Genomic DNA, 115,343 nt, shown 5'->3' with positions numbered 1-115,343 from the left:
TGGGTGCTCGGCGGTGGCCTCGAAATGATGCTCGGCGCCGACGTTCGCGTCGCGGGGCAGAGCGCAAAGTTCGGCGCGCCCGAGGTGGTGCGCGGCTGGGTGGGCGGCGGCGGTGCTTCGCAGATGCTGCCGCGCCTCGTCGGTTATGGACAGGCGATGCGCCTCCTGCTGACGGGCGACACGATCGATGCGAACGAGGCGCACAGCATCGGTCTGGTCGAGATGGTGGTCGCGGATGCGGCCGTCGTCGAAACCGCGATGGCCCTGTGCCGAAGGATGGCCGAGTTCAGCCCGATCGCGACGCAGTCGGTCAAGGCTGCCGTGCGCGCGTCGCTCTCGATGAGCGTCGAACAGGGCATTCGCTACGAGAACGAGCTGACGTCGCTCTGCTTCGCCTCGGGCAATTACGAGGAGGGCGCCGACGCGTTCGGCAGCCGCACGAGCCGATCCTGATTCAGCCAGTCAGCCGAGCCGCTCGCGACGAGCGGATTCCGTCAACGGACACCGTAGCAACGCGGTGTCGCGCAAAATCAAAAGAGAAGCAGGAGACAGCGCCATGCAAGCAGCGCACGCGCAGAAGGCAGACCGCAGGAACATCCGACGCGCCGTGTTCGCGTCAACGCTCGGCACCATCATCGAATGGTATGACTATGGGCTGTATGCGGCGGCGTCGGGCCTCATCATCAACAAGCTGTTCTTTCCGCACTTGTCGTCGCTGGCCGGCACGCTAGCCGCTTTCGCGACATTCGCGGTGGGCTTCATCATCCGGCCGCTCGGTGGCATCGTCATTTCCCACATCGGCGATAAATACGGCCGCAAGCCGGCTCTCGTATTTTGCGTGACGATCATGGGCGCGGCCACAGTAGGGCTGGGGATATTGCCGACCTGGCAGCAGGTAGGCGTGCTCGCGCCGATCCTGCTGGTGCTGCTGCGCATGATGCAGGGCTTCGGCGCGGGCGCCGAATTGGCCGGCGCGATCACGCTGATCGCCGAGTACACGCCGCCGAGCCGGCGCGCGTTCTTCACATCGATTCCGAATGCCGCCACCAATTTCGGCGTGATGATCGCGATCGCGACGTTCTTGATGATCTCGTACGTGCCGGAAGACATCCTGTTCACCTGGGCGTGGCGCGTGCCGTTCATCCTGTCGCTCGCGTTGTTCGGCGTCGCGATCTACATCCGTTCGAAACTCGACGAAACGCCCGAATACGTCGCCGCGATGGAGAAGGCAAGTGAGAAGGCCAAAGCGGAGAAGGTGCCCGTCGCGGACCTGTTTCGCAACAGCCGGCGCGAACTGCTGTGCGGTTTCTTCGCGATGGGAGGCCATCAGGCGCTCAGCTACGTGCTCAACACCTTTGCGCTGAGCTACATGACCAACACGGTGGGCATGGCCAAGTCGGACAGTCTCCTCGTACTGATCATCGCGCTGGGCTTCTCGCTCTTTTGCGCGCCCGTCGGCGGCATGCTCGCCGACAAGTACGGCAGCGGCAACATTTTCGCGGCCGGCGCGCTGATCGCGCTCGCGCTCGTGTGGCCGCTGTTCCATGCGATCGATTCGAAGGACGTCGTGCTCGCCACGATCGCGATGAGCGCGGTCTACGGAATCAGTTGGGGTTGCACGTGCGGCGCGCAGGGCGCGTTCCTGTCGAATCTGTTTCCGACGCAGTATCGCTTCTCCGGCATCGCGATGTGCCGCGAGTTTTCCGGCGCGCTGATAGGCGGGCCGACGCCGTTCATCGCGACGGCGCTCGTCGCCTATGCGAACGGCAAGCCTACCTACGTGATGATGTTCCTGGCCGTCTTCTGCCTGCTCACCCTGATCGCGGCGCTGATCGGCAAGCAGCTCTCGCGCCATCGGGACGATCATCCCGTGTTCCAGGAGCCGCGCTCGGCGGTGTGAGACCTCGAAAGATCGCGATGGCCTGACAAAGCGCATCGCGCACGCATAAACAGACAGAACCGGAGAAGAGAACATGCAAATTTTGACCGCCGACCAGGCTGCATCCCTGCTGAAAGATGGCGACACCTTGATGATCGGCGGATCGGGAAGCGGACACGCAGTGCCGGAGGCGCTGATCGAGGCGCTGGAGCGGCGCTTTCTCGCGCAAGGCGAGCCGCGTCAGTTGACCTCGGTGCATCCGGTCGGTCTCGGCGATCGCGGCGAGCGCGGCGCGTCCCGTCTCGCGCATGCGGGTCTTCTCAAGCGCGTCGTGTGCGGCACGCTGGTCGATTCGCCGCCGCTCGCGCAAATGGCGCTGAACAAGGAGATCGAAGCGTGGACATTGCCGCAGGGCGCGCTCTCGCAGCTTACGCGTGAGATGGCCGCGGGCCGGCCGGGGCTCATCAGTCACGTCGGACTGCATACCTTCGTCGATCCACGCAACGACGGTGGCCTTCAGGGTGCGCCGAGCGACGACAGGCTCGTCAGCCTGATCGAGCTCGAAGGCCGCGAGTGGCTGTTCTACAAGCCGTTCGAAGTGGACGTCGCGTTCCTGCGCGGAACGACTTCGGACGAGGACGGCAACGTATCGATGGAGCACGAGGCCGTGTTCGGCGACATGCTCTCGATGGCGCAGGCGACCAAGCGCAACGGCGGCCTCGTGATCGTGCAGGTCAAGCGGCTCGCGAAGCGTGGCACCTTGCCCGCCAAGTCGGTGAAGATTCCCGGCATGCTCGTCGACGCGGTGGTTGTCCAGGCCGATCAGCCGGTGACGTATCAAACGGCCTATGACCCGGCGTTTACAGGCGAGATGCGTATTCCGCTCGGCGGCTTTCCGCGCCTGCCGCTCGACGAACGCAAGATCATCGCGCGGCGTCTCGCGATGGAACTGCGCGTCGGCGCGGTCTGCAACGTGGGCTCGGGTGTCTGCACGGGCATCGGGCTGGTCGCCGCCGAAGAGGACGTGCTGCATCACATCGTCCTCACCAACGAGCAGGGGCTGATCGGCGGCGCGCCCGCCGCCGGACTCGATGCCGGCGCCGCGCGCAATTACAGCGCGATCGTCGACATGCCGTACCAGTTCGATTTCTACGATGGCGGGGGCATCGACATCGCGTTTCTCTCTGCCGTGGAGATCGACGCGCAGGGCAGCGTCAATATCAGCCGCTTCGCGAACAAGCTCATCGGCGTGGGCGGCTTCGTCAACATCAGCCAGAACGCTCGCAAGATGGTCTTCGGGGGCACGTTCACGGCAGGCAGCCTGCAGGTGGCGTGTGAAGGCGACAGACTTCAGATCCTTAAGGAGGGCGCGCACCGCAAGTTCGTATCGAAACTGCAGCAGGTGTCGTATAGCGGGCCTTACGCCCGGGAGCGCAATCAGACCACGCTCTTTGTCACGGAACGGGCGGTGTTCCGCGCCATCGACGGCGCGCTGGAACTGATCGAAATCGCGCCCGGCATCGATCTCGAACGCGACGTGCTCGAACACATGGCGTTCCGGCCGGTCATCTCGTCGGATCTCAAGCTGATGGACGCGCGTCTGTTCCGTCCCGAGCCGATGGGCCTCGACGCCGACATGGCGTCGCAGGGCTGGCCGCGGCATCCGCGTCTGGCTGCGCTCGTGGAGCGTCAGCCGTGAGGCGCGAACCACACGCCGATCGCATCGACGGATTCACGCGGCTCTTTGGCATCGTCGGCAATCCGGTGACCCAGGTGAAGACGCCGCAACTGATGAATGCGCTGTTCGACGCCGGCGGCGTCAACGCGGTCTGCCTGCCGTTCGATGTGCCGGTGAACGTGTTCGAGCCGACCGTCGCCGGGCTACAGGCGCTGGACAACCTCGACGGCCTTGTCGTCACCGTGCCGCACAAGGTCCGGGCGATGTCGATGGTCGACGCGATGTCGGACACGGCTCGCCGCGTCGGGGCGATCAACGTGATGAGGCAACAGCCGGATGGAACGTGGTTCGGCGACATGTTCGACGGCACCGGCCTCGTGCACGGACTGACGCGGCTCGGCTTCGCCGTGCGCGGCAAGCACGTGAAGCAGCTCGGCGCGGGCGGCGCCGGCGCGGCCGTGGCACATGCGCTGGCGGAGGCGGGCGCGGCAAGCATTGCGCTGAGCGATCCACAACGCGAGTTGCCCGAGCAGCTGTCGGCGCGCCTGAATCACTTCTACCCCCGCCGTGCGGCGAAGGTCGATGTCGATCCGGCCAACGTCGCGGGCGCGGACCTGCTCGTCAACTGCTCGCCCGTCGGAATGAAGCCGGGCGACGGCATGCCGGCTTCCTTCGGAGCGTTTCCGGCCGCGTTGCAGGTCGTCGACATCATCATGACGCCCGCCGAAACTCCGCTCCTGAAACACGCGCGGCAGTGCGGCTGCCGCGCGACCAACGGACGGCCGATGATCGAAGGACAACTCGCGGCGTTCGCGGATTTCTTCGGCCTCGACATGCCCGCATCGTTTTCCTGCTTTTCCGACGCGCGCGTCTGAGCGACGCCGCGCGACCGACACCTTTCGCCTTCACTACCATGCATATCGTTCTTCCGACCGCTTCCGGCGCGTTCGAAAACTACACGCTCAAAGGCGACCCGATCAGCGGCGCGCCGGCGGGTGCGCCCTTCAACCGCATCGCGTATTCGGCGGCGCACGTCGTGGCCGATCCGTTTCAGAGCGGCGAGCTGAACCAGCCGGCCGCGCTCGACTGGGCGCGCACCATCGAATACCGGCGTTATCTGATCGGCCAGGGGCTCGGCATCGCCGAAGCGATGGATACCGCGCAGCGCGGCATGGGCCTCACGTGGGAGACCGCGCGCGAACTCGTCGAGCGCACGATGCACGAAACGCGCGATCTGCCCGGTGCGCGAATCGCGTCGGGCTGCGGCACCGATCATCTGCCCGCGCATCAGGCCTCTTCGTGCGACGACGTCATCCGCGCCTATGCCATGCAACTCGAAGCGATTCAGCGAACCGGCAGTCAGGTGATCCTGATGGCAAGCCGCGCGCTGGCCCGCGTGGCCCGGCATCACGACGACTATCTGCGCGTGTACCGCGAGGTGCTCGCGATGTGCGAAAAGCCCGTGATACTGCACTGGCTCGGCGACATGTTCGATCCGGAACTTAAAGGCTACTGGGGCAGCGACAATCTCGACGAAGCAGCCGACGCGTGCTTCGCCGTCATCGAGGAGAACGCGCGCAAGATCGACGGCATCAAGATATCGTTGCTCGACGATGCCAGGGAGATTGCCTTCCGACGCCGCCTGCCAGAAGGCGTCAGGATGTACACCGGCGACGATTTCAACTACCCGTCGCTCATCAAGGGCGATGAGCAAGGCTATTCGCACGCGCTGCTTGGCATATTCGATGCGATCGCACCGGCCGCTTCTCAGGCGCTTGCCGCACTTGCCGCCGGCGATCTCGCACGCTACGAGCGCGTATTGCAGCCCACCGTGGCGCTCTCGCGTCACATCTTTCGCGCGCCGACACAGTACTACAAGACGGGCGTGGTTTTTCTCGCGTACCTGAACGGATTTCAGCCGCATTTCTTCATGCCCGGCGGTCATCACGGTGCGCGTCCTCCGCTTTATCTGGCGGAGGTCTTCCGCCTTGCCGATAGGGCGAATCTGCTGCGCGATCCCGATCTCGCGGTGCAGCGCATGCGGCTCGTCATGCAAACGTTCGGGCGATGACCAGCAACGAGGAGACCTGAATGGAATCTCTCGAGAACAGGCTGCATCGGTGCGCGATCAACACCGCGACGCTCGGGCATCGCGAGCCGCTCGATGTCACGCTGGACCGCATAGCGCGTGCGGGGTTCGGCGGTGTGGCGCCGTGGCGGCATGAGGTCGAGGCGATCGGGGCGTCCGCCGTGGCGCGTCAGCTTCGGGCGCTGCAACTCACGGTAAGCGGTTACTGCCGCTCGACTTATCTGACCGGCGCGACGAACGCGGAGCGGCGCGCGAGCATCGACAACAACATCAAGGCGCTGCACGACGCGGCGGAAGTCGATGCGCGCTGTTTCGTGATGGTCGTGGGCGGCGTGAGTGCGGGCTCGCGCGATCTCGCTGGCGCGCGAACGCAGGTCGAGGAGGGCATTGCTCAGTTGCTCGCAGAGGCCCGGAAGCTGCGGATTGCGCTCGCGATCGAACCTTTGCATCCGATGTATGCGGCGGACCGTTCGGTCGTCAACACGATTGGCCAGGCGCTCGCGCTGTGCGAGGCGATCGCGCCGGACGATCCGTCGATTCTGGGTATCGCCATCGATATCTATCACTGTTGGTGGGACCCGCTGCTGTCCGAGTCCATCGTCGATGCTGGCCGAGCGCGTCGGATACTGGCTTATCACGTCTCAGACTGGCTCGCTGACACGAAAGACATGTTGATGGACCGCGGCATGATGGGCGATGGCGTCGTGGATCTGAAGCACTTTCGTCACCGGATGGAGGAAGCCGGATATGACGGCATGGTGGAAGTCGAGTTGTTTTCACGTGACCGTTGGTGGAAGGTGCAGCCGGACGAACTGCTGTCGGTGTGCGCGCAGAGGTTGCAATTGGTTTGTTGAAGGCGGTTGAATCGAGACAGGCACAAGGAGAGAGGAACATGACGCAATTACAGAACGATGGTCACTCCGTACGGCGGGGCCGTTTGCTTGCGCCGGGCATGTATGACCTGAATGACATCGAGATAGGAGATCATTTCGCCACGTCCGGCATGACGGTGACGGAAGCGCACATCGTCAATTTCGCCGGCGTCTCGGGCGACATGTACGACATCCATCTCGACGACGTCGCCGCGCAGCAGGCGGGATTTCCCGGCCGGATCGCGCACGGACTGCTTGGCCTGGCACTCACCGACGGCCTGAAGACGCGCTCTCCGGTCCGCATGAGCGCACTTGCGACATTGAGCTGGAACTGGTCGTTCCGGGCGCCGCTTCTGATTGGCGACCGGATTCAGGTCGACATCGAAGTCGTCGGCAAGCGCGTGACGAAACGCATCGACCGGGGAATCGCAACGCTCAAGCTGAGCGTGCTGAATCAACGTGGGGATGTCGTGCAGGATGGCGAAACGCTACTGCTGATGGCAAATCGAGCTTAGTGTCTTATTTTAACCGTTCGGTACGTTCGTCGATTTTTCGGAGGCTCCTTACCCTCAGAAGCAGCCATTCTGGTCACTGTGGTTTGGAGAACCGCCCCCGGGTCGGATGCTTCATGGATATGCGGAGGTATTGAGCAAGCCCACCCGTCGCGGCGACTAACGCCCTAAAACGAAGTTGCGGTCTCCAACATTCTTGCCCGGCCTTCGCAATGTTGTTGCGAGTGCGAACTCGGCCAGTTTTCCGAAGGGAGCGTGAAGCAACCTTGCCAGGCTCCAGTGACCTTGGACAAACACGCCTTTGGCGTGGCTCATTGCCCGAAATCCCTCAATACCGTGATAGGCGCCCATTCCGCTTGGACCGATGCCACCGAAAGGGAGGTCGTCCTGGGCCACGTGCATGATCGTATTGTTCACGCCGACGTTGCCAGAAGTAGTTCGCATCAGCACAGCGTCGCGCTCAACGATGTCTGATCCGAAGTAGTAAAGGGCGAGCGGCCGAGGTCGGGCGTTCACGTAGTCGATGACTTCATCAATGGTGCGATAAGTGCGGACAGGCAGAATCGGCCCAAAGATTTCTTCCTGCATGACCTTCATCTCGTCGTTTGCCTCGGTGATAAGGATCGGGGGGATGGTCCGGGTGCGCGTTGCGGCCCTTTCAGGCGTCACCCCGCCCTCGATTACCTTCGCCCCCTTCCGCCTGGCATCGCCAATGAGGTTGAGAAGCCGGGCATAGTGCCCGTCGGTCACGATGGACGTGTAATCGTCGCTTGTCGGCCCGTCCGGATAGAAGCGGGCAACGGTGTTCGTGTATGCCTGGACAAACCGATCGAGATCGTCCTCGTGAACTAGCGCGTAATCTGGTGCCACGCATGTTTGACCGCCATTGGATAGCTTCCCGAATACGATGCTATTCAAGGTCCGTTGGTTGATGTGACCGCGGGATACGATGACGGGACTCTTTCCGCCTAATTCCAGCGTCACAGGTACGAGATGCTTGCTTGCCGCCTCCATGACCTTCTTTCCGACCTGCGTGCTGCCGGTGAAAAGCAAATGATCGAACGCAAGGTGGCTGAAGTCGGCACCGACCTCCGGACCACCAAGCACTACCGCGACCTCTTCCGGCGCGAAGATCTCCGACAGCATCCGGTGGATCACCTCGCTCGTGCGTCGAGTCAGTTCTGACGGCTTCAGCATCACCCGGTTTCCAGCCGCGATGGCCGTTGCCAGTGGAATCATGGTCAGTGCGATGGGATAGTTCCATGGCGCCATGATGCCGATGACGCCCTTCGGCTGATATTCCACGTACGCTCGGCCAGCTTGGTAGATGAAGCTTACGTGGCGCCGCTCACGTTTCATGAAGCGCGACAGCTTGCGAGACAGATAGTCGATCGCCTGAATGACGCTCACCAGTTCCATGATGCCCGTTTCGTGTCGTGAGCGGTTCCCAAAGTCGGCGCTTATCGCAGTCTCCATTTCCCTGCGGTAAGCGAGGACAGCGTGGCGCAATCTCGCCAAATGCGTCCTGCGTGTCGCGACATCCGGTGTCGGCTCGCTGAGAAAAGCTTTTCTTTGCTGATCGAGCACGCTCGTCAGGCAGCGGGTCGGGGGCGGCTCAGCATATGCATTCATCGTCTTGCTCCTGGACCAGATCGGCGTCGACACTGTCAACCTGGTTAATAAAACACAGATCGTTTCTCCCGTCTTCCACGGTTACTGAGGCTTGCTCTTCATGGAGCGGCCGGTGGGCGGCCTGCCCGCGGCCATACCCTTCCGCATTTGCGTGAGGACACGTCTTGCATTCGTCGCGCAGTCCATTCCTCGAGGCTTGCCCTCAATCTGACCGACCAGCGACAAGAGATGCGCCTTGCTTTGCGCCATCCGCGCTTCAAGTGCCTCGATTTCCAGGACCTTCTGGCGCAGTCTATCGAGCAGGAGTCCGTGTTCCCAGCACGTCAGATCCGGTGGCAGCAACGTGCCGATTTCGTCGAGGCTAAAGCCGGCTTGCTGCGCTGCCGTTATCAGGTCAAGCGCGAACTCAGCCTCCGGCGGATAAGTTCTGTATCCGTTCGGTTGACGCGTGACCGCTTTCAACAGACCGATACGTTCGTAGAACCGTATCCGGGAACAGGCGATACCGGTGCGCTCGGAGAGTTCGCCGATCCTCATGACCTAGATGCTTCAAGCGGCGTCGGCATGTTCAGCACGATTTGCGCATCCTTGACAATATCCAGGCGCAGTATGGTCGTGGCGCCGAGACCATCCAGTAGTTGACTGAGCGGGCCGCCATGACGCAACAACGAAACGTTGCGCGGCAGAAAGCGTTCGGCGTAAGTCAGCGTATTTGTCTGCACCAGCGTCTGATGCCACTCGCCGTCGATGCGGTTGATCATCGTCGTGGTACCCAAGTGCGATTGCGGCGCGACCGTACGCAGGGCGGGAAGCGGGGCATTGACAGACAGATCTGGCTTTCCGCCCAATGCGGATATGCTCGCTGTCACATCAGACTCGATGCTCACGTCGATCTCCGCAAGCCACTTCGGTAGCTGATAACCATAAACACCACGCACTCTCGCGATTTCGGTCGTGACAGGAAGCGCCAGCACATGCGCGCAGAAATTGCGCCGGCGAACCGAGTCGAACAGTTCCAAAGTATGCGATCCATGCGCACTGGGCCGGCGAATCACCACTGCAACGGACACTTCGTCGTATGGGTCGTTATCGCAGACAGCATACGAAAAAAAGTGAGCGCAACGAGTCCGCGTCCCGGTACCGCATGCAAGGGCTCGAGCGGTACCGGAACGGTGGCCCGAAGCCGCTCCAGCGGTGCGAGAAGCAGCAGTTGAATGCTGCTCGCACGATAGTAGAAGTTTGGTGCCCACGTCGGCCCCACGCGCGAGGCGACTTGCTGCTTCGGAATTCTGCGAAAAAAATCGATGTTTCCCGCCGCCGGATCGCGGGCCACTTCGTCGAGGTTCGGGTTCATGCGGTAGCGGTCGTAGTACCCACCCTCTATGACCTCGACTCGTTGCGCACCGAACTCGACTTGCGTAAGACGCCTATCCATCCCAGTTGACCTTTAGCGCTGTTGACCAGTGGGGCGCGCGACGCGCGCCTTGTTCCCACAGGAAGCACTCTAAGGTTCAACTCCACTTCAAGGTCAAGCATTGCAGCAAACGCGTTGTGGTTCCGACATGTTCAAGTGCGACCATTCCCTGTACGCGTTTTCTTATTTGGTTTCGGTACTACTCCGTTTTCGGAAAGCTTGCCCATCACCCACTTTGTTCTCTCGGTGCAGTTCAGGTCCATGGGCCGATTCTCAATGCTCTCAATTGCCACCAGGAGGCTCGCCCTGTTCTGTTTCAGACGTTTTTGCATCTCTTCGATGTCGGCGACTTTCTGCCTGAGGGCCTTTAACAGTTCGTCATGATCCCACGACCCTTTGCTTACCGGTAGCAGTTGACGGATCTGGTCGAGAGAGAAGCCAGCGCGTTGCGCACTGTCGATGATCGCCAGAATCGACACCGCCTCGGGCGAATAGTCGCGATAGCCATTCGCGGTTCGCTCCACCGCCTTGACGAGTCCGCTCGCTTCGTAAAAACGGATGCGCGAAGCCGTGAGGCCAGACAGCTCCGCCAGTTCACCGATTCGCATGTGGCACTTTAAAAAAAGGTTGACCTTAAAGTGCACTTTAATCCTACAGTGAGTGACGGGTCAACTTCAGACGTTGGACGCGGACGCTGCCATCTTCGTCGGTAGACTGCGCATTGCCTCCTCTCCTCAAAGCGGCGGCGAGGCGAACTCGACGTTTCGAGCAGAGAAGCGCGTTCGTTGATCCACGGATCCGTCAGACAGTTGCATCGAGCAGCAGCATGTCCCGCGTGTCCTCAACCTGCGACTTATTTATACCTACACTGTCGAGCATAAACTCCACGCGGAATCGAGGCGACCAGCAGGCGCAACACCGATTGATATCAAACACATCACTCTGGAGATGCGATCATGGGTTATGTCACCACGAAGGACGACGTAGAAATCTTTTATAAGGACTGGGGTCCCAAGGACGCCGAGGTCATCTTCTTCCATCATGGCTGGCCGCTCAGTGCAGATGACTGGGATGCGCAGATGTTGTTCTTTCTCGCTCAGGGTTATCGGGTAGTCGCGCACGACCGGCGGGGACATGGGCGATCGTCTCAGGTATGGGACGGACATGACATGGATCATTACGCAGACGATGTCGCGGCGGTCGTAAAAAAACTGGGCGTCGAAAAGGCTGTTCACGTCGGGCACTCGACAGGCGGTGGCGAGGTGATCCACTATGTCGCCCGCCACGGCGAGGATCGCGTTTCGAAGGCGGTGCTGATCAGCGCAGTCCCTCCGCTCATGGTCAAGACCGATGCGAACCCGGGAGGAACGCCCAAGGAGGTCTTCGACGATTTCCAGGCCCAACTCGCCGCGAACCGGTCGCAGTTCTACTACGACGTCCCGGCAGGTCCATTTTACGGCTACAACCGTCCGGACGCGAAGCCCTCGCAGCCGATCATCTGGAACTGGTGGCGGCAGGGAATGATGGGCAGCGCCAAGGCCCACTATGATGGAATCGTGGCGTTTTCGCAGACGGATTTCACGGAAGACCTGAAAGGCGCGACGATCCCGGTGCTGGTGATGCACGGTGATGACGATCAGGTCGTGCCATACGAAGACGCCGGTCTCCTTTCTGCAAAGCTCGTCAAGAACGGTACCCTCAAGACTTACAAGGGCTTTCCGCACGGTATGCCGACTACCGAGGCGGACACCATCAACGCGGACCTGCTTGCGTTCATCAAGAGCTGACGGTCTGCGGCAGCAGTTTATGCCGCACGGGAATACATGGGCCGCCTTCGGGCGGCCTTTCGTCATTCTGCGCCTGGCATTCCTGCACGCCACCAACCGTCGACATCTCATTTGCCCGAAAAGCGCTTGACATTAAAGTTGACTTTAACCTTAAAGTCGGTGCTCAATATTGTGAGGTGCTACATGAACGTTTTCGACAAGCTCGATCTTCCCAACGGTTCCATCATTCCGAATCGCATCGCGAAGGCCGCGATGGAGGAGAACATGGCGGACGCGGACCAAGGGCCATCCAATGACCTGATCCGTCTTTATGAGGCGTGGGCCAACGGCGGTGCGGGTCTGCTCATCTCAGGCAACGTCATGGTCGATGGCCGAGCGATGACCGGGCCCGGCGGCGTCGTCCTGGAAGACGCCAGGCAACTCGCCAAGTTCAGGCGTTGGGCCCAGACCGGGCGAGCGAAAGGCGCGCAGTTCTGGCTGCAGATCAATCATCCTGGCCGGCAGATGACGGCAAATCTCGGGCAACCGACGTGGGCGCCCTCAGCCGTTCCCCTGGAACTGGGAAGAATGTCGAAGCACTTCAACACCCCTCATGCGATGACGTCCGAGGGCATCACGGAGGTTATCGGACGCTTCGTACAGACCGCGGCGCTTGCCGAACAGGCCGGCTTTACCGGCGTTGAGATTCACGCCGCCCACGGCTATCTGCTGAGTCAGTTTCTTTCGCCGCTCGCAAACCACCGAACGGATGAGTGGGGCGGCTCGCTGGAGAACCGGGCTCGTTTGCTGGTGGAAATCGTGAAGGCGGTTCGCGAAGTGGTATCGGCTGGATTCGCGGTTGCAGTCAAGCTCAACTCCGCAGATTTTCAGCGAGGGGGCTTCAGCGCGGACGACGCCAAACAGGTCGTGATGATGCTCAATGACTTGAAGGTGGATCTCGTCGAGCTCTCGGGCGGCAGCTATGAAGCTCCTGCCATGCAAGGCGAAGCGCGAGACGGTCGTACGCTCGCGCGCGAGGCCTACTTCGTCGATTTTGCTCGCGATATCCGCAAGGTGGCGAGGATGCCAGTGATGGTCACGGGCGGTATTCGCCGCAAGGCAGTCGCCGACCAGGTGATCGAGAGCGGCGTGGACATGGTCGGAATCGGTACCGCTCTGGCCATCGATCCTGCGTTGCCGAACGATTGGCGGCTCGGAAAGGAGGCGGCGCCCGAGTTGCCGCCCATTCGCTGGAAGAACAAGGCCATGGCATCGCTGGCCAATATGGCGGCGGTGAAATTTCAGCTTCGAAAATTGAGCAAGGGGAGACGAACAGATCCGACGGTCTCTCCGTTGCGGGCCCTGTTGGTTCAGCAAGCGACTACGGCGTGTCGCGCCCGAAAATATCGGCGGTGGATAGCCCGACAAGAGAAAACCTGAATCTGCGGTCTTCCGAACCACTGGTTCGGAAGACCGCTGTGGGTCGCAAGCGCTCGGTTGAGCAGGATAAAAAGGGTCAACCTGTTTCGACGAGCGCTCCCCTGATCCGATAGGGCGCCGGCCCGGGCGAGTCGGGATTTGCTTTTTGCCATGCTTGCGTTGCGTGCTGGGGCGCAGGGTAGGGGCCGTGCGCGGGTTCCAACTGGCGGGGAGCAACCGATGTGTACCGGTGATGATTCGCACAATCGTTATCTGCGTCACGTCCAGCGCCAACGGCGCACCGGACCGGGAATGGAAGGAGGAACCATCGAGACCGGTGTCGCAGACGGGCTGCTCCGAGGCTTGCCGCGCAACGTCACAAATACTTCGTTGCACGCCCCACCAACATGCCCAAAGTGCGTATCTCCCTCTCCACATCCGGTGACCACGGACGGCCGTAGTTAAGTCGGATATGGCGGCGAAATTCGGGGTTGCGTGAAAAGATTGCCCCAGGCGCGATTGCGATGTCGTGCTTCTGCGCCGTCTCGAAAAGTTGAACTGCTTCGACGCCTTCCGGAAGCTCCACCCATAGAAAAAATCCGCCGGGCGGCTGACTAACTGCCGTACCTTTGGGGAAATATTTGGCTACGGCGGCCACCATTTGGTATTGAAGGGATGCCAGTTCGCGACGAAGCTTGCGTAAAACTCGGTCGTAGTCGCCGTGCTCGAGGTAGTCGGCAATTGCGTATTGGGAGGGCACGGACGCCGAGGACATTGTCAGCATCCGGCTGTGCTGTATTCTCGCGGCGTAACGCCCTCCCGCGACCCAACCCACGCGGAGTCCCGGCGCGAGGCTCGTTGAAAACGAACCGCAGTGAAGCACGAGGCCGTTAGGATCGAAGTGCTTGGCCGGACACGCAGTTGTCAAACCAAAGTGCAGTTCACGGAAAACATCGTCCTCGATCAGCGGCACGTCATGTTTCGTCAGTAGGCTGACGAGGGCTTTCTTTTGCGTATCTGAAAGTGTCGCGCCAGTCGGATGATGTAGCGTCGTCATAAACCAGCAAGCCCGCACTGGATGCTGGCGCAACGCAGCCGCTAAGGCCCCGAGATCGAGGCCGCACTGCGGGTCGACTGGAATTTCCACGGCCTTCAAATGCATGCGCCGAACCACGCCTTGCACGACATAAGAAGCCGGCCGTTCTATTGCGATAGTATCACCCGGCCGCGTGAGAACTTGCAGGCACAGTGTCAGCGCATCGAGAGATCCGTTCGTCACAATAATCTCATCGAGATGAACAGAAACGCCGGTGACAATGTAGCGCCGGGCGATCTGGCGGCGAAGCTCTTCTTCCGCCTTTCCTTCAGGCAAGACGTTCTGGCTACGCGCCATCTTCCGGGTCGCCACCGTCAACGAGCGCGAGAGACGGGCGAACGGGAACAATTGCGCACTCGGCTCCGATGAACCCAATCCCGGATGTCTGCAACGACGCTGCGCCTTCATGAAGCGGACGATTAAACTGTCTCCATCAACCTCGTCGAAAGTGCGCCCCGACGCCAACGTTATCGATTGCATCGTCTCCGGCCGACGTGCAACGAAATACCCCGCTCTAGGTCTCGCCATTACCAGGCCCAATCGTTCAAGGACGTAGTAAGCATGGGAAACCGTTGAAGGGCTGACGCAGTATGAGCTGCTCGCCCGGCGCACTGATGGTAGTCGCATGCCCGGCTCAAGCGTGCCGTCCGCGATCACTTTTTGGAATTGCGCAACCAGCTGAAGATATCGCTTCATTACTTTGCGATACGAATTAATGCGAGCGATGACGGAGTGTGAGCGGGAATTATTGTTAGCATTTTTGATGTTTCTCTTAGGAGTGTCGAACGCGCCAGCCGAGCACGGTCGCAGCTCCAGCCCGATTTGAGGGCGGCGCGTTGGCGGTCTCGAGAAAGACCTTCAACCCGGTGGCGTCGAGTGCACGGCTGTAGAAGAAGCCTTGACCAAACTCGGCCCGGCTCGCTCGCGCGAGCTTGTGGTGTGCCGAGTGCTCAACACCTTCGACGACCACCGCCGCGCCGAAATCGTGGCCCATGCGCGTCAACGCATCGAGGTGTTTGGCACGCTCATCGGGGTCCAATCCGAGTACTTCCCTGTCAATCTTGACTATCTCAAAGGTCATCCCTGTCGGCAGTGCAAGTTCGCAATCAGTGGGACGCACGCCCGAGAGGGCGAAGCGCACCCGTTTCTCACGCGCCTGGGTCATCATCGGAGTAAGACGTTTTTTGAACATCCTCACGCTGCTTGCGCTGACATTCAGAATCAGCGGTGGAAAACCATGTGAGCCGACTACAGTCCGGTCCGCCGTGAAACCGGAATCCAGAAGGTAAGAAACCGGAGCGGTAATGCCTACGTAGAGCGACTTCGGAGCTCCGATCTCACGAAGATCCTGAGCGGCCCGCGACACGACGAACCGCGTCATCCGGTCGAGCAAACTACTGTTTTCAATGAACTCCAGATAGTGTGCCGGACCTTGCGCGCCATACTTCCGGTTGTCCCAACGCAGGAATGCTTCGACGCCAACGCATAAGGCCCGCCTGATGTCAACTATCGGTTGGTACTCAACGTGGAACTCGCCGCGACGCAGCCCTGCTCGGGCCGCACGCAACAGCGCCTTGTCGTAGCTAAACCATCTTTTGAGACTCCAGCCCGCAGCCAGGGCTAACAGAAACAGGAGGATCGGCCACAATACGTGGCTCAATAGGGTCCATGCTGAAGAACCCTGAGTCGGACCCGCTGAGAACCGCGCCCGATCGAATTCGTCGGCGCCGTTCGAAGGCGTGGTCGCTCGCGTTCCACACTCCCCGTCCAACGAGCAATCGGCCGCGGGCGTCGTCGGTGGTTCCGCTGACCCGTCCGCCAGGTCGACCGGTAATGCGAAAGCCACCACTGCGCCAGAGGCCGGGATACCGCCTTGATTTGCCGCCTTGTAACTCATTTGCCAGCGCACTTCGCCGGTCAGCGGCGCAACCGTCCGGCTCAGGCTGACGATAGCTGGAGCGGTGTCGGTGGCGTCCAGACGGGGAGCGTTCAGCAAATCGCAAGCAATGGGTGCAAGAAGCATTGGGCTAGCGACCGGTCCGCCGAGAGCGGCGGGCATAGCGGGCCAGCGCCTAATGGGCGTGCAAGCTGTGCCGAAGTGAAGCGAGTCCGCTTGCGGATCAGTAAGCCAGTCCGTCAGCTGCCGCTGCACTCCCTCCTCCGCGCGACCGCGGCTGGCAGCACCCTCGGCCGGAGCTGGGTTAGCCAGTGAGGCGCCAGCCCATATGACCAAAAACATTGCGGCAGCGCGTCGCGAGGACGGAAAGAGCGCGATGAACGCGCTGTCCACGAACGGTGCTACCAGGGACGCAAGTTCCATTGATGTATCGAGAAAAAGATCCGGCTCTAGAATCGCCGGACGCGGGGCCGCTGGAAACATCTGGAGAAAGAGAAGACGCACCGCGGCACTTTGCCAGTGCACAAGCGCTCGTAATAGAAGCAGATTGCGAAAAAAAGGCCGTATCAGATCTACGGCGCGTTGTAGTGTTGACGGGGGCGCCGCCGCGCCGATCGGACACGGCAACGGAGTTCGCACGCAGGGGGAGAAGTTTGAAACGGTACGAGAGGTTAGCGGAGCAGATCAGCGAACTTATCAGGCACGCTGATTTACCGCCGGGCGCCCGCCTACCCTCAGTTCGGGCGGCATGCAGGGCCTGGGATGTAAGCCCCGCGACGGTATTCCGTGCTTATTACCTGCTCGAAAGCCGGGGGTTGATTAACGCGCGCCCACGGTCCGGCTACTTTGTGTCGCGCACAGCCGAAGAATTACCGCCGGAAACGTCCAGTGCGACGTCGCAGGCTGGCATAAAAACAGTCAATATCAGCGATCTCGTTTTCGAGGTCCTTCGCACGGTCAGGCAAGTCGAGACCATCCCGCTCGGTTCAGCGTTCATGAGCCCGGCGCTGTTTCCGATGGCCCGGGTGGGCAAGTCCTGCGCGACGGTCAATCGCTCAACGGACCAGGCGACGATGGTTGACGCGCTACCGCCGGGACACGAAGGATTGCGCCGACAGATCTCGCTGCGGTACCTGATGGCGGGAATGACGGTGCCGATCGACGAAATCATCATTACGAGTGGGGCGCTCGAAGCCCTAACGCTGAGCGTGCAACTGCTCACCGCTCCAGGCGATCTTATCGCGATCGAAAAGCCAACGTTTTATGCAGCGCTGCAGGCGATCCAGCGGCTAGGCCTGAAGGTGGTGGAGATTCCCGTTGACCCCGTGGCGGGTCACGATCTGGCTGCGCTGCAACGGGCGCTGGAAGATCGTCCCGTTCGCGCGTGCTGGTTCATGACCTCTTTCCACAATCCGACGGGCGTGACGCTGGACGAACCCAAGAAGCAGGCACTGGTCGAGCTACTGGGTAGACATGGTGTACCGCTCATAGAGGACGACGTTTATAGCGAACTCCACTTCGCTCCGGAGCCGGTGCGTCCAGCCAAGTTCTTCGACCGGAACGGTCTCGTCATCCACTGTGGATCGTTCGCAAAGTGCCTCGCCCCGGGCTACCGTATCGGCTGGGCCGCGAGTGGACGGTTCGCGGGCGAGCTGGAACGTGCAAAATGGATGACCACGCTTTCGGCCAGCGTTCCGGCACAGCGAGCAATCGCCGACTATTTGCAGACCGGCGGCTACGATCGCTTCCTGCACAAACTACGTCGCGAGTTGGCCCATCGGCAATCGCAGATGCTTGATGCGATTCGCCGTTACTTCCCAGCCGATACGGTGGCGACGCGGGCTGACGGAGGCTATTTCACGTGGGTACAGCTCCCGGCTAACATCGACTCGATACGCTTTTTCCAAATAGCGCTCGAAAACGGCATCAGCATTGCGCCCGGACCGATCTTCTCGGCGGACGGCGGCTATCGACACCAAGTGCGTCTGAACTACGGATATCAGTGGTCCGCGCAACTGGAGAAGGCGATTGCGACGCTTGGTGCGTTATGCATGGATGAATCGCGCTGCGGGGCAATGCTGGGCGGCCCAGTTCAGCCGGCGTGAGTGCCGCCACTGAAACTCGGCGGAGAATGCGGCGCGGCGAACCGTGAATCTCATGCACCACGATTTCATTCCTAATTGATCGCAATCGCGCCGATTGATTCTGCTGATTCTGCAAGCTTGAGCCGGCCGGGATGGCAGTCGACCAAAACGGTCGTTCTTTCCAAGCGCCAGAGTCGGTACCATGTCGGCGGTAACCGAAGGCGACCTGCTCATTGGCCTGGGCCGATCCACCAGCGGGACGCTGGTAGAAAGTTCAAGCCGTTTCATACATTTACCTGGTGAGAAAGGCTATGGACTGATTCCGCGCACGAAAGACGGACCCGCGCTGGCCGGCTACGGAACTCACGGTGGCCAACGCACTCAAGAAGACTGTGGCGGACCTTGCATGCCCAGTTGTGGCGATCGCTGTACGCAATGAAATGAACGCGTCCCACCCGTGAACGTATGAGCAGAAGACGGTGGATCCTCGCGGGCCAACGGCATCGATGTGCCCAAGGTGGAAAATGGTCGCATTTTCTGGCAACCGGAGGATGCCGGACACCAGATGAATGCTACGCGAGTTGGGCGGCCGCACGTTCCGCGTCCGCGGCGTCCGCCGCGCATGCCTTCTTCGCGCCTGCGTTGGCGGCGCAGCGATTGCGGCGTCGCATGATGAGACACCTTGTGCACAGCAGAAAAGGGAAATGAATCAGCACGAAGGCGAAAGAAACGCCCGCCCGCATGGGTTAACATCACGGGGCCGGGTCGGCTTTCGTTGCCGCCGTCACCGCGCATCCCGCCATGATCGGCGTCACCCCATGCCCGAGTTTTCCTGCGAACCGATCCATGAGCAAACCAACGCAAATTCGCGTGAAGCTGAACGAACTTCGGCTGCAATGGCGCGTGCTGACCTTCTACGAGCGCTTCGAGCAGATCATCGCCCATATCCTGAGCGTCGTGATCTCGGTGATCATCGTCGTATCGCTGTGGCAGTTGATTCGCGCGGTCGTGGTGCTATTGCTGTCGGGGTCCCTCAATCCGTTGGATCATGCGATCTTTCAAGCGGTTTTCGGGATGGTGATGACGTTGTTGATCGCGATGGAATTCAAGCATTCGATCACCCGCGTCATGTTGAGACGCGATCACATCGTGCAGGTCAAGACAGTGATCCTTGTCGCGATGCTCGCGATAGCACGCAAGTTCATCATCCTTGATCCCGCCACGGACCCGGGACGCATTGCCGCGCTCGCGGCCGCGCTGCTCGCGCTTGGCAGCGTCTACTGGCTAATGCGGCAACGCGACGATCCCGTCGATGCGGCGATTGCGGAGCGCGCCGTGCGGGATCGTGAGAAGCGCGACTGATTTACCTACTTTCTCTCAAAGATCATCGAGTATCTGCAAGTTTTGCTCGATCTTCGCGCAGGCTGCAGGCCCCGGGCGGAGGGCCTATCTCGACGTCGGCCCTGCGCCTCGCGCGCCTCGGGCCGACCTGCATCTCTGTCGGCGTTGTACGGAAGGCATGCACAGACAAAACAAGCTCGCATAGACAGAAACCGAACACTATCATTCAATGCCTAACGACCTTGAGACCACCCCGGGTGGACGCGCGCAATGGAGCAACTAGAGCGTTCTCCACAGTTGCAAAACCTTAGCTGCCACTGGATCAGCGCGTCATTCGCGGACTGCGCCCCGACGTCGGCGCAATGGATCCTGTGTATCATCCCGGCGGACCGGACCACCGCGCACGCGACCACTGTCCGCAGCAGCGCGCGCCCCTATCAGCATCTAAGCGTCAGCGCCCCGTTTATCGCGATCGTGCCGGCCTGGGCTCGTGTCAAGCTCGTCAATGACGACGATCCGTGCGGCCTCGTCGTCGCGCTCCATTGGGCTGGGCTGAGAGAAACCGCTCGAAAAGCGCTCGGCACCACGGCTTGCGAGATCCCTTGCTGGTTCAAGGCGTGGGATCCTTTCCTGCGCGAAGCGGGCGACACGCTTACCGCAATGCATGCCAACAGTAGCCCGGACCCTAGATGCCTCGCCGCGTTCGCCGACGTATTTGCACTTCATCTCGTGCACCGGTATGGACACACCGCTGATACGCGCGACGCGGCTGCGAGCCTCAGCCACTCGAAGCTAAGCGTCGTGGAACATTTCATACACGAGCACATCGCGGACAATATCCAGATCGAGGACCTCGCCGCGCTCCTGCACATGAGCCCGTCGCATTTTGCGCGGGCTTTTAAGAACGCGACAGGGCATCCGCCTCACTTCTACCTGACAACCGAAAGGTTGAGATTAGCGCAGTCGATGCTTTCGGAAGGGAGCCTCCCGCTGATCGATATCGCAGCACGCGTCGGCTTTCAAACGCAGCAGCATTTCACCGCGGTATTTCATCGATATGTGGGGTGTACGCCCCGCGCTTTCCGCATTGCGCATTACCGCCCCTAGGATCCGGCGTGAGGCCTTTTCGACTGAATCGGTGAGCAACCAACAAACGCAGGAATCCGACACCTTTGGGTAGGAACTCGAAAGAAGAGCGCGCCTCGCGGACGTAGGCTTGAGCAAATAGAAATTGCACGCGCTGCGTCAGCCGTATATCGGCGATCCGCCTGAGGAGCCCAAACGATGGACGAACTGCTCGGACGCGCATGGTGGATGCTCGCGCTGCGCGGCGCCGCGGGAATCCTGTTCGGCCTCCTCGCGCTCTGCTGGCCTGGTCTCACGCTGCTGCTTTTTGTCGCGATGTTCGCGGCGTATGCACTCATCGGAGGCGTCGCGGCGGTCAGCGCAGCGATACGACATCATTCGATCCGCACCGACTGGTGGCTCCCCTTGCTGCTTGGGCTGTGCATGATCGCTTCGGGCCTGATCGCCGTCGCGGCGCCGGGCGTCACGGCGCTCGTGCTGATCACCGTGATGGGCGCGAACGCCATCGTCACCGGAGTGCTCGACCTCATCGCCTGGGTTCGGCTGAAAAGACGCGGCCGCACGCAGTGGCTGCTGTTGTTCATCGGTAGCCTGTCGGTTTTGTTTGGCATCTTCGTGCTGGCCGTCCCGGGTGCTGGAGCGCTTGCCCTCGTCTGGATGATCGGCACCTACGCGATCGTGACCGGTGCGCTTCTGTTCGTCCTTGGCCTCGGCGCACGGAATTGGCGCAGCGCCGTCCTTCGCGACAAGCAAAACACGCCGCTGCACTCCTGAGCGCGTCCTGCGCGCGGCGTCCCTGTATCCCGTTGGGCATTCTGGAGAACGCCATGAAGACTAACTTCGCATCGGCCGCAAGGCGGTCGACACTCGTGCTTGCGCTGACCGCCGGTGGCTTTGTGGCCAGCGGCGCGACCGCGCAGGATGCGCCCATCGCCGGCAAGGCGACGCTCGGCGTGACCGTCACCGAGGCGCAACTGGTCGCAACGGGTTGGCGGGCATCCAAGATCATCCACACCGATGTCTACAACGAAAAGAACGAAAAGATCGGCCGCGTCGACGACCTGATTGTCGCGCCCGATGGCTCGCTCTCGGCCGCGATTATCGACGTCGGTGGCTTTCTCGGGATGGCGGCGCACCGAGTCGCCATCCCCATTCAGCAGTTCAAGCAGATAGCGCCGAAGGCAATCGTGGTCGGCGCAAACAAGGATGCGCTGAAAAAACTGCCGGAGTTCGAATATGCCAAGGGCTGACATCGACCGCGAACGCCAGGGCAGGAGTCACTGAAGATTCGGGCCGCTCTGACGGCTCATCGGAACAAGGAGCATAACGATGCTATTGGACCTCGATAAGTGGAACCCCTTTCGCTTCCTGCGCAAGAGTCCCGAGGAAAAGGGCGCAGGCGTGAAGCTGAACGCCACGTCCCCACAGCAAGCCCCCGCGCCGTCGACCTCAGATGCGGCCGCGTCCGCATGGCCAGCATCGTTCGATGCGGCGCGTTGGCCGCTGCCCGACCCCCTGCATCTTCTCACCGACCTGATACGCGATCCGTTCGGCGGGATGGGACCGCTCGGCAACTGGTTTGGCGACTTCAGTCCGAGCCGCTTTCAGCCGCGACTCGACGTGGTCGACGACGGTGATGCGCTTCGCATCGTGGTCGAATTGCCAGGACTATCTCGCGAGGACGTGGAGCTGGAAGTCGTTGAGGACATGCTGGTGCTGACCGGCGAGAAGCGCATCGAATCGAAGAGCGACGAGAAGGGCTGCTACCGGGTGGAGCGGGCGTTCGGACAGTTCCAGCGCGCCATTCCGCTGCCCTCTGGCGTTGATCTCGAACGCGCCGAGGCGAATTTCGAGAATGGCGTGCTCACCGTGCGGGTGCCCAAAGCGGCGAATGAACCCGCGGCGAAGCGGCGCCTCGAGATCAAATAGCGCGGTGTGCACACGGCGACATCCGACAGCTCGACAGCTTCCATGGCCCTTGACGATACCCCGCCTTCGCGACGGAACTCGTCAGGCTGTGCGCGCGTAACGACAGGGACCATCCCCTGTCCACACTCCGGAGAACATCATGCCTACTTGCAGCGTTTGCGGCAAACCGGCAACTTCGCAGATCACGATCACCGAAAACGGCCAGCGTCGTCAGCTGATGCTGTGCAATGAGCATTACATGGAGTTCATGGCGCGCAATCAGCGCCGTCTGTCGCCGCTTGAGTCCCTCTTTCACGGCGGACTGTTCGACAGTCTGTTCGACGACATGTGGCCGCAGATCGAAAACGGCGATGGTAGCCGGTCACGTATCGGACGCTCGCCCGGACAATCCGGCGGCTCGGATCACGGTACAGACGCCGATAGCGGGCAAATGGGTGAATCCCCGGGCGGACACGCAGGCGGCCGGCCGCGCCGGCATCGCCGTGCGCGCGAAGCCGTCGACCTGCAGACGTTCTTGAGCGAAAGCGGCCTGGACCGCTTGCAGGCGGCCGCGCAGATGGCGGTCGAGTTCGGCAAGTCCGAAGTCGATACCGAGCACCTGCTGCTCGCACTCGTCAGCAATAACGTGGTGCAGGAGATTCTGCGCGAATTCAAGCTCGATCCCGAGGAGATCAAGAAGAACATCGATCAGAACGCACCACGCGGCAACCGCGCGCGGAAGACGGACGAAGAACGCATCGGCGTGTCACCGCGCGCGAAGAGTGCGCTTGAAAACGCGCTCACCGCGTCACGAGAACTGGGCCACAGCTACGTCGGACCGGAGCATATCCTGATCGGGCTCGTAGAAGAGGAAGACGGCTTCGCGGGTGAGCTGCTGCGCAAATACGGGTTATCGTCGCATGCGCTTCGGCAGCGGACGGTCAAGGTGGTCGGCAAGGGCGCCGAGGAAGGCACCGTCGAGGGCCGCTCCACCACGCCGACGCTCGACAAGTACGCGCGCGATCTCAGCGATCTCGCTCGGCGCGGCAAGCTCGATCCGGTGATCGGCCGCGACAAGGAAATCGAAACGACTATCGAAGTCCTTGCGCGTCGGCGAAAGAACAACCCGGTGCTGATCGGCGAACCGGGCGTCGGCAAGACGGCGATCGTCGAAGGACTCGCGCAGCGCATCGCCCAGGACCAAGTGCCAGAAGTGCTGCGTGGCAAGCGCGTCGTTGAGTTAAATATCAACAGCGTGGTGGCGGGGGCAAAGTATCGTGGCGAGTTCGAAGAGCGCGTGAAGCAGGTGCTCGACGAGATCGTCGAGAATCAGGACCGGCTGATCATCTTCATCGATGAACTGCATACGATCGTCGGTGCTGGCCAGGGCGGCGGCGAAGGCGGCCTCGATATCGGCAACGTCTTCAAGCCGGCGCTCGCGCGCGGCGAATTGCATCTCGTGGGCGCGACGACGCTCAACGAATACCAAAAGTACATCGAGAAAGATTCGGCGCTCGAACGGCGCTTCCAGCCGGTGAACGTACCTGAGCCGAGCGTCGCGGAGACAATCGAAATCCTGCGCGGGCTGCGTGACCGCCTTGAGGCGCATCACAAGGTGAAGATCACCGAGGAGGCCATCGCCGCCGCTGCGAAGCTGTCGGACCGGTATATCGCAGCACGCTTCCTGCCGGACAAGGCCATCGACCTGCTCGACCAAGCGGCCGCTCGCGTGCGCATTTCGTCAAATTCCCGGCCGGGGCAGTTGCATGACATCGAGGCGACCATCCGCCGCACACGTCAGGAACAGGACGCGGCAAGCGCCGCCAAGCAGTTCGACAAGGCAAAGGAACTTGAAGACAAGCTCGTTTCAGAACAGAAGCGGCTTGACGATGCGACCGAAGCGTGGAAGAAGGAACGCGGCACTAGTTCGCAAGAGGTCACAGCGGAGGACATCGCGCAGATCGTGGCGTCGCTCACAGGCGTGCCGGTGTCTGAACTCACCGCCGAGGACCGCGAGAAGCTCCTGCGTCTCGAAGATCGCCTGAAGGAACGCGTGATCGGTCAGGACGAGGCCGTCAGCGCCGTCGCGAAGGCGGTCCGACTCTCACGCGCCGGTCTCACCGAAGGCGGCAAGCCGACCGCGAGCTTCCTTTTTCTCGGACCGACTGGCGTGGGCAAGACCGAGCTCGCCAAGGCGCTCGCCGCAACGGTGTTCGGCGACGAGAACGCGCTCGTGCGCATCGACATGAGCGAGTACTCCGAGCGACATACCGTAGCGCGGCTGGTGGGCGCGCCTCCGGGCTATGTCGGCTATGAGGAAGGCGGGCAGTTGACCGAGCGCGTGCGACGTCGCCCGTATAGCGTGGTGCTGCTCGACGAGATCGAAAAGGCGCATTCGGAGGTGCACAACATCCTGTTGCAGCTCTTCGACGAAGGCCGCCTCACCGACGGCAAGGGCCGTCTCGTCGATTTCACGAACACGATCATTATTGCGACGAGCAATATTGGTTCGCAGCTGATCCAGGACAACGTGCGCGCCGACAAGAAGCAACTCGACTACCCCGCGCTGCGCGACCGTCTGATGGAAATACTGCGGCATCACTTCAGGCCCGAGTTCCTGAACCGGGTCGATGAAGTCGTTGTGTTCCATGCGCTCGGCAAGGAGCAAATCCGTAACATCGTGGACCTGCAACTCGCACGCGTGCAACGCACTGCGGCAGGGCAGAACATTGAGTTGACATTCGACAATTCGCTGCGTAATCATCTCGCGGAGATCGGCTATGACCCCGAGTTCGGCGCACGGATGCTCAAGCGCAAGATCCGGGCTGAAGTGGAATCGCAACTCGCCGATGCGCTGCTGCGGGGGGATGTTCGCGACGGCGACAAGGTCACAATGACCTACGACTCGGGTTCGCACTCTGTGCTCGTGCAGAAGGGCTCAGCACCCGCAGAAGCGACGATCGAAGGGGCGAAGCAAGAACCGGCGCATACGTGAGTCCGGCATTGCGTGAACGAGACGCCGCCCGCAGGGGCGGCGTCTGTCACGATTCAAGTTCACCAACGACAATCTCGTCCCGATAGCACCAGATCCAAGTTTCGCCAGGTTCGATTGAGCGCACCAGCGGATGGCCGGTCGCGTGAAAATGCTTGCTTGCGTGCTGGTTGGGCGACGAATCGCAACAGCCGACGTGTCCGCATGAAAGACAAAGCCGCAAATGTACCCACGGCTGGCGAAGCTTGATGCAGTCCTCGCAATAATTAATGGCCGTGTGGAGAATGCGGGCCTCGCCTAGATGCGTGCAACCAGGGGTCATGATCGTACTCCTCGGACAGGCGCGCGCAGGCATGCGAATCAAGGTTGCACTTACGCTCACGCGTTATTTAAATAGCGATGCACCAGCGCGACAGCCATCGCCCCTTCGCCGACGGCCGACGCGACACGCTTGATCGACCCGTGACGCACGTCGCCCGCTGCGAATACGCCAGGCACACAGGTCTCCATATGCAGCGGCGCGCGCTCGAGCGGCCATTTCAGACTCGACCGATATTCCTGCAAGTCGGGACCAGTCACTAGATAACCGGCTTCATCTCGGACAATGCCAACCTCCTGCGCCCATTCAGTCTGGGGCACGCCGCCAATGCAGACGAATAGCCAATTTGTCTTTACCGAGATTTGCCGTCCCGTGCGCACATCGGTCAGCGTAATTTCTTGCAACGTGTCACTGCCTGCGAGCGCGGTAACTTCGGTGCTGGTCCGAACTTCAATGTTCGGCGCCGCCGTGATGCGATCCACCAAGTATTGGGACAACGTGTTCTTGAGCGAAGTGTCACGGACGAGCATATAGACGCGATTGGCGGACTGCGAAAAGTGCATAGCGGCCTGTCCCGCCGAATTGCCGCCGCCCACCACATAGACGTCTTCGCCATGGATCAGCGCTGCTTCGCTCGCGCCGGCGCCGTAGTAAAGGCCAGCGCCGAGAAAGCGCGCTTCACCTTCCAGGCCGAGCGTGCGATACGCCACGCCGGTCGCGCAGATCGACGTGCGCGCCGTAATACGTGTTCCGTCCTCCAGATACACGATGCCCTGGCCGGGCGGAAACTCCGCGCGCACGCCGGCGCGCGCTATCAGGATGTCGGCGCCGAACTTGATGGCCTGGACGCGCGCTCGTTCTGCCAGGTCCGCGCCGCACACGCCGTGTGGGAAGCCCAGATAGTTCTCGATTTTTGAACTACTGCCTGCCTGACCGCCCAGGGCCCAACGCTCCACCAGTACGGTATGCAGCCCTTCCGACGCTCCGTATACGGCCGCGCTCAACCCCGCCGGTCCCGCGCCGTAAATCGCCAGATCGTAGGCCTCACGGGATGGACTCGCAAACCAGCCGAGCTTCTCGGTGATTTGCCGGATAGTGGGACACTCGAGCCGCGTGCCGTCGTGGAAGACGCAGACCGGCAATCGCGAATCGGAAAGATGCTGCACGTGCGCCAATTCCTCCGCTTCTTTATCGCTGCCCAGTTCGATCCATTCGAACGGTATGTCGCAGCGATGCAGGAAGTCGCGTATCGCATAGCCGTTAGCGCTGCGCATGCGTCCATAGATCCTGACCATGAATATCCGCCTTTGAGGACGTTCAGGCGTTTCCTTCCTTTCGTGCACCTCACAAGCAGCCCGCGGCTACATAACAGTGATCGACCGTATCCCTGCACCGTAATCGCATCATAGGGCGGTGTCTTTCGCGTTCCTGCCGGGTTTTGTTGGCTTTCTGCTGATGCTTCCATAACATCGGTCGTGCGACTGTTATTCCAGCTGAACCGTCTCTGGACGAAATTCCGCCAGGGGCTATCGGCATGACGCACACTCAATGCGTGCCTGCCACGCGCCGTGTCCGTTCTGCTCCGGCTGTACCACCAACTCCTGGGCTCGAAGCTCAAACACGTGCGTTTATATGAGCCGCTCCGGTTTCGTATCAAGGCGTCAATCGGGAAGCACGAACTCGGTACGCATGTCTTCGATCACCTTCTGGATGTGATGTACGCAATCGGCGCCGAGGTCATTGAGCGGCACGATGTTCCAGTTGCGGCCGGATGCGTCAGGCGGGTGACGCTCTGGTAGCGGTATGCGGATGTGCAAAGCTCCCGGCGCGTCAGCGGCGATTTTCGCCATGCGGTCTTGCAGTTCGTCGCGAATCTGCTCAGGGGTTCGAACGGTTTTTGGCATCGGACTACCTCCTTCGGTCGCACGTCCGGATCGGGACGGAATGGGCGCATACGTCCTCTTGCGGAGCATGCGCTGACGATCTTTTAAGTCTAGTCGCTAATTCGGATAGGCATCGGGTTCTTCCGGACCGTGAGCGACTGGCCGGCAGGCAGAAAGCCCTTCTCTCGCCCAACGACGACCTCGCTGCATCGCGACTAGGGCGCTCCCTCTTCCCGGCCCGGATGATACATCCCCGTGCCGAGTTCGAGGCGCACGCTCCGACGTGAATTTTTCAAAAACGGCAGAGCAGCTGAGACACGGCAGGGCCGCATGGCCCCCGATAGAGCGAAGGACCGGGATGACCGCAGGATCGTGACACATCTGAGCAGAAACCGGAAAGAAGCCCGTGCGGGGTCATGGCTAGACTGCCGGTAGAGCGGGATCCTGTCGATGTGATCGAGGCCGACGCTTTGATGCGTTTATGGCAGCACTTTTCGGGCCGAATCCAAAAACGCAAGGAGCAAATATGCCTGATACGGAAATCGCACCCCGAGAAGCCCGCCAGCACGACGCGCAAATTCCCCTACACAAGCTGTTCGAACCCGTAAAGTTGGGACCGTACAACCTTCGGCATCGTGTCGTAATGGCGCCGCTGACGCGTTCGCGCGCGAACCGACCAGGCAACATACCGTCGCAACTCAACGCCTGCTATTACACGCAGCGCGCAGCGGCCGCGCTCATTATCAGCGAGGCGACGCAGGTGTCCATGCAAGGACAGGGCTATGCCTGGACGCCTGGCATCCATAGTCGCGAGCAGGTCGAAGGCTGGCGGCTCGTGGCGGACGCCGTGCACGAGGCGGGCGGGTTGATGTTCATGCAGCTGTGGCACGTAGGACGCATATCACACCCTTCCTTGCAGCCCGATGAAATGCTGCCCGTTGCACCCTCTGCTGTCCAGCCGAAAGCAGAGGCATTCATTGAGAACGAGCGGGGCGAAGGTGTCGTCGCGCCATGCGTCAAGCCTCGTGCGCTACAGGTCGAAGAGATGCCGTATCTGGTGCGCCAATACATGAGGGGTGCGCGCAACGCAAAGGCTGCCGGTATGGACGGCGTCGAAGTACATGGCGCGAACGGATATCTGCTCGACCAGTTCCTTTTGTCCGGCACGAACCGCCGCACGGACGAATACGGCGGATCGAGCGAGCGTCGGGCCAAGCTGCTATTCGAGGTGATCGAGACGGTTTGCGAAGTGTGGGGGCCAGAAAAGGTCGGCGTACGGCTCTCTCCTCTTGGCACCTTCAACGACATGCACGACGACGATCCCGAAGCGACCTTTTCTTACGTCATCGAAAAGCTCAATCGATACGGGCTGGCTTATTTGCACATCGTCAATCCCATGCTAGCGGCGACCGGTGAGGATGTGGCTTTCATCGAGCGCGCGAAACACATGAGCCAGATGATACGCCGCACTTATCGGGGTGTGCTGATGGTCGCCGGCGGGTTCGACGGCGCCAGCGCGGAAAGATGGCTCGAGGAGGGCAACGCGGACCTGATCGCGTTCGGACGTTTGTTCATTGCAAATCCCGACCTGCCGGACCGCTTGCGGTCGCACGCTCCGCTCAATTCGCCGGATCCGTCCACGTTCTACGGGGGCGGAGAGCGCGGATACACCGACTATCCGTCGCTCGCGCAGGAGCGCGGTGAAGTCCCACGGTCCGTCACCGATGGGCGCTGGAGATAGACTGTCGCTGACCGGCAAGCCCGCTGGCGTCATGCGACGATTTGCGATGGCCGCCGAGCTGGCGACCGATCACGCTGAGAGGCGCACCATGGCTGACATAACCTGGGTTGTCGTCGCCGACGGCAGCCGTGCTCGAATCTTCGAGACCCCGGGACTTAAACTAGACTTGCGGGAAATCGAAGACCTCGTCAATGTCGCCCCTAGTGGGCCGGCGCTGAGCGAGAAGGATCGCGAGAAATTCGCGAAGACCGTCGCCGACCGCGTCGAACAGGGCCGGCTTCATCACCGGTATCAGCGATTGCGATTTGCGGCTGAGCCGAAATTTCTAGGCATGCTTCGCGAGCGCCTGAGCGAGCAGACGCGTCAGATGATTTTCGAGGAGATCAACGAAGATCTCTCGGCCCTCGATGCGCGCGAAATTCAAGCACACCTGGGAAGGCATTGAAGGCGACCCGCCCGGTCGTGGGCCACATCCAATGTGTCCGCCGCTCTTGACAAATTCGGCCGACGAACTGCAGTAGTCAACTTTGCCTGCAGCCCGATCAGTAAGGCCGTAGGGAGCGTTAAAAGCGTCGGGGTCGCACCCGGTGAGCACCGAGACTTCTGTTGCTGTGTGCTTCCTCCGATGGGTCCCTTTTCGCACAACCCCTCATTCAAGTCGGTAAGAGAAGCGGCGAAATCTGCAGTTCATTTACCCTATCCAGGGAATACATTCCACGGTGTTTCCCCCGCACACGTGGCGTGAGGCACCTGATTCAATTGCTATGCTTTGTTGGCGCATCGCTGCTCACATCTCCGAGCGGCTTCAGCGATGTCCGTTTTGCTGTACAGCCTCACACATCTTTGTGAGACAGTGAGGCAAAACCTCCTCCGACTCAGCACAAAAAGAAAGCCGCTCTGACAGAGCGGCTAAAGGGTTCTAGCGTTTTCCGAGGGCCGTGCTAGAACCTGAGAGAACTTCCGTACTTTGCCAGTGCCCAAGCGCTTGTGATAGAAGCAGCTTGCGAAAAAAAAAACGTATCAGAGCTACGGCGTCTTGGAGTGTTGACGGGGCGTCGCCGCGCCGAGTCCGATCCGAAGGACGTTGCCGCTAGGACGGCCCGATGATGAACGGCATGCAGGCCGAGCTCGGCCCGGTGGCGTGTCTGCGTTTCGATGGCGTGCTGATCGCGGTGAGTTCGGGCAAAGCGCAGATGCTGGATCGAAATCTTTATCGCGCCACAGGCATCCAGTCCGAGGACATGAAGATTCTGGTCAACAAGAGCTCGGCGCATTTCCGTGCGGATTTCGAGCCGATCGCCAAGGCCGTGCGTGTCGCGAAGGCGCCCGGCCCGATGGTGGCCGACCCGGCTGACTTGCCGTGGACACATCCTGCGCGAGGCATGCGGGCGCGTCCGGGTGGCGGGGCGTTCGAGGTGGGCGAGAGCATTTGATATCGGCAAGCGCGGCAATGACGGCTGAGCGATTTAACCAAATCGTTGCATCGACCGGTTGAATCCGCCGCCGAGAAGTGGCATTGAAGTCTCGTGGCATTGAGGGGCGGCCTGGGGTCGAACTCGCCCGTTCACCTAGGCGATGGCTCGCTCGCAGCGTATTGTGAGCAACGTTTCAAAGCATCGGCATATGAAGATGATGCGGATCGCCTATCATATCGGCGACACGCCTTAGCGCTTCGCGGCAATCTTCCCGGTCCTGAGGTCCACCGAGACACAACCGCAGCGCATTCGGCGGATTCCCATCTGTAGAAAATGCGGCTCCGCCCACCGCGCCGATGCCTTGATTCCGCAGCTGGAGGGCCAACTCCGGCACACTCCAATCACACATCGAAGGCACGGGCAGCCAGAGATGAAACCCGTGCGGGTCGGCGTCGAACGCGAAGCCTCGAAGCTCGTCCGACGCGATCGCCTGTCTGGCCGATGCCTCTTCGCGAATAGCTTCGAGCACGTCTGAAGCCGTGCCGTCGTTGACCCATTGGGTCGCGAGGAGGACCGTGAAAGGACTCGGCATGACCGTCGTCGCACGCAATGCTCCCGCGATCCGCTGCGTCTGTCGCGGCGTAGGCGCTTTGAGATATGCCACGCGCAGCCCCGCACCCAGCGTCTTCGATAAACCGGTCACGTGATACGTCAGTTCGGGCGCAAGTTCCGCGAGCGTGGCGGGCGCATCGAAAGGCAACATGCCGTAAGGCTCATCTTCGATGATCGGCACGTTGTAACGCAAGGCCACATCGGCAAGGGCTTCGCGCCGCTGCCGTGTCAAGGTCAATGTGCTCGGATTCTGCAGCGTCGGATTGCAGTAGAACGCTCCCGGCTTCTCCGTCTTGCACAACGCTTCGAACGCATGCGGCAACGGCCCTTCGTCATCGCGGGGCAAGGCCTGCAAGCGCACGCCCAGTTGCGAAGCAATCGCCTTGATCCCGGGATAAGCGAGCGAATCCAGACAGATGATCTCGCCCGGCCGCGCAAGCTGCGACACCAGCGCAACGAGCGCGCCATGAATGCCCGGACAAACGAGCACGTTATCGACATCGCAATCCGGAACGCGTTTCCGAAGCCATTCGCGTCCCGCCGCGCGATCCGCGGCCGTTCCGCCGAAATCCTGATAGCGCAACAACTGGAACGGATCGGCACGCTCCATCAGGTTCGCCGCCGACGCGCGCAGTCGCGCTGCCAGCAGCGGCGGTTCGGGCGGCATGTTCATCGACATCTCGACGCTGCCGCCCCCCGCGAGCGGCAACGTCTGCGTCCTGCCGCGCACGAAGGTTCCGCTACCCGCGCGCGCATCGAGCAGCCCGCGCTTGCGCGCTTCCGCGTAGGCACGCGCGACCGTCGTGTAGTTGAGGCTGAGCAGGTCGGCGAGATCGCGCAAACCGGGCAATCGATCACGCGGCCGCAATCGCCCGGTCGCAAGGTCCTCTTCGATCAGATCGGGAATCGTCAGATAAGCGGGCTTTCTACTCTCTTCAAGCTTTCTGATCCAGTGATGCGCCGGCTGATTCATGACCGCGATGTCCTCGGCAAAGGTTCGATTCACCTTAGCATGACAAATCAATCAAAAGAAAAGAGATCGCATGCGCTGATCACAGTTGATTGCATTGATCGCATTTATGCACGGCTTCGGTGTACTGCGCACCACGCACAGGCTTTCCTGCGCCGAAAGCGTGCGCGCATCGCTCGTGCAAGGCTCCCGCGCATGACGGCGAAAGCTCGTCCGGAACGGCTTGCACGAGAATTTTTCGCGTCGCGCATGCAAGTTCGTTTTGCTTGATTGCAAAGTGATTGCATTTTACGAGCCAATCATTGGCATATCCGTTGCGTTTGAGCGTTCGCCGTCGCGATGAAACGGGACGGTATCGACGTGAACCCAACATCGGAGAATGCCATGCCCGCAGTCAATCAACCGCTTCACAAGAACGGCGACTATCTGGTCGATTACGAAGAGAAAGTTTTCGAAGACGTGAAGGCCGAACCTGGCGAGAAAGCACTCGTCACGTTTCATACGGTCGCGTTCGAAGGCTCGATCGGCTTCGTGAATCTGCTGCAAGCCACGCGTCTGCAACGCAAGGGCTTCGATACCTCCGTGCTGCTCTACGGACCGGGTGTGACGCTCGGCCTGCAACGCGGCTTCCCGACGCTCGGCGACGAAGCGTTCCCCGGCCATCTCAACTTCAACAAGCAGCTGCAAAAGTTCATGGCTGAGGGCGGGAAGGTCTACGCATGCCGCTTCGCATTGCAGGCTCTTTATGGACACGGCGAGGCGTCGCTCATCGAGGGCATTCGTCCGATCAACCCGCTCGATGTGCTCGATCTCCAGTTGCTTCATCGCAAGGAGAACGCGCTCGTCATCCATACGTGGACCGTGTGACGATCATGTCCGACGCCCTTTCGAAAAAGCGCATCGTGCGCGCCGCCGCCGTGCAGATCACGCCGGATTTGGAGCGCCCGAACGGCACGCTCGACCGCGTCTGCACGGCCATCGATGAAGCGGCGGCGCAGGGCGTTCAGCTCATCGTGTTCCCCGAAACCTTCGTGCCGTATTACCCGTACTTCTCGTTCGTGCGCGCGCCGGTGGCATCGGGCGCGGACCATATGAAGCTCTACGAGCAGGCGGTCGTGGTGCCGGGACCGGTCACGCAGGCGGTCGCCGAGCGCGCGCGGCTCGCGAACATGGTGGTCGTGCTCGGCGTGAACGAGCGCGATCATGGCAGCCTCTACAACACGCAGCTCATCTTCGATACCGACGGCACGCTGCTTCTCAAGCGCCGCAAGATCACGCCGACATTTCACGAACGCATGATCTGGGGACAAGGCGATGCAGCGGGCTTGAAGGTGGTCGACACGGGTATCGGCCGCGTGGGCGCGCTCGCCTGCTGGGAGCACTACAACCCGCTCGCGCGGTATGCGTTGATGACGCAGCACGAAGAGATTCATTGCAGCCAGTTTCCCGGCTCGCTCGTTGGTCCGATCTTCGCGGAGCAGATCGAGGTCACGATCCGTCACCACGCGCTCGAATCGGGCTGCTTCGTCGTGAACGCCACGGGCTGGCTGACCGATGCGCAGATCGAAGCCGTCACGCCCGATCCCAATCTGCAACGTGCGCTGCGCGGCGGCTGCAACACCGCGATCGTCTCGCCCGAAGGCCAGCATCTCGCCGAGCCCTTGCGCGAAGGCGAGGGCATGGTGATCGCCGATCTGGACATGTCGCTCATCACGAAGCGCAAACGCATGATGGATTCGGTCGGTCACTACGCGCGGCCCGAGTTGCTGAGCCTTGCGATCAACGACCGCCCGGCATCGCCCGTCACTTCTTTCAAGGACACCTACGACGATGAACGCCCGCGCGAACCTGCCGGCATCGACCCGGCAATTGATGACTGAGCTTCAGTCGACGGGCCTGCGGCTCGTCGATCCGCGCGCGGGCGTGTCGAGCCGACGCGGCGGCGCTGGACCGTCGGATCACAAGGCGGTCACCGTCGATGGCGTGACCATCATGGTGCCCGTGCACACGAGCACCGCATGGGAGTCGCCGTTCGTCGCCGGCCAGCCCGATGAGAACGGCACCAGCGCGCTGATGCGCAACGCCATTCCGATCGCGAGCATCAGCTTTCCGAAGGCGCCGCGCTTTTACGCGATGCAGACGCTAGACGGCGTGCCGTACTCGCACATCGCGACGCTGCACAGCGCCGACGTGCTCGCGACGACGGTCCTGCAAACCTGCATCCGCTACGAAAGCCGCCGCAAATCGTGCAAGTTCTGCGCGATCGGGCAATCGCTGGCGGCCGGGCGCACCATCGAGCGCAAGACGCCGGAGCAGCTTGCCGAGGTGGCGCGCGCCGCCGTGCTGCTCGATGGCGTGAAGCACATGGTCCTGACAACCGGCACACCGCCGACGCCGGATCGCGGCGCGCAGATCCTCTGCGAAAGCGCGTTTGCGATCAAGGCCGCGGTCGATCTGCCGATCCAGGCGCAATGCGAGCCGCCCGACGACGACCGCTGGTTCGAGCGCATGAAAGCGAGCGGCATCGATACGCTCGGCATGCATCTCGAAGCGGTGACACCCGCGGTGCGCGAACGCATCATGCCCGGCAAGGCGACGGTGCCGGTGTCGCGCTACATGGAGGCTTTCGAGGCGGCGGTCGACGTGTTCGGACGCGCACAGGTGAGCACGTACATTCTCGCCGGACTGGGCGACAGCGCGCAGGCCATCGTCGATACGGCGCGCGAGCTGATCGAGATCGGCGTGTATCCGTTCGTCGTGCCCTTCGTGCCGATTAGCGGTACGCCGCTCGAGGATCATCCGGCGCCGACGCCCGAATTCATGCGCGCCGCGCTCGCACCCATCGGCAGGATGCTCGCGGACGCGGGCATGCGTTCCGCCGACATCAAGGCGGGCTGCGGCAAATGCGGCGCGTGCTCGTCGCTTTCTTCGTACGAGGTGTGACCATGTTCGTCGAAGCCATTGAAGGCGATGCGTTCGATCTCGACTACACGCCGGTCGAATATCGCGTCAAATGGGCGACGCTGCCGTGGGAAGAGGATGAAGCGTACAAGCTGCGGCGCGCCGTGTTCTGCATCGAGCAGGGCGTGTTCGTCGGCGATGACCGTGACGAGATCGACGAGCGCGCGCAACTGCTGGTCGCGCTGAGTTGCGTGGCCGGCATGCCGGAACAGGTCGTCGGCACGGTGCGTATCCATGAAACCGAGCCCGGCGTGTGGTTCGGCTCGCGGCTCGCGGTGCACGCGGCGTTCCGCTCGCACGGCAAGATCGGCTCCACGCTTATCCGTCTCGCGGTATCGAGCGCGCATGCGATCGGCTGCCAGACGTTTCTCGCGCACGTGCAGGCGCAAAACGTCCCGCTCTTCAGACGACTGCGCTGGGACACGCAACAGGAGGAAACGCTCTTCGGACGTGCGCATCATCTGATGCGCGCGCAACTCGATGCGTATCCGCCATGCGTCACGCCGCAGAGCGGGTTCGTGGCGCTGGCGCGGAGGTTGCCGTGAATACGCTGGCCGTTCTCGTCGAACGTCTGCGCGAGAGTCGCGGTTTTCGCCACAAGCGCGATATCTCGCACGTTCTCTCTCGCTTGCCTTCGGCTGCGCAGTCGGTTGCCATCGGCGACGACTGCGCAGCGATTCCCGACGGCGATGGTTACCTGCTCTTCGCGATCGAAGGCATGATCAGCGACTTCGTTCGTTCGATGCCTTGGTTCGCCGGCTACAGCGGCGTGATGGTGAACGTGAGCGACATCTACGCGATGGGCGGACGCCCGCTCGCCGTGGTCGATGCACTGTGGAGCGGCAATGCGGAAGACGCGGGCGAAGTGCTCGCGGGAATGGCGGCGGCATCGGCTGTATATGGCGTGCCGGTCGTCGGCGGTCACAGCAACGTGCGCAGCGACGGCGCGCAACTCGCGGTGGCGATAGTCGGGCGGGCGCGCAAGCTTTTGACGAGCTTCGACGCACGCCCCGGCGATGTGCTCGTGATGGCCGTCGATCTGAGAGGCCGGTTCGAGGAGCCGTATCCGTTCTGGAACGCGTCGGTCGGAGCGCCGGCAGGCCGCGCTCGTGCAGATTTCGAACTGTTGCCCGCGCTCGCAGAAGACGGCCTGTGCGATGCCGCGAAGGACATCAGCATGGCGGGCGCGCTCGGCACCGCGTTGATGCTGCTCGAATGCTCGGAGGTTGGCGCGCGCATCGATCTCGATGCATTGCCGCGCCCCGCCGATGTCGATTTCGAACGCTGGCTCACGGCGTTTCCGAGCTTCGGCTTCGTGCTCTCCGTGCGCGGGGAACACGTCGATGAAGTGCTCGCGCGCTTCGCATCGCGTGAAATTGCGGGCGCCGTGATCGGCGAGGTGGATGCATCGCGTGAAGTCGTCGTAACGCGCGGTGGCGAGACCGCATTGCTGTGGAATCTACAGGAGGAGCCGTTCATATGCGCGCGATGAACAGACTGCGTATCGCGCTGCTCACGCATTCGGTGAATCCGCGCGGCGGCGTGGTGCATACGCTCGAACTCGGGCGCGCATTGCATGAACTTGGTCAGGACGTCACGGTGTTCGCGCCGGCGCGCACAGGAGAGACGATGTTTCGCGCGTCGTCGTGCCGTGTCGTATTGTCCCGCGTAACAGGCGAACGGCAGGGCATGGTCCACATGGTCGAGGAACGTATCGTCGCATTGAAGCGCGCACTCGTGGATGAAGACGTGAGCCGCTTCGATGTGCTGCATGCGCAGGACAGCATTGGCGGGAATACGCTCGCCGAACTCAAGGAAGAAGGCGCGATTCGCGGCTTCGTGCGCACCGTTCATCATCTCGATCACTTCGACGACGCGCAACTCTCGCATTGGCAGCGTCGCGCATGGCAGGACGCGGATGAAGTGCTCTGCGTGAGCGAAGCGTGGGCGCGCACGATGCGCGAGACGTACGGGGTCGAGGCTCAGACAGTCGCGAACGGAATCGACAGAATGCGCTATGGCGCTTGCGCCGATGGCGACACGAGCTGCCTTCGCGAACGCTTCGGCATCGGCACGGGACCCGTCGTGCTCGCGGTGGGCGGCATCGAGGAGCGCAAGAATACGTCGATGCTCCTCGAAGCGTTCGCTTTGCTGCGCGCGCGACGGCCGACCGCGCAACTCATGCTGGCAGGCGGCGCGAGCCTTCTCGATCACGATGACTACACACGCCGCTTTCTTTCCCGCGCCGCCGGACTGGGGCTCGACGTCAGCGGCGAAGGCACGCCGGTCATCGTCACCGGCGCGCTGCCCGATGCCTCGATGCCCGCGCTTTTTCGTCTCGCCGATGTCGTCTCGATGATCTCGCTTCGAGAAGGCTTCGGCCTCGTGGTGCTCGAAGCGCTTGCGAGCGAATGTCCGGTCGTGGTCTCGCGCATCGCGCCATTCACCGAGTATCTCGACGACCGGACGTGCGTCTTCACCGATCCCAACGACGCCGTGTCGATCGCCGTTGCGCTCGATAAGGCGATCGATGGCGCGAGCGGCATCGACTTCCTTGATGCGACCCCCGCGCTGTTGCGGCGCTTCTCCTGGCAATCGAGCGCCGCGCGTCATCTCGACATCTACGGCAAGTGGCTCGTCCGCGCTCCGCTTGCGCTCAACCCATAACCGGGGCACCAACATGCCAGTCATGCATTTCCTGATTCGTTGGCCGGACGGCGTAGAGGCGAACTGCTATTCGCCTTCGACGGTCGTCGGCGAATATTTTGCTGCGGGCGAAAGCTACTCCGTCCACGAATTCGTCGCGCGCTCGCGCGAGGCATTGAACATTGGCTCGGAACGCGTGCGCGACAAGTACGGCTTCGCGTGCTCGGCCGCGCTCGATCAGCTTGCACGCATCGAAGAGGATGCGAGCCGTTTCAGTGAAGCGAATGACGCACGCGTGACCGTGCTCGCGCTCGATTGACTATCTTGTGGAGGGGGAAGCGAAATGTCCAACATGGATTCAACTCAGGCTGCGCCGGCCCATTACAGCGTGATCGTCGTGGGCGGCGGGCAGGCCGGGCTGTCGGTCAGCCACTTTTTGCAGCAGGCGAACATCGACCATCTCGTGCTGGAGAAGCATACGGTCACGCACACGTGGCGCACGCAGCGCTGGGACACGTTCTGCCTCGTGACGCCCAACTGGCAATGCGCGCTGCCGGGGCATCCGTACACCGGCGCGGACCCGCACGGCTTCATGAAGAAGGACGAGATCATCGAATACCTCGATGCGTTCATCGCGAAGGTAAAGGCGCCAGTGCTCGAAGGCGCGGCGGTGATGCGCGTGACGCGGGACGCAAACGGACGCTATGTCGTGACGAGCGGGCGCGGCGAGTTCACGGCGGACCAGATCGTCGTCGCGTCGGGCGGCTATCACACGCCGATCGTGCCGCGCATGGCCGAGCGATTGCCGCAGAACATCACGCAGGTGCAGTCGTCGGAATATCGCAATGCCGATGCGCTGCCGCCCGGCGCGGTGCTCGTCGTCGGCTCGGGCCAGTCGGGCGCGCAGATCGCGGAGGATCTGCACCTGTCGGGCCGCAAGGTGCATCTCGCGGTCGGCGAGGCGCCGCGTTGCGCGCGCTTCTATCGCGGCCGGGATGTCGTCGACTGGCTCGCGGACATGCGCTATTACGACATGCCCGTGACCGATCATCCGCTGCGCGAAGGCGTGCGCGACAACACCAATCACTATGTCACGGGCCGGGACGGCGGACGTGACATCGACCTGCGCCGTTTCGCGGTCGAGGGCATGGAACTGTTCGGGCGACTGGAAGATTTCCGCGACGGCAAGCTGCGCTTCGCGGCGAATCTGCGCGCGAATCTCGACGACGCAGACGATACGTATAACCGCATCAACGCGAGCATCGATGGATTCATCGCGAAACACGGCATCGACGCGCCGTCCGCGATGCGTTACGAGCCGCTCTGGCAGCCGCAGGACGAACGCGTGGAACTCGATCTGCAGGCGAGCGGCATTACGTCGATCGTGTGGTGCATCGGCTTCACGCCGGACTTCGGCTGGCTCGACGCGCCGGTATTCAACGGACGCGGATATCCGTCGCACATGCGCGGCGTGACGGCGGTGCCGGGGCTTTATTTCGTGGGCTTGCCGTGGCTGCACACATGGGGTTCGGGCCGCTTCTCGGGCGTTGCGCGCGATGCGCAATACATCGTCGATGCGATCTGCGCCGAGCGTGCGAGCACGCCGGATCGCGTGTCGATCGCGTGTGCCTGAAGGAGCGTCATGGCTCATCACGACGACACATATCGCGCCGGCATGCCGCAGCTGAACTTCGCGGGGCTGTCGGAGAGCTGGCTGCTGAAGGAGTGTGGCGACCGGCATTGGGATGCGCTCGCGCGCGAAACTCCGAGCGATTTCTTCTCCGATGAAGGCAGCCGCGCGTATGCCGCGTTCACGTCGATCCGTTTGCGCGCGCAAGGCATTCGTGATGCGCGGGAGAACGATACATTCCACATTCGCACGGAATTGTCGCGTGTCGGACCGGTTCGGCATCTGAGCGAACATCGTGTGAGCGGGCGCGACGGAATGAGCGCCGCCGTGTCGATGATCTCCACCTTCGTGCGTCGCACCGAGGAGCGGAATAACCGCTCGGTCGCGCGTGCAAGCTTCGCGATGCTGAAAGGCGATATCGTTCCGATGAACTCGGCCGTCGCCGACATGCAGGAGGCCGCGCGCGAGTTGCGTCGTCGTGAGGCCGATGCGCGCATCGCCGAACTCGGGCTGCACGAGGACACGACGTGTGCGCCACTAACGTTTCTGCCTTGTCCATACAACGATTTCAACGGCGCGGACTTTCTTTACTTCGCGAGCTTCCAGGCATTTGTCGATCGGGCGGAGTGGCAGACATGGCGCCTCGCCGACACACCTGCGATCGTCTCTCGAGAGTTGCACTATCACGGGAACATCAATGTCGGCGAGAGCCTGCGACTGACGTTTCGGCGCGCATTCGTCGGCGAGACGCGCGTGGCGCACTGGTGCGAGATCGAACGCACGAGCGACGGCAGGAAGATCGCCGACGTCCTCACGCACAAGACACGGAGGCGTGCATGAGCCGTCCGCGACGCGTTCCATTGAAGCCGCTTTACACTTCGGCGGATCTTGACGGCATCGAGCATCTCGATTCGCAACCCGGCGCGCAACCATTCGTGCGCGGACCGTATGCCTCGATGTACACGTCGAAGCCTTGGACCATTCGCCAGTACGCCGGTTATGCGGACGCCGCAGATTCGAATCTCGCGTTTCGCAAGGCGCTCGCGCACGGGGCGCAAGGCCTGTCTGTGGCCTTCGATCTGCCGACGCAGCTCGGCTACGATTCCACCGATCACGAAGCACGCGCCGACGTAGGCCTCGCAGGAGTGGCGATCGATACCGTCGACGACATGGCGCGTCTCTTCGAAGGCATCGCGCTCGATTGCGTATCCGTCTCGATGACGATGAACGGCGCAGTGCTGCCGGTACTCGCCGCTTTCATCGTCGCGGCCGAAGAGCGCGGCATCGCGATGGATTCGCTCTCGGGCACGGTGCAGAACGACATCCTCAAGGAGTTCATGGTGCGCAATACCTATGTGTTCGCGCCGGAACCGTCGATGCGCATCGTCGCGGATGTCGCGCAGTTTCTGAATGAACACATGCCGCGTTTCAAGGCGCTTTCCGTGTCCGGTTATCACTTTCAGGAAGCGGGCGCGGATGCTTCGCTGGAACTTGCGCTCACGTTCGCGAATGCCCGCGAATATCTTCGCGCGTTGCGTGCGCGCGGCTTGGAGGCCGATGCCGTTTGCGAGCAACTGAGCTTTTTCCTCGGCGCCGGAACGGACTTTTATACGGAGATCGCGAAGCTGCGCGCGGCGCGCTTGCTGTGGTCGAGAATCGCGGCGGAAGAGGGTGCGAGCACGCCGAAAAGCCGTGCGCTGCGCATGCACTGCCAGACTTCGGGCTGGTCGCTCAGCCCGACGCGCACGCACAACAACATCGTGCGTACGACCGTCGAGGCGATGGCGGCCGTGTTCGGCGGGACGCAGTCGCTGCACACGAATGCGCATGACGAGGCGCTCGCGCTGCCATCCGCATCGGCCTCGCAACTCGCGCGCGACACGCAACTGATCCTTCAGCACGAAATGGGCTTGTGCGACGTGATCGATCCGTGGGCCGGCTCGTACATGATGGAATCGCTGACGGCGGAACTTGCCGGGCGGGCGCGCGAAATGATCGACGAAATCGAGGCGGGCGGCGGCGCTCGTGAGGCGATTCGCACGGGCTGGGTTCAGCAGCGGATTCGAGCAAGCGCGGCGGTGACGCAAGCGCGCATCGATGCGGGGGAACAGGTGATCGTCGGCACTAACGCCTTTCGGGCAATCGAGGCAGATGATGATGCTCCCGAATGTATCGCAATCGATGGGGAGCATGTGCGCGTGCAACAGTCGCGCAGAATTTCCGACGTCAAACGCCGACGCGACGAATATCGCGTGAGCACGACGCTCTCGGCATTGACTCGCGCCGCACACGACGATGCCGACAACCTGCTTGCACTGACAATCGATTGCATGCGCGCGCGGGCGACGGTGGGTGAATGTACGCGTGCCCTTGAAGCAGTTTGGCCGCGCCATGTGCAGACATCGGGCGTCATGTCGAATGCGTATGGAACACAATACGGAGATGACGAGGCATGGCATGCGGCGATCGCACAGGTTGCGCGACTCGCGAAGAAGCTGGGCAGAAAACCACGTCTGCTGATGGCAAAACTCGGACTCGACGGACACGATCGCGGCGCGAACGTGGTGTCGGCGGCGCTGAAGGACGCGGGCTTTGATGTAGCGATGAGCGGCCTGTTTGCTTCGCCGACGCGCGCAGCGAGGTTTGCCGCGGAAGAAAGATGCGACGTGATCGGCGTTTCGTCGCTTGCCGGAGCGCATGGAAGGCTGGTACTTCAATTCATGCGCGAACTTGGAGAAAGAGACGTATGTGCGCCCGTAGTCGTCGGCGGGATCGTGCCAGATAAGGACGCGCTTTCTCTACGGAACATAGGCGTGGCAGAAATCTTCGGACCGGGGACAACCGTACACGAGATCGTCGAGCGGCTTGTGCGGCTGATTGAAACGAGCCGCTTCGGTGCGTCGATCCGGCGCGTGCCAGAACGCACGCGAGTCCTCGAATAAGGCTACCGTCTGGCAAACACGTTTGTGAAGCACCGAGGCAACGGGATTCGATGCAACGGGAGCTGAGCTGCCGCGTACGGCCATAAAGAGTCGTTCGTAGTCTCCGTCGCCGTGGCATTCTGCAGCCGGCCTTCTTGGAGATGTTGTGCAACGGCCCGCGCTGGCGCGCCATCGGTCCCAGACTCGGATTTTAAAATCCCCAGGTCCGTCGCCGGCCACTTTGAGATGCTCGCTGAGTAGTTAAGCAGCCATTCGGCGGACGGGCCCCGCGTCGAGAGCCAACACATCCGCCTCCCTGGCTTGATGATTTCTATTACCTTCGTCGGTCATGTCGTTCCGCACATCATCGCGGACCGGCTCACTGCAACGGATCCAACAGGGCGTGCCGTTCCGGATACCCGTGGCTACGAGCGTCATTCGTATCCGTAGGCACGAAGTCCTGCTTCATTGTCCGCCCAGCCGCTCTTCACCTTGACGAATGTCTCGAGATATACAGGGCCATCGAACAGCTTTTCCATGTCAAGCCGTGCGTCGGTGTTGATCTGCTTGAGCTTCGATCCTTCCTTGCCGATCACGATTGCCTTTTGTGATTCGCGTTCTACGAGGATCGTCGCGAAGATGCGCTTGAGGCGTCCTTCCTCTTCGAACCTGTCGATCAGTACCGTGCTCGTGTAGGGCAGTTCGTCGCCGGTCCAGCGGAACACCTTTTCACGCAGGATCTCGGCGGCGAGGAATCGCGAGCTCCGATCGGTCAGGTCATCTTCGCCGTAGATCGGCGTTCCTTCCGGCAGGTATGGTCTGATCGTCTCCAAGAGGTGCTCGATGTCCTTCGGATTGGTGGCCGACAGCGGCACGATCTCGACAAACTCCCGCAATTTGCTCATCTGCTGCATGAGCGGAAACAGCGTCTCCTTGTCCCTGACGCAGTCGAGCTTGTTCGCGATCAATAACGTGGGCATGCCGGGTGGAATCAGGTCGAGAACCTTCTGGTCATCCGTCACGAACTTGCCAGCCTCGATCACGAACAGGATCACGTCAACCGAGGTCAGCGTCGACGTAACCGCGCGGTTCAACGACCGGTTCAGCGCGGCGTCATGACGGGTCTGGAAGCCGGGCGTGTCGACGAAGATGAACTGCGCGTCCGGAGTCGTATTGATACCTGTGATGCGATGACGCGTCGTCTGTGCCTTACGCGATGTAATACTGATCTTCTGTCCGACGAGCGCGTTCATTAGTGTCGACTTACCGACGTTCGGCCGCCCGACGATAGCGATAACTCCACAACGGAAACCAGGAGGGGAAGGGTCAACAGCAGGATCGTTCATGGTCCATACCTCGGCGATGGCAGCGAGTTTGGAAGGCGAGCCCCGACGTGAGTGCTTGATCGATTGATTATAGCGAAGCAGATCTGGAACTTTGCAGGCAAACATGTCGAAGTGTTGATCGCTTTATGCGATATTCACTATCGGTTCCGTTGTTGGTGGTCTGAGCGCTACCGACTTCCCGCTACCCAAGCTGTACTCCACATAATTTCGTTAGCCTGTGCTCCAACTCATACCGTTCTCGATCTACCTTTCCACAATGAAATCGGCTCGAACGGCGTTCGTGGCCGATGACAAAAGCCAGAGTAGGATCATGGTACGTGGCCCTATTTTGAGGAGCAGGCTGAATGTGTCCGCATCGGTTGATCGTCCGACGTTTTTGAATAGCTCTCGGCTTTGAATGACGGGAGGGCCGTTCAGGTGAACCTGATTGAAAGCATGCGTGTCTTTGTCCGGGCGGTTGAACGCGCCAGCATTTCGGACGCGGCTCGTGATCTTGGAATAGGGCAGTCCACCGCGAGTGAGCGGGTCGAGAGACTCGAGAAGTTCGTCGGCTGTCGCCTTCTTTTGAGAAGTGCGCGAACCTTCAAATGCACGCCGGAAGGACAGGCTTTCTATAAACGGAGCAAAACCATTCTGCTGGCCGCATCGGAAGCGATTTCCGAGGTCTCCGGGGACCGGCAGCGGACCAACGGCACGACACGCATTGCTGCTCCGTATTGCTTTGGCGAGATCGTGCTGCCGGACCTCGTTCAGTATCTGCGCACCAATTTTCCGCAAATTGGCTTGAGCTTGATATTGAGCGACAAGGTGGTCGACCTCGTGGCGGAGGGCGTAGATATCGCGTTCCGAATCGGTAGCCTGGGCGGAGGCGGGTTCATCGCCTATCCTCTCGGTAAAGTTAAGCGACGTCTCGTCGCGTCATGTGCTTACCTAAAAAGGCACGAATCCGTAGCAACCCTATCTGACCTTGCGGCGCATTCGTTTATCGGCGTCAATGGCGTATTCTCCACCGGTCAAATCACACTGATCGGCGACGCTGGCATCGTTGAAAGTGTACTCGTTCGCAGCGAGATCACGGCCAGTCACTGGCGCCCCGCCTACGAGTTGATTCGGATGGGAATAGGCATAGGGGTGCTTGAGCAGCATGCCTGCGCAGAAGCACTTGCAACAGGACAGTTCGCTGAATTGCTGCCTGGATTTCAGATTCCTGCGCTGGACCTGAACCTCCTCATTCAAGCCCAGCGCCCTGTCCCGCAACGGGTGAGGACGATCGTGTCAATCTTGATGAGCACCGTGCCCAAGCTTCTCGGCGAAAACTCGCAAGGCTGAGAGACAACTGGATGCAGGCCTGACGGTCAATGCGGCGGTACCCCATACTTTGTATCGGCTCGTCAAACCGTCGCCGCTTCATCGAGGGGCTACGCTTCAAGCTGAGTCAGGATGTGAAGACCTCGCCGTGTAACAGCAGCGGTTCACCCCTCAAGCCGCCCCGAATCGCGGCCGCGGCCTTCTCGTATATCAGCTCACGGTGCAGCTCGAACTCCCGCAGCAGATCGGACTTATGACCGCCCGGCTGAGACAACTCGTGGAGCACCTTCTCAGTCATGACGCAAAAATAGTGGACGCTGTCCACTTTGATGCCGAATTTAACGGCATCGTGTCCGTCGATATGCACGATCCTGATACCTTCTATGGTGTCGGCCATCGTCGCCTCCATGCTGGCTGTCCAAAAAGCCTAGCACGAAAAAACGGTCTGACTCCGCTTTTTCAGGTAATCGCACTGCGCTTCTTGCATCGGCAACAAGCACGAGACGCCAACCATGTGGTGCAGACGAGCCAACGCTCGTTTCCTTTCTGAGTCGGACAGAATGGGCTTCTCAATTTCCGCCTATGCTGATACGTAACCGAGACCGATCGAACAGCATCCATGAGTTGTCTGCTCGAAATTTTTGATGCTCGAGCAGACAACGCTCACGAAGGATGAACAGGCAGAGGTTGACCATGAAAAAGGAACCATCAAGTCGGCTTACGGGTTTTCTAAGCGACCTGAAGTGGATGTTGATCCTCTGGCTCCTGGGAGTGGGCGCTACCGCACTCCTTGTATTGCCGATCCGTGTGCTGATAGCGGCCATGATGCGGAAATACTAGCGATGCCGCCCCATTTCCCCGGGTACGCGCGACCACGCGACGCGCCCGTACCGTGGTTCGGCCAATTAAGTCGGCGGCAATGTCCAGCATGTTGGTTAGCGGAGCTACTTTCCGAGTGCGAACTCCGATAGATAGTATCGGGTGAACAGACGTTGACAGCGGTACAGAGGCGCCCCCTGTGTGCTCGTGATGCTTTCACATCGAGCGTTGCCGGGAATAGCGCGGCCTCGTGGCGTTCTTCCTCGCTCGCACGCCTGATGCCATCGGCTGTCGCTTTCGGCGCGCATGGACTACCTTGAGAGACGAGCCTGCGAGGAGGGGCTACGAATCATCTCGCCATCCCATGCCGTATCCAGGGTGTCGATGTGTTTTGTAAGATAAATCAATCGACGAACGGAATGAGTCGACCATACACATGCTCTGTGATATCCGCCAAGCCAAGCCTCCTGTCGCGTGCTCCACCAATGACACGCTTCAGCCTGGCGGATGTAAGGCGGCGATGTTCCGAGCTATCGACCTCGACGTCACGAGGTTGGCACGCACGGAGCAGCCCGTTAAATGCGCGTTTTTTTATAACAATAAAAACTTTTTAATAATAGCCGGGACGACGGGTTTATTCGGTTGTCGCTATATACAGTAAAACCTAACGCTGCTTTGGTTAATCTGAACGCACGCCTATTTTTCTCTTGCACAAGAATTTAGATTAACTAAGCTTAATCGCAGGAACAGCCATCTCGTAAGCCGCGAGGCGGCGAAGTCTTTAAGCCTACAGGCTATCCCGTCCCTAGCAGGACTACGCTCGTTCATTGGAGGTTCATGTGGCCAAGCTACGCGACGTGCCAGGTATCAGGCCGTACGAAGGTCCCGCTGGCGGTTGGGGTGCACTCAGGGCGACCGCTCAGGCGATCCACGATCAGATGGATAGCATAGAGGCACCGATCACACTGCTTAGAACAAATCAGCCTACCGGATTCGATTGCCCGGGCTGCGCCTGGCCCGACAAGGAACACCGCTCCACCTTCCAGTTCTGCGAGAACGGTGCGAAAGCCGTTACGTGGGAAGCGACCACCAAGCGTGTGCTGCCGGAGTTTTTTGCTAGCCATACCGTCAGCTCGCTTCTGAAGATGACCGACTATGAACTGGAGGACATGGGACGGCTCACACACCCGCTGGTTTACGACCGTGCAACCGATACCTATCGCCCCGTCGAATGGGAAGATGCGTTCGCGCGCATCGGCGAGATCCTCCGCGCGCTAAAACCGGATCAGGTCGAGTTCTATACGTCGGGGCGCGCTTCAAACGAAGCTGCGTATCTGTATCAGTTGTTCGCGCGCGAATACGGCACGAACAATTTCCCCGATTGCTCGAACATGTGCCACGAGCCGACCAGCGTGGGATTGCCGCTGTCGATCGGAATCGGCAAGGGTACCGTATCGCTGGACGATTTCGATTCGGCGGAGCTCATCATTGCGATAGGCCACAACCCCGGCACGAATCATCCGCGCATGATGGGTACACTCCATGAAGCCGCACGGCGAAACGTCCCGATCATCGTGTTCAATCCGTTGCGCGAGCGTGCGCTGGAGCGTTTTGCCGATCCGCAGAGCATGCTGGAGATGGCGACCTTCGGGTCCACCCGAATTGCGTCGACCTATTTCCAAGTCGACGCCGGCGGCGATGCGGCGGCGCTGAAAGGGGTGATGAAGGCGTTGCTCCAGATGGAAGCCGAGCAGGGCGACGTCCTCGATCGGGAATTCATTGCCGCACATACGGAAGGGTTCGATGCCTTCGCCGCGGACCTCGAAGCCACCTCGTGGGAGGATATCGAAAAAGCAAGCGGCCTCACGCGTGAAGACCTTGACCACGTGGCCGTCGCGTATGCAAAATCCAACGCGACCATCGTGAGCTATGGCATGGGCGTCACGCAGCACAACAAGGGAACAGCCAACGTCCGGCTGATTGCCGACCTGTTGCTCATGCGTGGAAACTTCGGAAAGCCCGGCGCGGGAATCTGTCCGCTGCGCGGGCACTCCAATGTACAGGGAAACCGCACCGTCGGCATTACCGAAAAGCCCTCCGAGGAATTTCTCAAGCTCATAGAAATCGCGTGCGGCTTCACGCCGCCTTCCGAGCACGGGCATGACGCGGTCCAGGCCATGCAGGCCATGATCGACGGATCGTCGAAGGCACTCCTTTGCCTCGGTGGAAATTTTGCCGTTGCGCTGCCGGACCCCGAGCAGTCGTTCCCCGCCATGTCCAAACTCGATCTGGCCGTGCATATTGGCACCAAGCTCAACCGCACGCACCTCCTCGTCGCGAAGGAAACGTATCTGTTCCCTTGCCTTGGACGAACAGAGCTTGATGTGCAGACTGGAGGACGGCAGTCGGTCACGGTTGAGGACTCGATGTCGATGGTCCATGCGTCGTCGGGCAAGCTCACACCCGCGTCGGAGTTCCTGCGCTCGGAGCCCGCAATTGTCGCCGGCATCGCACGCGCCACATTGCCGAATACCAAAGTGCCGTGGATGGAACTGATCGCCGACTACGACAAGATCCGTGACCTGATTGAACAGACCGTTTCTGGCTTCGAGGACTTCAACGCGCGCATCAGAGTTCCCGGTGGATTCAGGCTGCCGCTTCCGCCGACCGAGCGACAGTGGCATACGCCGACGGGCAAGGCAATGTTCTCCGTGTACAGCGGGGTGAAGGAAGATGCCGACGTCCTCGGCGCTGAGAACGTGCTGCGACTCATCACGATCCGCAGCCACGATCAGTACAACACCACCATCTATGCGATGGACGACCGCTATCGAGGCGTGTTTGGCAGGCGGGATGTCCTTTTCATGAACCAGGACGACATGGCCGAACACGGCATCGAACACGGCGATCTGGTAGACATTGAAACGATCACTTCCGGTAGGCCGCTCAAACTGAAAAACATCACCGCGATCATCTACAACATCGCAAAGGGCTCGGTCGCGGCGTACTACCCGGAAGCCAACGTTCTGGTGCCACTCGACTATATCGACAAGGAGAGCGGTACACCTTCTTACAAGTCAGTGCCCGTACGGGTGGAGCGCGTCGCGACGAACTGACCTTGCATTGGCTGCTTGCCTGATATGCCGCGCTTTGCCGTCCGATCGGTCGGCATTCAGGCGGCTGGGGCGGGCGCGGCGTCGCGCGGCGAAGAGAAAGACCGCGCGACAAAAGCGGAGCCGCGCCACCCCGCCATTTCCTTCGCAAAACGGTGAAATCTGGTCCAACGGGCGTCAAATCCATCGCGTAGTCGTAGCACCGCCGCATGACGTTTGTCGTCACACGCTTGATGTCATCATCTGGAGCTATTGACCGATCATGGAAATCTTCGACGCCTTTCATCTCGCCAGGCTGCAGTTTGCGTTCACGGTTTCATTTCATATCGTCTTTCCGGCGATCAGTATTGGCATGGCCAGCTTCCTCGCCGTGCTCGAGTGGCGCTTTCTGTTGACTGGCGACAAAGCGTACAAGGACATGTACCTGTTCTGGTCGAGGATCTTTGCTGTCGGCTTCGGGATGGGCGTCGTCTCCGGCGTCGTAATGGCCTACGAGTTCGGCACGAACTGGAGCGGGTTCTCCATGATCGCCGGCAACATCACCGGCCCGCTATTGACCTATGAAGTCCTCACAGCTTTCTTTCTGGAAGCCGGATTTCTCGGGATCATGCTGTTTGGCTGGCATCGGGTGAGTCCCCGGGCGCATTTCTTCGCGACGCTCATGGTCGCGGTCGGGACGCTGATTTCGACGTTCTGGATTCTGGCGTCAAACAGCTTCATGCAAACGCCGCAGGGGTTCGCCATGGAAAATGGCCGTATTGTCCCTGTCGACTGGTTCAAGGTGATTTTCAATCCATCGTTTCCCTATCGGCTGGTTCACATGACAATCGCCGCGTTTATCGTAGCGGCCTTCATTGTCGCGGCATGCGGTGCATGGCACCTGCTCCATGGCCGGCGCGACGTACCGGTCAAGCGCAGCTTTTCAATGGCGCTGTGGATGCTGCTCGTACTTACGCCGATACAGATTTTCGTCGGTGACGCGCACGGACTGAACACGCGCGAGTATCAGCCGGTGAAGATCGCGGCCATCGAAGGACTGTGGGAAACCGAGCATGGCGGTACCGCACTGAACCTGTTTGGTCTGCCCGACATGGACGCGGAGGTGACACGATACGCGATCCAGATACCTCATCTCGGCAGCTTGATCCTGACACATAGTTGGGACGGCGAGATCCGCGGCATGAAGGAGTTTCCGCCGCAGGATCGCCCGTATTCGCCTATCGTGTTCTGGACATTCCGCATCATGGCCGGCCTTGGCATGCTGATGCTAGTGACCGCTATCGTCGGGCTGCTGCTGCGGCGGGGCGGCCGACTTTACGAGGCCCGCTGGTATCAATGGTTTGTATTGTGCATGGGACCGTCCGGCATCGTGGCATTGCTGGCCGGGTGGATCACGACGGAGGTAGGCCGCCAGCCCTGGACGGTCTATGGCGTCGTACGTACCGTGGACTCGGTCTCGCCCATCGGCAGCCAGCAAGCGGGCGTCACTCTGTTGATACTGATCATCGTGTATTTCCTTGTATTCGGCACGGGCGTCTATTACATGCTGAAGATGATGAAGGCAGGTCCTGCAGCAGGCCTCGAAACCCGCGAGTCGCTGAAATACCCCGAATTGCACAACCGTGCCCTCGACGTGCTGGAAGGAGAATAATGTCATGCAAATCGATCTTCCCGTCATCTGGGCGTTCATTATCGGACTTGGCGTCTTTATCTATGTGATGCTCGACGGCTTCGATCTGGGCATTGGCTTGCTGTTTCCATTCTTCGAAGAAAAGGGCGATCGTCACGTCATGCTCAATACCGTCGCCCCGGTTTGGGACGGCAACGAGACGTTTCTGGTCCTTGGCGGCGCCGGGCTCTACGGCGCTTTTCCCGTTGTCTACTCGACCCTCCTGCCGGCCAACTATATGCCGCTGATGCTGATGGTCGTGGGCTTGATTTTTCGCGGGGCGGCGTTCGAGCTGCGCGCGAAGGCCAAACGCACGCAACACGCCTGGGATCTCGCATTCATTGGCGGCTCGGCGCTCGCGGGGTTTTGCCAAGGCATCACGCTGGGCTCTCTGCTACAGGGGATCAAGATTGCCGACTCACGCTTCGTCGGCGAGCCGTTCGACTGGCTCTCGCCGTTCAGCGTGTTCTGTGGCATTGGCGTACTGATGACCTATGCGACGCTGGGGTGTGGCTGGCTCATCCTCAAAACGGACGGGGAACTGCAGCGCAAGATGCGGGAATTGATGCGTCCCCTCGTGCTTGCCCTGCTGGCAACGATCGCGATCGTCAGTCTCTGGACCGTGATCGGATTGCCTGCCGTGGAGAAACGCTGGTTTGGAAGCGGCCTGCTTGGATGGTTTCTTCCTGTACCGATACTCGTCATTCTCTGCGTGTGGGGCATCCTTCGCTCGATCCGGCTTCAGCACGAAGCAATGCCGTTCCTTCTGACGCTAGCCATCTGCTTTCTCGGCTATACCGGCCTCGTCATCAGCATCTGGCCGTACATCATCCCGCCATCGCTGACGATCTGGGACGCTTCGTCGAGTCACTCAAGCCAGCTCTTTGCGCTTGTCGGCACCGTCATCGTATTGCCGGTCATTCTCGTCTATAACGCCATGCAATATCGCGTATTTCGGGGGAAAGTACGCGAAGGCGACCCCGGCTACCATTGACGCGGAGAGGGAAGCCGGCGGTCATCGCATCCAGAGGCGCGCGCGCCCTAGCTCCATTCGTGTGCGAACTGAGACAGTCTCCTGACTTTTGGATGCGTCATTCAGCACATGACAAGAGCACATCATGATCGTAAGACCAACTGAAAACTGGTTCCGCCTGCTGTTTGTATGGAACGGTTCTGTTCTTCAATCGATTATTCCGCAGCTGGTTTTCATGGCAGTCATCAGTATCATCGCCGCATTCACACACGGGAGGATCTTCGGGGAGAAGATCCCGCTCAACACCGCTCCCTTTACGTTGTTCGGTCTCGCCCTTGCTATCTTTCTAGCGTTCCGCAACAACGCGAGCTATGGGCGGTTCAATGAAGCACGTCATTTGTGGGGCGGCCTGCTGATCTCCACGCGAGCATTGACGTCACAAATACTATGTTACGTGCCGGACCAAGCGAACAAGCTCCAACTGACCCAGATGACGATTGCCTTCGTCTACGCACTCAAGCATGAACTCCGGGGCACAGATCCGATGCCGGATTTCGTGCGCCTGCTCGGGCTCGATCAGGCCGAGCAGCTACGCTTGAAGCACTACAAACCCACGGCCCTTCTCAACGAAATCCGTCGCGAACTCGCTCAATCGGAACTGCGCGCACGAGCAGGGGAGACGACACTCTGGATGCTGGATGCGCAGATCAACGAATTAGGCGCAGCTGTCGGAGGATGTGAACGCATCGCCTCCACCCCGGTCCCATTCTCCTATAGCGTGCTGCTACACAGAACGGTCTATGCTTACTGCATCATGCTGCCATTCGGACTGGTTGATTCGACGGAGTTCTTCACGCCTCTGCTGTGTGTGTTCATCTCCTACACGTTGATCGCGCTCGAAGCGATCGCCAGCGAAGTGGCGGAACCGTTTACCGTCGCGCCTAACGCCCTCGCGCTCGACGCCATGGCGCGAAATATCGAACGCTCTGTTCTTGAACTGTGCGGGCGCCCACTGCCGGAAGCAGTCGCGCCGATTCGTCTTTATCATTTGACTTGAGAAAAGCGTGAGTGCGTCCGTTGGTCGCGCGGCGGGCTCGGGGCGCGCGATCCTATTCTCAGTTGACAAATCTATTTCGCAATTGGCGACGAACTTGTTTTCATCTACGCGTCGCGGCGGCTTCGACCAGCGCCGCATGTCCATCCGACTCACTGGAATCAGCGCTTGTCGGCCGCCAGTTCGGGCGCGCGTTGAAGAATCGGCGCCTGACTTACCTTCCCTGGTAGTGTCAGTGTCACAATCGCGCACAACATTGTGCAGGCGGCGAGAAACGTGAACGCGCCATCATAGGAGCCATGCCTGGCGACGATGAGAAACCCCATCACCGCCGGCGATGCGACACCTGCGAGTTGACTGCCCAGATTGACGATGCCCGAAGCCATGCCCATGTCCTTCGCCTCGATCAGCTTGAGCGGCAACGACCACAGCGCGATGAAGGAGATCTTCATGCTGAACGCGAGTACCAGTTGACACGCGATGACGACAGGCAACGCGGGCACGTTCAACATCACGAACAGGCTCGCGCCCGCGAGCACGACGCTTGCCAGCAGCAGATACTTCTCACGTCCGGCGAAGGCTTTGTCGGCGAGCCATCCGCCCGCGAGCATGCCAACGATGCCCGCCACGCCTGGCAGCGCGGAAAAAAAGCCGGCATGCGCGAGATCGAGTTTCTGCACCTTGATCATGTAAGAAGGGAGCCAGGACAAGAATCCCCAGATCAGGATGTTGACCCCGAAATTGATCACCGAAATTTTCCAGATGTTGCTGTCGCGGATCAGATCGCGAAAGCCGCGCGGAGGCTCGAAGGCGATGCCTGCCGCCGGCTGGTTGCTGGGCGCGGGATGCGAACGGCGCGTTCCGAAAAAATACAGCGCGAATGCGACGAGACCGGCCGCCGACGCGCCGATGAACATCCCTCGCCAGCCGGTATACGCGATCAACGGCACGGCGATCAGCGGCGCGACGACGAGACTCAGGGGATTGGTCGCAAGCATGAACGACTGGACCCGCGCGCGCTCGTTCTTCGCGTAGCCTTCCGCGACGGCTTTGTACGCCGCGGTCGGAAAGCAGCCTTCGAAGATGCCGAACAAAAAGCGAATGACGAACATCGCGGCGAGCGACCAGGCGAGCCCGCTGCCCGCGGTGAAAATCGCGAACATGCCGACAGAAAAAAGAATGGTCTTGCGCGTTCCGATTTTGTCGGCGAGCCAGCCGCCGGGCAACTGGATGATCGCGTAGCCGACGAAAAACACGCTCAGCAAAAGCCCGAGCCCCGCTTCGTCGATCTTGAACTCCGCGCCGATGAAAGGCAGCGCCATGTTGATGAGAAAACGCTCCAGATAGCTCGCGAACCAGCAAACGAACAAGATCGACGCGAACTGGAATTTTTGGTTCGAAACGTTCATACGTGCCTCACTCCTGAGCACGGGTCGCGCATTCCGATAAAATCGTGCGCGCCCGGACTTCGATGTCTCCCACGATGGATTCGCCCGCCGCGCGAACGGCACGCGTTCCGATGGCGCTTTCGTTCGTGCGGCGGCGTTCAGTCGAACACGACCGGCGCGCCCGGCGGCGGACTGAAACCGAGATCGCCACGCGCGATCACGGCTTCGCGTCCGCCATTCGCGGCGAGCAATTCGGACTGGCGCTCGCGCACCATGCGATCCACGTCGTGCGGATCGCAGATGCGCAAGAGGCGTGCGTGGCATTCGCGCAGCACGCTCGCATAGCGGGGATCGGTCGCGCGATCGTGCAACTCTTCGGGGTCAGCGGCGAGATCGAACAATTGCGGCGGATAGTCGACGTAGTACACGTACTTGTACTGCTCGTGTCGAATCATGAACGCGCCGGTCGACGAGCCCATGCCGTGATATTCCGTCAGGACGTTGCGATCCGGCTTCGCGCCATCGGCGATGTCTTCGAGCGATACGCCGGGAAAGCCCGTCGTCAGCGCGGGGTCCGTTTCGCCGACCGAGCGTAGGATGAACGGATAGGCATCGACGTGGCTCACGGGTGTATCGACGACCTTGCCCGGTTCAATACCCGGCCCCGCGACGATCAGCGGCACACCGGACGCTTCCTCGAACATCGTCGATTTGCCCCACATGCCGCGCGATCCAAGGTTGTCGCCATGATCGCTTGTGTACATCACGCGCGTGTCGTCGGCGAGGCCCGCGTCGCCGAGCGCCTTCAGAACGAGACCGATGTTTTCATCGAGGAAAGAACAGAGTCCGTAATAGCCCGCGAGCGCGCGCTTGAGCTTGTCTTCGTCGAAATAGTCGTCGTAGTTGAAGCTGCCGCGATAGTCGACCAGATACGGATGCGTCGGCCGTTCTTCCTTGCGATAGAGCTTGGGCAGCGGCAGATCGCGATCGTAGTACTTGTAGAAATGCTGCGGCGGCGCGGTGAGCGGGAAATGCGGCGCGACGAACGAAACGAACAGCACCCACGGTTTGTCCGCGTGTTTCCTCGCGGCCTCGCGCAGCCACACTTGCGCGCGCGCCGCGATCTCGCGGTCGTAGAACGTGTACTGGCTCTCGCCCGGACCGGCCATGTTCGCCATTTTGTACGCGCCCTTGCGCACCGGCAGATCGCTGCGCACGAGGCCCATCAGATCGCCTTTGCCCTCGATGATATGCATCGGGATGATCTCTTCGGTGAAGCCGTGGTCTTCGCCCGTCAGCTTGAAATGCAGCTTGCCGATCGACGTCACGTTGTGGCCGCGATCACGCAGCTTGTGGTGCCAGCTTGGAACGGCGCCGTCGTAGGCGTCGGCGTTATCCGCGTAGCCGATCTGATGAATGTACTTGCCGACCGCAAACGACGCACGCGCGGGAATGCACACAGGGCTCGTGCAATACGCGGAGCGAAAGCGCGTGCCACGCGCGGCGAGGGCGTCGAGATTGGGCGTCTCGACGATCTCGTTGCCCGCGCAGCCGAGCATTTTCGGATTGTGCTCGTCGGACATGATGATGAGCAGGTTCTGAAATTCTTTCATGATTTCCTTAAACTATGTAGGACTATAGTTCCAGAAGAGCAAAATTTTTTCGGGGCGATGTTCTGCCCCGATGAAAAACCTAACGCGATTGATGCGCCATCTTCGGCAACTGATCCGGAATGCTGAGTACACGATCTGTCGCCGGAATGAAAAACTCCTGGTAGTACACGCATGCGGATTCGCCCATCATGGCGGCAGCTTGCATGAAGAGACCGCTTTCATTTTTTCGTGCGCCAATCGCTTCGGCTGTCGTGGCGTCGAACTTGACGATGCTCATGTCGTGGGTAATGCGTGTAATCGGAACACTCAGTTCGCCCGCGATCACCGTTTTGAAGTTCAGACCGTCCAGCGAGCGTAGTGACGCCTTCGACAGACGCGGCAAGATGCGGCTATCCATGTAGAAGCGCACGAGCACGTCGAACTCGCTGTTCACGTTGATGACGCGCGTGATCAGCATGAGATTGCCGCCGGCATCGGGAAAATAGCGCGTCCATGCGCCGCGCGTTTTTACGCGTTCGCGGCTCAGCACTCTCGAATAGACCGGCAGAAAGCTCACGCCGTCGGCATCGAGAAAACGGCAATGCCACGGATCTTCCATGCGCAAATCGTTTTCCGCGACGAAACTGCCGAGGCCGTGACGCCGCACGACCACGCCCTGATCGACCAATGTGCGCAATGCGCGCTGCACGGTGCCGAGGCTGAACGGCGTCATGACCGCCAGCTCTTCTTCGGTCGGCAATCTGTCGCCGGCCTTCCAGTGTCCGGCGGTGATGGCCTGCATCAGCACGGTGGAAAGACGCATGTATTTGGGCGCGCCGCTGCGGTCGGGCCGCGTGAGCGTGGAAAAGATGTCGGCGTTGTCGGCGGCGGCCTGCATTCGTAGTGAACCTGAATCGAGTGGAAACCATAGAACTATATAGTTCTATCGAACGGTATGCGTTCGGCGCCGTTTACGCAATGGTTCGATGAGGCGGGTATACCCGATTGACCGGCTCATCCCATCAAATCAAAAACGCACCCAACGGCACCAAAAGCGTCAACGCTACCGTCCACTTCAAAAGATCCTTGAACGTCCGGTCATCCCCATGCAACTCCGCCAGAACAAGTCCGCCGCCCAGATGAAACGGACTCGCGGTAATCACGACGATGCTCGTCGCGGACAGCGCCAACTGGATCGACGCCAGCAACGCGGACGGTTCGTTTGCCAGCGAGTGCGTCACCACCGGAATGACAAGCCCCAGCACGACCACCGACGAAGCCTCGAAATTCGCCATCAACGTGCCGAGGTACGTCATGCCCACGCGTACCAACGATTGTTGCTCCAGACTTTGCAGCAACTCACCGGTCGCCTTCAATACGCCGACGTTTTCGAGCATGCCGATATAAATCAGAATGCCCGAGATCATCACGACCATGCTCCACGGCAGATCGGCGATGACCTTGCGCGGGTCCGCCCGAACCGCCATGTTGAGCAGAATGCCCATTGAAAACGCGCTCAGACCGACATCGTGGCGCGTCAGCACCAACGCCATAAAGCCAAGCAACGCGGCGAGCGCGGCCCGTTGCTGCCAGGTCAACGCGAGTCGCGACGAGCCCACTCCTGAAGCACATTCTGAAGGGGCATTGCGTCTTCTACCGCGCCCGATCAGTTCCGCGCCGCCGAACGCGAAGAACGCCAGCAGCGCGAACGTGAAATTGATCGCGAGCTGACAGAAGAAAAAGTGCATGGGAAGCAGCGTCACGCCGCCCTTGGCCGCTTGCGCGACGACCACCTTGGCCCACGGATTCAACGGCGACAATCCGCCGATACACCCGCCCTGAATGGTCACGATGCCCATCAGCGCCGGGCGGATTTTCTCGCGCCGCGCAATCTCCAGGGCGACCGGCAACGTGATGACGAGCGCGGCGATCGGCAACGCGCCCAGCGCGCAGATAAAGGCGGTGAGGGCGCACGTCGTCCACGGCAGCAGCCACGGCCGTCCGCGAGACATCGCGGCAGCCTGATGCACGATCAGTTCCGCAAGCCCGCTATCGCGCACGAGATTCCACAAGTACATCACGCCGAGAATCAGCATGACGAGATCGGTCGGGAAGGACGTGAATATCCGCTTTTGCGGAACGCCCGCGAGCACCGCCAGCAAGAAGCTTGCAGGAATGGCAACCAGCCCGAGGTTGATGCCGCGCCACAGGCTGATCGCAAACACGACCACCAGCAGGACAAGCGCAACGATATGGATGTTGGTCATACCGGTGTCTCCCCTTGGTTTGTTTTTCGTCGCGTGAACAGTCAGCGCATTGAAGCGCATGCGGATTCACGCCAGCGGGAACGAACTACTGCGATGTTCTTGGCCAGACATGTGGCCCAGATGTTGTATTAGCTTGTATCAATACATTGTGAGGCATGCTATCGCCATGCTTCCGCGCATGTCAACTAGTGGAATCGCCAACACCGTCCGACCGACGCCCGGTGCGAAACGACGGATCGACGCGTGTTGACATCGGCGAAACGGATCGCTACTATCCGCCTATCTTGTCTTAATACAAGATAAGACAAGAAAAACGTAGTTCCGCGACGATATCCGTAGGGAGATTGCGAATGCTGCTCAACGATGAAGAGACCGCCATGCTTGATGGCGAGCGAGGCAAGGTCCTGCAAATGGCCATGCGCCATCAGGTGCAGGTCGGCGAATTCTTCGGTGCGCGTGATTTCGTGCCCGTCACGCAGGCGCACATCATGGCCGATACCGAAAGTCTCGGTCAGGCGGGCGTCATGTGGCTGGAGCGGCTTTCCGAATTCAGCGATGGCCGCCACACCGTGCGTATTCCGACCATTACCGATCCGCGTGGCACCGATTTTTCGAAAGCCAGCGATCTCGGTCAGCGCGACTGGATGCTCGAACTCGAACGCCGCACGATACACGCGTTCGAGCGGCTCGGCGTCAGCATGACTGATACCTGCATCAACTATCAGACCGTGCTTGCTGCCACGCGCGGCGAACACGTCGCGTTCGGCGATACCGGCGTCGTGATCTATTCGAACTCGGTAAGCGGCGCGCGCACGAATTTCGAAGGCGGTCCGTCGGCATTGTCCGCGGGTCTCACCGGACGCACGCCGCGTTATGGCTTTCATCTCGATGAGAAACGCCGCGCGACGAAGCGCTTTCGCGTCGGCTTCACGCCCCGCACGCTCAACGAATGGGGCGCGCTCGGTGGCGTGATCGGCCGTCTTGCGGGCAATTACTGGGAAGTGCCGGTGATCGAAGGCATCGAGGCCGCGCCGACATCGGACGATCTGAAACACTTCGGCGCGGCGATGGCGAGTTTCGGATCGATCGCGCTGTTTCATATCGTCGGCATTACGCCGGAAGCGTCGCGGCTCGACGATGTCGGCGGCGATATGTTGCCGGTGCATCATCGCATCGGACGCGCGGAAATCGAAGCGCTCACCGCGAGTTACGCGGTTGCGAAGCAAGTGGATGTCGTGGTGTTTTCCGCGCCTCAACTGAGCCTTTACGAGTTGCGCGCGCTCGCTGAAATCTGCGATGGCCGCACCTTCAAGGTGCCGATGCTCGCCATCACGAGCCCGCAAGTCGCGCCCGATGCCGAGCGATTCGGCTATACGCGCCGCATCGAAAAGGCGGGTGGCACGGTGCTCGCGGGCATGTGCTTTTATCAGTCGTATGCGCGCGAGATGTCCGAGGCGAAGGGCTGGAAAACGCTCGCCACCAACAGCGCCAAGCTCGTCAATATTCTCGGCGGATACGGCTACACACCGATGCTCGCATCGATGCAGGCATGCGTCGATGCAGCCGTGACAGGAGAACTCGCATGAACGAAATCGTGCTTACCGCGCGTCACGCGCTCGGCAATAGAGTGTCGGCAGAGGCGCTGGTTGCCAGCGATGGCTTCTCGGCCCGTTACGATCTTAACCGTCTGGAAGGCGTTTTCTCGCGGCCGTCACACAAGCTCGTGGGGCAGTCATACATCGGCCGCGTGCTGGTGCTCGATACCGCGAAAGGCGGCGTGGCCAGCGCGTGGATGCTGCACGAGATGCAGTCGCGCAACATGGCGCCGGTGGCGATCGTGTTCAACACGGTGAACCCGATTCTCGCGCAAGGCGCGGCGCTCGGCGATATCTCGATGCTCGCGGGTTTCGATTGCGACGTGACGGCGGTCGTGCCGCATGGCGCGCTCGTCGAGATCGATCCTGCGACGAAGACGCTGCGGGTGTTGCGTGCGGCAGCGGGCGAACCTGCTTCGGCCACGTTCGCGCAAGGGCAGCAGGGCACGTCGACGGTGCATGTGAAGCCTGCGCATCGTTAAACGCGCAAGCATCGCACGGTCACTCCGCGTGATCGTGCGATGCCGCGCCGTTCACGTTCTTGATGGATGAACCGACCGGCAATGGTCCTTGCACGCTCAGCGTAAATTCGTAGTTCTCGGGACGAATATGAAACGATGTGCGTTCCAGCAGCATGCCGTTTCCATCGAACGATTCGCGGTCCATCACGAGCAATGCGGCACGCGGAGACAGCCCGAGCGCGCGCCCGACCGACGTGCCCGCCGAGCACGCACGAATGCGAATCTGTGCCTTGGCAACAGGCATCGCCAGTAGATTTTCGAGCAGCACGTAGATGGGATTGCGGTTCACCTGTTCCCACGTAAGCCCGCTTGCCTGCGGTGGCAGATACGACACGACGAGCGCAATCGGCTCGCCATCGACGAGATAGAGCCGCTTGAGCCGGAAGCAGTCGCTTTCGCCTCCATCTTCGCCGAATGCTTGCCGCAAAGGTTCCGGCGTCGTCACGGGACCGAACTCCAGCAACTTCGTTTTCGGTTCGACGCCTTGCGCGACGAGGGCATCGTAGAAGCCGCGCATCGGCTTCAGATCATGTACGAACTTGTTGCGCGAGACGAAGGTGCCCTTGCCTTGCTTGCTGACGACATACCCGTCCGCAAGCAATTGCGCGATGGCCTGGCGCACGGTCACGCGACTCACATCGAAACGTTGCGTCAACTCGCTTTCGGCGGGGAGTTTGCTGTCGGTCGCGAAGGTGCCCGCGTCGATTTCGGCGCGCAGGCGTTCGGCGATCTGCATGTAAAGCGCGGTTGCGCTCTCTCGGTTGAGCAGCGGTTCGTTAGTCGATTTGGAGCGCTTCGGAGCGGCGGTGCGTTTGCTGGAATTGCCTTCCATGGATTGCCTTTGAGGTAGCGTCGTTCGCCCGTGACAAGACACGTGACGCACATGTATTCTGATAATAAGACATGCTCATACAAGTTGCAATTGCTAGGGCTTTCCACGGCTGACGCATCGCGACGGAATCCGTAAACTCTCGCGCTACGCCCAGATCGGCATAAGGCAGCGCGATCATGACTCTTCAACAGTTGGAGACCTTCTTCTGGACCGTCAAGCTCGGCAGCTTTGCTGCTGCCGCCGAGCGCCTGTACGCGACGCAATCCGCGGTGTCCATGCGCATGCGCGAACTCGAACGCACGCTGGGCGTCGAGTTGTTCGACCGCACGCATCGTACTGCGCGGCTCACGCCGAAGGGCCGCGAACTCATGGACTACGCGAGCCGCATTCTCGACCTTTCGACGGAACTGGAACATCGGATCGGTGCGCCCGAAGCGGTGTCGGGCACGGTGCGCTTCGGCGTCGCGGAAGTCGTCACGACGACATGGCTGCCGCGTCTCATCACGGTGATCGCGGAACGCTATCCGAATGTGCGTCTGGAAATCGAAGAAGCGTTGACCGCTGAGTTAATGGCGAGCCTGCATCAGGCCGAACTGGAACTCGTGCTCGCGCCGGGGCACACGCGCACGCCGGAGTTATCGACACTCTCGCTCGGCACCGTGGATTTTCAGTGGATGGCGAGTCCCGCACTGGGTCTCGCCGCGCGCACGTACAAGCCGCATGAACTGGCCGATTACCCAATCATCGGCATGAAGCAATCGTCGTTTCATTATGCGGCGCTGGAGGACTGGTTTCTCACCGAACACGTGCGATGCCGCTATCTCGCGCGCTGCAAGAGCGTGGCCGTGGCGGCGTCGATGACGATAGCGGGCATGGGCGTGTCGTATCTGCCGGTGCGCTCCTATATGCAGGAAATCGAGCGGAACGAACTCGCGATCGTGCATGTGGAAAATCCGTTGGAGCCGGTGGAATTCATCGCGGCATGTCCCGCCGGACATTCGTATTCGCTCGCTCGAGCGATTGCCGAACTGGCCCGCGAAGTCAGCGATTTCGAGCGCGTAAAGGCCGCCTGATTCATCGCGATGGATGGTGCGTTGCGTCATGACACATCAACTTTCCTGATGTTTTTTCGCGCAAATTACTCGTTTGAGTTCATGCGCCCTCGCGCCTAACCTTTCTTCAAGCACAGCGTGCGTCCCACACGACTCGCACTGACTGTTGCTGCGAGACAAGGAGGAAGACACATGGAAGCGGTCCTCATGCGCGAGGAGGCCGTCGCTCGTCCCGACGACGAGCGGCAGAAGAAACTGCACGTCACGCTGAAGTCCATCACGTCGCTCGCCGAGGACATCAACGCATTCGAATTCGTGAGCGCCGATGGCAGGCCATTGCCCGCGTTCACGGCCGGTTCGCACGTCGACGTGCATCTTCCCGATGCCACCATTCGACAATATTCGCTCTGCAATTCGCCCGATGAACGGCATCGCTATGTGGTCGCCGTGCTGCGCGATCCGGCGGGGCGCGGCGGTTCGGTCGCGATGCACGACACCTTGCGCGCGGGCCAGAAGCTCTTTATTTCAGCGCCGCGCAATCACTTCGCGTTATCGGATTCGGCGCGCAGACATGTGTTTATCGCGGGTGGAATCGGCATTACGCCGATCATGGCGATGATCGCTGAAGCGCAAAAGCGCAACGAACCGTTCCATCTTTTCTATTGCGCGCGCACCTCGCAACGTGCCGCGTTTCTCGATCGGCTGAAGGCGCTCGTCGACCGCGGCGATGTCTCGCTGCACTTCGATAACGGCGATCCGCGCAACGGACTCGATCTCGCATCGACGCTCGAGAACTACGTCGCCGATACGCATCTCTACTATTGCGGCCCCGGCCGTTTCATGGACGCGATCGAAGCCGCCAGCGCGCATTGGCCCGCAGGCACGCGTCATTGCGAACGCTTTACTGCAAGCGAGCTCATCAAGACAACCGAAGCTGAAGCCGCCTTCGACATAGAACTGCGGCGCTCGCAAAAAACCCTGACGGTGCCGCCGGGCGAATCCATCGTCGATGTCATGCGCGCCAACGGCATCGAAGTCGATACGTCGTGTTGCGAAGGCTATTGCGGCACGTGCATGACGCGCTATCTCGCGGGCGAACCGCTGCATCGCGACAGCGTGCTCGACGACGAGGACCGCGAGGAATTCGTCATGATCTGCTGCTCGCGTTCGAAGTCGACGAAGCTGGTGCTCGATTTATAAAACGCCTTGCTTCAGGCTGTTCAATAAAGAAAACGCGGAGTGAATGGCTCCGCTCAACTCAACGTTTCCCACTCGTCAAGAAGAGGATGCGCGTCATGAGCACATTCGAATACGTGAAAGACTGCTGGTACCCGATCGGCTTTTCTTCGGAGTTTGCTGTCGGCGAATTGCAGGGACACAAGATCGTCAATCGGCCCATTGTGATGTGGCGTGCCGAGAGCGGCGAAGTCGTCGCGTTCGACGATCGCTGCTGTCACAAGCGCTTTCCGCTTTCGCAAAGCAAGCTGCTCGATAACGGTCAGCTCGAATGCGCGTATCACGGCTTGTGCTACGACACGGCGGGCCAATGCGTGGCGATACCCTCCGCACCCGACAAGCCGATTCCGCCGCAAGCGCGCTTAAGCGTCGTGCCCGTGCGCGAACAGGACGGCGTGGTCTGGATCTGGCCGGGCAACGTCACGGCTTCGCAGCGCTGCGATCCGCCGCGCACGCCCGAGGTCACGGATGCGGAGACCCTGTCGATCGGTTCGCCCGAACCGCTTCACGTGCCCGCGAATTATCTGCTGCTGATCGAAAATCTGCTGGACATCACACACTTTTATCCGCTGCACGACGGCAATATCGGCGATAAGGAAAACAGCAGGATTCCGGTGGATCTCGAGGAAGGCGACAGCGAAGGCTATACGTTCGTGCGTACGACACGCCACGTTCACGGCTACCGCCAGCCGCCGTATCTGAAGGAATGGTTTCTGTACGACGAAGTGGAGCGCGTGCACACGCATTGCATGGTCACGCCAGGACTCACGCGCGTGGTGATGCGCGTCGCGCCTGAAGGCGAACTCGGCACGGATAAAGAACGCGGCTATACGCTCTTGCATCTCCACCTGCCGGTCGATGAACGCAATCTCGTGTGGCGCTGGAATGTGTCGTGCAAGAACTGGCACACCACGTTGAGCGATGCAAACATGCCCACCGCGAAGAAGGTCGCGGAAATGTTCCCGGCGGTCGTCGCGCAGGATCAATGGGCGCTGGAGCGCCAGCAACGCATGATGGAGTATCCGGACGATGGCTATTCCGAACTCTTTCTCAAGACCGACAAGGCATTGCGCCGCGCTCGCCAGATTCTCGTGAGTCTGCAACGCAAGGAGCGCGAGCTTCAGATCACATCGGCGGGACAGAATGCGCCCGCGAAGGAATCCGCGATGGCGTAAATCCTCGAGGTCACTGCCGCCTTTACCCGCCATGGAGCGTGAAAGGCCTGCAAACAAGGTTTCATACGAGAACATCGACCCTGGTTCAGGAGACATACGATGGAAACCCACGATTCCCCGCCGCTCGCTGTGAGGCCTCAAGCCGTCCCCGATCATCCGAACGAAGGCAAGTCCCTGTTGCAGCGCGCGGTGTCGTCGTGCGTATATCTGTTCGAACGCGTGATGCCGGACCCGTTCGTCATCGTCATTTTGCTCACGGTGATGGTCGCGTGTCTCGCGCTCGTCTTTGCACCGAAGGGCACGCCCGAAGTGATTCTGACCGGCTGGTACAAAGGTATCTTCGGCATCTTCACGTTCGCGTTTCAGATGGTGCTCGTGCTCGTCACAGGCTATGCGCTCGCGAGCGCGTCGCTCATCAAGGCAGCCTTGCGCAGCGTGAGCAAGCTCGCGGTGGGGCCGGCTTCCGCCGTGCTGCTCGTGTTCAGTGTCGGGGCTGTCGCGACGTTCCTGAACTGGGGTTTCGGCCTCGTCGTCGGCGCGCTGTTGTCGAAGCAGGTCGCGCGGCAAGTGCGCGTGGATTTCGCGTGGCTCGTGGCTGCAGCGTATAGCTCGTGGGTGCTGTGGGCGTTCACGGGCATGTCGAGTTCGATCGCGCTGTCGATTGCATCGCCGGGCAATCCGCTCAATATCGTCGAGCAGCATACGCATTCGGCCGTGCCGCTCGCGCATACGGTGTTCGCGGGATGGAACCTGCTCGCGGGCGTTGCTGCAATGGTGCTGATTCCGGTCGTGTTCATCCTCATGCGACCCGCCGATAAAGACGTGATCGCCGCCGACGTCGCGTTGCTCGAAGCAGAGGATAAAAACGTCGACGACGAGACCGGCGATTCACGCGCCCACACCTTCGCGGGCCTGCTCGAACGCTCCCGCATCTGCGCACTGGTCTTCGTGCTCGCGGGCGCGGGCTATCTCGCGATGCAGTGGACGCGTCACGGCGTGAGCCTCGACATCAACACGGTCATCTTCATCTTTTTGCTCGCGGGGTTGTGTCTGCACGGCAGTCCGCGCCGCTATGTCGGCGCGGTGACGGAGGCCGCAAAAGTCACGGGGCCGATGCTGCTGCAATATCCGTTCTACGGCGGAATCATGGGCATCATGAGCGCGACCGCACTCGATGAAACCGTCGCGCATGCCTACATTCACGTTGCTTCGAGCACGACGTTGCCATTTCTGAGCTATCTGGCATCGGGCGTGATCACGCTATTCATTCCGAGCGGCGGCGGTCACTGGGCCGTGCAAGGGCCGTTCACGATTCCCGCCGCCATGCAGCTCGGCGCGTCGTTGCCGGGCACGTCGATGGCGATTGCTGCCGGCGAAATGGCCGGCAGCCTGTTGCAGCCGTTCTGGGCGATTCCGGTTGTCGCGATTGCGGGCGTCGGCGTGCAGCGCGTGCTTGGCTTCACGCTCGTCATCTTCCTGACGGCGGGGTCGCTGCTCGGCTTCGTGTATTTGTTCGTCGTGCCGGTTTGGGCGGGCACGTAGTCAAGGCGCTCTGACTCACCAAAGCGATGCCCGCGCGATTCCCCTTCGCGCGGGCATTGGCTCATTTGAAATATGAACGCTACGCCGCCCACAAGTTCGGCACGACGTTCGATGAAAACCCCGACACGAATTCCTTCGCGCGACCGGTCGCGCGGTCATAAACGTGACGCCGCACGCGTCCGATATTGCCGCCATATACGTGGATGCTGATCGACACGCGATCGTCGTACACGTTGCGCACCTGATGCACGTCGCCGACCGTCGGCGACACGCAATCGATATCACCCGCTTTCAAAACGCTCGTCTCGCTGACGTGCAGCGGCGCGCCCGGTTCGCGCGCCTCGAATCGCGTCGATTCCTCCGCCCCGCGCAGCATGCCGATCATGCCCCATACGGTGTGATCGTGAATCGGCGTTTTCTGGCCCGGGCCCCACACGAAACTCACGACAGAAAAGCGCATCTTCGGATCGCAGTGCAGCAAGTACTGCTGGTAATACTCCGGATGCGGCGCCGCGAACGCTTCCGGCAACCAGTCGTCCTTGTCGAGCAGCCGCGACATGGGCGCGTGCAGGGCATCGAGCACGGCGGCTTCGGGTACGCCGTCATGCACGATATCGGTGAGCTCGCTCACGAAATCGCGCAAACGCGCAATGCTCATGCTGGTCTCCTTGTCTGTCTGGCGGGACTGCGCCGTGCGCTGAGCGCCGCCAGTTCCTCGATGATCACTTCGCCGAAGCGCGCCACGCAGCCCGCTGAGCGGCCGAGATTCTCGGGATGCACGCACCAGATATGCGGACGCGGCGTGAAGTCCGAGAGTTCGATGCGCTGCAATTGCGGTGCGTACTGACTCGCGTCCAGCATGCTTTCCGGCACGAAGCTCAAGCCCGCGCCGCTCGCGACGAGTCCCAGCTTCTGCTCAGTGCCGAAGGTCGAAATCTTCACGGAAAACGGCAGGCCTTGTTCGCTGAACGCGCGGCGCAGAATGTCGCGAAAACCGCAGCCTTCCGGATTGAGAATCCACTCCATGCCGTGCAATTCCGCGAGCCGTCTGCGCCCGGAGATCGTGCCCTTTTGCGCGACGACGACCATCGGCAAGACGCCGATCGACGCCGCCGAAAAACCCGCCTCGAAGCGCGTGTTTTCGGGCAGCACGGCGATGGCGGCATCGACGGCGCTTTCACGCAGACGCGCGATGACTTCGGTGCTCCAGCCCGACGCCACTTCGATCTGCATGTGCGGATATTCGCGGCGCAGTTCGGGCACGGCATCGAGCAGCGCCAGTTCCGCGAGCACTTCCGCGACGCCCAGACGCATGCGGCCCGAGGGCGCGCAATCTTCGCGCACGAGTTCATCAATCAGCTCGATATCGCGCACGACATTCACGCACAGTTCGTAGACGCGCCGGCCGATCTGCGTGGGCCGGCTCGGCTTCACGTTGCGGTCGAGCAGCACGACGCCCAAGTCCTTCTCCAGACTTTGCACTCGCCGAGTGATGGCGGGCTGACGCGTGAGCAGCGCCTCGGCGGCTCCCGTGATCGACGCGTTTCGTACCACCGCGACGAACGCATGGATGTCTTCCAGTTTCATCTATTCGCCCTCGATGACCCATGCGCAGTTCCGATTCGAGCATAGGCCAGTTTTTCGTAAATATCCATTATCGGAATTTCGAAGTGAATTTTTATCTGCTCTTTGCATAATGTCTCGTGACGGTGTGTCTGCGGTCATCCTGCAACTCGCGCGGAATCGCGTGCCGTTTGAATCGCGCAACCGATGAGGTCGTCGATGAACAACACTTTGATCAAAGGGCTCTGCCTGCTGGAAGTGCTCGCGCGGCGCGGCGAGCCGATGGGCGTGAGCGAACTGGCGAGCGCGGCGGGGATGCCGAAGAGCGGCGTGCATCGTCTGCTGCAGGCGCTCGTCGACGAGCGTTACGTCGAGCAGAGCTGCACGGGGCGGTATCGCGTGTCGATCAAGCTGTGGGAAGTGGCGTCGGCGGCGCTGCCGGGTTTCGATCTGCGCCGGCACGCCGAAAGTGTGATGCATACGCTTCTCGAAGACACCGGCGAAAGCGTGCATCTGTCCGTGCTCGATCAGCGCGATGTCGTCTACGTGCACAAGCTCGAAGCCGCGACGAATCCGGTGCGCGCGTATAGCCAGATCGGCGGGCGCGTGCCGGCGCATTGCGTTGCAACAGGCAAAGCGATGATGGCGTTTCGCGGGCCGCGCTGGCTTTCGATCACCGCCGGGCATCTCGCGCCCGCCACGGCGAATACCATCGTCGAGCCGCGCGCGTTTCTCGCGGAGATGGCGCAGATTCGCGCGCGCGGCTACGCGCGAAACGGCGGCGAATGGCGGCTCGGCATCAACGGCCTGGCCGCGCCGATCTTCGACGATGCGGGCACGGTCGTCGGCGCGATCGGCATTTCGGGACCGGCGTCGCGGCTCGACGGTCCGCGCCGCGACGCGCTCATCGCACAGGTGCTCGACGCGGGTCAGACGTTATCGACGATGTCCGGCACGGTCTCGCCGCATGCGTTGCTGTTGAGCGTCACGAATCACTGGAACGACGTGAGCGCAGCGCCCGCGCCTTCCTACGCAGCTCGCGACGCGCGGCATCAACCCGAATTCGAACTCGCGGGACATTGAGCCGCGGTTCAACCAAATGGAACGCTCGCTCTCCCCGATGTCCCGCCCCTAACATCGTCTCCAGTTGCACGGTTTCAACCATGCGCCCTCGCCGGGAGGGCGAGGCCAACTGTCAAAAGGAGAACACCCATGTTCCTCAACTGGAGTGAGTTGCTCGGCACCCTGAAGCGTTCGTCCGGCCTCATCGGCAACAGCAATCCGAAGATGCTGGAGGCGTATCGCAGTGTCGCGGCGGCGCAAGGCTCGAACGGCGCGCTCGATGCGAAAACGCGCGAGCTGATCGCGATCGCCGTGGCCGTGACGACGCGCTGCGATGGCTGCATTAGTTCGCATGTGTCGGCGGCCATCCAGGCAGGCGCGACCGAAGCCGAAGTGTCGGATGCGTGCGGCACGGCCATCGCGCTGAATGCGGGCGCGGCCTACGTGTATTCGCTCCACGCGATGGAAGCGATGCAAGGCCTCAAGTAAGCCTCGCTGTGGGCGGCCGTCTGCAAGGTGATGAATCGTGCCGAACGGCGCGAGGATGCGCGCTTTCTCAACACGGGCGATCGCGCGCGTCATCAGGTGGAATTGCGCGATCTGCTCGAAGCCGAATTCGCCGCTCACGATGCCCCGCACTGGCTCGACGCCTTTCGCGGCGCGGGCGTGCCGTGCGCGCCGATCAACACGTACTCGCAAGTGCTTGCCGACACGCAGCTCGAACACATGGGCTGGGTGCAGCCGCTCACGCTGCCCAATGGCGTTCAGACGCGCACGTTCGCGTCGCCGATTCGCGTGAACGGGCGCAATCTGCCGGTGCGAAGCGCGCCGCCCGCGCTCGGCGAGCACACGGAGGAACTCACGGCGGCGCTACGCGTGACGCGGTGAAGGAGATCACGGTGGACGACGACGCACGGCAGGGACGGGATATCGAAGTGACGCGGCTCCTGGCGGAGCACGCCGTGCGGCTCGTTCATGCCGATGTGCCGCCCGCCGTGGTCGACGAAGCCAAACGCGCGCTCGTCGACTATCAGGGCGTGGCGTTGGCGGGCAGCCGCGAGCCGTTGATCGGCAAGCTGAAGCGCGTCTATGCCGTGCGTGGCGGCGCGCCAGAAGCGCGGCTCATCGGCGAGGATCGCAAGACGGATGCATTGACCGCCGCGTTCATCAATTGCGCGTCGGGCCATGCGCTCGATTTCGACGATACGCACGCCGACTTCTTCTATCACGGTTCCGTGCCGGTGGCGGCGGCCGTGTGGTCGGTAGGCGAGATGCTGCGCGCGAGCGGGCGCGACGTGCTGCTCGCGTTCGTCGCCGGATGGGATGTGGGCGCGCGTATCGCTCGCGCGCTCAATCCGTCGATCTACGATCAGGGCTGGCAGAACACGCCGACGAGCGGCACCTTCGCGGCCACGGTCGCGGCAGGCAAGCTGCTGCGCCTCGATGCCGATCAGATGCGTCACGCGCTCGGCATGGCGGCGTCGCAGGCGAGCGGCTCGCGCCAGAATCACGGTTCGATGGGCAAGCCGTTTCAGGTTGGCAAGGCAGCCATGAACGGCGTGCTCGCCGCATTGGCCGCTCGCGAGGGCGTGACGAGCTCGATGGTCGCAATCGAAGCGCCGCTCGGCTTCGCGATGCTCACCGCGCGCACGTTCGACCTGCGGCGCGCGGTCGACGGGCTCGGCGACCGCTTCGAGCTTCAGCGCAACATGTACAAGCCGTATGCGTGTTGCCTGCCGCATCACGCGGCAATCGACGCGATGTTCGCACTGCGCCACGAGCATGGCGTTATGCCGGAACACGTCGAGCGCATCGTGTGCCAAATGCCGGCGGGCACGCTCGACGCATCGACGAGCATCGACGAACCTTCGACCGGTCTGCAAGGCAAGTTCAGCGCGCGGCATTCGGCGGCGGTCGCGCTCACCGACGATGCAGCGGGCCTCGCGCAATACACCGACGAACGCGTGCGCGATGCGCGTCTCGCGCCGCTGCGCCGGGCGATCGATTTCGTCGCGGACAAGACGCTCGAACGCGGCCAATGCATCGCCGAGGCAAAACTTCGGGATGGCTCGACCGTGAGCGTTCGTGTCGACCATCCGCGCGGACAGTTGGCCAATCCGCTCTCCGATGAAGAGCTCGTGCGCAAGTTCTGCGCGAACGTCGGCGGCATTCTGGACGCAGGCCGGCAAACACGCGCATTACAACGGCTGTGGGCGCTCGAAACCGCCGACGATATCGCGGAGGTCGCCGACATGCTGTGACGCGTCAAGCACCATGAGCGATAGACGCATCCATAAAACAGCGCGCGAAACCTGACCGAGACATGGAGACGAACATGAACGGACAAGCAACAGCCGATGCCAGCCGCCCGGGCTTTCTGAGCGGATACCGGCGTGACTACTACGGCGGCGCGCTGATGTGTCTGATCGGCGCGGGCGCGGTCACGCAAGGCCTCAACTACCACTTCGGCAGCCTCACACACATGGGGCCGGGCTTCTTTCCGACGTGCCTCGGCGCGATTCTGATTCTGCTGGGTTTAGGCATTGCGGGCACGGCGAGACGCCCTTCGGCGCGGCCGCTCAAGCACGAAGGCATGCAGCACGACGACACCGGTCCCGAATGGCGCGGCTGGTTCTGCATCGTCGCGAGCATCGTGGCGTTCGTCGTGCTCGGCAAATGGGGCGGTCTCTTGCCGGCATCGTTCGCGGTGACATTCATCTCCGCATTCGGTGATCGCGACAACACCTGGAAGAGCGCGCTTGCGCTGGCGGTGGTTATCACGCTCGTGTCCGTGGTCGTTTTCTGGTGGGCGCTGCAATTGCAGTTTCCGCTTCTCACGTGGGGCCGCACATGATCGGACATTCCCTGGCTGACCTGTGGCAGGGCTTCGGCGTCGCGCTCGAATGGCACAACCTCATGTGGTCGTTCTTCGGCGTGATGGTGGGCAATCTCATCGGCGTGTTGCCGGGCATGGGACCGCTCTCGGCGATCTCCATTCTGCTGCCGCTCACTTATACGATGCATCCCGTCGCCGCGATTCTGATGCTCGCGGGCATCTTTTACGGCTCGCAATATGGCGGCGCGATCGGCGCGATTCTGCTGAATCTGCCGTGTCACCCGCCGCACGCGGTCACCTGTCTCGACGGTTATCCGATGACACGCGCGGGCAAGGGCGGCACCGCGCTCGGCATTACGATGATCGCGTCGTTCTTCGCGGCATCGGTGGGCATCATCGTGATGATTTTTGCGTCGCCGTTGCTCGTGTCGATCGCGTTCAAGTTCGGTCCCGCCGAGCTGTTCTCGATCATGTTGCTCGGGCTGATCGCAGGCGGCACGATGTCGAGCGGTTCGCCGCTCAAAGGCGTCTCGATGACCGTGATCGGTTTGCTCGCAGGCGTGGTCGGCACGGACGTCAACACCGGCGTGATGCGCTTCACCTTCGGCTTCACCGAACTCGCGGATGGCGTGCAGCTCGTCGCGCTTGCGCTCGGTCTTTTCGGCGTGACGGAATTTTTGCGCAATGTGAACCGCATGCACGCGGTGGGCAGCGGCGTGAAAGTGAGCCTGCGCGACATGCGGCCGAGCATCAAGGAACTGAAACAGGCGTTCTGGCCGATCGTGCGCGGCACGTCGGTTGGCACATTATTCGGCGCGATGCCGGGTACGGGGCCGACTATCACGACGTTCATCGCCTACGCGCTGGAAAAGAAGATATCGCGCAATCCCGAGCGCTTCGGCACGGGCGCGCTCGAAGGCGTGGCATCGCCGGAAGCGTCGTCGCATTCCAAGACGCAAGTCGACTTCATTCCGACGATGAGTCTCGGCATTCCCGGCGATCCCGTCATGGCGCTGATTCTCGGCGCGCTGCTGATTCAGGGCATTCAGCCGGGGCCACAGCTCATCAGCCAGCACGCGGATATTTTCTGGGGCTTGATCGCGAGTTTCTGGGTGGGCAACGTGCTGCTCGTGTTGCTCAACGTGCCGCTCATTTCGATCTGGGTGAAGGTGTTGCAAGTGCCGTATCGCTTTCTTTATCCGGCGGCGCTGTTCTTTATCGCGGTTGGCGTGTACAGCACGAATAACAGCTTGTTCGAAGTGTCCGAAGTGCTCGTGTTCGGTCTGATCGGCGCGGTGTTCGTCGCGCTGAATTTTCCGGTCGCGCCGATTCTGCTCGGCTACGTGCTCGGGCCGATGGTCGAGGAAAACTTCCGGCGCGCGCTGTTGCTCTCGCATGGCGATCTGACGGTGTTCGTCACGCAGCCGATCAGCGCGTGTTTCATGGCTGTTTCCGCGTTGCTGATCGTGCTGCAAGCGTTCTTCGCCTTGCGCGCGACGTTGAGAAAGCGAAACGGCATGAAGTCCGACGTGCTGCCGCACGTGCCGACGATGAACGACGTGCAACGCGACGACGGCTGCGAACCGCCGCTCGCGCGCGCGGATCAACGTTAAACGACAGAGGAGGATTCACGCGTGAAGATCGATCGACGGATGCTGATGATCGCCGCACTTGCCGGGCTGGTTAGCGCCCGCACGCATGCCGACGATGCCGGCATCGCGCATTATCCCGATCATCCGATTCGTATCGTCGTCGGCTATCCGCCGGGCGGCGGCGCGGACATCATGGCGCGGCTATTGCAAAAGCAACTGTCGCTTGCGTTCAAGCAATCGGTGATCGTGGAGAACCGGCCGGGCGCGGGACAGAATATCGCGGACACGTATGTCGCGCGCGCCGATCCGGACGGTTATACGCTGCTCGTCGCGTCGTCGGCGCTGGCGGTCAATCCGAGCCTCTTTCCGAAGCTCAGCCAGAATCCGCTTGCCGCGTATGCGCCGATTGCCGTGTTCGCGCAAAGTCCGAATCTGCTGGTCGTGAATCCGAAGCTGCCGGTCAACTCGGTCGCCGAACTGATCGCGTATGAAAAGAAGAAAGCCGATGGCGGCAACTTCTCGTCATCGGGCAATGGCGGCACGCAACATCTGTCGGGCGAATTGTTCAAGATGCGCGCGGGCGTGAAGAGTACGCACATTCCGTATAAGGGCAGCGCGCCTTCGGTTGCCGCCGTCATCAGCGGCGAAGTGGACTACAGCTTCGTCAACATTCCGAGTGCGAAGCCGCTCGTGCTGTCGCATCAGTTGAAGGCGCTCGCGGTGACGAGTGCGCAGCGTTCGCCCCTTCTTCCCGACGTGCCGACGATGACGCAAGCCGGCATCAGCGACATGAACGTGGCCGCATGGTATGGCCTGCTCGCGCCCGCGGGCACGCCCGCGCCGATCGTCGCGAAGCTCAATGCAGCCGTGAATCAGGCGGTTGGCAACGATCCGCTCAAGTCGCAGCTCGTCAATCTGGGCTCGGACCCGACGGTCCAATCGCCCGCGTGGTTCAAGCAGTATCTGACCGACGACACGCGTCGCTGGGCCGACACCATCAAGGCCGCCGGCATCCAGCCGCAATAGTTCCGCCGCAATCGTTCCGGGAGATTTCATGTCCGTTTTCACATCGAAAGTCGTGCGCAATCTGTTCGGCACCGACGCCATGCGTACGATCTTTTCCGACGACACACGCATCGCCAATTATCTGAAAGTGGAGATCGCGCTCGCGAAAGTCGAGGCCCAGCTCGGCGTGATTCCCGAGGCCGCGTATCGCGATATCGCGGCGAAAGCGCCATCGTTCGACATCGACTGGGAACGCTTTCGCATCGATGTCGAAGCGGTCGGTTATCCGGTGATGCCCTTCGTCGAACAGCTTGCCGAACATTGCGGCGCGGCGGGCGAATATCTGCATTGGGGATCGACCACGCGCGATATCACCGATACCTCGTTCATCATGCAAGTGCGCGACGCGCTCGCGGTCATTGAAACCGATCTGCACACAGTGCGCCGCACACTGCGCGAAATGACGGCGCGGCATCGCTCGACGCTGATGATCGCGCGCACGCACGGCAAGCATGCGTTGCCGTCGACGTTCGGGTTTCGCTGCGCGGTCTGGTATAGCGAGGTCGAGCGTCAGTGCAAGCGTATCGCCGCGTTGCGCGCGGACACGCTCGCGGGGCAGTTCGGCGGCGCGATCGGCACGTTCGCGGCGGTCGGTCCGCGCGGCATCGACGTGCAACGCGCCTTGATGAACGAACTCGGTCTGCAAGCGCCGGAGATCGCGTGGTTCGCGTCGCGCGATCGCGTGGCGCAAGTGGTGTTCGGCATTGCATCGATCGCGCAGTCGATGGCGAGCATCGCGAAGACGCTCGCCATCATGACCCGCGATGAAGTGGGCGAGGCGTCCGAAGGCGGCGGTGAAAGCCGTGGCACCAGTTCCGCGATGCCGCACAAGCACAACACGGTCGTGCCGGAACTCGTGATCGTGCACGGCAAGATGGCGGCGCAGCAGATACCGGTCGTGATGGAATCGATGGTGCAGGACTTCGAACGCGACTGGCAAGGGCACTTCGAAACCATCGCGGTGCCGCAGATTTTTCAGCACGCGCACGCGGCGGTCACGCAGATGAACGTCGTGCTGTCCGGTCTCGTGTTGCACACGGAACGCATGCGCGCGAACCTCGCGGTGACCAACGGCCAGGTGATGGCCGAGAGCGTGATGATGGCGCTCGCGCCGAAGATCGGCCGCAAGAACGCGCATCACATGATCTCGCGTTTATGCAGCACGGCGCTCAAGGAAGGCCGCGCGCTGGGCGACGTGCTGCGCGCGGATGCCGAAACCATGCAACATCTCGACGAGCGCGAACTTTCGCATGCGCTCGATCCGCGCAATTACATCGGTCTTGCCGAGCAAGCCGTCGATAACGTGCTCGCAGCGCATGCGCACTGAGGGCATCGTCATGAACGAAAGTGCGGTCGGCACGTTGATGAATCCCGCTTCGGTCGCGGTGATCGGAGCGTCGGAAGATCAGAACAAATACGGCGGGCGGCTTTTCAAAATGCTGCTGTCGCATGGTTATCGCGGGCGCATCATGCCGATCAATCCCGCTCGCGAATCGCTCTTCGGCGTGAAGACGTTTGCCGATGTCGCCGCGACGCCCGACGTGCCCGATGTCGCCGTCATGGCGATTCCGCAGCCGCGCGTGCGCGAGACCATCGAAGCGTGCGCGGCGCGCGGCGTGCAAGCGGCCATCGTCATCACGGCGCGTTTTTCGGATGCCGGGCCTGAAGGCGCGGCGCTCGAACGCGACATCGTGGACATTGCGCGCGCGGGCGGCATTCGTCTCGTCGGGCCGAATTGTCTCGGCATTATCAGTCCGGCAAATCGCGTCGTGCTGTGTCCTTCGACCGCGCTCGCAGCCGATGGCTTGCCGGTCGGCCGCGTGGGTTTCGTGAGTCAGAGCGGCGCGTTGATGGGCACCATCTTCGACAAGGCGAAGGAAATGGGCCTCGCGTTCTCGCACGCGATTTCGGTCGGCAATCAGGCGGATCTCGAACTGAGCGATTTCGTCGAATTCATGATCGACGATCCGGCCACCAGCGTCATCTGCACGTATATCGAAGGCCTGAAAAATCCGCGCCGTTTCGCCGAACTCGCGGCGCGCGCGAGAGAAGCGGGCAAGCCGTGGCTCGCGGTGAGCGCGGGCCGCACTCGCGCGGGCGCAAAGGCGGCGTTCTCGCACACGGCGAGCATCGCGGGCGAACGCGCCGTGTTCGAAGCCGTGTGCCGTGAGGAACACGTCACGCTGCTGGATAGCCCGCTCACGATGGTCGCGCTCGCCACGAGTCTCGCCGATCACCCGCGCGCGCGCATCGACCGCATTGCCGTGTTCTCGCCTTCGGGCGGAGAAGCCGCGCTTGCCGCCGACGAAATCGAAGTGGGCGACATGCACATGGCTTCGTTTGCCGACGCCACGTGCGAGCAATTGGGCGCGTGGTTCCCGCCATCGCAATCGTGCAATCCTGTGGATATCGGCGGGCGCACGGTGGGCGACGGACCCGATGTGGTCGGCGCGGCGGCCTCGGTTGTTGCGGGCGATGGGGGGGTCGATGCGCTGCTCTTCGCCATCACGACATCGCCGACGCTCGATCGTCTTGCCGCCGATGTCGCCGACGCGCTCGCCATCGACGCGAAACATACGCCGAAAAAACCGGTGCTCTACGTGTTCGAGACGGGGCGTCTCGCGGACGCCGCGCGCACGAGTTTGCGCGAACGGGGCCGCTGGTTCAGCAACAACTTGCGCGAGGCGGTGGACGTGCTCGCCGCGTGGCACGCGCGTTCGACGTATTCATCGCCAGGACGGACCGAGCGGCCGCATCGCTGTCCGAGTGAAGCGAGCGATATGACGAAAGACCGCGTGTATGGCGAAGGCGAGACGCGCCGCGTGCTCGAACGCCATGGCGTGACGGTGAATCGCGAACGGCTTGCGCGCAACGAGGAAGAAGCGGTCGCGCTTGCGGAAGCGTTTGGCTTTCCGGTGGTGCTGAAAGTCGTGTCGCCGCAGATCGTGCATAAGTCGGATGTGGGCGGCGTGCGTATAGATCTCTATAACGAAGCGATGGTGCGCGACGCCTATCGCCGCATCCATGCGGACGTGGCCGAACGCGCGCCGCAGGCGCACATCGACGGCCTTTCCGTGCAGACTCAATTCAAAGGCAAGCTGGAGATGATCGTCGGCGCGCGGCGCGATGCGGCATTCGGGCCGATCGTCGTGTTCGGCGCGGGCGGCGTGATGGTCGATCTGCTGCCGGTGCGGGCGATTGCGCGCGCGCCCGTCGACGAGCAACGCGTGATCGAATTGCTGCGGCGCTTGCCGCTCTGGCCGCTGTTCGAAGGCTTTCGCGGCGCGCGGCTGGACTTGCAGGGCGTGGTCGAGACAATCGTTCGGGTAAGCTGGCTCGCCGCCGATCTTGCCGATCACGACTTCGAACTGGACATCAATCCGCTGATGGTATCGAGCGAGCGCGTCTGCGCCGTCGATGCGCGTCTGCGCATGGGAAAAGGTCAACCCGAATGAGCGAAGCACCCGTTATCGTCGAGAATCATGACGACGGCGTCACTGTCATCACGCTGAATCGCGCGCACAAGAAGAACGCGATGAGCCGCCAGGCCGCGCTCGACGTTCAGCGCGCATTCGACGAATTCGACCGCTCGGCGCAACGCGTCGCGATCTTCACGGGCGCAGGCGACGACGCCTTTTGCGCGGGCGCCGATCTCAACGACAAACCCGAATTCTGGCGCTGCACGCCGACCGTCGGCTTTCGGACGGAGAAGCCGGTGATCGCGGCGATAGGCGGCTGGTGCATCGGCGGTGGGCTCGTTTTCGCGATGATGAGCGATCTCGCGGTGGCATCGGAGAGCGCGATTTTTCAGTATCCGGAGGCGCGGCTCGGATTTACCGGTGGCATCATCGCGTCGATGGCGGGGCGCATTCCGCACAAGTTCGCCATGGAAGTGATGATGCTCGGCCGCCGCTTCAACGCTGAACGCGCCATGCAGATGGGCCTCGTCAACGCGGTCACGCCGCGCGGCGAACATGTGAACGGCGCACTCGCGATTGCGCGTGAGATCGCGCAAGCCGCGCCGCTCGTGCTCGCCATGCTGAAGCGCAGTGTCGTGCGGGAAGTGGTAGCGCAATCGCCTGCGGAAAGCATGGCGCGCACACTGGCGCAGTTGACGGCGATCACCGAAAGCGCAGACGCGAAGGAAGGACCGGCGGCGTTTCGCGAGAAGCGCGCGCCGGTTTATCGCGGTGCCTGACCTTATTCGATCGATGCGCCCGATTCCTTCACCGCCGTTTGCCAGCGCGCGACTTCGCTCTTCAGATGCGCTTCGGCGGCGTCGGGCGTGCCGCCGACCATGAAGATCGCCTGTTTCGCAAAAAGCTCCTGAAACCTGGGCTGTCTGATGATTTCGTTCACCGCGTTATTGAGCTTGTCGATGATCGGCCTGGGCGTCTTCGCGGGCGCGAGCATGGAGAACCACGCGCTCGCCTGATAACCCTTCAGCCCCGATTCGGCCATCGTCGGCACGTTGGGCAGCACGCTCGAGCGCTTGGTTTCCGTCTGCGCGAGCGGAACCAGCGTGCCCGCGTTGATGCCCGGCAGACACGTCAGGAACGTGTCGATCACGAGATTGACCTGACCCGACATCGCCGCCGTGACCGCAGGCGCGGAGCCTTGATACGGAACGTGGGTGAGCTTGATGCCCGCATCGTTGGCGAACATGACGGTGGCCAGATGCGGCGAGCCGCCGATACCCGACGAACCGTAAGTCAGCTTGCCAGGCTCCTGCCTGGCCTTCGCGATCAACTGCGCGAGCGTCGTGATGTTCGCCGACTTGTTCACGACGAGCACTTCCGGCGACGACGCGACATCGACGACAGCGGTCAGGTCTTGCAGCGTGTCGTACGGCAGATGCTTCATCAGCGACGCGTTGATCGCGAGCGGCGCGGTCGCCCAAAGAAGCGTGTAGCCATCGGGCGATGCATGCGCCACGTATTGCGAGCCGATCACCGTCCCAGCGCCCGGCTTGTTCTCGACGATGGCGTTCTGGCCGAGCTTCTTCGTCAGTTCGGCGGCGAGCGCGCGAGCGAGATTGTCGGATGCGCCGCCGGGCACGAACGGCACGATCATCCGAATGGGCCGCGACGGATAGTCCGAGTCCGCGTGGCTCAGACCGGGCGCGAGCGAGAGAGTCAACGCGGCGCTCGCCAGCGCGCGCCAGAGCTTCAACGTTTTCACGGCGTCTCCTTGTCATGTCCAGCCGGCTTCGTGCATGAACCATGAACATCGAGCCGGCCTCTATCGAACAATATGACAGCTTTGCCATCGTCCGCCGATGTTCCGCATTCCAGAACGCATGACCCGGCGCGCGTTGTAGCGAATACTGATGATGCGGCAGAAACACCCGAAAACCAAAAGGAGACACGCACGGTGCAAAGTTCCACGGATATTGCGTGCTTGCTGCGGCCCGAATCGATTGCGATCGTCGGGGCGTCGGAGGATCAGTCGAAATTCGGCGGGCGTTTGCTGCGAATGGTGCTGCGCCATCGCTTCGCGGGCGCGGTTTATCCGATCAACGCGAAGCGCGACACGCTCTTCGACATCAAGGCGTATCCCGACTTCGGCGCGCTGCCCGCCGTGCCCGACATGGCCGTGCTCGCCGTGCCGCAGCCGAGCGTGAAAGGCACGATCGAAGCCGCCGCGAAAATGGGTATCGGCTGCGGGCTGATCATCACGGCAGGCTTTTCGGATGCAGGCGAAGCGGGCCGCGAAACCGAACGCGAGATCGTGAGCATCGCGCGCGAACACGGCATGCGGCTCATCGGGCCGAATTGCCTTGGACTGATCAGCGCGGCGAACCGGCTCGCGGCGTGTTCGTCGCCGGTGCTGGAAATTGCGGAATTGCCGCAGCAGCCTATTGGTCTCGTCAGTCAGAGCGGCGCGCTCATGACGACGTTTTTCGACCGCGCGTGGGCGCATGGCATCGGCTTTAGTCATGGTATTTCGGTCGGCAATCAGGCCGATCTGGAACTTGCGGATTTCGTCGAATTTCTCGCCGAAGATCCGGACACGCAAGTCATCTGTACCTATATCGAAGGCGTGAAGGATGCCGCGCGTTTCGTCACGGCGGCAAACCGTGCGCGCGCGGCGGGCAAGCCGTGGCTCGCGGTGAAGGCGGGCCGCACCGAAGCGGGCAGCCGCGCAGCGTTCTCGCATACGGCGAGCATCGCGGGCAATCACGCGGTATTCGCGGCGGTGTGCGAGGAAAACGGCATCACGCTGATGAACGATCTCGGCGCGATGATGACGCTCGCCGCGTCGATGGTGCGTTACCCGAAGCGCACGGTGAAGCGCATTGCGGTGTTCACGCCTTCGGGCGGTGGTGGCGCGCTCGCCTCCGATGCGCTCTTCGAACGCGGCTTTCCGCTTGCGAATTTCAGCGAATCCACGCGCGATGTCTTGCATTGGCATTACTCGCAAGGTCAGGCCAATAATCCGATCGATTTCGGCTCGCGTATTTCCGTCGATCCGGCGAAGGCCGCGCAAGACACCGTCGCGGCTTTGCAGTCGGACGCGGAAACCGACGGCATTTTCGTTCCCGTGACGATGGCGCCGTTCATGCTGACGAGCGAGATGGCGCTCGCGCCGCCGTCGCCATTCGAAGGCGCGGCCGGCAAGCCCGCGCTTTTCACGGTCGAAGCTGGCGTGACGAGCGATCCGCTGCGCGCGCTCTTGCGCGAACGCGGCATTCCGTACACGAATACGCTCGATGAAGCCGTCAACGTGTGGAGCGCGTGGCGTCGTCATGCGCAGCGCCGGTTCTTCGAGAAGCCCGCGCGGCCGGACGCGTTGCCGCCGCCGCCCGCGCCCGGCATCTACGATGAAGACGCGAGCAAGGCCGTGTTCAGGCGCTACGGCATTCCGGTAAATGCGGGCGCGATTGCCGCGACCGCGGACGACGCCGTGCGTCTCGCAGCGGAAACGGGCTATCCGCTCGTCATGAAAGTCGCGTCGCCGGATATCACGCATAAAAGCGATATCGGCGGCGTGGCCGTGGGCGTCGCGAGCGATGCGCACGTGCGCGAAACCTTCGAGCGTCTATGCGCGGCGGCGCGGCGTGCGCGACCCGATGCGCGCATCGACGGCGTTTCGGTGCAGGCGCAAGTGAAGGGCGAACTGGAGCTGATCGTTGGCGCGCGGCGCGACGAGCAGTTCGGCCCGGTCGTCGTGTTCGGCGCGGGCGGCGTGCTCGTCGAACTGCTGGCGCAACGCGCGATTGCATGCGCGCCGGCATCGACGGAACAGATTCGCGCGCTGCTCGCCACCTTGCCGATCTGGAAGATTCTCGAAGGCTATCGCGGCGGCGCGCTCGCCGTCGAACAGGTCGTCGATGCCATCGCGCGCGTGAGCTGGCTCGCCGCCGATCTCGCCGAACGCACCGATTGCGGCTTCGAACTGGACATCAATCCGCTGATCGTCGGCAAAAGCGCGTGCTGGGCCGTCGATGCGCGGCTACGCGTTGAATAAAACAGGGAGACGAGCATGACTCAGTACGACAATCTGCTGATCGAAAATATGGACGATGGCGTCACGCTCATCACCATCAATCGCGCGAAAAAGCTCAACGCGATCAGCGCGCAGACGGCGATCGAACTGCAAGACGCGTTCGCCGCGTTCGATCATTCGTCGCAACGCGTCGCCGTTCTGACGGGCGCGGGCGATGCATCGTTTTCGGCCGGCGCGGACGTCAACAACATGCCCGAGCTGTGGCGCTGCGTGCCCACTGTCGGCATCACGACGGAGAAGCCGATCGTCTGCGCGGTGTCGGGATGGTGCGTCGGCGGCGGTCTTGTGATCGCGATGATGGCCGATTTATGCGTCGCGAGCGAGGACGCGAAGTTCTACTATCCCGAAGCGAAACTCGGTCTCACGCAGGGCATGATCGCGGGACTCGCGGGCCGCATCGCGCATAAGGTTGCGATGGAGATGATGCTGCTTGCGCGCCCCGTCGACGCGCAACGCGCGTATCAGGCGGGCCTCGTCAACGAAGTCACGCCGAAGGGCGGCCACGTCGAAGCAGCGCTCGCCATGGCGCGCGAACTCGCGACGATGGCGCCGCTCGTGCTCGCAACGCTGAAGCGCTTCGTCAATGAAGGCGTGCTCGCGCACGGGCCGACGGAAACGCTGGGCCGCACGCGCAGGCAGATGGAAGTGATCGCGCAGAGCGAGGATATTCGCGAAGGCTTCGCGGCGCAGAAAGAGAAACGCGCGCCGCGATTCATCGGCAAATAGGGCTCACGGCTGGCGTCGTTGCGGCAGTTTGATGCTGAGCAACGTGCCGGCCACTTGCGTGCGCAAAATCTGCGCGGTGCCGCCCGAAATGGTGAACATGCGCGCATCGCGCACCATGCGTTCGAGCGGCATGTCGCGTCCGTAGCCGACCGCGCCGTGAATCTGCAAGGCGTCGTTCGTCACCTTGATGGCGGTTTCCGCCGGCAGCACTTTGGCGCGCGCGGCTTCGAACATCGACGGAAACCCGCTGCTCGAAGTCGCCGCTTTCCAGATCATGAGACGCGCGGCTTCGAGCTGGATCGACATGTCGGCGAGCATCCATTGCAAGCCCTGAAACTCCATGATCGGGCGGCCGAACTGCTCGCGTTTTTTCGCGTTTTTTCGCGGATTCGAGCGCGAGTTCGAATGCGCCCTGTGCGATGCCGAGCGCAACCGTCGCCGCGCCCACGCGCTGCGCGTTATACGCGTTCATGAGGCCGGCGAATCCCGCTTCGCTGCGACCGGGCGGCGTGACTTCGTGAACGTGCCGAACTATTTCGCCGTCAGTCCGGCCGCGAAAATCGATTCGCTCGGGCAACTCATCAGCTACGCGAAGCAGAATCCCGGCAAGGCGACGTGCGCGACATCCGTCGTCGGCACGAGTCCGTTTCTGTCGTGTGAACTCTTCAAACGCATGGCCGGCGTGCAGATGACGACCGTGCCTTATCAGGGCGGCATTCCCGCGATTCAGGATGCCATCGGCGGGCGCGTGACGGTCGCGGTCGTGAGCGAGGCGCTGCCGTACATCAATAATCATCAGTTGACGGGCGTGGCCGTGACGAGCGCGAAGCCTTCGTCGCTCACACCAGATCTGCCAGCCGTCGCGCAAAGCGTGCCCGGTTACGACGCGACGTCGTGGTACGCCCCGTTCATGCGTCCGGTCGATGCCACCACGCGATAACCGCGCTTCGCGAGCAACGCAGTCGCCACGCCGCCGACGCCGCCGTTCGCGCCGGTCACGAGCACATCGCCGCCGCCGGGCTTCACGCCGTGCACGGCGATGGCCTGCACGCAAAGCATTGCGGTGTAGCCCGCCGTGCCGACCGTGCCTGCGAAGTCGATGCCCGGCACCATCGGGAACTTGCACACGACCGGACCCTTACCGGTGATCGCGAGCGCGTCCTTGTAATTGAGCGTCGAAAACGCGATGCGTACGGTGACTTCGCCGTCGGGCAACTGACTGTCCTCCAGACCCGCGATGCGCGCTGTCGAGCGATCTTCCTGGCGGTCCAGCAGCATGGCTTTGAACATCGGTTCGGGCTCCGTTATAAGGAACGTGAATAACGAAAGTCCTATAAAATAGGACGAACAATTCAAAATGTGGTTTACACGATGCTCGCACCGTCGCAGAATGTGGTCAAGCAAAAGGCCCGCAAACTTGGAGCTAGTACTTAACCGGATGATTGGCGGTGGAACGGAATCATTCGGAATGTGAATAAAGACGGCTTGAATAAAAGAAAAAGAACGGCGCGAGAAGCGCGAACAAATGGAGACGCACGTCATGCAATCAGGCACATCGGGTAAAGCGCACGAGGCATCGGCAAGAACGATCCTGCGCGTCACGAGCGGCAACTTCCTGGAGATGTACGACTTCTCCGTCTACGGCTTTTACGCGCTCTCGATCTCGCAAGCGCTCTTTCCGCGCGGCAACGAATTCGTCTCGTTGATGCTGTCGTTCGCTACCTTCGGCGTCGGCTTTCTGATGCGGCCGATCGGCGCGCTCGTGCTCGGTTCGTACATCGACCGTCGTGGACGGCGCGCGGGCCTCTTGCTCACGCTCGCGCTGATGTCCGTCGGCATGTTGATGATCACGTTCGTGCCGGGCTACGACACCATCGGCATCGCCGCGCCGATCATCGTCGTGTTGGGGCGCTTGTTGCAAGGCTTTTCCGCAGGCGCGGAACTCGGCGGCGTATCGGTCTATCTCGCGGAGATCGCGCCGCCCGGACGACGTGGCTTCTTTGTAAGCTGGCAATCGGCGAGCCAGCAGGCGGCAGTCGTATTTGCAGCGGCGCTCGGCGTGGGCTTGCGCTTCACGCTTACAGCCGAACAGATGAATAGCTGGGGATGGCGCATTCCGTTCATGATTGGCTGTCTGATCATTCCCGTGCTTTTCATGATTCGCCGCCGTCTGCGCGAAACGAAAGAGTTCGAATCGCGCGCGCGGCATCCGACGAGCAAGGAGATCTTTACATCGCTGCGGGATAACGCGCGTCTCATCGGCGGGGCGATCATGCTGGTCACGCTCACCGCCGTCATGTTCAATCTCATCACCGCTTACACGCCGACGTATGGGTCGCGCGTGCTCCATCTACCCGCCATCGATTCGTTCCTCGTGACGATGGCCGTAGGCATCATCAACTTCACGATGCTGCCTATCGTCGGCGCGATTTCGGACAAGGTCGGGCGGCGCGCGGTGCTCACCGTATGCGCGGTGCTCGTGATTCTGACCGCTTATCCGGCGATGTTATGGCTCGTGCAAGCGCCCAGTTTCACGCGCTTGCTCGCCGTGGAGATGTGGTACGCGATGATCTACGGCTCGTATCAGGCGGGCATGGTGGTTGCACTTACCGAGATCATGCCCGCGAGCATTCGTGGCACCGGCTTCTCAATCGTGTGGAGTCTCGCGCAAGCGATCTTCGGCGGCTTTACGCCGTTCATCTGCACCGCGTTGATTCAGGTCACGCAGAATCGAGCGGTGCCTGCGTTGTGGCTTTCGTTCGCCGCGCTGATCGCGTTGTTCGCGACGTTCCGCATGTTCGCGCGGCCTTCGGGCGAGCCCCGAACCGCGTTGCCTTGACGCTGACACAGCGCGATTACGCATTGCCCGGCCGCTCGAACTCGCTCGTCTCCAGCGCGAGTTCGGCAACGGCCGCGACGATAGGATCGGTTGCCGTATGCCGATGCAGCGCGACAAATTGCACGGGACCGATCCGCGGTGCGGTATCGATTACACGCAGCTTGCCCGCTGCAATTTCCGCGTGATACGACAGGCGTGGCAAGAGGCTCACGCCCAGGCACGACACGGTCAACTCCGCGAGCACGCGCACGTTGTTGCACGAAATGACCGGACGATATTCGGCGCTCGCATCGCGGAACCATCGCTCGATGACCGGATAGTGATGCGATTGCGACGACAAGCCCAGCACAGGCCACGTCGCGAGCTCGGCGGGCGATAGCTTGCGCGCGGGCACGGCAAGCGCGGGCGAGCACATCCAGACGAAATCGTCATAGCCAAGCGAAATGGCTTGCAGACCGCTTTCCACAACAGGGCCCGTCACGAGCACGAGATCGAGATCGCCGTTGCGCAGCTTATCGACGAGCGTCGCCGTCAGACTCATGTCGAGCACGACCGCAAGGTTCGGATAGCGTTCGCGCAATGCGCTCATCAACTTCGGCAGCCACGTAATCGCGACGAGCCCGACGACGCCGAGGCGCACCGTACCCGTGAGCGCGTCCTTATCGCCGATACGGTGCCGCACGCGCGATGCCAGGGCGACGATCTCGCGCGCCGATGCAACGAGATCTTGTCCCTTCGCGGTGAGCCGCGCGCGATGCTGACTGCGATCGAACAGATCGACGCCGAGCGAGCGTTCGAGCTCGCGAATGCGCGCGGAAACGGTCGATTGCGTCGCGTTGAGCGTTTGCGCGGCGGCGGCGAAACTGCCCGTATCCACGATGCGCAAAAAGGTCTCCAACTGTCGAATGTCCATTGCTCTTCATGGCGGTTGGGCTGCGTAACTTCATCGCTTATTTCGATGATGCACGATCGGAAAGTCTCGCTATCCAGCGCGGCGTGCACGCCCTAGACTGGTTTGCATTGCGGCACATGCCACAACGCACAACATTGCGCCGCAAAAAAAAGGAGCCCGGGAGATGACTGATCAAACGATGATACTGGAAGAAGAAGCCGCGCACGATCTCAGCGAGCCGGTACGCATGACGCCTTTCACCGGACCGATTGCGTGGACGCGTGACAGTCTTTCGCCTGAAGACGGCATCGTGAAGATCAACGATGCGTGCCGCCGCGAACTCGATGAAGCCGTGGCGACGCTGCGTGCGAATCCGCTGCCGACGCCGCTTTTGCGTCCCGATGACTTTTCGCTCGAACGCTGCCGCGCGATGATGCGCGAGGCGGCGCAATTGCTGAGCGACGGGCCGGGCTTCGTGATCGTCGATCGCTTGCCGATGGAACTGTGGAGCAAGGAAGAAGCGACCGCGGTCTACTGGCTGCTCGCGCAGATGGTTTCGCGTCCCGTTGCGCAAAGCTGGGACGGCAAGATGATTTACGACGTGCGTGATCTCGGCAAGCCGCCCGGCAACGGCGTGCGTCCCGACATCACCAACGCGGAACAGAATTTTCATACCGACAATAGCTATAACGTCTGCCCGCCGGACTTCGTCGCGCTGTTGTGCCTGCATCCCGCGAAGGAAGGCGGCGTGAGCAGTATCGTCAGTTTTTATACCGTCTACAACCAGATGATCGAGCGTTATCCGCATCTGCTTGCGCGCTTGTATCGGCCATATCTTTTCGATCGGCAGCGCGAGCACGCGCCCGGCGACGCGACTATCATAAGCCATCCTCTATTTTCAAAAGAAGCCGATGGCGTGGTGTGCAGGCTGTCGCATCGTCATGTGATCAACGGTTATCGGATGGCGCAGCGGGACATGGACGAGGAGGCCCTCGAAGCATTGGAAACGCTCGAAGCCGTCATGCGCGAACCGCAATGGGCACGCGAATTCTTCTTCGAGCCGGGCCAGATTCAGATCGTCGACAACTTGCGTTGCGGGCATCGACGCACGAACTTCGTCGATTTCGACGAAGAGCGTCGCAAGCGACATCTCGTGCGTTTGTGGCTTCGCGATGCACGCCGGCGGTTCTATAACGGCTGAGTATCGTAGAAGCCTTTGGCAAGGCGCGCTGCAAGCGCCTTGCGGTCCACCTTGCCGACCGCCGTCTCCGGTAACGACTCGACGAATACCACGTCATGCGGCACATAGATGCGCGAAAGGCGCTTTCTTACGGCGTCTTGCACGCGTTCGGCATGCATCGCGGTAAGGTCTTTCGGCACGACGAACGCAACCGGCACTTCACCGAGATCGCGATCCGCGCGGCCAACGACACAGCACGCAGTGACATTGCCTTCCGCGACGATCACGCTCTCGATCAGCAACGGCGAGATGTTTTCGCCGCCGCGAATGATCACGTCCTTGATGCGGCCTGTCACGTAGAGATAGCCATCGTCGTCGAAGCGTCCGAGATCGCCGGTGCGCAGCCATCCATCGATGACCGTCCGCGAGGTTGCATCGGCGGCGCCCAGATAGCCTGTCATGAGATTTGGCCCCGCAATGCAGATTTCGCCTTCGACGTCCGGTGTATCGGTCATCGTGTCGTCGGCTGCGCGCAGCTTGACCGTCTGTCCTGGCACGACCTTGCCGACCGAACCCACGCGTCGCGCGTTCGGCGGATTGAGCGTGCTCGTACACGTCGCTTCCGATAAACCATAGGAAATCACGAGTGGGCAGCCGAGCTTCGCTTCCACTTCGCGATGCAAGGCTTCCGTGATCGGCGCGGAACCGCAGCGCGCCATGCGCAGTGTTGCGAGCGAGTCGGCGTCGAAGTGCTGCGCCAGCATGCGCGAGTACATCGTCGGCACACCGGTGATGATGGTCGGCTTGAAACGCGTCATCAACTCCGGCATGTCTTCCGCGCGAAAACGCGGGCAAAACACGACATTCGCGCCCGCAAGCAATGGCGCGAACAACTGATTGTTCACGCCATTCGTGTGATAGATCGGCATGACATGAAGCAACCGATCATCGCTCGATAACGCGCTTTGTTCGAGCACGCCGAGTGCGTTGTTGAGCAGCGCGGCTTGCGTGAGTTGCACGACTTTTGCACGAGCCGTACTGCCCGAAGTGAAGAGCAGAAGCGCGGGGCAATCGGCGGCGACATCGACAGGCGGCCAGTATGACGCTTCCGTCAGACGCGCGAAGTCGATGATCGTCGTATGCGAGGGAATGGCAAGTCCGCTCACGAGCGATGCGTTGTCGTCGTCATGCACGAGAAAGCGTGCGCCTGTTTCGATGAGTCGCGCGCTCACTTCGTCCGGCGCGAGCTTCGGTTCGAACACGCACGGACACATTCCCACGCGTATCGCTGCGAGCAACAACACGACGGCATCGAGCGAGCGCGACATAGTGATCGCGACGACATCGCCGGGGCGCGCATGGTTGCCCGACAAGTGCGCCGCGACGCTGCCGGTCTCGCGCGCGAGTTCGGCATACGTCAGCGAGTGCGTGCCATCGCCGATTGCGGGAAGGCCCTGCACATTGCGCGCGTGCCAGTACTGTTCGAAGGCTTGTGCGAGGCTCGTCGGTCTTGCATCGAAATTCAACGCGGTGGTCTTCGTCACTGTCTCGTTCTCGCTACCTGAGTCGAACGGCTGCATCGCGCTCGAATTGACCTTGCGAATCGAGTGATTCGAGTGCTTCAAGTTCGCGCGATGTCGGCGGCGCAGTGGGCTCGGCGCCGCTTGCATCGAACGTGAATCCGGTGCGTTCGCGCACTTCATCGAGACTCGATTCCGGATGCCACGATTGCAATGCTAGCTTGCCGTCGCGCTTCACGAATACGGCGATCGGCGTGACCACGCCATGCATGCCGCCCCATGACGTCACGAAGTCGAGCTTCTCCACGAGCGTGCGTTTCGAATGCTCGGTGCGCCACGTGCAGGCGCGTTTGGCCGTCGGCAGCATGACGGCGCCGCCGCCGCCGCCCGGTAGTCGCACTTTCGGATGCGCCCATTCGCCGATACACGAGTTGTTCGCGCAGCCCGCGCCATCGAGTTGCGCCGCGCCGAGGAACGTGAGATCCATGCGGCCGCGCGTGCAAAGATCATAGAAGTCCTCGTTGGCAAAGATCGATGCAGAGCCTTCCGCAAGCAATGGGTCGGAGCTCGAAATCGGAATGGAAGAGGGCGACGGATCGACGCCGCCCGCCACGTTGATATACACGAAGTCCCAGTCATATGCGCGCTTGGCGAGCAGACATGCGAGCATCGGCGGCGTGGAGTTCACGCCGCTGAACGTGATCTCGTCCGGCCGGATGAAGCGCGCGAGATTCGTGACGATGTAGGAGAAGCCGCTCCATTGTTCAGCCATGTCGATGAACCTCCGCTTCGGGCGCGGCATCGATATGGCGCGCGAGCGCTTCGGGGCCTTCTTGAAGATACGCATCGACTGCCTGATAGTCGATTGCATACGATGGCCAGCACGAACCCGGCCATGCGCCGTTCTTCACGATCGCATAGTTTTGCACCATGAAATAAGGCACGATCGTGAGCTCGGGTTGATCGGCGAAGCTCGTATCGCTGAGCTTTTCGGCCACGACGAGCACGCTTTTGGCGGCGCGGCTCATGATACGGTCCCAGTGATACGTGCCTGCCACGCGCACGTTGCCATCGCGATCGACGCTCGATGCATGAATCACGGCAAAGTCCGGCGAAATAGCGGGAATCACGTAGGTTTGCTGGCCGCTGCCGTAAGGATCGTCGAGACATTTCCAGTCGTTGATCCGCACCAGATCGCTGCCATGCAAGCCGCCGCACGGCATGAACGGCACGCCGAATGCAGCCGCGCGCAGTCCCGCCGTGAGACTCGCGCATGCGTGTTCTTCGAGCTTCAGATGACCCTTCTCGACCGCGCTCCGATACCACGGCGCAAGCCCGAAATTGCCTTCCATCGCGACGATGCCGCAACGCGCCCGCGAGGCGACGCCCGCGCGACAAAGTATGTCGATGTCGTAACCCGGCGATTGCTTGATGATCTCGATGTCGCGCTTCTCCTGCCGGATCAGTTCGCGCACGAACGCGAATGGCCCGCGATGCAGAAAGCTGCCGCCCAAGCCCAACGACGCGCCATTGGGCACGAGCGCGACCAGTTCGGCGAGTGAGACCTGTTTGTCCTTGCTTGCGAATCCCGAACTCATGCGAGATGTCTCCTAAGCCTTCTTCGACGACGCCAGATACGCCGCGATGCGCTTGTGAATGCCCGGCGTGGACGCCGATCGAACGAGCGCGGCGAGGTCGGTATCGGCCTCTTCGGTGTCGAGCGCGCGTCGCAACAAGGCGCGGATTTCGGCGGGCAACGCGTTCGCGCGTTCCAGCGCTTCGGCGACGACTTCCGCGTATTGCTCCGGACCCGCCACGCGTTCGATAAAACCGTTCGCGCTTGCGCGTTCGACATCGAACGTGGCCGCCGTTTCGAGAATGCGCTGCGCCTCACGCGTGCCGACGATACGCGCAAATCGCGCCGAACCCAGCACGAGACCGAACTTCAGCCCCGGCATGCGAAACGTCGAACCGGGCGCGGCCACGCGCAGATTGCACGCCGCAATCAGGTCGACACCCGCGCCGAAATTTCGGCCATGCGCGAGCGCCACAGTGAAGCACGACGCGCTTGCAATCTTGTTCAGCAACGTTTCGATGCGGATGAAGCGCAGCACTAAATCGCCTTCGCTTTGCGCTTGCACGTCGCTCATATCGAAGCCCGCGCTAAAGCATCGGCCTTCGCCTTGCAGCGTGACGAGCGGCGTTTTCGCGGCATCGGCAGCGTCGAAAGCCTGAATCAGTTCTTCCACGATACTCGCGGATAACGCATTGAGCTTGTCCGGCCGATTGAGCGTGATCGACCAGTGCGTCGGCATCTTCTCGACGATGATACCGCTCATGCCTCGACCTCCGAGCGCTTCAGCAACTCGGCGTTGTGTTCACCGAGCCCCGGCGGGCGCAGGCGAATTTCAGGCGTTTTGCCGGAGAATTTGACGGGCGATGCGAACGTCTTCGTCTGCACGCCGTTGGGCAATTCGAGCGGCTGCACCCATTCCATATGCTCGACCTGCGTGTCCTTCAACACTTGCGAATACGTGTTGATCGGCGCGCATGGCACGCCCGCTGCACGAAAACGCTCGATCCAGTGTTCGGCGTCGTCGGCGGCGAAGATCGTCTCCAGCGCGTCACGCAATTCGACCTGATGCTGCGCGCGCAACGTGGTCGTCGCATAACGCGCGTCGGCCTTCAGATCATCGCGTTGCACGACCTTGCACACCGATTCCCACAGCGCATTATTGCCTGCCGCCATGCCGAAATACGTGTCGCGCGCCTTGAACGCCTGATACGGCGCGTTACGCGGATGCGCCGAGCCGAGCTTCTGCGGATCGCGCCCCGTGCCGAAGTATTCGGACGTCTGCAATGCAGCGATGGCAAGCGTCGCGCCGAGCATCGGCACATCGATATGTGTGCCTTCGCCCGTTGCCGCAACGCCGCGCAACGCCGATGCCACCGAGAACGCGGCATACAGTCCGGCGGAGAAATCCGCGAGCGGTACGCCGCATTTGACCGGCGCGCCCTCGGGTTCGCCCGTGATGCTCATGATGCCGCTCATCGCTTGCACGGTCAGATCGAAACCGCCTTCCTGCGAGCGCGGTCCGGTCTGACCATACGCGGAGATCGAGCAATAGACGATGGATGGTTTCATCGCGCGAACGTCCTCGTAACCGAGCCCGAGGCGATTCATCACGCCGGGACGATTGTTCTCGATGACGACATCGGCTGTCTGAATCAACAACTTCGCCTGAAGGATGTCGTGAGGATCTTTCAGATCGAGCGTAACCGAGCGCTTGTTGCGGTTGAGCGACGCGAAATTCTCGCTATAGCCCTCGGAAATGGGCGGCCACGCGCGCAACGTATCGCCGCCTTGCGGATGCTCGACCTTGATGACGTCCGCGCCCATGTCCGCGAGCAGCATTCCGCAGTACGGCCCCGCCGCGACGTTGCAGAACTCGATGACCCTGATTCCTTGAAGTGGCTGATCCATGTGTTTTCCTCGGCAATCCCATTGGCATGCGGCAGCGTTCGTGCGCGTCGATTCGATTGTGGCGCGATCCCCCACATGTGTAAACTAAAAAATGATATACACATCCTAAGAAATAGGATGATGAATGTGTAACGATGGGAATGACGCACAAATTGCCGGCGAAACATTTCTTGGCGGCGGCCAACTGATACGCGGCCCTCGGCGGTATGCGCGGTGTAGAATGAGCTTTTAATCCTAAATCTTAGGACAATGGATAAGACGTTGCTGAAGGGCCTGATGCTTCTGGAGGCGCTCGCAGATCAGAATGGCAAGCCCGTCACGATTCCGGTGCTGGCCGAGCAGGTCGGACTCACGAAGAGCAACACACACCGCACGTTGCAGACGCTTGCGCATGCAGGCTATGCAACGCGCGATGAAACTACGGGCAACTACCGCAGCACGTTCAAACTCTTCGAACTGGGCGCGAAGCAGATGGCGCAGATCGACGTGCGGCAGTTCGCGGCTGTGCATATGCGTGCGCTGGTCGATCTCACGCAAGAGACCGTGCACCTGTCGATTCTCGATGGCGCCTCGGTCGTGTATGTCGACAAGATAGAGAGCGCGCAGCCCGTGCGGGCTTACTCCGTGCTCGGCGGCCATGCGCCTGCGTATTGCGTGGCGACGGGCAAGATCCTTCTCGCGCATCAGACGCAGGAATTCCTCGCGCGGCATCTGATTAATCTCACCGCGTATACGAAGGCCACCATCACGGATTTGCAGGCGCTCAAGACCGAGCTCGCGCGCGCGGCGGCGAATGGCTATGCGATCAATCGTGGCGAATGGCGGGACAGCGTAGGCGGCGTCGCCGCGCCAATCTTCGATGCGTTCGGCCTTCCTGCTGCGGCGATCGGTATCTCGGGGCCGTTGGAGCGGCTGAGCGTCAAGCGCATGAAAGAACTCGCGCCGGCGGTTCAGAATGCCGCGCTCAACATCTCGCGTGCCATGGGATATCGCAAGTGAAGTGATCGACGCTGGTGTCGAGGAATTTGCCCTGGCGGTGAACGTTCGTCTCGCGCTTTTTCGCGGCCGCAAGGACGAGTGGAAGATTGCCGAGCGCGAGATTGTCGGCCAGCGACGACACCGTGCCCGACATGTGCGACGTGTACTGGCCGATCGCGCGAAATCCACGCGCGTTCGCCGCCCCTGCGACGCCTGCCAGTGCGAGGCGGAGCCGCCGGTTGGCGGCGTCGGTGCGAACGCCCGAAGAGAAGCCGCGAAGACAGTTGACGGGCAGGTCGACGCAGCCGGAAAGTAGGGGATTCGCGAGACTACATTCAACCTTCCCGTATCCGGATTTTGATGCGCGCCGCCTGCCGCGATGACTTATCGCAGGCGCCGCGCGGGTCTCCGGCTCGCGCCGGAACCGCGCTGTGTTCAACGCTCACGGCTCAGTCGTGGTAGTGACGTTTGTGGCGCTTACCGTGGTAGCCGCGGCTGTGGTCGTCCGCGTAGGAGTTCGAGCGCGAAACATTGCCGCCCAGCGCCGCGCCGGCGCCGCCGCCCAGCGCCGCGCCGACCAGGCCGCCGCCACGGCCGCCCATCGCATTGCCTGCGGCCGTGCCCGCACCGCCGCCCAGCGCGCCGCCGATGATGGCGCCCGTGCGCTCGCGACGGTTCGACGTGACCGCGCCGCCGGCGCCGCCGCCCACGGCCCCGCCGAGCACCGCGCCTGTACTGCCACCTACGGCGCCGCCCAGCGCTGCGCCAGCTACACCGCCGAGTGCGCCGCCGAGCGCATTGTTCATGTCGCCGGCCATGGCCGGCACCGACACCGCAGCCGTGAGCACCGCGATAGCAACAAACTGAATGGTTCGCTTTGACATAGTTCGGATCTTTGTTTTTGAGACGGCGCCGAGTATAACCGCAGCTTCGAAAGGCTTTCGTAACGCCGTCCGCCATCGGCGGTAAGATGTGTAACAAACTGGCTATTTCTGCCCATCCCCGAAATCTGGAAATCCCCAAACTCTTGCGTCGCGTAGCTCTCTAGGGCCCTACCTTTGCTTTCCAGGCAGCGTTCACTAGGTAGATAACGAAATGCGCCACAGGCTCATTCCTCGGACGGATTTGTCCCTTCAATCCCAGGAAAGAACGCGTTCCACACCGCTCGTACGCCTTGCGCGGCGGCGGCCTGCGCGTCCATGTGTTCGGTGTCCGGCGAGATGCCCGGATCCGCGCTCAGGCCACGCCAGTGCGTGAAGACGAGTATGGGCTGCTCGGTCCAATGCCCGTCGACAAAGCGGGAGAATGCCGTTTCTCCGCTTGTGAGCTTGACTTCATACCAGCCGTCGCGAGCCGGTGCATATCTGTCCAAGGGGAACCACTCGGTGGTATTGATTTCCATCTGCGCTTCCGAGTTTAAACGTGACACAAGCGAGCCAGCACGTGGCGTACCCATTTCGTCCAACGACACGCGGCGTGCTGCGGCCATGAATGCCATCAAGATGGAGCGCATTTTAGGCCGCTTCACACTTGATAGTTGCCGTTGAGACGATGCCAATTCGGTGGCAGCTGCGGGTCGATTTCACCGTTGAATATGGGTAGTCGCCGCTTGACGCTGCCGATCGACTAGCGGCCGCAAAGCCGAATCGCGCGCGTATGTCGTCCGTCAGATTTTGGTTGGTGTAGCGGCGACGTACCTGCTCGCTGAACGGCAGGTGTGTGGTCGATTCGCGCCCACAGCACGGCGCTGCACGAGCACGAACAGTACGACCGCGAGTTCGACCGGCAGATAAATTACAACCTGTCCTGGTATCACGTGCCGGTCAACGCCGACGTTCACAACATCGTCGTGATTTTCTTCGACGAATAGGATGACGTAGTCAGTCCGCTCGGTGCCAAGGCCTGGGCGAAATTGGAGCGCTGGCGTGGCGGCGGCCGTCGCGATTGCAATCTGGCATGCGACAGGCAAGCGCGTACGCGGTTCGCCGATCACGCTCGACAAGCTTCTCGTCTGATGCGACGTGCGAGGACACTCCGGCCGATGATTGCCAGCGACGCTTGCCCGGGACTCGACGACAACTCAGTGGATACGACGCACTGCACGCAGCAGTGAATCGCCATGCTCCGTGATTCGGGGCAGTGTAGCCCCGTTCACCAGTTGCTCCATGGCGACCAACTGGCGTTCCAGCAAGGTATCGAGCTCGTGGCGGTCGATGATCTGATCCGCGGCATCCTTGACCAGCATGAGTGTCGCGAATTCATGGGCGCTGAGCATACCTGTCTCCCGATCGTTCGAATAAATGTATTTAGGTCTGCGTCGACTACTGTCGATCGGGTCGTTGGCCGACCGTCTTCAGCGCTCTCGTATCACGACGCATCACCGGGGGTACCTCGGGCTGCGTTAGCAGCGGGATTTGATCTTAGGACGCGGCAATGGCCTGCGGCAATTCGGGTCGTCCCGCATATTGGGTTATTCAGCCAATTCGGTTCGTGGCCCCGGTAGGCACTTGCTTCATTGGAGCGGGCTGAGACATCGTGCCCAGTTATCAATCGCACATGCATGGCGTGGCGGCGTCGCGCCGAGATCGAACGGCACCCGGTTTTCAGGTCCGTCATACATCCATTGATCGAGTGCCGGCCGAGAACGCATGCTTGCTGCCCTCAAGGTGTTGCAAATGATCATTGATCATGGCTAGGTAGCCTTTTCAGCAATGCGACACGCGGACTGACTTCAGTTGCGAAACGACCTGCATCAGGGCCCCGCGAAGCGAAGACGCAGCTTCCTCGATGATCTTCGCCCAGGCGCGTGGCCTCGCACCAAACAAGATTTTGTCTCCCTCAGGCGACGGCCTGAAGTACCAGCGATTCCGCTTGGTGTCCGAATACACGCGACGTCCGGGCAGGACTTCGTCCATCGCTGAAGCTGAAATTTTTTCGGTCGCGATGAGCGAGGAGGCAATCACCACCTCATCACCGAAGCGCGGGACATCTCGCTCGCGGTGATACGGACCGGCGCGAACCACAACGACGTGACCCAACTCCAGGCGCTGGTCGAGGCTATTCCACCCATCAGCGGCAAGCGTGGAAGACCACTGGGTGTTCTCACACCAGGGGCGGACAGGGGAGCAGGCGATCCGTAACAAATCCTCACGCGCGCTCGCGGCGACTTTCAGTCTTCAACAATCTACCGTGAACTCGTTGCGGTCATCGCGGCAAGATACAAATTTGCTTCCTCGGCTATAGATTTTTGATAATTTCACGAGGCAATATGTCATGTCATGCTCAACCTGCATCGACAATTCCAAACGGGAGAGAAGCATGTTGAAGGCAGAGCGAGAGGCGTTTGCACGCGATGGCGTGACCGTCTTGCGCGGCGTGTTCACTGAGTGGGTGGACCTGCTGCGCGATGGCGTGGACTTCAATGAGAAGCACCCTGGACCTGACTTTCGCGACTATACCAAGGGCACGGCATCGGGACGGTTCTTCGGAGACTATTGCAACTGGCAGCGCATCGAGCCGTTTCGTCGGTTCGTGGAGGAAAGCCCCGCCGGCAGCATCGCAAAAGAGCTGATGGCCTCGAAGCGCGCGCGAATCTTCCACGAGCACGTGCTCGTCAAGGAGGCGGGCGCGGACAAGGTCACGCCCTGGCATCACGACGAGCCGTACTATTGCGTGAGCGCCGAGCAGTCGGTGAGCATGTGGGTGCCGCTCGATCCAGTGCCGCGCGAAACCACGCTCGAGTTCGTCGCTGGCTCGCATCGCTGGGGAAAGCTTTTTCAGCCGCGGAAGTTTACGGGCGTCGCTTATGACCGCAGCACTGGCGAACTCGAAGAAATGCCGGACATCGAAGGACATCGAAGCGACTACGAAATTCTCGGCTGGGATCTGAAGCCCGGCGATGCGGTCGCCTTCAACTATCTCACAGTGCACGGCGCGCCAGGAAATCGTTCCGGGTCCGTTTCCCGGCGCGTGGTGTCGTTTCGTTGGCTCGGCGACAACGCGGTGTATGTGGACCGAGGTGGCGAGACATCGCCTCCCTACCGCCACCTTGCCGAACGGCTGGCTCCGGGGGATCCGCTGCCGGAGGAGGAATTTCCGTTCGTCGTCTGATCGTGCTCCGGAGGCGGCCTGCTCAGCAATCGAGGACCAGGCGGCCGCCCTTGCAACTGGAGACACAGACCATCATCGTTTTGCCCTCCGCGCGCTCGGTCTCGCTCAGAACACTGTCACGGTGGTCGATCTCTCCCTCGATGACCGATAGCTCGCAAGTACCGCAGACGCCCTGTTCGCAGCTTGACGGCACGTCGGCGCCCGCCGCGCGAAGAACATCGAGCAGGCGCGCGCCGGGTTCGACGCGCACCAGTTTTCGGCTTCGCACGAGCTGGACTTCATATCCCGCGTTGCTCGCTTCCTTGACGGCATTCGGGTCCGCGGAAAACCGTTCGATATGAGCGTGCGTGTAGCCGTGATCGGCGCATGCGCGTTCGAATGCACTCAGCATCGGTGTGGGACCGCAACAATAAAATCTCGTTTCAGGATCGCGTTCGTCGAGAAAGCCCCGCAGGTCAGGTGGGCCTCCATGTTGCGCATCGAAATGCAGCTTCAGCGGAATGCCGAGCGCCTGGATGGAATCGAGCCACGCCGCGTGCTCGCGCGAACGACAGCAATAGAGCATGTCCACCGATTTGCCGAGTGCGACGAGCCGTTGCGCCATGCTGTAGATCGCCGTGATCCCGATACCGCCTGCGACCAGAACGAACCGCTCGCCGGTTTCATCCAGCGGAAAGTTGTTGCGCGGCGCCGATATCGCGAGAGCATCACCCACGCGCAATTTCTCGTGGACGAAAGCCGAACCCCCCTGACTGTCGCGCGCACGAAGCACGCCGAGGACATATCGATCACGGTTGCCTGTCGCATTGACGAGCGAGTAACTTCGCACGATGCCATTCGGCAGATGCAAACTGATATGCGAGCCGGCATCGAAGGACGGCAAGGGACTGGAATCTGAAGAACGCAATTCGATGCTGACGGTGTCCATCGCTTCGACGCGAACCTTGTCGACGATGACGGTGAAAGTGGCGGAATGCATGTTCGGAATCAGTCGCAGATACGGTATGCCATGAAGCTGTAGAAGTCTCGAAGCGTGCCCTCCAGATTCTCCGCTGCGAGCGGTCCCGGCGAATAGAAAGTCGAGCCGAGTCCTTTCTGCAGCGTTTCCAGCTTCGTGCGGTCTTCGGCATTGAACGAGTTGGCGAACGCAACGTATCGTTCGATGCTGTCCTGACCGGGCGCGCGCTCGTGTCCGGCGATACCCCACTTCAGCGCGACTTGATCGGTTGCCGCGGGCCTCAGACAAAGATAGATCGTCTGATGAGGCATGTACGTGACGACGAGATTGGGAAAGACGCTGAAGAGAAAGCTGGATCGACGCTCGCCCTGCGTGAGGTCCTCGTGAAACGGCGTGCGCTGCGGCGACTCGGGCGTGTAGTGCGCGCGATAGGCCGAGAAGTACCCGTTCCCGGGCACGTATTCGCACAGCTCGGTCGGCGTCACGGGCCTCAGGGTTCGCGGATGAGTGGCGTTGAGGTGATAGCCCTCCATGAAGTTTTCCGCCAGGCATTTCCAGTTTGTGCGCCACACCTCCTCCTGGAAGTGATAAAGCTCGCGATCCTCATTGTGATAGTTGTGTATGTGAGCCTCGAGAGGGCGAAGCGCTTCGCTGAGCGGCGCAGCGTTGCCATCGATGTTCACGAAGATGAAGTTCTGCCAGATCGTCGAGTTAATCTTGGGCAGCGCGCATCGCGCTGCGTCGAGATCCTTGCAGGCTTGCATCAGCGGAGCACGTTTCAGCTTGCCGTCGAGCTCGTAGCTCCATGCGTGATACGCGCAGGCGTGAACTCGCGCATTTCCACGGCCGACTGCAACCAGATTGCCGCGATGTCGGCACACGTTCGCGAGCACATGAACCTCGCCCTGCGCGTCACGCTGAACCAGCAACGGCTCTCCGACCATTTCAGTCGTGAAGTAGTCGCCGTTCTTGGGGATTTCCCCGACGTGGCCAATGCAAACCCAAGTGCGTCGAAAGACGCGTTGACGCTCGAGCTCAGCGAAGTGGGCGGACGTGTAGAACGCTCCGGGCATGCCGTGCGTCGCCCGATCCCCGGACCGCGATAATGCCGATAGCGTATCCAGCAGAGATCGGTCGCGCGGCGGAAGCGTATCGGCAAATAGAGACGCTGGCACATTCATCACGACCCTCTCTCCTGAACGGTTGCAGACGACCAGGCTGCCCAGACACAAGCTGGCTGAGCCGGAGCAAAGACTCTTCTATGCGCGATTTTCATCCGAAACCCGTTGTCCAAGATAGCGCGCAAAGTCGTAGTTCGGTCGCTCCAACGGACTGAGGTGGCCCGGTTTCGCGAGCGGCGCATGCAAACCACGGAAAACAGCTTCGACGCCTCTGCGGTCTTCCGCGTTGACTTTATCGAGCAAGGCCTTGAGCGTTTTCATGTATTCGCGTCCACTCGGATCGGAGACGAATTCAGGCGAGAGCCCGCCGCCGAAGCGAATGTGAACCTGATCTACGCCGCGCGGCTGAAGAATCAGATACCAGAAGTAGCCGGGTGTGAGCGTGATCAGATGACTCGGATAGATGGCGATCAGCGCGGTCGTCTTGCGCCAGTGACCTTCCAGCCTCGTGTTATCCGGATGCGCGTTTCCTATGGGTAACGTCGCCTCTTTGGTGATCCAATGGTAGTTGAACGCGTCGTGCCCCGGCGGGCACTCCATTTCCTCCAGCTTCGAATGCGGACCCACGGTTGCCCTGTGGAGCATCGGCAGGTGGTAACTCTCCATGAAATTTTCCGCGAGGATTTTCCAGTTGGTGTCCCAGACATGCTCCTCGTAGAACGTCTCGACATAATTGCCCATCTCGTACGGCGCAATCAGCGCGGAGAGTTCAGCCAGATGCTCGCTGAGCGGGCGCGTGTCGGGGTTCAGCGTCACGTAGATCCAGCCTTGCCAGGTTTCGCAGCGGATCTTCGGCAAGCGGTAGGCTTCCTTGCAGAAGCCGGCCTGGCGATCCATCAGCGGTGCGGCCCGAAGTTCGCCCGCGAGCGTGTAGCTCCACGCGTGATAAGGACAGACAATCGTCCTGACGTTCCCGCGCCCTTCCAGGAGCACGGACATCCGGTGCAGGCAGACGTTGGAGTACGCGTGCAGCGAATCATCGCTTCCCCTGATCACGACGACGGGCTGCCCGCCAATATCCGCGGTCAAGTAATCGCCGGCCCTCGCTAGCGCGCTCACGCGACCGACGCATTGCCATTCGCGCTGGAAGATCGTCTGCTGCTCCACTTCGAGAAACGACGCTTGCGTATACACCTGCGGAGGCATCGCGCGCGCATCATCAAAGGGACGAGCGCAGGTCATATTCAGCTCGGCGATCGCCAAGGCAGCATCCGGATTGGTGTTTGACGCCATGTCTTCCCCTCGATATGGTGAACGCCTGCAATGCCGCCTGCTTCGACAGACTGCCGACACTCATAAAATAAACTCGTCAAAACATCGAGGAAAACATTGTTTTTCAATGTGCCTCCCAGTTTCCTCCTATGCAGGTGATGCTCTGCAAACCGGTGTCTTCGCCCGGCCGAAACATGCCGGCCGCTTTTATGCTTTAAGATGATGTGAATAAAAGCATCGCGATCACCTATGTCATCTTCCTTCACGTTGCGCCAACTAAAATATTTCGTCGCAACGGTGGACAACGGAAGCGTCGCCGAGGCGTCGCGAAAGCTTTATATCGCGCAGCCGTCGATCTCGGTCGCCATCAAAGGACTCGAAGAAGGCTTCGGCACGCAACTCATCATTCGGCACCACGCGCAGGGAATCTCGTTGACGCCGGCCGGCGCGAGATTCTACGAGCGCGCCAAGGCACTGCTCAAGTCAGCGCACGAATTCGAGCAGAACGCGCTCGCCGATGGAGACGTGTCATCTGGCCGAGTCGACATTGGATGTTTCGAGACTTTCGCGCCGCTGTACCTGCCGAGTCTGATTCGCGGGTTCAACGCCGTGTATCCCGGCATCGAAATCAGAGTGCGAGACGGCGATCAGGAGGAGCTCTTGCAAGGGCTGGGGAAAGGTCGATTCGATCTGGTCCTGGTGTACGAGCTTGGACTCGACGATACGTTCTCCACGCACTTGCTGACGCCCGGGCAACCTCCGTATGCCTTGTTACCGGCGACTCATCGGCTCGCCGGCGCCGATAAGGCAAGCCTCTTCGATCTGTGCGATGAGCCGTTGATTCTGCTCGATGTGACGCCGAGCAAGGACTATTTCGTCGGTCTGTTCGAACCTTACGGCTTGAGCCCGAAAGTGGGATTCAGCTCTCCATCGCTCGAACTGGTTCGCGGCATGGTGGGTCAGGGATTCGGATACTCGCTTCTCGTCACGCGTCCGCACGCGCCGACCACCTATGACGGCCGCGAAGTCGTCGCGGTCGAGATCGCGGAATCGGTTGCCCGTTCAGGACTCGTGGCTGCGTGGCTGAAGCGAAATCAATTGACCGTGCCCGCTCGATTGTTCATGGAATACGCGGAGGCTCGATTCAGATCCATGTCCAGCGCCTGAGCGGTTTTGCACGCCTTCGGCCGAGTCAGATCAGCGCCTGATTCGCGGCCGCCGCGCGACTGCGCAGCCAGTTGATGCTCGCGAACAGCAGCACTGCGAACACGATCAACATGGTCGCGACCGCCAGAATCGACGGATCGATGGAATCCCTGATGCCGCTCCACATCTGTCGCGGGACGGTCTTTTGATCCGGGCCGCCGATGAACAGAATCACGATGACTTCGTCGAACGAGGTTGCGAAGGCGAAGACGCTTCCCGTCGCGACAGCGGGCGTGATCAACGGAAGCGTCACGCGCGTGAATGCGACCCACGGCGGCGCGCCCAGCCCGGATGCTGCGCGCAGCAGACTCTGATCGAAAGACAACAACGACGCCGTCACCGTGATGACGACGAACGGCGTGCCGAGCGCGGCATGGGCAAGAATGACACCAGGGTAGGAGTTAACGAGCCCGAGCGGAGCGAAGACAAGATAGAAGCCCGCCGCGACCACGACGATCGGCACGATCATCGGGGAGATGATGATCGGCATGACGATCGAGCGCAGCGGAAACTGCGTTCGCGACAGGCCGAGCGCCGCCAGCGTCCCGAGACAGGTGGCAATCAGTGTGGACGCCGCGCCTATTGCGAGACTGTTCAGAAGCGCGCGTTGCCAGTCCGCACTGGTGAGTGCCTGTTCATACCAACGCAGCGAGAAGCCCTGCAGAGGATAGGAGAAGTACGAGCCGGAGTTGAACGAAAGCGGAATGATCGCGAGAATCGGCGCCACCAGAAAGAAGAGCACGAGCGCGGAATGCACGCGTACCCAGCGGGAAGCGACGCGCTCCGACAGCACCGTATTGCGTTTGTCTTGCATGACCATTCCTTTGGGCTTGCGTGCTTCAACCAAACCGCAGACGGTCGATTCCGACGATGCGGTTGAAGATGAAATAGAAGATCGCCGTGAAGATCACGAGGTAAGCGGAGAGCGCGCCCGCGAGTCCCCAGTTGAGCTGCGTATTCGTCTGGATCGCGATGAGTTGACTGATCATCTCGTCGCCCGCGCCGCCGAGCAGGGCAGGCGTGATGTAGTAACCGAGGGCCAGCACGAATACCAGGAAGCATCCCGCTCCGACTCCCGGCAAGGTCTGCGGAATATAGACGCGCACGAAGGCCGTGAACGGATGAGCGCCCAGAGACTTCGCTGCGCGCAGATACACGGGAGACACGCCCTTCATCACCGAAAAGATTGCGAGAATCATATAGGGCAGGAGTACGTGCGTCATACCGATCAGCACGCCCGTCCGATTGAAGACGAGCGGTACGGGATGTGTCACGATGCCAAGACTCAACAGCAGGCTGTTGACGACGCCGCCCGGTTGCAGGAGCACGTACCAGGCCGTCGTGCGCACCAGCAGGGAAGTCCAGAACGGCACGATGACGAACAGCATCAGCCGGTTGCTGCTCTTTTCCGGCAGATTCGCGAGCAGCCAAGCGACGGGATAACCCAGCAGCAAGCAGAGCAGGGTCACGGTGAAGCTGATCGAGATCGTGCGCACGAAGGCTTCGCGATAGACCGTGGCGTTCGCCGGAAGCGAGGCGATCGAACCTTGCGGTGTCACCGTCGCGTCCACGGCATTCAGCAGATAGTCGGGCGTAGGCGAGGCGGCAGCGCGCTTCAACAAGCGCCATGTCTCGGGCGCGTTCCAGCGATCGTCGATCTCGATCAAGGCCGGCTTCCAGGCGGGAGGCGCCTCGTTCCGAATGCCGCGTGCCGTCTTCAGCAACAGGCTGCGGAATTCGGATTGCGAGAAGTTCATGCGCCTTGCTACGGTGCCGAGTTGTCCGCTTTCCTGGGCGTGCTTGATGTCGGATGCGAGCAGGGCGAACGTGTGCTCATCGGGGACGCCATGGCCATCCCATGCGTCGAGGGCGCGGGAAAGGGCCGGCATGCTGTCGGGCACTTCCCGATTCTGCACGCTGCGCGCGAGCAAGAGCGCGATGGGTGCAATGAACGTCGATAGCAGAAACACGATCAGTGGAAGCGCCAGCAACAGCGCTCGAGTCGATGCACGGCGTTGCGCCTTTTGATAGGACGCGCGGCCGTCGGCTCTCGTCTGAGAGCCCGTGGCCGGAGCATGGGCCGTTACGGGCGTATTGGTAGTCGCGGTCACAGCGGGCTCTCGTTCGGTTGGGGTGTTACTGTGTCAGCCAGACCTGGAAGCGCTTGTTGATCTCGTCGGCGTTATCCGCCCAGAACGTCGAGTTGATCTGTATCGCACGCTTGAAGTTGTCGGGCGCGGTCGGCAGGTCGGCGAGTCGCTGCTTTTCGACGAGCGGGATGGCATCCTTGCGCGGCGGCGCATAGGCGATGTACTTGGAAAGGTCGGCATAGGCCTTAGGCTGCGACGCGGACACGATGAACTTCGCTGCCGTGTCGGCATGCTTTGCTCCCGCCGGAATACCCCACCATTCATAGTCGTAGACCTGCGCATCCCAGACGATCTTGAAGGGCTTCTTGTCCTTCTTCGCGGCGTCGTCGATTCGACCGTTGTAGGCCTGCGTCATCACGACCGCGCCATCGGCGAGCAACTGCGGAGCCTGTGCGCCCGATTCCCACCACACGATGTTCTTCTTGATCGTGTCGAGTTTCTTGAATGCGCGGTCGACCCCAACGGGTGTCCCGAGAACCTTGTAGACGTCTTTCGGATCCACGCCGTCGGCAATGAGCGCCCATTCCATCGAACCTTTCGGCGACTTGCGCAGTCCGCGCTTGCCTGGGAATTTCTGCATGTCGAAGAAATCACCGATGGTGCTCGGCGGTGTCTTGAGCTTGCTCGCGTCATAGGCATAGACCGTGGACCACACCATGCTCGCGACCGCACAGTCGCTGATGGACCCGGGAATGAAGTCGCTCGTGTTGCCGAGACTCTTTTTGTCGAACTTCTTGAGCAGCCCTTCGTCGCATGCCGTGATCGCGTCGTTGCTCTCGAGATCGATCAGATCCCATGTCGTGTTCTTTGCCTGCTCCATCGCGGAAAGCTTTGCGAGGCCGCCGTCATATGATTCGAGCGAGAAGTTGACGCCGGTCGCCTGCGTGAACGGATCGAAATAGGCCTTTTTCGCCGCTGCTTCATAGGCGCCCCCAAAGGTGACGACATTGAGCGTTTCCGCGGCCTGCGCCGAAACTGCGGCGAAGGCGTAAAGAGAAATCGCGGCGAATACAGCGCATTGTGCTTTGATGTGAGTGCGCATATCAGTTGGCTCCTGCGGGTGCGGTCGAGATGAGGGAAGGTGAGGGCGATGCGGGGGGATGAACCGCGGGTGCGCTGCGGGGCGCGCTCGCGGCGAGAATCTTGCAGTCGTCGTGGCGCCAGGCTACCTCGATGGTGTCACCAGCCGAAGGCAAGGCGTGGCGTTGCGTGTTGGGAACCTTCACGACGAGCGCGTCGCGCGAACCGAGCGTCAAATGCACGCGATGATGATCGCCGCAATAGACGAGCTCCTGCACCTTGGCGTGCACGACGTTGCTGTGCGCGTCCGCCTGCGTACCCTCGGCGCTATGGATATGCGCGCGCTCCGGACGCAAGGCGAGCATCGCTTCGTCCCCTGCGCTCAGGCCCTGTTCGCATCTGCCGCGAATGATGCTGCCATCGGCGAGCGCCAGGGTCGCCCAGTCGTCCCTTACCGTCACGACGCGTCCCCGCAGGCCGTTGTTCTCGCCCACGAAGTTCGCGACGAAGGCGTTGCGCGCGTTTTCATAAAGCTCCGTGGGGGTCGCGGCCTGCTGGATGCGTCCATCGGAAAAGACCGCGACCCGATTCGACATGGTCAGGGCTTCTGCCTGATCGTGCGTCACGTAGACGATAGTGAGCGACAGCTCGCGATGCAGCCGCATGATCTCGTACTGCATGGTCTCCCGCAGGCGCTTGTCGAGCGCGCCGAGCGGCTCGTCCATGAGAACGACGCTCGGTTCGAAAACGAGTGCGCGCGCGAGTGCGACGCGCTGCTGTTGTCCGCCAGAGAGCTGCGCCGGTCGCCGGTTCGCGAGATGCGGCAACTCGATCATCTCCAGCGCGCGCTTCACACGCGCTTTTTGTTCGGCACGGCTCACACGTCGAACGGACAAGGGAAATGCGACGTTCTCGGCAATCGTGAGATGCGGAAAGAGCGCGTAGTTCTGAAAGACCATTCCGATGTCGCGCTGATGCGGCGGCTTGTCGTCGAGACGCTTTCCGTCGAGACGTATCTCGCCTTGTGTGGGCGACTCGAAGCCGGCGAGCATCATGAGCGTGGTCGTCTTGCCCGAGCCCGACGGACCAAGCAACGACAGGAACTCGCCCTTTCGCACATCAAGGTTCAAATCATCGACGACGTAATTCACGCCGTCGTATGACTTGCTCACACCTGAGAACGAAATGAAGGATGGGTTTGACATCTTGATAGCGTCCTGTCGATAGTGCTTCGATTAACGCGCAGCGAGCTTCGACGCGAGATAACGAGCGAAGTCATAGTTCGGGCGTTCGAGGTGGCTCAGATGCCCCGGCTTCGCGAGCGGGGCATGCACACCGCGAAACACGGCTTCCACGCCGCGTTTGTCCTCCGCATTCACTTCGTCGAGCAATGTCTTGAGCGTCACCATGTGCGCGTTGGCCTCGGGATCGCTGATGAACTCAGGCGCAAGCCCGCCGCCAAAGCGGATATGCACCTTGCCGACGCCTTGCGGCTGCAGCACGAGATACCAGAAGTAACCGGGCGTGAGCGTGACGAGATGCGTCGGATAGATCGCGAGCAAAGCGGTGGTCTTGCGCCAGTGTCCGGTCAGGCGGCTGTTCTCCGGATGGGCGTTCCCGATGGGAAGCGACGCTTCCTTTGTTATCCAGTGATAGTTGAATGCGGGATAACCCGGCGGGCATTCCATTTCTTCGAGGCGCGAGTGCGGCCCGACCGTTGCGCGATGCAGCATCGGCAAGTGATAGCTTTCCATGAAGTTTTCGGCGAGGATCTTCCAGTTGGTATCCCAGACGTGCTCTTCATAAAAGGTCTCGACGTAGTTCGTCATGCCGTACGCATCGACAAGCTCGCTCAGTTGCGCGAGCTGCTGGCGAACCGGCGCTGCGTTTTGATCGAGTGTCACGTAGATCCAGCCTTGCCACTCCTCGCATCGAATCGTCGGCAGCTTATAGCTTTCCTTGCAGAAACCGGCTTGCTGATCCATCAGCGGCGCGCCCTTCAGTGCGCCGTCGAGTCCGTAGTTCCACGCGTGATACGGACAGATGATCCGTCGTATGTTCCCTCGGCCTTCGAGCAGAACCGACATGCGATGCAGGCAGACATTCGACATCGCGCGGAGCTCCATCTTCTCATCGCGCACCACGACGATCGGTTGAGCCGCGATGCTCGCGGTCAGATAGTCGCCGGGCGTCCTGAGGGCGCTCGCGCGGCCCACGCATTGCCACTCTTTCGCAAAGATCGCGTGCTCTTCGAGAGACAGGAAATCGGCCGATGTGTACACGCCAGGAGGCATCGCGCGTGCATCGCTGAACGGTCGCTCACAGCCCGTCGCAAGTTCGTCGACCAAAGCGTGGACTGCCGTTTGCCTGCCGGGGTTTTCCATGAGACGCTCCTGAAGCCGTGTGCATACGCGCTGCGGGAAGGATCTGCGCTGCCGTCAGCTCGACTGACGTTTAATCTACCAAGCCAAATTACCAGTCAAAATATTGTTTTTGGATACTAAAGCAAGGATTTGGCTATGCATGGCACGCGACGCGGGCCCCATCGCGCTTGCCCATTACGTGTCGAGCCGCAGGCGGCGTATATAGCTTTCGCTAAAGGATGAAAATCGGGACACCACCTGCCGCGCCTTCATCGTTTTCGATTGGGCGATCCCGAGCGTCGTCGCGCTGACGTTGTCCCTAAAGCGCTTAATCACGAACTCGCCACCATCGACGGTTCGCGTCGAACTCAGCGGGAAGTTCAGGATGCTGTAGCCAAGCCCGTTCGCGACCATCCCCCGCACGACTTCCGGTTGCGATGAACGAAAAGCGGGCACGGGCCGGCTTCCGACGGCATCGAAAAGCGCGGCGAAGTAGTCCCGGCTGTGCGGCAGGTCCAGCATCACGTACGGTTCGTCGATCAGATCCTGCAGCGACACTTTTCGCGCGCGCGCCAACCGGTGCGTGGCTGGGAGAATCGCGTAGGGCGGCAAGGATAGAAGGGGTGTAAAGACGATGTCCTCGGTGAGATCGAGGCTGTAGGTCAGCACGATGTCCAGCGAACCGTCGTGCAGGCCCTTTAGTAGCTCGTCCTGATGCGCCTCGATGGTGCGGAAGCTGATTCCACCGTGCTCGCTCGTAAAACGGCTGATCAGGCCCGGCATCAGCGGCGGGGCTAAAGAGACGAGGCAGCCGAGCGCGATCGCTCCCGTCATGCCGCCGTCCATTTCGGTGGCGGCCATCTGCAGTTCCTCCGCGATCTTCAGGAGATTGCGCGCCTGTCCGAGAAGATCGCGCCCCGCCTGCGTGAGGGACAGGCCGCTCGCGTGATGCCGGATGAACAGCTGCACGCCGAAGGAGATCTCGAGGTCGGCCAAGGCGGTCGAGATGGACGGCTGAGAAATGTGTAGCCGTTTCGCAGCGGCCGTGAAGGACAGGACTTCCGCCGTCACCACAAAGTATCGCAACTGACGCAGTGAGTAACGCAGCGGCTGACTTTCCATGGACTTCGCTCCGGGTTGACGCCGTCAGATCGATCGCATTGTGAAGTGATCAAAAATGATTGCATAGGTGGATCCGATGCTTTGCATTTTTTTAATATATTTTTCGGATTCTGAAAGCCGGCGTAGATTCCTATGCGAAAGCACATCCGTGGTACCCCGGGAGGCTGCAAGAGGCCGACGGGAACACACCGAACTCTGCTCCTTCGAAGGACTAAGCCATGACAGTCGAAATAAAGGCAACTGATACGCTCGTGGTCGGCGCCGGGCAAGCTGGCATCGCCATGAGCGAGCACCTGGGCAAGCTCGGCGTGCCGCATCTCGTACTGGAACGCGATCGCATCGCCGAACGCTGGCGCACGGGACGATGGGATTCGCTGGTTGCCAATGGCCCCGCCTGGCACGACCGTTTCCCCAATCTCGAGTTCGCCCAGGTCGATCCGGATGCTTTCGCGTCGAAGGATGAGGTCGCCGACTATTTCGTCGCTTACGCCAAAAAGTTCGACGCGCCCATCCGCACCGGCGTCGAGGTGAAGAGGGTTGTGCGCAACGCGGGCCGCCAGGGCTTCACGGTCGAAACATCGGAGGGAATCATCGAGGCGAACCGCGTCGTCGTCGCGACGGGGCCTTTTCAGCGCCCGGTCATTCCGCCGATCGCACCGAAGAGCGCAAGTCTCACGCAGATTCACTCCGCCGACTATCGCAATCCCGCGCAACTGCCCGAGGGCGGCGTGCTGGTGGTCGGGGCGGGATCGTCGGGGGTGCAGATCGCCGATGAGCTGCAGCGCGCGGGCCGGCGCGTGTATCTGTCGGTGGGCGCGCACGATCGTCCGCCGCGCGCGTATCGCGGACGCGACTTCTGCTGGTGGCTCGGCGTGCTCGGCGAATGGGACGCGGAAGTCATGAAGCCTGGCCGCGAGCACGTCACGATTGCAGTGAGCGGCGCGCGCGGCGGTCACACGGTGGACTTCCGGCGTCTCGCGCAACAGGGCATCACGCTCGTTGGTCTGACGAAATCATTCGACGATCACCTCGTGAAGTTCGAAGCCGATCTCGCCGAGAACATCGCGCGCGGCGACGAGAACTACCTCTCGCTGCTCGACGCCGCCGACGCCTATGCCGCACGCAACGGCCTCGATCTTCCCGAAGAGCCCGAAGCCCGCATCATTCCCGCGGATCCGGAATGCGTCACGCATCCGGTTCTCGAGCTCGATCTGGCGAAGGCGGGCGTAACGTCGATCATCTGGGCGACGGGCTACGCAGTCGATTTCGGCTGGCTGCAAGTCGATGCCTTCGACGAAAAAGGCAAGCCCAAGCATCAGCGCGGCGTGGCCACGGAGCCCGGCATCTATTTCCTCGGCTTGCCGTGGCTGTCGCGCCGCGGCTCCGCTTTCATCTGGGGCGTGTGGCACGACGCCAAGCATATCGCCGACCATATCGTCACGCAGCGCAAATACCTCGCTTATTACGATACGCCGCAACGCCATATGGACGCGAAGCGCGTCGAGAGCGCCGAGGGCGGCCCCGACGACTCGCGCGTCCACAAGGTCAGCGAGATGGGCGTCAACTGAATCCGACTAATTCCAGTGTCAAGGTGCATCGATGAGCCAATCTACGCATACCCGTATCCGCATGTTCAACACGAAGGATACGTACCCGAACCAGTCGCTCGACAACGATCTCTGCCAGGCCGTGCGCGCCGGCAACACCGTGTACGTGCGCGGTCAGATCGGCACGGACTTCGACGGCAATCTCGTCGGCCTTGGCGATCCGCGCGCGCAGGCCGAGCAGGCGATGAAGAACGTCAAGCAGTTGCTCGAAGAAGCGGGCAGCGACCTGTCCCATATCGTCAAGACGACGACCTATCTCACCGACGTGCGCTTTCGCGAGCCGGTGTATCGCGAAGTCGGCAAATGGCTGAAGGGCGTGTTTCCCATTTCGACGGGGCTTACCGTTGTCGCGCTGGGTCAGCCGGAGTGGCTGATGGAGATCGACGTGATCGCCGTCATTCCGGATGGATGGACGTCGCCTCAGGCCTGACGGAGGGCACATGACATTTTCTATCGTCGGACGTTGCGAGCAGACGGGCCAGCTCGGCATCGCCATCAGTTCTTCGAGCATCGCGGTGGGCGCGCGCTGTCCGTGGGTGCGCGCGGGCGTGGGCGCGGTCGCGACGCAGAACGTCACGCTGCCCGCGCTCGGCCCGCAGATTCTCGATCATCTCGAGCACGCGCGGCTCGCTCCGGCCGCGGCGCTGGAGCGCGCCCTGACCGCGAACGAATGGAGCGAGTACCGGCAGGTGACGGTAGTGGATGCGCAAGGCCGCACCGCGTTTTTCAGCGGCAAGGAAGCGCTCGGCACGTATCACGCGGTCGCGGGGAAGCAATGCGTCGCCGCGGGCAACATGCTGGCGGGCGTCCACGTGATCGAGGCGATGATTCCCGCGTTCGAGCAGGCATCCGGCGCGCTCGCCGATCGCTTGCTCGCGGCGATGCACGCCGCGATCGCGGCTGGCGGCGAAGCGGGCCCCGTGCATTCGGCCGCGCTGAAGATCGCCGGCGAGATGAGCTGGCCGCTCGTCGATCTGCGCGTCGACTGGGCCGATGACGATCCCATCGGCAAGCTCGACGGTCTCTGGCAGGCGTACAAGCCGCAGATGCAGGACTACGTGACGCGCGCGTTGAACCCGACCGCCGCGCCCAGCTACGGAGTGCCGGGCGATGAATGAGCTGACGAGCCGCGATCTGCTCGAGAGGCTGATCGGCTTCGCGACGGTCAGCCGCGACTCCAATCTGGAATTGATCGGGTTCATCCGGACGTATCTTGCGGAGCTGGGCGTCGAGAGCGAGTTGTTCTACAACGATGAGCGCACCAAGGCGAACCTCTTCGCGACCATCGGTCCGCGCGATCGCGGCGGCATCGTGCTGTCCGGTCATACGGATGTCGTGCCGGTCGATGGCCAGCCGTGGACCGTCGATGCGTTCCGTCTCACCGAAAAGGAGGGCCGCCTGTATGGGCGCGGCACCGCCGACATGAAGGGCTTTCTTGCTTCGGTGCTGGCGGCGGTGCCTCGTTTTCTGGAGCGCGAGCTGAAGCTGCCGGTGCATCTCGCGTTCTCGTATGACGAGGAAGTCGGATGCCTCGGTGTGCGGCCGATGCTGGCGGAGCTGGAGAAGCGCACGCACAAGCCGGTGCTGTGCCTGATCGGTGAGCCGACCGCGTTGAAGCCGGTGCTGGGCCACAAGGGCAAGCTCGCGATGCGCTGCCAGGTGAAAGGCGCACCCTGCCACTCGGCGTATGCGCCGTACGGCGTCAATGCGATTCAATATGCGGCGCGTCTCATCAATCGTCTCGAAGAGATCGGCGAGCAGTTGGCACAGCCCGAGCACCATGACGAGCGCTTCGATCCGCCGTACTCGACGGTGCAGGCCGGCGTGATCAAGGGCGGCCGCGCGCTCAACATCGTGCCGGCGGAATGCGAGTTCGATTTCGAGGTGCGCGCGCTGCCGGGCTTCGATGCGAATCGAGTGGCCGACGAATTGCAGACCTACGCGCAAGCTGAACTGTTGCCGAAGATGCGCGCGGTGAAGTCCGACACGGACATTCGTCTAGAACCGCTTTCCGCATATCCGGGACTGGCGACGCCGCCCGAAAGCGAAGCGGCGCGTCTGCTGGCGCTGCTGAGCGGCTCGACCGAGTTCGGCACGGTCGCCTTCGGCACCGAGGGCGGACTCTTCAATCAGGCAGGCATTCCGACGATCGTCTGTGGTCCCGGAAGCATGGATCAGGGGCACAAGCCTGACGAATATGTGACGGTCGAACAGCTTCGAGACTGCGATTCGATGATGGAGCGCATTGCGAGCTACGCTGCAGGCGCAGTTTGACTCTTCTCGACGAAAGCCCTGGTTCTCAGCATCACGAGTCCGGGGCGGCTGATGATCGGCAGCATCGATTTGCATACCTGACGCGCCGTTTCGCGCAATACGGACGCTTCGCTGACGCTTGCGCGGCTCGAAATGTGGGAATATCGCAGCGGCAAGGGATGGCATGACCCGTTGACGCAGGAACGGACCGCGCTCCATGCCGGCTGCCCCTATACCGAGCGGCTTTGTCACTTCCGGGCGATGGTCGCGTTCATGTTCGAGCGTGACCGTCGTCTGCGTGAGCGCGAGTTGCTGCGCTCGACCAGCCGCATAGCTGCACGATCGCACGTCGCGCGGCAAACAGAATCGCTTCAGCATGTTCGACCCGATCGGGCAGTTCGGTGCGCGCACTAAAGGTGGGTATCACCTCCAGCCACTCGTAGAGTTCGGGCGAGAAGCCGTGCGCGCGGTCAAGAGAATTCAGTAAGTCGACGCCACACGTCTTTTAAGCTCTGCGCACGGCCTGCCGGCTGTCCCGCCGTGCCTTGAGGACACCGCTAATCGCGAATCAGTATCAAAATGGCTGGATTATCTATGGGCTTGCTAAGCCACCGTGCGCGATTGCGTCGAATGTAGGGTGGAAGCCACGGGCGACCCGCGTCGGGCACGAATATTCGGCTGGATGAGGAGGTCGCGGTGTTCCACGTCGCATCGCTTTTCGCGTGGAGGAACCGATGTCGTTCCCTAGTGCGTTCGCGCTCCTGCTCTGTGCGCTCGGACTTCAGAGCAGCTGTGTTTGTGCCGACGAGGCGTTGCAAAACCGCGGCCACGATCCGTTCTTCCAGATCTCCTCGGCGATAGGGAACTGCCCCGAACCGCTTGGACCGCGCGTGAGCGAAGCGGAATGGAAGGGTGAGTCGCACCATCGTGTAGAGCATGGCAGCGATTGCTGGCTCGAAGGCCGTTGCCGTTTGCCCAGCGCGTTCGAATACGACGACGAAATAGCCGAGTCCACGCGCCGGCGTCTGCAATGGCTGTCATCCAGCCTGCCGGCATGGCAGCACAGCACGCTGTGGGTCACGGTTTACGAGCGCTGGATTGTGGTGCAAGGCTGCGTGGCGCCGGATTTTCCGTCGAGAGCGTTCTTGTCCGCGCTGCGCGAGGTGCCCGACGTCCTACAGGTTTCCGACGAAACGACTGCGAATCCGAAGCGAACGATTCCCTATCGGCTTTTTCGGCGCTGAGCACTCGGCAACCGGTGCCTCGCGACCGAGTCTATGTCGGAGAGATTTCGTCAGCCCGGCGCGCCATGGTGACATCATCGAGCTGAGCATGACGGGGACGACTTCGGCCGCTCGTCGCTCACGCTGCGCAGCGAACCGCGCATCACGCGCAAGAAAATCCTGACGCTTGATAAGATGTTGTTCCGCGATCGCACCCACTACGCGATTGCGGAGTACGAGCGTAGTCGCCAGACCATCGCCGAAGCTTGCGGAATTCGTTGCCGGGGAAGAAGCGGCGCACGGAGCGCACCGATCGAGTGCCACTGGCGGGCCGGGGCGGCGACCCACCTGCGGTTCTGCGGTTCGCCCTCAAAACCTACGCCTCCGGCTTGCTGCGCCCATACAGCAGCAACATCGCCGCGATCACGACGCCGTAGATGATCTGACGCCCCGCCTCCGGCATCTGTGCGACTGAGAGGATCGACTGCAGCAGCGTGATGAGGATCGCGCCAGCCACGGTGCCGAGATACGACCCTCGACCTCCCAGAATCGACGTGCCGCCAAGCACGACCGCCGCGATCGCCGGTAACAGGTAAGCATCGCCCATCGACTGCGCGGCCTTCGACGCATAACCCGCGAGCAGCACGCCGCCGAACGCCGCGAACGCGCTGCACACGGCAAAAGCGGCCACTGTCACGAGCCGCGTATTGATGCCGGAAAGATACGCCGCGCGTTCGGCGTTGCCAATCGCGTACAGCGTGCGGCCGAAGGTCGTGCGCGACAGCAGGAACATCGTGACGCCGCCGATCACGACCCACAGTGCGACCGCGTTCGGCACGCCCGGCACGAGCCAGCCCGCCGCGAGCCACCGCATCACGTCCGGCGCGGAATCCTGCGGCGACGATCCCCCCGTGTAGACGATCATGATGCCCTGCGCAACCGCATTGGTCGCGAGTGTCGCGATCATCGACGGAATGCGCAGGAGCGCGACGAGAATGCCGTTGACGATGCCGATCAGCACGCCGCAACCAATCCCGACCGGAATCGCGAGCGCGCGTCCGAGTTCGCCGTGTCCCGCGACGGCGCACGCCATCATCGCGCCGACCGTGATCGTCCACGGCAACGACAGGTCGATGTGACCGAGCAGGATCACCATCATCAGGCCGGTCGCGATGATGCCGAGGAACGCGCCGACCTTCAACTGCAGCAGGATGTACTCCGGCGACGTGAAGCTGCGCGAATACATTCCGCCGACAAGCAGTAGCGCGACGATGCACGCGAACGCGATCACGATCGGCTTGTCGATTCTGCGCGCGAGCCTCGACACGAACGTGGTCCGGCCGTTTGCGGAAACGTCGCTCATTGGAACCACTCCAGGCGGTTGCGCACCCGGAACAGCCCGCACGCGCCGATCGAGACGGCGAGCAGAAGGATCACGCCCTGGAAC

Annotated in this window: 105 protein-coding genes and 6 pseudogenes (2 of these 111 cut by a window edge); 66 read left to right on the top strand and 45 right to left on the bottom strand. The window is 61.4% G+C overall.

Going from position 1 to position 115,343, the window contains the following annotated elements:
* The 7 genes from AWB83_RS13025 to AWB83_RS12995 form a co-directional block, all read left to right on the top strand.
* On the top strand, positions 1-453 hold the 3' portion of the coding sequence (locus tag AWB83_RS13025; protein WP_087045842.1) for an enoyl-CoA hydratase/isomerase family protein. It extends 306 nt beyond the left edge of the window; the window shows 453 of its 759 coding nt (coding positions 307-759); the start codon falls outside the window, past its left edge; the stop codon is at positions 451-453.
* A gap of 103 nt (positions 454-556) precedes the next feature.
* Positions 557-1,900 (top strand): MFS transporter, encoded by a 1,344-nt coding sequence (locus AWB83_RS13020; protein WP_087045840.1) that lies wholly within the window; start codon positions 557-559, stop codon positions 1,898-1,900.
* Between the two features lie 73 nt (positions 1,901-1,973).
* Complete coding sequence (locus AWB83_RS13015) at positions 1,974-3,578, top strand: acyl CoA:acetate/3-ketoacid CoA transferase (protein ID WP_087045838.1); 1,605 nt, start codon at positions 1,974-1,976, stop codon at positions 3,576-3,578.
* On the top strand, positions 3,575-4,432 hold the full coding sequence (locus AWB83_RS13010) for a shikimate dehydrogenase family protein (RefSeq protein WP_087045837.1): 858 nt from the start codon (positions 3,575-3,577) through the stop codon (positions 4,430-4,432). Before AWB83_RS13015 ends, AWB83_RS13010 begins: the two co-directional genes overlap by 4 nt.
* Before the next feature lie 38 nt (positions 4,433-4,470).
* Positions 4,471-5,628: a dihydrodipicolinate synthase family protein gene (locus tag AWB83_RS13005; protein WP_087045835.1), complete on the top strand. Its 1,158-nt coding sequence runs from the start codon at positions 4,471-4,473 to the stop codon at positions 5,626-5,628.
* 20 nt (positions 5,629-5,648) lie between these two features.
* Positions 5,649-6,500 carry a sugar phosphate isomerase/epimerase family protein gene (locus AWB83_RS13000; protein ID WP_087045833.1) on the top strand — a complete coding sequence of 284 codons (852 nt, stop codon included), beginning with the start codon at positions 5,649-5,651 and terminating at the stop codon, positions 6,498-6,500.
* A gap of 83 nt (positions 6,501-6,583) precedes the next feature.
* Complete coding sequence (locus tag AWB83_RS12995) at positions 6,584-7,033, top strand: MaoC family dehydratase (protein WP_244197707.1); 450 nt, start codon at positions 6,584-6,586, stop codon at positions 7,031-7,033.
* Positions 7,034-7,189: 156 nt separating this feature from the next.
* On the opposite strand, the gene AWB83_RS12990 is transcribed toward AWB83_RS12995, so the two are convergent.
* The 5 genes from AWB83_RS12990 to AWB83_RS12975 form a co-directional block, all read right to left on the bottom strand.
* Positions 7,190-8,662: a coniferyl aldehyde dehydrogenase gene (locus AWB83_RS12990; protein ID WP_087045945.1), complete on the bottom strand. Its 1,473-nt coding sequence runs from the start codon at positions 8,660-8,662 to the stop codon at positions 7,190-7,192.
* A gap of 81 nt (positions 8,663-8,743) precedes the next feature.
* Positions 8,744-9,199: a MerR family transcriptional regulator gene (locus tag AWB83_RS12985; RefSeq protein ID WP_087045829.1), complete on the bottom strand. Its 456-nt coding sequence runs from the start codon at positions 9,197-9,199 to the stop codon at positions 8,744-8,746.
* Positions 9,196-9,681 carry a hypothetical protein gene (locus tag AWB83_RS37720; protein WP_374729104.1) on the bottom strand — a complete coding sequence of 162 codons (486 nt, stop codon included), beginning with the start codon at positions 9,679-9,681 and terminating at the stop codon, positions 9,196-9,198. The genes AWB83_RS12985 and AWB83_RS37720 overlap by 4 nt, the downstream gene beginning before the upstream one ends.
* 32 nt (positions 9,682-9,713) lie before the next feature.
* Positions 9,714-10,016 (bottom strand): hypothetical protein, encoded by a 303-nt coding sequence (locus AWB83_RS37715; protein ID WP_374729110.1) that lies wholly within the window; start codon positions 10,014-10,016, stop codon positions 9,714-9,716.
* 212 nt (positions 10,017-10,228) lie between these two features.
* On the bottom strand, positions 10,229-10,684 hold the full coding sequence (locus tag AWB83_RS12975; RefSeq protein WP_087045827.1) for a MerR family transcriptional regulator: 456 nt from the start codon (positions 10,682-10,684) through the stop codon (positions 10,229-10,231).
* Between the two features lie 348 nt (positions 10,685-11,032).
* Here AWB83_RS12975 and AWB83_RS12970 point away from each other — a divergent pair, with 348 nt between their 5' ends.
* Both AWB83_RS12970 and AWB83_RS12965 read left to right on the top strand, forming a co-directional pair.
* A complete protein-coding gene (locus AWB83_RS12970; protein ID WP_087045825.1) occupies positions 11,033-11,863 on the top strand; it encodes an alpha/beta fold hydrolase in 831 nt (276 codons plus the stop codon).
* Between the two features lie 183 nt (positions 11,864-12,046).
* Positions 12,047-13,282 carry an NADH:flavin oxidoreductase/NADH oxidase family protein gene (locus AWB83_RS12965; protein WP_087045823.1) on the top strand — a complete coding sequence of 412 codons (1,236 nt, stop codon included), beginning with the start codon at positions 12,047-12,049 and terminating at the stop codon, positions 13,280-13,282.
* A gap of 355 nt (positions 13,283-13,637) precedes the next feature.
* On the opposite strand, the gene AWB83_RS12960 is transcribed toward AWB83_RS12965, so the two are convergent.
* Positions 13,638-15,053 (bottom strand): aminotransferase-like domain-containing protein, encoded by a 1,416-nt coding sequence (locus AWB83_RS12960; protein WP_087045821.1) that lies wholly within the window; start codon positions 15,051-15,053, stop codon positions 13,638-13,640.
* Between the two features lie 76 nt (positions 15,054-15,129).
* Positions 15,130-16,380: an EAL domain-containing protein gene (locus AWB83_RS12955; protein ID WP_244197706.1), complete on the bottom strand. Its 1,251-nt coding sequence runs from the start codon at positions 16,378-16,380 to the stop codon at positions 15,130-15,132.
* 527 nt (positions 16,381-16,907) lie between these two features.
* Between AWB83_RS12955 and AWB83_RS12950 the strand changes: the two genes are divergently transcribed.
* The 8 genes and pseudogenes from AWB83_RS12950 to AWB83_RS12920 all read left to right on the top strand — a co-directional run bounded on the left by AWB83_RS12950 (position 16,908) and on the right by AWB83_RS12920 (position 25,668).
* A complete protein-coding gene (locus tag AWB83_RS12950) occupies positions 16,908-18,359 on the top strand; it encodes an aminotransferase-like domain-containing protein (protein WP_087045819.1) in 1,452 nt (483 codons plus the stop codon).
* A gap of 196 nt (positions 18,360-18,555) precedes the next feature.
* Positions 18,556-18,767, top strand: a pseudogene (locus tag AWB83_RS35775) (IS30 family transposase); the annotation flags it as partial.
* Between the two features lie 417 nt (positions 18,768-19,184).
* Entirely contained in the window at positions 19,185-19,700 is a 516-nt protein-coding gene (locus AWB83_RS12945) for a phosphate-starvation-inducible PsiE family protein (RefSeq protein WP_087045817.1), read from the top strand.
* A 249-nt stretch (positions 19,701-19,949) separates the two neighbouring features.
* Positions 19,950-20,786, top strand: coding sequence for a helix-turn-helix transcriptional regulator (locus AWB83_RS12940; protein ID WP_087045815.1), 837 nt, complete (start codon positions 19,950-19,952; stop codon positions 20,784-20,786).
* Positions 20,787-20,963: 177 nt separating this feature from the next.
* Entirely contained in the window at positions 20,964-21,539 is a 576-nt protein-coding gene (locus AWB83_RS12935; RefSeq protein ID WP_087045813.1) for an HdeD family acid-resistance protein, read from the top strand.
* Positions 21,540-21,592: 53 nt separating this feature from the next.
* Positions 21,593-22,015: a PRC-barrel domain-containing protein gene (locus tag AWB83_RS12930; protein WP_087045941.1), complete on the top strand. Its 423-nt coding sequence runs from the start codon at positions 21,593-21,595 to the stop codon at positions 22,013-22,015.
* 79 nt (positions 22,016-22,094) lie between these two features.
* The gene (locus AWB83_RS12925; protein ID WP_087045811.1) at positions 22,095-22,694 is read left to right on the top strand and encodes an Hsp20/alpha crystallin family protein; all 600 of its coding nucleotides are present in this window, start codon (positions 22,095-22,097) and stop codon (positions 22,692-22,694) included.
* A gap of 139 nt (positions 22,695-22,833) precedes the next feature.
* Entirely contained in the window at positions 22,834-25,668 is a 2,835-nt protein-coding gene (locus AWB83_RS12920) for an ATP-dependent Clp protease ATP-binding subunit (protein WP_087045809.1), read from the top strand.
* Between the two features lie 46 nt (positions 25,669-25,714).
* On the opposite strand, the gene AWB83_RS12915 is transcribed toward AWB83_RS12920, so the two are convergent.
* The 3 genes from AWB83_RS12915 to AWB83_RS12905 form a co-directional block, all read right to left on the bottom strand.
* Positions 25,715-25,987, bottom strand: a complete 273-nt coding sequence (locus AWB83_RS12915) for a UBP-type zinc finger domain-containing protein (RefSeq protein WP_087045807.1) — start codon at positions 25,985-25,987, stop codon at positions 25,715-25,717.
* A 56-nt stretch (positions 25,988-26,043) separates the two neighbouring features.
* Positions 26,044-27,279, bottom strand: coding sequence for an NAD(P)/FAD-dependent oxidoreductase (locus AWB83_RS12910; protein WP_087045805.1), 1,236 nt, complete (start codon positions 27,277-27,279; stop codon positions 26,044-26,046).
* Positions 27,280-27,645: 366 nt separating this feature from the next.
* Positions 27,646-27,888: a hypothetical protein gene (locus tag AWB83_RS12905; RefSeq protein WP_087045803.1), complete on the bottom strand. Its 243-nt coding sequence runs from the start codon at positions 27,886-27,888 to the stop codon at positions 27,646-27,648.
* 505 nt (positions 27,889-28,393) lie between these two features.
* On the opposite strand from AWB83_RS12905, the gene AWB83_RS12900 reads away from it, so the two are divergent.
* From AWB83_RS12900 to AWB83_RS12890, 3 genes and pseudogenes are all read left to right on the top strand, one after another.
* Positions 28,394-29,608, top strand: coding sequence for an alkene reductase (locus tag AWB83_RS12900; RefSeq protein ID WP_087045801.1), 1,215 nt, complete (start codon positions 28,394-28,396; stop codon positions 29,606-29,608).
* Between the two features lie 46 nt (positions 29,609-29,654).
* Complete coding sequence (locus AWB83_RS12895) at positions 29,655-30,053, top strand: host attachment protein (protein WP_341866698.1); 399 nt, start codon at positions 29,655-29,657, stop codon at positions 30,051-30,053.
* Positions 30,054-30,702: 649 nt separating this feature from the next.
* Positions 30,703-31,041: pseudogene (locus tag AWB83_RS12890) on the top strand (MlrC C-terminal domain-containing protein); the annotation flags it as partial.
* A 175-nt stretch (positions 31,042-31,216) separates the two neighbouring features.
* Here AWB83_RS12890 and AWB83_RS12885 read toward each other — a convergent pair.
* Positions 31,217-32,608: an aminotransferase-like domain-containing protein gene (locus AWB83_RS12885; protein ID WP_087045799.1), complete on the bottom strand. Its 1,392-nt coding sequence runs from the start codon at positions 32,606-32,608 to the stop codon at positions 31,217-31,219.
* A gap of 381 nt (positions 32,609-32,989) precedes the next feature.
* Here AWB83_RS12885 and AWB83_RS12880 point away from each other — a divergent pair, with 381 nt between their 5' ends.
* Genes AWB83_RS12880 through scpA form a run of 10 tightly spaced genes read left to right on the top strand, consistent with a single transcriptional unit; the run spans position 32,990 to position 42,784 of the window.
* The gene (locus AWB83_RS12880; RefSeq protein ID WP_016348771.1) at positions 32,990-33,472 is read left to right on the top strand and encodes an MSMEG_0572/Sll0783 family nitrogen starvation response protein; all 483 of its coding nucleotides are present in this window, start codon (positions 32,990-32,992) and stop codon (positions 33,470-33,472) included.
* A 5-nt stretch (positions 33,473-33,477) separates the two neighbouring features.
* Positions 33,478-34,485 (top strand): Nit6803 family nitrilase, encoded by a 1,008-nt coding sequence (locus AWB83_RS12875; RefSeq protein ID WP_087045937.1) that lies wholly within the window; start codon positions 33,478-33,480, stop codon positions 34,483-34,485.
* On the top strand, positions 34,478-35,548 hold the full coding sequence (locus tag AWB83_RS12870) for an MSMEG_0568 family radical SAM protein (RefSeq protein WP_087045798.1): 1,071 nt from the start codon (positions 34,478-34,480) through the stop codon (positions 35,546-35,548). The genes AWB83_RS12875 and AWB83_RS12870 overlap by 8 nt, the downstream gene beginning before the upstream one ends.
* Before the next feature lie 2 nt (positions 35,549-35,550).
* On the top strand, positions 35,551-36,111 hold the full coding sequence (locus tag AWB83_RS12865) for an MSMEG_0567/Sll0786 family nitrogen starvation N-acetyltransferase (RefSeq protein WP_087045796.1): 561 nt from the start codon (positions 35,551-35,553) through the stop codon (positions 36,109-36,111).
* Entirely contained in the window at positions 36,108-37,058 is a 951-nt protein-coding gene (locus AWB83_RS12860) for a sll0787 family AIR synthase-like protein (RefSeq protein ID WP_244197705.1), read from the top strand. Before AWB83_RS12865 ends, AWB83_RS12860 begins: the two co-directional genes overlap by 4 nt.
* Entirely contained in the window at positions 37,046-38,233 is a 1,188-nt protein-coding gene (locus tag AWB83_RS12855; RefSeq protein WP_374729103.1) for an MSMEG_0565 family glycosyltransferase, read from the top strand. The genes AWB83_RS12860 and AWB83_RS12855 overlap by 13 nt, the downstream gene beginning before the upstream one ends.
* A gap of 13 nt (positions 38,234-38,246) precedes the next feature.
* Positions 38,247-38,531 (top strand): MSMEG_0570 family nitrogen starvation response protein, encoded by a 285-nt coding sequence (locus AWB83_RS12850; protein WP_087045792.1) that lies wholly within the window; start codon positions 38,247-38,249, stop codon positions 38,529-38,531.
* A 24-nt stretch (positions 38,532-38,555) separates the two neighbouring features.
* On the top strand, positions 38,556-39,845 hold the full coding sequence (locus AWB83_RS12845; protein ID WP_087045790.1) for an MSMEG_0569 family flavin-dependent oxidoreductase: 1,290 nt from the start codon (positions 38,556-38,558) through the stop codon (positions 39,843-39,845).
* A 9-nt stretch (positions 39,846-39,854) separates the two neighbouring features.
* Positions 39,855-40,682, top strand: a complete 828-nt coding sequence (locus AWB83_RS12840) for a Pnap_2097 family protein (RefSeq protein ID WP_087045788.1) — start codon at positions 39,855-39,857, stop codon at positions 40,680-40,682.
* Positions 40,679-42,784, top strand: a complete 2,106-nt coding sequence (gene scpA / locus AWB83_RS12835) for a methylmalonyl-CoA mutase (RefSeq protein ID WP_244197704.1) — start codon at positions 40,679-40,681, stop codon at positions 42,782-42,784. Before AWB83_RS12840 ends, scpA begins: the two co-directional genes overlap by 4 nt.
* A gap of 413 nt (positions 42,785-43,197) precedes the next feature.
* On the opposite strand, the gene era is transcribed toward scpA, so the two are convergent.
* Positions 43,198-44,109 (bottom strand): GTPase Era, encoded by a 912-nt coding sequence (era, locus tag AWB83_RS12830; protein ID WP_087045784.1) that lies wholly within the window; start codon positions 44,107-44,109, stop codon positions 43,198-43,200.
* A 417-nt stretch (positions 44,110-44,526) separates the two neighbouring features.
* On the opposite strand from era, the gene AWB83_RS12825 reads away from it, so the two are divergent.
* On the top strand, positions 44,527-45,438 hold the full coding sequence (locus tag AWB83_RS12825; protein WP_087045933.1) for a LysR family transcriptional regulator: 912 nt from the start codon (positions 44,527-44,529) through the stop codon (positions 45,436-45,438).
* Positions 45,439-45,544: 106 nt separating this feature from the next.
* On the opposite strand, the gene AWB83_RS12820 is transcribed toward AWB83_RS12825, so the two are convergent.
* A complete protein-coding gene (locus AWB83_RS12820) occupies positions 45,545-45,814 on the bottom strand; it encodes a DUF1488 family protein (RefSeq protein ID WP_159463048.1) in 270 nt (89 codons plus the stop codon).
* A gap of 1,261 nt (positions 45,815-47,075) precedes the next feature.
* On the opposite strand from AWB83_RS12820, the gene AWB83_RS12810 reads away from it, so the two are divergent.
* From AWB83_RS12810 to AWB83_RS12795, 4 genes are all read left to right on the top strand, one after another.
* Complete coding sequence (locus tag AWB83_RS12810) at positions 47,076-49,352, top strand: FdhF/YdeP family oxidoreductase (RefSeq protein WP_087045778.1); 2,277 nt, start codon at positions 47,076-47,078, stop codon at positions 49,350-49,352.
* A gap of 259 nt (positions 49,353-49,611) precedes the next feature.
* A complete protein-coding gene (locus tag AWB83_RS12805; protein ID WP_087045776.1) occupies positions 49,612-51,000 on the top strand; it encodes a cytochrome ubiquinol oxidase subunit I in 1,389 nt (462 codons plus the stop codon).
* A gap of 4 nt (positions 51,001-51,004) precedes the next feature.
* Positions 51,005-52,012 (top strand): cytochrome d ubiquinol oxidase subunit II, encoded by a 1,008-nt coding sequence (gene cydB, locus AWB83_RS12800; RefSeq protein WP_087045774.1) that lies wholly within the window; start codon positions 51,005-51,007, stop codon positions 52,010-52,012.
* Between the two features lie 124 nt (positions 52,013-52,136).
* Positions 52,137-53,048 carry a bestrophin family protein gene (locus AWB83_RS12795; protein ID WP_087045772.1) on the top strand — a complete coding sequence of 304 codons (912 nt, stop codon included), beginning with the start codon at positions 52,137-52,139 and terminating at the stop codon, positions 53,046-53,048.
* Positions 53,049-53,206: 158 nt separating this feature from the next.
* Here the strand turns inward: AWB83_RS12795 and AWB83_RS12790 are convergent, their stop codons facing one another.
* The 4 genes from AWB83_RS12790 to AWB83_RS12775 all read right to left on the bottom strand — a co-directional run bounded on the left by AWB83_RS12790 (position 53,207) and on the right by AWB83_RS12775 (position 58,352).
* Complete coding sequence (locus AWB83_RS12790) at positions 53,207-54,454, bottom strand: MFS transporter (protein WP_087045769.1); 1,248 nt, start codon at positions 54,452-54,454, stop codon at positions 53,207-53,209.
* Between the two features lie 137 nt (positions 54,455-54,591).
* Positions 54,592-56,046, bottom strand: a complete 1,455-nt coding sequence (locus AWB83_RS12785) for a sulfatase family protein (RefSeq protein WP_208636749.1) — start codon at positions 56,044-56,046, stop codon at positions 54,592-54,594.
* 79 nt (positions 56,047-56,125) lie between these two features.
* On the bottom strand, positions 56,126-56,923 hold the full coding sequence (locus tag AWB83_RS12780; protein WP_087045766.1) for a GntR family transcriptional regulator: 798 nt from the start codon (positions 56,921-56,923) through the stop codon (positions 56,126-56,128).
* 124 nt (positions 56,924-57,047) lie between these two features.
* Positions 57,048-58,352: an SLC13 family permease gene (locus tag AWB83_RS12775; RefSeq protein WP_208636748.1), complete on the bottom strand. Its 1,305-nt coding sequence runs from the start codon at positions 58,350-58,352 to the stop codon at positions 57,048-57,050.
* Between the two features lie 290 nt (positions 58,353-58,642).
* Here AWB83_RS12775 and AWB83_RS12770 point away from each other — a divergent pair, with 290 nt between their 5' ends.
* Together AWB83_RS12770 and AWB83_RS12765 are read left to right on the top strand one after the other, a co-directional pair.
* Positions 58,643-59,878, top strand: coding sequence for an aconitase X (locus AWB83_RS12770; RefSeq protein ID WP_087045763.1), 1,236 nt, complete (start codon positions 58,643-58,645; stop codon positions 59,876-59,878).
* A complete protein-coding gene (locus AWB83_RS12765; RefSeq protein WP_087045761.1) occupies positions 59,875-60,369 on the top strand; it encodes an aconitase X swivel domain-containing protein in 495 nt (164 codons plus the stop codon). Before AWB83_RS12770 ends, AWB83_RS12765 begins: the two co-directional genes overlap by 4 nt.
* A gap of 19 nt (positions 60,370-60,388) precedes the next feature.
* Here the strand turns inward: AWB83_RS12765 and AWB83_RS12760 are convergent, their stop codons facing one another.
* A complete protein-coding gene (locus tag AWB83_RS12760) occupies positions 60,389-61,144 on the bottom strand; it encodes a GntR family transcriptional regulator (protein ID WP_159463047.1) in 756 nt (251 codons plus the stop codon).
* 272 nt (positions 61,145-61,416) lie between these two features.
* Here AWB83_RS12760 and AWB83_RS12755 point away from each other — a divergent pair, with 272 nt between their 5' ends.
* The 4 genes from AWB83_RS12755 (at position 61,417) to AWB83_RS12740 (ending at position 66,245) form a co-directional block, all read left to right on the top strand.
* A complete protein-coding gene (locus AWB83_RS12755) occupies positions 61,417-62,313 on the top strand; it encodes a LysR family transcriptional regulator (RefSeq protein WP_087045757.1) in 897 nt (298 codons plus the stop codon).
* A 171-nt stretch (positions 62,314-62,484) separates the two neighbouring features.
* Positions 62,485-63,492, top strand: coding sequence for a PDR/VanB family oxidoreductase (locus AWB83_RS12750; RefSeq protein ID WP_244197703.1), 1,008 nt, complete (start codon positions 62,485-62,487; stop codon positions 63,490-63,492).
* 95 nt (positions 63,493-63,587) lie between these two features.
* Positions 63,588-64,703: a Rieske 2Fe-2S domain-containing protein gene (locus AWB83_RS12745; RefSeq protein ID WP_087045929.1), complete on the top strand. Its 1,116-nt coding sequence runs from the start codon at positions 63,588-63,590 to the stop codon at positions 64,701-64,703.
* A 99-nt stretch (positions 64,704-64,802) separates the two neighbouring features.
* Entirely contained in the window at positions 64,803-66,245 is a 1,443-nt protein-coding gene (locus AWB83_RS12740) for a short-chain fatty acid transporter (protein WP_087045755.1), read from the top strand.
* 79 nt (positions 66,246-66,324) lie between these two features.
* Here AWB83_RS12740 and AWB83_RS12735 read toward each other — a convergent pair whose 3' ends face one another.
* Positions 66,325-66,903: a cysteine dioxygenase family protein gene (locus AWB83_RS12735; protein WP_087045753.1), complete on the bottom strand. Its 579-nt coding sequence runs from the start codon at positions 66,901-66,903 to the stop codon at positions 66,325-66,327.
* Positions 66,900-67,832, bottom strand: a complete 933-nt coding sequence (locus tag AWB83_RS12730) for a LysR family transcriptional regulator (RefSeq protein ID WP_087045751.1) — start codon at positions 67,830-67,832, stop codon at positions 66,900-66,902. The genes AWB83_RS12735 and AWB83_RS12730 overlap by 4 nt, the downstream gene beginning before the upstream one ends.
* A 195-nt stretch (positions 67,833-68,027) precedes the next feature.
* Here AWB83_RS12730 and AWB83_RS12725 point away from each other — a divergent pair, with 195 nt between their 5' ends.
* The 10 genes from AWB83_RS12725 to AWB83_RS12680 all read left to right on the top strand — a co-directional run bounded on the left by AWB83_RS12725 (position 68,028) and on the right by AWB83_RS12680 (position 78,561).
* On the top strand, positions 68,028-68,891 hold the full coding sequence (locus AWB83_RS12725) for an IclR family transcriptional regulator (protein WP_159463046.1): 864 nt from the start codon (positions 68,028-68,030) through the stop codon (positions 68,889-68,891).
* A 129-nt stretch (positions 68,892-69,020) separates the two neighbouring features.
* Positions 69,021-69,359 (top strand): carboxymuconolactone decarboxylase family protein, encoded by a 339-nt coding sequence (locus AWB83_RS12720; RefSeq protein WP_087045746.1) that lies wholly within the window; start codon positions 69,021-69,023, stop codon positions 69,357-69,359.
* Positions 69,360-69,365: 6 nt separating this feature from the next.
* Positions 69,366-69,758: a CoA transferase gene (locus AWB83_RS12715; RefSeq protein ID WP_374729109.1), complete on the top strand. Its 393-nt coding sequence runs from the start codon at positions 69,366-69,368 to the stop codon at positions 69,756-69,758.
* 11 nt (positions 69,759-69,769) lie between these two features.
* Positions 69,770-71,131: an MmgE/PrpD family protein gene (locus AWB83_RS12710; protein ID WP_159463045.1), complete on the top strand. Its 1,362-nt coding sequence runs from the start codon at positions 69,770-69,772 to the stop codon at positions 71,129-71,131.
* Between the two features lie 74 nt (positions 71,132-71,205).
* Complete coding sequence (locus AWB83_RS12705; protein WP_087045927.1) at positions 71,206-71,724, top strand: tripartite tricarboxylate transporter TctB family protein; 519 nt, start codon at positions 71,206-71,208, stop codon at positions 71,722-71,724.
* Positions 71,721-73,319 (top strand): tripartite tricarboxylate transporter permease, encoded by a 1,599-nt coding sequence (locus AWB83_RS12700; RefSeq protein WP_087045740.1) that lies wholly within the window; start codon positions 71,721-71,723, stop codon positions 73,317-73,319. Before AWB83_RS12705 ends, AWB83_RS12700 begins: the two co-directional genes overlap by 4 nt.
* A gap of 21 nt (positions 73,320-73,340) precedes the next feature.
* Positions 73,341-74,324 carry a tripartite tricarboxylate transporter substrate binding protein gene (locus AWB83_RS12695; protein ID WP_143750045.1) on the top strand — a complete coding sequence of 328 codons (984 nt, stop codon included), beginning with the start codon at positions 73,341-73,343 and terminating at the stop codon, positions 74,322-74,324.
* A 28-nt stretch (positions 74,325-74,352) separates the two neighbouring features.
* Positions 74,353-75,690 (top strand): class-II fumarase/aspartase family protein, encoded by a 1,338-nt coding sequence (locus tag AWB83_RS12690; protein ID WP_087045737.1) that lies wholly within the window; start codon positions 74,353-74,355, stop codon positions 75,688-75,690.
* Positions 75,691-75,700: 10 nt separating this feature from the next.
* Entirely contained in the window at positions 75,701-77,818 is a 2,118-nt protein-coding gene (locus tag AWB83_RS12685; protein ID WP_159463044.1) for an acetate--CoA ligase family protein, read from the top strand.
* Entirely contained in the window at positions 77,815-78,561 is a 747-nt protein-coding gene (locus AWB83_RS12680; RefSeq protein WP_087045733.1) for an enoyl-CoA hydratase/isomerase family protein, read from the top strand. Before AWB83_RS12685 ends, AWB83_RS12680 begins: the two co-directional genes overlap by 4 nt.
* A gap of 2 nt (positions 78,562-78,563) precedes the next feature.
* Here the strand turns inward: AWB83_RS12680 and AWB83_RS12675 are convergent, their stop codons facing one another.
* Positions 78,564-79,544 carry a tripartite tricarboxylate transporter substrate binding protein gene (locus AWB83_RS12675; protein ID WP_087045731.1) on the bottom strand — a complete coding sequence of 327 codons (981 nt, stop codon included), beginning with the start codon at positions 79,542-79,544 and terminating at the stop codon, positions 78,564-78,566.
* A gap of 192 nt (positions 79,545-79,736) precedes the next feature.
* Here AWB83_RS12675 and AWB83_RS12670 point away from each other — a divergent pair, with 192 nt between their 5' ends.
* Both AWB83_RS12670 and AWB83_RS12665 read left to right on the top strand, forming a co-directional pair.
* Positions 79,737-81,833 (top strand): acetate--CoA ligase family protein, encoded by a 2,097-nt coding sequence (locus AWB83_RS12670; RefSeq protein ID WP_244197702.1) that lies wholly within the window; start codon positions 79,737-79,739, stop codon positions 81,831-81,833.
* A 15-nt stretch (positions 81,834-81,848) separates the two neighbouring features.
* Positions 81,849-82,598 (top strand): enoyl-CoA hydratase/isomerase family protein, encoded by a 750-nt coding sequence (locus AWB83_RS12665; protein WP_087045727.1) that lies wholly within the window; start codon positions 81,849-81,851, stop codon positions 82,596-82,598.
* Positions 82,599-82,601: 3 nt separating this feature from the next.
* Here the strand turns inward: AWB83_RS12665 and AWB83_RS12660 are convergent.
* Positions 82,602-83,112 (bottom strand): annotated as a pseudogene (locus tag AWB83_RS12660) (acyl-CoA dehydrogenase family protein); the annotation flags it as partial.
* A 3-nt stretch (positions 83,113-83,115) separates the two neighbouring features.
* Between AWB83_RS12660 and AWB83_RS12655 the strand changes: the two are divergent.
* On the top strand, positions 83,116-83,538 hold the full coding sequence (locus AWB83_RS12655) for a tripartite tricarboxylate transporter substrate-binding protein (protein WP_244197701.1): 423 nt from the start codon (positions 83,116-83,118) through the stop codon (positions 83,536-83,538).
* Here AWB83_RS12655 and AWB83_RS12650 read toward each other — a convergent pair.
* Positions 83,499-83,888: pseudogene (locus tag AWB83_RS12650) on the bottom strand (alcohol dehydrogenase catalytic domain-containing protein); the annotation flags it as partial. The gene AWB83_RS12655 and the pseudogene AWB83_RS12650 overlap by 40 nt on opposite strands.
* A gap of 250 nt (positions 83,889-84,138) precedes the next feature.
* Here AWB83_RS12650 and AWB83_RS12645 point away from each other — a divergent pair.
* Positions 84,139-85,437, top strand: coding sequence for an MFS transporter (locus AWB83_RS12645; protein ID WP_087045925.1), 1,299 nt, complete (start codon positions 84,139-84,141; stop codon positions 85,435-85,437).
* Positions 85,438-85,453: 16 nt separating this feature from the next.
* Here AWB83_RS12645 and AWB83_RS12640 read toward each other — a convergent pair whose 3' ends face one another.
* Positions 85,454-86,335, bottom strand: a complete 882-nt coding sequence (locus AWB83_RS12640) for a LysR family transcriptional regulator (protein ID WP_159463043.1) — start codon at positions 86,333-86,335, stop codon at positions 85,454-85,456.
* Positions 86,336-86,513: 178 nt separating this feature from the next.
* Between AWB83_RS12640 and AWB83_RS12635 the strand changes: the two genes are divergently transcribed.
* Positions 86,514-87,530, top strand: a complete 1,017-nt coding sequence (locus AWB83_RS12635; protein WP_087045723.1) for a TauD/TfdA family dioxygenase — start codon at positions 86,514-86,516, stop codon at positions 87,528-87,530.
* Here AWB83_RS12635 and AWB83_RS12630 read toward each other — a convergent pair.
* The 5 genes from AWB83_RS12630 to AWB83_RS12610 are packed head-to-tail and all read right to left on the bottom strand — an operon-like array spanning position 87,518 to position 92,513.
* On the bottom strand, positions 87,518-89,053 hold the full coding sequence (locus AWB83_RS12630; RefSeq protein WP_244197700.1) for a class I adenylate-forming enzyme family protein: 1,536 nt from the start codon (positions 89,051-89,053) through the stop codon (positions 87,518-87,520). The genes AWB83_RS12635 and AWB83_RS12630 overlap by 13 nt on opposite strands.
* Before the next feature lie 13 nt (positions 89,054-89,066).
* Positions 89,067-89,801 (bottom strand): CoA-transferase subunit beta, encoded by a 735-nt coding sequence (locus AWB83_RS12625; protein ID WP_087045719.1) that lies wholly within the window; start codon positions 89,799-89,801, stop codon positions 89,067-89,069.
* The gene (locus AWB83_RS12620) at positions 89,794-90,627 is read right to left on the bottom strand and encodes a CoA transferase subunit A (RefSeq protein ID WP_087045716.1); all 834 of its coding nucleotides are present in this window, start codon (positions 90,625-90,627) and stop codon (positions 89,794-89,796) included. The genes AWB83_RS12625 and AWB83_RS12620 overlap by 8 nt, the downstream gene beginning before the upstream one ends.
* Before the next feature lie 12 nt (positions 90,628-90,639).
* A complete protein-coding gene (locus tag AWB83_RS12615; RefSeq protein ID WP_087045714.1) occupies positions 90,640-91,368 on the bottom strand; it encodes an enoyl-CoA hydratase/isomerase family protein in 729 nt (242 codons plus the stop codon).
* Positions 91,365-92,513, bottom strand: a complete 1,149-nt coding sequence (locus AWB83_RS12610; protein ID WP_087045711.1) for a CaiB/BaiF CoA transferase family protein — start codon at positions 92,511-92,513, stop codon at positions 91,365-91,367. The genes AWB83_RS12615 and AWB83_RS12610 overlap by 4 nt, the downstream gene beginning before the upstream one ends.
* Positions 92,514-92,762: 249 nt before the next feature.
* Here AWB83_RS12610 and AWB83_RS12605 point away from each other — a divergent pair, with 249 nt between their 5' ends.
* Positions 92,763-93,512, top strand: coding sequence for an IclR family transcriptional regulator (locus AWB83_RS12605; protein WP_087045709.1), 750 nt, complete (start codon positions 92,763-92,765; stop codon positions 93,510-93,512).
* Positions 93,513-93,579: 67 nt separating this feature from the next.
* Here the strand turns inward: AWB83_RS12605 and AWB83_RS12600 are convergent.
* From AWB83_RS12600 to AWB83_RS12590, 3 genes and pseudogenes are all read right to left on the bottom strand, one after another.
* Positions 93,580-93,786 (bottom strand): annotated as a pseudogene (locus tag AWB83_RS12600) (DUF1275 family protein); the annotation flags it as partial.
* Positions 93,787-93,940: 154 nt separating this feature from the next.
* Positions 93,941-94,375 (bottom strand): hypothetical protein, encoded by a 435-nt coding sequence (locus tag AWB83_RS12595; RefSeq protein ID WP_087045707.1) that lies wholly within the window; start codon positions 94,373-94,375, stop codon positions 93,941-93,943.
* Between the two features lie 224 nt (positions 94,376-94,599).
* Positions 94,600-94,893 (bottom strand): hypothetical protein, encoded by a 294-nt coding sequence (locus tag AWB83_RS12590; RefSeq protein ID WP_087045923.1) that lies wholly within the window; start codon positions 94,891-94,893, stop codon positions 94,600-94,602.
* Between the two features lie 315 nt (positions 94,894-95,208).
* Between AWB83_RS12590 and AWB83_RS36480 the strand changes: the two genes are divergently transcribed.
* The gene (locus tag AWB83_RS36480; RefSeq protein WP_159463042.1) at positions 95,209-95,361 is read left to right on the top strand and encodes a hypothetical protein; all 153 of its coding nucleotides are present in this window, start codon (positions 95,209-95,211) and stop codon (positions 95,359-95,361) included.
* Positions 95,362-95,571: 210 nt separating this feature from the next.
* Here AWB83_RS36480 and AWB83_RS12585 read toward each other — a convergent pair whose 3' ends face one another.
* Entirely contained in the window at positions 95,572-95,766 is a 195-nt protein-coding gene (locus AWB83_RS12585) for a hypothetical protein (protein ID WP_087045705.1), read from the bottom strand.
* Positions 95,767-96,196: 430 nt separating this feature from the next.
* A complete protein-coding gene (locus AWB83_RS37710; RefSeq protein WP_159463041.1) occupies positions 96,197-96,529 on the bottom strand; it encodes a hypothetical protein in 333 nt (110 codons plus the stop codon).
* Here AWB83_RS37710 and AWB83_RS36970 point away from each other — a divergent pair.
* Together AWB83_RS36970 and AWB83_RS12575 are read left to right on the top strand one after the other, a co-directional pair.
* A pseudogene (locus AWB83_RS36970) lies at positions 96,494-96,586 on the top strand (IS5/IS1182 family transposase); the annotation flags it as partial. The gene AWB83_RS37710 and the pseudogene AWB83_RS36970 overlap by 36 nt on opposite strands.
* Positions 96,587-96,809: 223 nt before the next feature.
* Positions 96,810-97,601 carry a phytanoyl-CoA dioxygenase family protein gene (locus AWB83_RS12575; protein WP_087045701.1) on the top strand — a complete coding sequence of 264 codons (792 nt, stop codon included), beginning with the start codon at positions 96,810-96,812 and terminating at the stop codon, positions 97,599-97,601.
* A gap of 22 nt (positions 97,602-97,623) precedes the next feature.
* On the opposite strand, the gene AWB83_RS12570 is transcribed toward AWB83_RS12575, so the two are convergent.
* The 3 genes from AWB83_RS12570 to AWB83_RS12560 are packed head-to-tail and all read right to left on the bottom strand — an operon-like array spanning position 97,624 to position 100,973.
* Positions 97,624-98,580: a PDR/VanB family oxidoreductase gene (locus AWB83_RS12570; protein WP_087045699.1), complete on the bottom strand. Its 957-nt coding sequence runs from the start codon at positions 98,578-98,580 to the stop codon at positions 97,624-97,626.
* A gap of 8 nt (positions 98,581-98,588) precedes the next feature.
* Entirely contained in the window at positions 98,589-99,791 is a 1,203-nt protein-coding gene (locus tag AWB83_RS12565) for an aromatic ring-hydroxylating oxygenase subunit alpha (protein WP_143750044.1), read from the bottom strand.
* A 27-nt stretch (positions 99,792-99,818) separates the two neighbouring features.
* Positions 99,819-100,973, bottom strand: coding sequence for an aromatic ring-hydroxylating oxygenase subunit alpha (locus AWB83_RS12560; RefSeq protein ID WP_087045695.1), 1,155 nt, complete (start codon positions 100,971-100,973; stop codon positions 99,819-99,821).
* A 228-nt stretch (positions 100,974-101,201) separates the two neighbouring features.
* Between AWB83_RS12560 and AWB83_RS12555 the strand changes: the two genes are divergently transcribed.
* Positions 101,202-102,119: a LysR family transcriptional regulator gene (locus AWB83_RS12555; protein WP_087045693.1), complete on the top strand. Its 918-nt coding sequence runs from the start codon at positions 101,202-101,204 to the stop codon at positions 102,117-102,119.
* A gap of 25 nt (positions 102,120-102,144) precedes the next feature.
* On the opposite strand, the gene AWB83_RS12550 is transcribed toward AWB83_RS12555, so the two are convergent.
* The 6 genes from AWB83_RS12550 to AWB83_RS12525 all read right to left on the bottom strand — a co-directional run bounded on the left by AWB83_RS12550 (position 102,145) and on the right by AWB83_RS12525 (position 108,813).
* A complete protein-coding gene (locus tag AWB83_RS12550; protein WP_087045921.1) occupies positions 102,145-102,972 on the bottom strand; it encodes an ABC transporter permease in 828 nt (275 codons plus the stop codon).
* A 25-nt stretch (positions 102,973-102,997) separates the two neighbouring features.
* Positions 102,998-104,269, bottom strand: a complete 1,272-nt coding sequence (locus tag AWB83_RS12545) for an ABC transporter permease (RefSeq protein WP_087045691.1) — start codon at positions 104,267-104,269, stop codon at positions 102,998-103,000.
* Between the two features lie 25 nt (positions 104,270-104,294).
* Positions 104,295-105,350 carry an ABC transporter substrate-binding protein gene (locus AWB83_RS12540; RefSeq protein WP_087045689.1) on the bottom strand — a complete coding sequence of 352 codons (1,056 nt, stop codon included), beginning with the start codon at positions 105,348-105,350 and terminating at the stop codon, positions 104,295-104,297.
* A 1-nt stretch (position 105,351) separates the two neighbouring features.
* Positions 105,352-106,533 (bottom strand): ABC transporter ATP-binding protein, encoded by a 1,182-nt coding sequence (locus tag AWB83_RS12535; protein WP_087045687.1) that lies wholly within the window; start codon positions 106,531-106,533, stop codon positions 105,352-105,354.
* 30 nt (positions 106,534-106,563) lie between these two features.
* Entirely contained in the window at positions 106,564-107,712 is a 1,149-nt protein-coding gene (locus AWB83_RS12530) for an SRPBCC family protein (protein WP_087045685.1), read from the bottom strand.
* 174 nt (positions 107,713-107,886) lie between these two features.
* Positions 107,887-108,813 carry a LysR family transcriptional regulator gene (locus AWB83_RS12525; protein ID WP_087045683.1) on the bottom strand — a complete coding sequence of 309 codons (927 nt, stop codon included), beginning with the start codon at positions 108,811-108,813 and terminating at the stop codon, positions 107,887-107,889.
* 218 nt (positions 108,814-109,031) lie between these two features.
* Between AWB83_RS12525 and AWB83_RS12520 the strand changes: the two genes are divergently transcribed.
* The 5 genes from AWB83_RS12520 to AWB83_RS12495 all read left to right on the top strand — a co-directional run bounded on the left by AWB83_RS12520 (position 109,032) and on the right by AWB83_RS12495 (position 113,917).
* On the top strand, positions 109,032-110,381 hold the full coding sequence (locus AWB83_RS12520) for a flavin-containing monooxygenase (protein WP_087045681.1): 1,350 nt from the start codon (positions 109,032-109,034) through the stop codon (positions 110,379-110,381).
* A gap of 31 nt (positions 110,382-110,412) precedes the next feature.
* Entirely contained in the window at positions 110,413-110,850 is a 438-nt protein-coding gene (locus AWB83_RS12515) for a RidA family protein (protein WP_087045679.1), read from the top strand.
* Between the two features lie 10 nt (positions 110,851-110,860).
* Positions 110,861-111,538 (top strand): DUF1028 domain-containing protein, encoded by a 678-nt coding sequence (locus AWB83_RS12510; protein WP_087045678.1) that lies wholly within the window; start codon positions 110,861-110,863, stop codon positions 111,536-111,538.
* On the top strand, positions 111,531-112,694 hold the full coding sequence (argE, locus tag AWB83_RS12505) for an acetylornithine deacetylase (RefSeq protein ID WP_087045676.1): 1,164 nt from the start codon (positions 111,531-111,533) through the stop codon (positions 112,692-112,694). The genes AWB83_RS12510 and argE overlap by 8 nt, the downstream gene beginning before the upstream one ends.
* Before the next feature lie 713 nt (positions 112,695-113,407).
* Positions 113,408-113,917 (top strand): BON domain-containing protein, encoded by a 510-nt coding sequence (locus AWB83_RS12495; protein WP_374729108.1) that lies wholly within the window; start codon positions 113,408-113,410, stop codon positions 113,915-113,917.
* 355 nt (positions 113,918-114,272) lie between these two features.
* On the opposite strand, the gene AWB83_RS12490 is transcribed toward AWB83_RS12495, so the two are convergent.
* Together AWB83_RS12490 and AWB83_RS12485 are read right to left on the bottom strand one after the other, a co-directional pair.
* Positions 114,273-115,259, bottom strand: coding sequence for an ABC transporter permease (locus AWB83_RS12490; protein WP_087045673.1), 987 nt, complete (start codon positions 115,257-115,259; stop codon positions 114,273-114,275).
* Positions 115,256-115,343, bottom strand: partial view of an ABC transporter permease gene (locus AWB83_RS12485; protein ID WP_087045671.1) — the 3' end only. It continues 893 nt past the right edge of the window; 88 of the gene's 981 nt are visible here — the last part of the coding sequence; its start codon lies off the right edge, out of view; its stop codon occupies positions 115,256-115,258. The genes AWB83_RS12490 and AWB83_RS12485 overlap by 4 nt, the downstream gene beginning before the upstream one ends.

Source organism: Caballeronia ptereochthonis, assembly GCF_001545075.1.
In the GTDB taxonomy this organism is placed as follows: Bacteria; Pseudomonadota; Gammaproteobacteria; order Burkholderiales; family Burkholderiaceae; genus Caballeronia; species Caballeronia ptereochthonis.
The sequence above is the reverse complement of the archived record's forward strand: the minus strand, read 5'-3'. Positions and strand labels throughout refer to the sequence as shown.

Bases quoted from the DNA above. Each gene is read 5' to 3' on its own strand.
- AWB83_RS13015 (WP_087045838.1), top strand. From the start codon at position 1,974: ATGCAAATTTTGACCGCCGACCAGGCTGCATCCCTGCTGAAAGATGGC.
- AWB83_RS12615 (WP_087045714.1), bottom strand. From the start codon at position 91,368: ATGAGCGGTATCATCGTCGAGAAGATGCCGACGCACTGGTCGATCACG.
- AWB83_RS12520 (WP_087045681.1), top strand. From the start codon at position 109,032: ATGACAGTCGAAATAAAGGCAACTGATACGCTCGTGGTCGGCGCCGGG.
- AWB83_RS12645 (WP_087045925.1), top strand. From the start codon at position 84,139: ATGCAATCAGGCACATCGGGTAAAGCGCACGAGGCATCGGCAAGAACG.
- AWB83_RS12940 (WP_087045815.1), top strand. From the start codon at position 19,950: ATGGAGCAACTAGAGCGTTCTCCACAGTTGCAAAACCTTAGCTGCCAC.
- AWB83_RS12875 (WP_087045937.1), top strand. From the start codon at position 33,478: ATGTCCGACGCCCTTTCGAAAAAGCGCATCGTGCGCGCCGCCGCCGTG.
- AWB83_RS12555 (WP_087045693.1), top strand. From the start codon at position 101,202: ATGTCATCTTCCTTCACGTTGCGCCAACTAAAATATTTCGTCGCAACG.
- AWB83_RS12970 (WP_087045825.1), top strand. From the start codon at position 11,033: ATGGGTTATGTCACCACGAAGGACGACGTAGAAATCTTTTATAAGGAC.
- AWB83_RS12495 (WP_374729108.1), top strand. From the start codon at position 113,408: ATGTCGTTCCCTAGTGCGTTCGCGCTCCTGCTCTGTGCGCTCGGACTT.
- AWB83_RS12680 (WP_087045733.1), top strand. From the start codon at position 77,815: ATGAGCGAAGCACCCGTTATCGTCGAGAATCATGACGACGGCGTCACT.
- AWB83_RS12795 (WP_087045772.1), top strand. From the start codon at position 52,137: ATGATCGTAAGACCAACTGAAAACTGGTTCCGCCTGCTGTTTGTATGG.
- AWB83_RS12865 (WP_087045796.1), top strand. From the start codon at position 35,551: ATGTTCGTCGAAGCCATTGAAGGCGATGCGTTCGATCTCGACTACACG.
- AWB83_RS12750 (WP_244197703.1), top strand. From the start codon at position 62,485: ATGGAAGCGGTCCTCATGCGCGAGGAGGCCGTCGCTCGTCCCGACGAC.
- AWB83_RS12920 (WP_087045809.1), top strand. From the start codon at position 22,834: ATGCCTACTTGCAGCGTTTGCGGCAAACCGGCAACTTCGCAGATCACG.
- AWB83_RS12965 (WP_087045823.1), top strand. From the start codon at position 12,047: ATGAACGTTTTCGACAAGCTCGATCTTCCCAACGGTTCCATCATTCCG.
- AWB83_RS12610 (WP_087045711.1), bottom strand. From the start codon at position 92,513: ATGGATCAGCCACTTCAAGGAATCAGGGTCATCGAGTTCTGCAACGTC.
- AWB83_RS12780 (WP_087045766.1), bottom strand. From the start codon at position 56,923: ATGCAGGCCGCCGCCGACAACGCCGACATCTTTTCCACGCTCACGCGG.
- AWB83_RS12635 (WP_087045723.1), top strand. From the start codon at position 86,514: ATGACTGATCAAACGATGATACTGGAAGAAGAAGCCGCGCACGATCTC.
- AWB83_RS12900 (WP_087045801.1), top strand. From the start codon at position 28,394: ATGCCTGATACGGAAATCGCACCCCGAGAAGCCCGCCAGCACGACGCG.
- AWB83_RS12595 (WP_087045707.1), bottom strand. From the start codon at position 94,375: ATGTCAAAGCGAACCATTCAGTTTGTTGCTATCGCGGTGCTCACGGCT.
- AWB83_RS12775 (WP_208636748.1), bottom strand. From the start codon at position 58,352: ATGCGCTTCAATGCGCTGACTGTTCACGCGACGAAAAACAAACCAAGG.
- AWB83_RS12930 (WP_087045941.1), top strand. From the start codon at position 21,593: ATGAAGACTAACTTCGCATCGGCCGCAAGGCGGTCGACACTCGTGCTT.
- AWB83_RS12850 (WP_087045792.1), top strand. From the start codon at position 38,247: ATGCCAGTCATGCATTTCCTGATTCGTTGGCCGGACGGCGTAGAGGCG.
- AWB83_RS12855 (WP_374729103.1), top strand. From the start codon at position 37,046: ATGCGCGCGATGAACAGACTGCGTATCGCGCTGCTCACGCATTCGGTG.
- AWB83_RS12735 (WP_087045753.1), bottom strand. From the start codon at position 66,903: ATGAGCATTGCGCGTTTGCGCGATTTCGTGAGCGAGCTCACCGATATC.
- AWB83_RS12570 (WP_087045699.1), bottom strand. From the start codon at position 98,580: ATGCATTCCGCCACTTTCACCGTCATCGTCGACAAGGTTCGCGTCGAA.
- AWB83_RS12585 (WP_087045705.1), bottom strand. From the start codon at position 95,766: ATGCTCAGCGCCCATGAATTCGCGACACTCATGCTGGTCAAGGATGCC.
- AWB83_RS12765 (WP_087045761.1), top strand. From the start codon at position 59,875: ATGAACGAAATCGTGCTTACCGCGCGTCACGCGCTCGGCAATAGAGTG.
- AWB83_RS12605 (WP_087045709.1), top strand. From the start codon at position 92,763: ATGGATAAGACGTTGCTGAAGGGCCTGATGCTTCTGGAGGCGCTCGCA.
- AWB83_RS13020 (WP_087045840.1), top strand. From the start codon at position 557: ATGCAAGCAGCGCACGCGCAGAAGGCAGACCGCAGGAACATCCGACGC.
- AWB83_RS12990 (WP_087045945.1), bottom strand. From the start codon at position 8,662: ATGAATGCATATGCTGAGCCGCCCCCGACCCGCTGCCTGACGAGCGTG.
- AWB83_RS12590 (WP_087045923.1), bottom strand. From the start codon at position 94,893: ATGGAAATCAATACCACCGAGTGGTTCCCCTTGGACAGATATGCACCG.
- AWB83_RS12785 (WP_208636749.1), bottom strand. From the start codon at position 56,046: ATGAAAGAATTTCAGAACCTGCTCATCATCATGTCCGACGAGCACAAT.
- AWB83_RS12975 (WP_087045827.1), bottom strand. From the start codon at position 10,684: ATGCGAATCGGTGAACTGGCGGAGCTGTCTGGCCTCACGGCTTCGCGC.
- AWB83_RS12770 (WP_087045763.1), top strand. From the start codon at position 58,643: ATGCTGCTCAACGATGAAGAGACCGCCATGCTTGATGGCGAGCGAGGC.
- AWB83_RS12620 (WP_087045716.1), bottom strand. From the start codon at position 90,627: ATGAGTTCGGGATTCGCAAGCAAGGACAAACAGGTCTCACTCGCCGAA.
- AWB83_RS37715 (WP_374729110.1), bottom strand. From the start codon at position 10,016: ATGAACCCGAACCTCGACGAAGTGGCCCGCGATCCGGCGGCGGGAAAC.
- AWB83_RS12880 (WP_016348771.1), top strand. From the start codon at position 32,990: ATGCCCGCAGTCAATCAACCGCTTCACAAGAACGGCGACTATCTGGTC.
- AWB83_RS12790 (WP_087045769.1), bottom strand. From the start codon at position 54,454: ATGAACGTTTCGAACCAAAAATTCCAGTTCGCGTCGATCTTGTTCGTT.
- AWB83_RS12535 (WP_087045687.1), bottom strand. From the start codon at position 106,533: ATGTCAAACCCATCCTTCATTTCGTTCTCAGGTGTGAGCAAGTCATAC.
- AWB83_RS12525 (WP_087045683.1), bottom strand. From the start codon at position 108,813: ATGGAAAGTCAGCCGCTGCGTTACTCACTGCGTCAGTTGCGATACTTT.
- AWB83_RS12905 (WP_087045803.1), bottom strand. From the start codon at position 27,888: ATGCCAAAAACCGTTCGAACCCCTGAGCAGATTCGCGACGAACTGCAA.
- argE (WP_087045676.1), top strand. From the start codon at position 111,531: ATGAATGAGCTGACGAGCCGCGATCTGCTCGAGAGGCTGATCGGCTTC.
- AWB83_RS12720 (WP_087045746.1), top strand. From the start codon at position 69,021: ATGTTCCTCAACTGGAGTGAGTTGCTCGGCACCCTGAAGCGTTCGTCC.
- AWB83_RS13000 (WP_087045833.1), top strand. From the start codon at position 5,649: ATGGAATCTCTCGAGAACAGGCTGCATCGGTGCGCGATCAACACCGCG.
- AWB83_RS12755 (WP_087045757.1), top strand. From the start codon at position 61,417: ATGACTCTTCAACAGTTGGAGACCTTCTTCTGGACCGTCAAGCTCGGC.
- AWB83_RS12745 (WP_087045929.1), top strand. From the start codon at position 63,588: ATGAGCACATTCGAATACGTGAAAGACTGCTGGTACCCGATCGGCTTT.
- AWB83_RS12730 (WP_087045751.1), bottom strand. From the start codon at position 67,832: ATGAAACTGGAAGACATCCATGCGTTCGTCGCGGTGGTACGAAACGCG.
- AWB83_RS12845 (WP_087045790.1), top strand. From the start codon at position 38,556: ATGTCCAACATGGATTCAACTCAGGCTGCGCCGGCCCATTACAGCGTG.
- AWB83_RS12840 (WP_087045788.1), top strand. From the start codon at position 39,855: ATGGCTCATCACGACGACACATATCGCGCCGGCATGCCGCAGCTGAAC.
- AWB83_RS12820 (WP_159463048.1), bottom strand. From the start codon at position 45,814: ATGGCCGACACCATAGAAGGTATCAGGATCGTGCATATCGACGGACAC.
- AWB83_RS12870 (WP_087045798.1), top strand. From the start codon at position 34,478: ATGACTGAGCTTCAGTCGACGGGCCTGCGGCTCGTCGATCCGCGCGCG.
- AWB83_RS12760 (WP_159463047.1), bottom strand. From the start codon at position 61,144: ATGCAGATCGCCGAACGCCTGCGCGCCGAAATCGACGCGGGCACCTTC.
- cydB (WP_087045774.1), top strand. From the start codon at position 51,005: ATGCAAATCGATCTTCCCGTCATCTGGGCGTTCATTATCGGACTTGGC.
- AWB83_RS12915 (WP_087045807.1), bottom strand. From the start codon at position 25,987: ATGACCCCTGGTTGCACGCATCTAGGCGAGGCCCGCATTCTCCACACG.
- AWB83_RS12910 (WP_087045805.1), bottom strand. From the start codon at position 27,279: ATGGTCAGGATCTATGGACGCATGCGCAGCGCTAACGGCTATGCGATA.
- AWB83_RS12625 (WP_087045719.1), bottom strand. From the start codon at position 89,801: ATGGCTGAACAATGGAGCGGCTTCTCCTACATCGTCACGAATCTCGCG.
- scpA (WP_244197704.1), top strand. From the start codon at position 40,679: ATGAGCCGTCCGCGACGCGTTCCATTGAAGCCGCTTTACACTTCGGCG.
- AWB83_RS12560 (WP_087045695.1), bottom strand. From the start codon at position 100,973: ATGGCGTCAAACACCAATCCGGATGCTGCCTTGGCGATCGCCGAGCTG.
- AWB83_RS12540 (WP_087045689.1), bottom strand. From the start codon at position 105,350: ATGCGCACTCACATCAAAGCACAATGCGCTGTATTCGCCGCGATTTCT.
- AWB83_RS12700 (WP_087045740.1), top strand. From the start codon at position 71,721: ATGATCGGACATTCCCTGGCTGACCTGTGGCAGGGCTTCGGCGTCGCG.
- AWB83_RS12690 (WP_087045737.1), top strand. From the start codon at position 74,353: ATGTCCGTTTTCACATCGAAAGTCGTGCGCAATCTGTTCGGCACCGAC.
- AWB83_RS12895 (WP_341866698.1), top strand. From the start codon at position 29,655: ATGGCCGCCGAGCTGGCGACCGATCACGCTGAGAGGCGCACCATGGCT.
- AWB83_RS12530 (WP_087045685.1), bottom strand. From the start codon at position 107,712: ATGGAAAACCCCGGCAGGCAAACGGCAGTCCACGCTTTGGTCGACGAA.
- AWB83_RS12665 (WP_087045727.1), top strand. From the start codon at position 81,849: ATGACTCAGTACGACAATCTGCTGATCGAAAATATGGACGATGGCGTC.
- AWB83_RS12575 (WP_087045701.1), top strand. From the start codon at position 96,810: ATGTTGAAGGCAGAGCGAGAGGCGTTTGCACGCGATGGCGTGACCGTC.
- AWB83_RS12740 (WP_087045755.1), top strand. From the start codon at position 64,803: ATGGAAACCCACGATTCCCCGCCGCTCGCTGTGAGGCCTCAAGCCGTC.
- AWB83_RS12705 (WP_087045927.1), top strand. From the start codon at position 71,206: ATGAACGGACAAGCAACAGCCGATGCCAGCCGCCCGGGCTTTCTGAGC.
- AWB83_RS12985 (WP_087045829.1), bottom strand. From the start codon at position 9,199: ATGAGGATCGGCGAACTCTCCGAGCGCACCGGTATCGCCTGTTCCCGG.
- AWB83_RS12955 (WP_244197706.1), bottom strand. From the start codon at position 16,380: ATGCTTCTTGCACCCATTGCTTGCGATTTGCTGAACGCTCCCCGTCTG.
- AWB83_RS12805 (WP_087045776.1), top strand. From the start codon at position 49,612: ATGGAAATCTTCGACGCCTTTCATCTCGCCAGGCTGCAGTTTGCGTTC.
- era (WP_087045784.1), bottom strand. From the start codon at position 44,109: ATGAACGATCCTGCTGTTGACCCTTCCCCTCCTGGTTTCCGTTGTGGA.
- AWB83_RS12885 (WP_087045799.1), bottom strand. From the start codon at position 32,608: ATGAATCAGCCGGCGCATCACTGGATCAGAAAGCTTGAAGAGAGTAGA.
- AWB83_RS12515 (WP_087045679.1), top strand. From the start codon at position 110,413: ATGAGCCAATCTACGCATACCCGTATCCGCATGTTCAACACGAAGGAT.
- AWB83_RS12510 (WP_087045678.1), top strand. From the start codon at position 110,861: ATGACATTTTCTATCGTCGGACGTTGCGAGCAGACGGGCCAGCTCGGC.
- AWB83_RS12490 (WP_087045673.1), bottom strand. From the start codon at position 115,259: ATGAGCGACGTTTCCGCAAACGGCCGGACCACGTTCGTGTCGAGGCTC.
- AWB83_RS12725 (WP_159463046.1), top strand. From the start codon at position 68,028: ATGAACAACACTTTGATCAAAGGGCTCTGCCTGCTGGAAGTGCTCGCG.
- AWB83_RS13005 (WP_087045835.1), top strand. From the start codon at position 4,471: ATGCATATCGTTCTTCCGACCGCTTCCGGCGCGTTCGAAAACTACACG.
- AWB83_RS12945 (WP_087045817.1), top strand. From the start codon at position 19,185: ATGAGCAAACCAACGCAAATTCGCGTGAAGCTGAACGAACTTCGGCTG.
- AWB83_RS12685 (WP_159463044.1), top strand. From the start codon at position 75,701: ATGAACGAAAGTGCGGTCGGCACGTTGATGAATCCCGCTTCGGTCGCG.
- AWB83_RS12550 (WP_087045921.1), bottom strand. From the start codon at position 102,972: ATGCAAGACAAACGCAATACGGTGCTGTCGGAGCGCGTCGCTTCCCGC.
- AWB83_RS12925 (WP_087045811.1), top strand. From the start codon at position 22,095: ATGCTATTGGACCTCGATAAGTGGAACCCCTTTCGCTTCCTGCGCAAG.
- AWB83_RS12935 (WP_087045813.1), top strand. From the start codon at position 20,964: ATGGACGAACTGCTCGGACGCGCATGGTGGATGCTCGCGCTGCGCGGC.
- AWB83_RS12960 (WP_087045821.1), bottom strand. From the start codon at position 15,053: ATGAAGCGATATCTTCAGCTGGTTGCGCAATTCCAAAAAGTGATCGCG.